At 70.0% G+C, this 103218-nt stretch carries 87 protein-coding genes; 37 read left to right on the forward strand and 50 right to left on the reverse strand.

What is annotated here, in order from left to right:
- The 3 genes from NM1_RS01260 to bluB form a co-directional block, all read left to right on the forward strand.
- Positions 1-539: fatty acid desaturase family protein (locus NM1_RS01260; protein WP_174556821.1), on the forward strand; the 539-nt coding region annotated here is incomplete at its 5' end.
- A 97-nt stretch (positions 540-636) separates the two neighbouring features.
- Positions 637-1887, forward strand: coding sequence for a fatty acid desaturase family protein (locus tag NM1_RS01265; RefSeq protein WP_068012860.1), 1251 nt, complete (start codon positions 637-639; stop codon positions 1885-1887).
- Positions 1888-2030: 143 nt separating this feature from the next.
- Positions 2031-2651: a 5,6-dimethylbenzimidazole synthase gene (bluB, locus tag NM1_RS01270; protein WP_068012998.1), complete on the forward strand. Its 621-nt coding sequence runs from the start codon at positions 2031-2033 to the stop codon at positions 2649-2651.
- A gap of 114 nt (positions 2652-2765) precedes the next feature.
- Here the strand turns inward: bluB and NM1_RS01275 are convergent, their stop codons facing one another.
- The 11 genes from NM1_RS01275 to NM1_RS01320 form a co-directional block, all read right to left on the reverse strand.
- A complete protein-coding gene (locus tag NM1_RS01275) occupies positions 2766-4058 on the reverse strand; it encodes an acetyl-CoA C-acyltransferase (RefSeq protein WP_068012862.1) in 1293 nt (430 codons plus the stop codon).
- 98 nt (positions 4059-4156) lie between these two features.
- A complete protein-coding gene (locus tag NM1_RS01280; protein ID WP_068012864.1) occupies positions 4157-4579 on the reverse strand; it encodes a lasso peptide biosynthesis B2 protein in 423 nt (140 codons plus the stop codon).
- Positions 4576-4839 (reverse strand): lasso peptide biosynthesis PqqD family chaperone, encoded by a 264-nt coding sequence (locus NM1_RS01285; protein WP_068012866.1) that lies wholly within the window; start codon positions 4837-4839, stop codon positions 4576-4578. The genes NM1_RS01280 and NM1_RS01285 overlap by 4 nt, the downstream gene beginning before the upstream one ends.
- Complete coding sequence (locus tag NM1_RS01290; RefSeq protein WP_307719292.1) at positions 4836-6662, reverse strand: asparagine synthase-related protein; 1827 nt, start codon at positions 6660-6662, stop codon at positions 4836-4838. The genes NM1_RS01285 and NM1_RS01290 overlap by 4 nt, the downstream gene beginning before the upstream one ends.
- A 150-nt stretch (positions 6663-6812) precedes the next feature.
- The gene (locus NM1_RS41815) at positions 6813-6929 is read right to left on the reverse strand and encodes a lasso RiPP family leader peptide-containing protein (protein WP_114699479.1); all 117 of its coding nucleotides are present in this window, start codon (positions 6927-6929) and stop codon (positions 6813-6815) included.
- Positions 6930-7298: 369 nt separating this feature from the next.
- On the reverse strand, positions 7299-7907 hold the full coding sequence (hpf, locus tag NM1_RS01295; protein ID WP_373864009.1) for a ribosome hibernation-promoting factor, HPF/YfiA family: 609 nt from the start codon (positions 7905-7907) through the stop codon (positions 7299-7301).
- 352 nt (positions 7908-8259) lie between these two features.
- Positions 8260-8904, reverse strand: coding sequence for a ComF family protein (locus NM1_RS01300; protein WP_068012870.1), 645 nt, complete (start codon positions 8902-8904; stop codon positions 8260-8262).
- 58 nt (positions 8905-8962) lie between these two features.
- A complete protein-coding gene (lpqB, locus tag NM1_RS01305; protein WP_068013002.1) occupies positions 8963-10729 on the reverse strand; it encodes an MtrAB system accessory lipoprotein LpqB in 1767 nt (588 codons plus the stop codon).
- 80 nt (positions 10730-10809) lie between these two features.
- Positions 10810-12855 (reverse strand): MtrAB system histidine kinase MtrB, encoded by a 2046-nt coding sequence (mtrB, locus tag NM1_RS01310; RefSeq protein ID WP_246010931.1) that lies wholly within the window; start codon positions 12853-12855, stop codon positions 10810-10812.
- Between the two features lie 49 nt (positions 12856-12904).
- Positions 12905-13582, reverse strand: coding sequence for an MtrAB system response regulator MtrA (mtrA, locus tag NM1_RS01315; RefSeq protein ID WP_036566684.1), 678 nt, complete (start codon positions 13580-13582; stop codon positions 12905-12907).
- A 78-nt stretch (positions 13583-13660) separates the two neighbouring features.
- Positions 13661-14308 (reverse strand): dTMP kinase, encoded by a 648-nt coding sequence (locus NM1_RS01320; RefSeq protein ID WP_068012872.1) that lies wholly within the window; start codon positions 14306-14308, stop codon positions 13661-13663.
- A gap of 87 nt (positions 14309-14395) precedes the next feature.
- Here NM1_RS01320 and NM1_RS01325 point away from each other — a divergent pair, with 87 nt between their 5' ends.
- Positions 14396-15502 (forward strand): glycerophosphodiester phosphodiesterase family protein, encoded by a 1107-nt coding sequence (locus NM1_RS01325; protein ID WP_068012874.1) that lies wholly within the window; start codon positions 14396-14398, stop codon positions 15500-15502.
- Between the two features lie 242 nt (positions 15503-15744).
- Here the strand turns inward: NM1_RS01325 and ahcY are convergent, their stop codons facing one another.
- From ahcY to NM1_RS01345, 4 genes are all read right to left on the reverse strand, one after another.
- A complete protein-coding gene (gene ahcY / locus NM1_RS01330) occupies positions 15745-17220 on the reverse strand; it encodes an adenosylhomocysteinase (protein ID WP_068012877.1) in 1476 nt (491 codons plus the stop codon).
- Between the two features lie 121 nt (positions 17221-17341).
- The gene (locus tag NM1_RS01335; RefSeq protein WP_246011051.1) at positions 17342-18448 is read right to left on the reverse strand and encodes an alkane 1-monooxygenase; all 1107 of its coding nucleotides are present in this window, start codon (positions 18446-18448) and stop codon (positions 17342-17344) included.
- Between the two features lie 368 nt (positions 18449-18816).
- Complete coding sequence (locus NM1_RS01340; protein ID WP_068012881.1) at positions 18817-19512, reverse strand: response regulator; 696 nt, start codon at positions 19510-19512, stop codon at positions 18817-18819.
- On the reverse strand, positions 19509-21035 hold the full coding sequence (locus tag NM1_RS01345; RefSeq protein WP_068012883.1) for a sensor histidine kinase: 1527 nt from the start codon (positions 21033-21035) through the stop codon (positions 19509-19511). Before NM1_RS01345 ends, NM1_RS01340 begins: the two co-directional genes overlap by 4 nt.
- A 192-nt stretch (positions 21036-21227) precedes the next feature.
- On the opposite strand from NM1_RS01345, the gene NM1_RS01350 reads away from it, so the two are divergent.
- On the forward strand, positions 21228-22574 hold the full coding sequence (locus NM1_RS01350) for a cation:dicarboxylate symporter family transporter (protein ID WP_068012885.1): 1347 nt from the start codon (positions 21228-21230) through the stop codon (positions 22572-22574).
- Between the two features lie 131 nt (positions 22575-22705).
- Here NM1_RS01350 and NM1_RS40695 read toward each other — a convergent pair whose 3' ends face one another.
- The 4 genes from NM1_RS40695 to cofD form a co-directional block, all read right to left on the reverse strand.
- Positions 22706-23500 carry an ADP-ribosyltransferase gene (locus NM1_RS40695; protein ID WP_084519046.1) on the reverse strand — a complete coding sequence of 265 codons (795 nt, stop codon included), beginning with the start codon at positions 23498-23500 and terminating at the stop codon, positions 22706-22708.
- A 49-nt stretch (positions 23501-23549) separates the two neighbouring features.
- Positions 23550-24068, reverse strand: coding sequence for an NUDIX hydrolase (locus NM1_RS01360; RefSeq protein WP_068012891.1), 519 nt, complete (start codon positions 24066-24068; stop codon positions 23550-23552).
- A gap of 62 nt (positions 24069-24130) precedes the next feature.
- Positions 24131-25513 carry a coenzyme F420-0:L-glutamate ligase gene (locus tag NM1_RS01365; protein ID WP_068012893.1) on the reverse strand — a complete coding sequence of 461 codons (1383 nt, stop codon included), beginning with the start codon at positions 25511-25513 and terminating at the stop codon, positions 24131-24133.
- Complete coding sequence (gene cofD / locus NM1_RS01370) at positions 25510-26463, reverse strand: 2-phospho-L-lactate transferase (protein WP_246011049.1); 954 nt, start codon at positions 26461-26463, stop codon at positions 25510-25512. Before cofD ends, NM1_RS01365 begins: the two co-directional genes overlap by 4 nt.
- Before the next feature lie 626 nt (positions 26464-27089).
- Here cofD and NM1_RS01375 point away from each other — a divergent pair.
- Positions 27090-27323 carry a WhiB family transcriptional regulator gene (locus tag NM1_RS01375; RefSeq protein WP_030515006.1) on the forward strand — a complete coding sequence of 78 codons (234 nt, stop codon included), beginning with the start codon at positions 27090-27092 and terminating at the stop codon, positions 27321-27323.
- A 181-nt stretch (positions 27324-27504) separates the two neighbouring features.
- On the opposite strand, the gene NM1_RS01380 is transcribed toward NM1_RS01375, so the two are convergent.
- Positions 27505-27981 carry a metallopeptidase family protein gene (locus tag NM1_RS01380; RefSeq protein WP_169814181.1) on the reverse strand — a complete coding sequence of 159 codons (477 nt, stop codon included), beginning with the start codon at positions 27979-27981 and terminating at the stop codon, positions 27505-27507.
- Between the two features lie 105 nt (positions 27982-28086).
- Here NM1_RS01380 and NM1_RS01385 point away from each other — a divergent pair, with 105 nt between their 5' ends.
- The 5 genes from NM1_RS01385 to NM1_RS01405 all read left to right on the forward strand — a co-directional run bounded on the left by NM1_RS01385 (position 28087) and on the right by NM1_RS01405 (position 33869).
- Positions 28087-28494, forward strand: a complete 408-nt coding sequence (locus NM1_RS01385; RefSeq protein WP_084519048.1) for a DUF3499 domain-containing protein — start codon at positions 28087-28089, stop codon at positions 28492-28494.
- A gap of 389 nt (positions 28495-28883) precedes the next feature.
- Positions 28884-30260: a phosphomannomutase/phosphoglucomutase gene (locus tag NM1_RS01390; RefSeq protein ID WP_068013011.1), complete on the forward strand. Its 1377-nt coding sequence runs from the start codon at positions 28884-28886 to the stop codon at positions 30258-30260.
- Positions 30261-30363: 103 nt separating this feature from the next.
- On the forward strand, positions 30364-31572 hold the full coding sequence (locus NM1_RS01395) for a tobH protein (RefSeq protein WP_068012896.1): 1209 nt from the start codon (positions 30364-30366) through the stop codon (positions 31570-31572).
- Positions 31572-32828: a mannose-6-phosphate isomerase, class I gene (gene manA / locus NM1_RS01400; protein WP_068012898.1), complete on the forward strand. Its 1257-nt coding sequence runs from the start codon at positions 31572-31574 to the stop codon at positions 32826-32828. Before NM1_RS01395 ends, manA begins: the two co-directional genes overlap by 1 nt.
- A gap of 120 nt (positions 32829-32948) precedes the next feature.
- Positions 32949-33869: a cation diffusion facilitator family transporter gene (locus NM1_RS01405; protein ID WP_068012900.1), complete on the forward strand. Its 921-nt coding sequence runs from the start codon at positions 32949-32951 to the stop codon at positions 33867-33869.
- A gap of 91 nt (positions 33870-33960) precedes the next feature.
- Here NM1_RS01405 and NM1_RS01410 read toward each other — a convergent pair whose 3' ends face one another.
- On the reverse strand, positions 33961-35442 hold the full coding sequence (locus NM1_RS01410; RefSeq protein ID WP_068012901.1) for a phytoene desaturase family protein: 1482 nt from the start codon (positions 35440-35442) through the stop codon (positions 33961-33963).
- A gap of 116 nt (positions 35443-35558) precedes the next feature.
- Entirely contained in the window at positions 35559-36131 is a 573-nt protein-coding gene (locus NM1_RS01415) for a TetR/AcrR family transcriptional regulator (protein ID WP_068012903.1), read from the reverse strand.
- A gap of 89 nt (positions 36132-36220) precedes the next feature.
- Here NM1_RS01415 and NM1_RS01420 point away from each other — a divergent pair, with 89 nt between their 5' ends.
- Entirely contained in the window at positions 36221-36646 is a 426-nt protein-coding gene (locus NM1_RS01420; protein WP_068013013.1) for a DUF4267 domain-containing protein, read from the forward strand.
- 72 nt (positions 36647-36718) lie between these two features.
- Here the strand turns inward: NM1_RS01420 and manB are convergent, their stop codons facing one another.
- The 3 genes from manB to rfbD are packed head-to-tail and all read right to left on the reverse strand — an operon-like array spanning position 36719 to position 39756.
- Entirely contained in the window at positions 36719-37819 is a 1101-nt protein-coding gene (gene manB, locus NM1_RS01425; RefSeq protein ID WP_068012906.1) for a mannose-1-phosphate guanylyltransferase, read from the reverse strand.
- Between the two features lie 54 nt (positions 37820-37873).
- The gene (locus tag NM1_RS01430) at positions 37874-38776 is read right to left on the reverse strand and encodes a glycosyltransferase family 2 protein (protein WP_084519049.1); all 903 of its coding nucleotides are present in this window, start codon (positions 38774-38776) and stop codon (positions 37874-37876) included.
- 11 nt (positions 38777-38787) lie between these two features.
- A complete protein-coding gene (gene rfbD / locus NM1_RS43705) occupies positions 38788-39756 on the reverse strand; it encodes a dTDP-4-dehydrorhamnose reductase (RefSeq protein ID WP_281278062.1) in 969 nt (322 codons plus the stop codon).
- A 262-nt stretch (positions 39757-40018) separates the two neighbouring features.
- Between rfbD and NM1_RS01440 the strand changes: the two genes are divergently transcribed.
- The 3 genes from NM1_RS01440 (at position 40019) to NM1_RS01450 (ending at position 43678) form a co-directional block, all read left to right on the forward strand.
- Positions 40019-41431 (forward strand): LCP family protein, encoded by a 1413-nt coding sequence (locus tag NM1_RS01440; protein ID WP_068012910.1) that lies wholly within the window; start codon positions 40019-40021, stop codon positions 41429-41431.
- A complete protein-coding gene (locus NM1_RS01445; protein ID WP_068013017.1) occupies positions 41419-42135 on the forward strand; it encodes a TIGR03089 family protein in 717 nt (238 codons plus the stop codon). Before NM1_RS01440 ends, NM1_RS01445 begins: the two co-directional genes overlap by 13 nt.
- Before the next feature lie 244 nt (positions 42136-42379).
- Positions 42380-43678, forward strand: coding sequence for a cytochrome P450 (locus NM1_RS01450; protein ID WP_068013019.1), 1299 nt, complete (start codon positions 42380-42382; stop codon positions 43676-43678).
- A 42-nt stretch (positions 43679-43720) separates the two neighbouring features.
- Here NM1_RS01450 and NM1_RS01455 read toward each other — a convergent pair whose 3' ends face one another.
- The 6 genes from NM1_RS01455 to NM1_RS01480 all read right to left on the reverse strand — a co-directional run bounded on the left by NM1_RS01455 (position 43721) and on the right by NM1_RS01480 (position 49881).
- Positions 43721-45262, reverse strand: a complete 1542-nt coding sequence (locus tag NM1_RS01455; RefSeq protein ID WP_068012913.1) for a carboxylesterase/lipase family protein — start codon at positions 45260-45262, stop codon at positions 43721-43723.
- A 119-nt stretch (positions 45263-45381) separates the two neighbouring features.
- Positions 45382-45654 carry an Rdx family protein gene (locus NM1_RS01460; protein WP_068012915.1) on the reverse strand — a complete coding sequence of 91 codons (273 nt, stop codon included), beginning with the start codon at positions 45652-45654 and terminating at the stop codon, positions 45382-45384.
- 150 nt (positions 45655-45804) lie between these two features.
- Positions 45805-46206, reverse strand: coding sequence for a YchJ family protein (locus tag NM1_RS01465; RefSeq protein ID WP_174556823.1), 402 nt, complete (start codon positions 46204-46206; stop codon positions 45805-45807).
- 7 nt (positions 46207-46213) lie between these two features.
- A complete protein-coding gene (locus NM1_RS01470) occupies positions 46214-46621 on the reverse strand; it encodes a hypothetical protein (protein WP_068012920.1) in 408 nt (135 codons plus the stop codon).
- Complete coding sequence (locus NM1_RS01475; RefSeq protein WP_246010926.1) at positions 46606-49023, reverse strand: AAA family ATPase; 2418 nt, start codon at positions 49021-49023, stop codon at positions 46606-46608. Before NM1_RS01475 ends, NM1_RS01470 begins: the two co-directional genes overlap by 16 nt.
- 339 nt (positions 49024-49362) lie before the next feature.
- Positions 49363-49881 (reverse strand): DinB family protein, encoded by a 519-nt coding sequence (locus tag NM1_RS01480; RefSeq protein ID WP_068012922.1) that lies wholly within the window; start codon positions 49879-49881, stop codon positions 49363-49365.
- Between the two features lie 123 nt (positions 49882-50004).
- Between NM1_RS01480 and NM1_RS43710 the strand changes: the two genes are divergently transcribed.
- The 4 genes from NM1_RS43710 to NM1_RS01500 are packed head-to-tail and all read left to right on the forward strand — an operon-like array spanning position 50005 to position 57813.
- Positions 50005-53025 (forward strand): SWIM zinc finger family protein, encoded by a 3021-nt coding sequence (locus NM1_RS43710; protein ID WP_307719293.1) that lies wholly within the window; start codon positions 50005-50007, stop codon positions 53023-53025.
- The gene (locus NM1_RS01490) at positions 53022-54122 is read left to right on the forward strand and encodes an ATP-binding protein (protein ID WP_068012924.1); all 1101 of its coding nucleotides are present in this window, start codon (positions 53022-53024) and stop codon (positions 54120-54122) included. The genes NM1_RS43710 and NM1_RS01490 overlap by 4 nt, the downstream gene beginning before the upstream one ends.
- Positions 54119-56644: a DUF5682 family protein gene (locus tag NM1_RS01495; protein WP_068012926.1), complete on the forward strand. Its 2526-nt coding sequence runs from the start codon at positions 54119-54121 to the stop codon at positions 56642-56644. The genes NM1_RS01490 and NM1_RS01495 overlap by 4 nt, the downstream gene beginning before the upstream one ends.
- On the forward strand, positions 56641-57813 hold the full coding sequence (locus tag NM1_RS01500; RefSeq protein ID WP_068012927.1) for a vWA domain-containing protein: 1173 nt from the start codon (positions 56641-56643) through the stop codon (positions 57811-57813). Before NM1_RS01495 ends, NM1_RS01500 begins: the two co-directional genes overlap by 4 nt.
- A gap of 111 nt (positions 57814-57924) precedes the next feature.
- Here the strand turns inward: NM1_RS01500 and NM1_RS01505 are convergent, their stop codons facing one another.
- Together NM1_RS01505 and NM1_RS01510 are read right to left on the reverse strand one after the other, a co-directional pair.
- A complete protein-coding gene (locus tag NM1_RS01505) occupies positions 57925-60450 on the reverse strand; it encodes an ABC transporter permease (protein WP_246010923.1) in 2526 nt (841 codons plus the stop codon).
- Positions 60451-60475: 25 nt separating this feature from the next.
- Positions 60476-61246, reverse strand: coding sequence for an ABC transporter ATP-binding protein (locus tag NM1_RS01510; RefSeq protein WP_068012931.1), 771 nt, complete (start codon positions 61244-61246; stop codon positions 60476-60478).
- 128 nt (positions 61247-61374) lie between these two features.
- Here NM1_RS01510 and NM1_RS01515 point away from each other — a divergent pair, with 128 nt between their 5' ends.
- Positions 61375-62127: a phosphatase PAP2 family protein gene (locus NM1_RS01515; protein ID WP_068012934.1), complete on the forward strand. Its 753-nt coding sequence runs from the start codon at positions 61375-61377 to the stop codon at positions 62125-62127.
- Here the strand turns inward: NM1_RS01515 and NM1_RS01520 are convergent.
- A complete protein-coding gene (locus NM1_RS01520; protein WP_084519053.1) occupies positions 62105-63379 on the reverse strand; it encodes a serine/threonine-protein kinase in 1275 nt (424 codons plus the stop codon). The two genes, NM1_RS01515 and NM1_RS01520, sit on opposite strands and share 23 nt — an antisense overlap.
- A 247-nt stretch (positions 63380-63626) precedes the next feature.
- Between NM1_RS01520 and NM1_RS01525 the strand changes: the two genes are divergently transcribed.
- The 4 genes from NM1_RS01525 to NM1_RS01540 all read left to right on the forward strand — a co-directional run bounded on the left by NM1_RS01525 (position 63627) and on the right by NM1_RS01540 (position 68054).
- Positions 63627-64397: a deoxyribonuclease IV gene (locus NM1_RS01525; protein WP_068012936.1), complete on the forward strand. Its 771-nt coding sequence runs from the start codon at positions 63627-63629 to the stop codon at positions 64395-64397.
- A 261-nt stretch (positions 64398-64658) separates the two neighbouring features.
- Complete coding sequence (locus NM1_RS01530; RefSeq protein WP_068012939.1) at positions 64659-65585, forward strand: TauD/TfdA dioxygenase family protein; 927 nt, start codon at positions 64659-64661, stop codon at positions 65583-65585.
- A 29-nt stretch (positions 65586-65614) separates the two neighbouring features.
- A complete protein-coding gene (locus tag NM1_RS01535; RefSeq protein ID WP_068012940.1) occupies positions 65615-66826 on the forward strand; it encodes a CaiB/BaiF CoA transferase family protein in 1212 nt (403 codons plus the stop codon).
- Between the two features lie 553 nt (positions 66827-67379).
- The gene (locus tag NM1_RS01540; protein ID WP_068012943.1) at positions 67380-68054 is read left to right on the forward strand and encodes a phosphoribosyltransferase family protein; all 675 of its coding nucleotides are present in this window, start codon (positions 67380-67382) and stop codon (positions 68052-68054) included.
- A gap of 2 nt (positions 68055-68056) precedes the next feature.
- Here NM1_RS01540 and NM1_RS01545 read toward each other — a convergent pair whose 3' ends face one another.
- The gene (locus NM1_RS01545; RefSeq protein WP_246010921.1) at positions 68057-68791 is read right to left on the reverse strand and encodes a TetR/AcrR family transcriptional regulator C-terminal domain-containing protein; all 735 of its coding nucleotides are present in this window, start codon (positions 68789-68791) and stop codon (positions 68057-68059) included.
- Between the two features lie 45 nt (positions 68792-68836).
- Between NM1_RS01545 and NM1_RS01550 the strand changes: the two genes are divergently transcribed.
- On the forward strand, positions 68837-70369 hold the full coding sequence (locus NM1_RS01550; protein WP_246010919.1) for an FAD-dependent monooxygenase: 1533 nt from the start codon (positions 68837-68839) through the stop codon (positions 70367-70369).
- A gap of 113 nt (positions 70370-70482) precedes the next feature.
- Here NM1_RS01550 and NM1_RS01555 read toward each other — a convergent pair whose 3' ends face one another.
- Entirely contained in the window at positions 70483-71298 is an 816-nt protein-coding gene (locus NM1_RS01555; protein WP_068012947.1) for a GNAT family N-acetyltransferase, read from the reverse strand.
- A gap of 58 nt (positions 71299-71356) precedes the next feature.
- Positions 71357-71656, reverse strand: a complete 300-nt coding sequence (locus NM1_RS01560) for a hypothetical protein (protein WP_114699478.1) — start codon at positions 71654-71656, stop codon at positions 71357-71359.
- A gap of 231 nt (positions 71657-71887) precedes the next feature.
- Here NM1_RS01560 and NM1_RS01565 point away from each other — a divergent pair, with 231 nt between their 5' ends.
- Complete coding sequence (locus tag NM1_RS01565; protein ID WP_147288919.1) at positions 71888-72391, forward strand: hypothetical protein; 504 nt, start codon at positions 71888-71890, stop codon at positions 72389-72391.
- Between the two features lies 1 nt (position 72392).
- Here NM1_RS01565 and NM1_RS01570 read toward each other — a convergent pair whose 3' ends face one another.
- On the reverse strand, positions 72393-73520 hold the full coding sequence (locus NM1_RS01570; protein WP_068012952.1) for an acyl-CoA dehydrogenase family protein: 1128 nt from the start codon (positions 73518-73520) through the stop codon (positions 72393-72395).
- A 63-nt stretch (positions 73521-73583) separates the two neighbouring features.
- Positions 73584-74756, reverse strand: a complete 1173-nt coding sequence (locus NM1_RS01575) for an acyl-CoA dehydrogenase family protein (protein WP_068012955.1) — start codon at positions 74754-74756, stop codon at positions 73584-73586.
- Positions 74757-74998: 242 nt separating this feature from the next.
- On the opposite strand from NM1_RS01575, the gene NM1_RS01580 reads away from it, so the two are divergent.
- Positions 74999-75697 (forward strand): hypothetical protein, encoded by a 699-nt coding sequence (locus NM1_RS01580; protein ID WP_068012957.1) that lies wholly within the window; start codon positions 74999-75001, stop codon positions 75695-75697.
- Between the two features lie 313 nt (positions 75698-76010).
- Here the strand turns inward: NM1_RS01580 and NM1_RS01585 are convergent, their stop codons facing one another.
- A complete protein-coding gene (locus NM1_RS01585) occupies positions 76011-77783 on the reverse strand; it encodes a DEAD/DEAH box helicase (RefSeq protein ID WP_068012959.1) in 1773 nt (590 codons plus the stop codon).
- Positions 77784-77845: 62 nt separating this feature from the next.
- Between NM1_RS01585 and NM1_RS01590 the strand changes: the two genes are divergently transcribed.
- Both NM1_RS01590 and NM1_RS01595 read left to right on the forward strand, forming a co-directional pair.
- A complete protein-coding gene (locus tag NM1_RS01590; protein WP_084519054.1) occupies positions 77846-78814 on the forward strand; it encodes a carbon-nitrogen hydrolase family protein in 969 nt (322 codons plus the stop codon).
- An 89-nt stretch (positions 78815-78903) separates the two neighbouring features.
- On the forward strand, positions 78904-79545 hold the full coding sequence (locus NM1_RS01595) for a phosphoribosyltransferase (protein WP_068012961.1): 642 nt from the start codon (positions 78904-78906) through the stop codon (positions 79543-79545).
- A gap of 18 nt (positions 79546-79563) precedes the next feature.
- On the opposite strand, the gene NM1_RS01600 is transcribed toward NM1_RS01595, so the two are convergent.
- Genes NM1_RS01600 through NM1_RS01615 form a run of 4 tightly spaced genes read right to left on the reverse strand, consistent with a single transcriptional unit; the run spans position 79564 to position 82718 of the window.
- Positions 79564-80322: an ESX secretion-associated protein EspG gene (locus tag NM1_RS01600; RefSeq protein WP_068012964.1), complete on the reverse strand. Its 759-nt coding sequence runs from the start codon at positions 80320-80322 to the stop codon at positions 79564-79566.
- 45 nt (positions 80323-80367) lie between these two features.
- Entirely contained in the window at positions 80368-81660 is a 1293-nt protein-coding gene (locus tag NM1_RS01605) for a PPE domain-containing protein (protein WP_068012966.1), read from the reverse strand.
- A 1-nt stretch (position 81661) separates the two neighbouring features.
- Positions 81662-82072, reverse strand: coding sequence for a hypothetical protein (locus NM1_RS01610; protein WP_068012969.1), 411 nt, complete (start codon positions 82070-82072; stop codon positions 81662-81664).
- A gap of 19 nt (positions 82073-82091) precedes the next feature.
- Complete coding sequence (locus tag NM1_RS01615) at positions 82092-82718, reverse strand: alpha/beta hydrolase (protein WP_068013028.1); 627 nt, start codon at positions 82716-82718, stop codon at positions 82092-82094.
- Between the two features lie 198 nt (positions 82719-82916).
- Here NM1_RS01615 and NM1_RS01620 point away from each other — a divergent pair, with 198 nt between their 5' ends.
- Positions 82917-86573, forward strand: coding sequence for a bifunctional RecB family nuclease/DEAD/DEAH box helicase (locus NM1_RS01620; protein ID WP_068012972.1), 3657 nt, complete (start codon positions 82917-82919; stop codon positions 86571-86573).
- Positions 86574-86596: 23 nt separating this feature from the next.
- Here NM1_RS01620 and NM1_RS01625 read toward each other — a convergent pair whose 3' ends face one another.
- Both NM1_RS01625 and NM1_RS01630 read right to left on the reverse strand, forming a co-directional pair.
- The gene (locus NM1_RS01625) at positions 86597-87766 is read right to left on the reverse strand and encodes an alanine racemase (protein ID WP_068013029.1); all 1170 of its coding nucleotides are present in this window, start codon (positions 87764-87766) and stop codon (positions 86597-86599) included.
- Between the two features lie 65 nt (positions 87767-87831).
- On the reverse strand, positions 87832-88311 hold the full coding sequence (locus tag NM1_RS01630; protein WP_068012974.1) for a TetR family transcriptional regulator: 480 nt from the start codon (positions 88309-88311) through the stop codon (positions 87832-87834).
- Between the two features lie 403 nt (positions 88312-88714).
- Between NM1_RS01630 and NM1_RS01635 the strand changes: the two genes are divergently transcribed.
- Positions 88715-89458, forward strand: a complete 744-nt coding sequence (locus NM1_RS01635) for a tyrosine-protein phosphatase (RefSeq protein ID WP_068012976.1) — start codon at positions 88715-88717, stop codon at positions 89456-89458.
- A gap of 89 nt (positions 89459-89547) precedes the next feature.
- Here the strand turns inward: NM1_RS01635 and NM1_RS01640 are convergent, their stop codons facing one another.
- On the reverse strand, positions 89548-90783 hold the full coding sequence (locus NM1_RS01640) for a class I adenylate-forming enzyme family protein (RefSeq protein ID WP_068012978.1): 1236 nt from the start codon (positions 90781-90783) through the stop codon (positions 89548-89550).
- Positions 90784-90886: 103 nt separating this feature from the next.
- Entirely contained in the window at positions 90887-91681 is a 795-nt protein-coding gene (locus NM1_RS01645) for an enoyl-CoA hydratase/isomerase family protein (protein WP_068012980.1), read from the reverse strand.
- A 98-nt stretch (positions 91682-91779) separates the two neighbouring features.
- Between NM1_RS01645 and NM1_RS01650 the strand changes: the two genes are divergently transcribed.
- The gene (locus tag NM1_RS01650) at positions 91780-92808 is read left to right on the forward strand and encodes a glutathione S-transferase family protein (RefSeq protein WP_068012982.1); all 1029 of its coding nucleotides are present in this window, start codon (positions 91780-91782) and stop codon (positions 92806-92808) included.
- 74 nt (positions 92809-92882) lie between these two features.
- On the opposite strand, the gene NM1_RS01655 is transcribed toward NM1_RS01650, so the two are convergent.
- The gene (locus NM1_RS01655) at positions 92883-93293 is read right to left on the reverse strand and encodes a VOC family protein (protein ID WP_068012984.1); all 411 of its coding nucleotides are present in this window, start codon (positions 93291-93293) and stop codon (positions 92883-92885) included.
- Positions 93290-94177 carry a helix-turn-helix domain-containing protein gene (locus NM1_RS01660; protein WP_068012987.1) on the reverse strand — a complete coding sequence of 296 codons (888 nt, stop codon included), beginning with the start codon at positions 94175-94177 and terminating at the stop codon, positions 93290-93292. The genes NM1_RS01655 and NM1_RS01660 overlap by 4 nt, the downstream gene beginning before the upstream one ends.
- A 272-nt stretch (positions 94178-94449) precedes the next feature.
- Between NM1_RS01660 and NM1_RS01665 the strand changes: the two genes are divergently transcribed.
- The 5 genes from NM1_RS01665 to NM1_RS01685 form a co-directional block, all read left to right on the forward strand.
- Entirely contained in the window at positions 94450-95163 is a 714-nt protein-coding gene (locus NM1_RS01665) for a hypothetical protein (protein ID WP_068012989.1), read from the forward strand.
- A complete protein-coding gene (locus tag NM1_RS01670; RefSeq protein WP_068012991.1) occupies positions 95160-96101 on the forward strand; it encodes an ABC transporter ATP-binding protein in 942 nt (313 codons plus the stop codon). The genes NM1_RS01665 and NM1_RS01670 overlap by 4 nt, the downstream gene beginning before the upstream one ends.
- Before the next feature lie 8 nt (positions 96102-96109).
- The gene (locus NM1_RS01675; RefSeq protein ID WP_147288918.1) at positions 96110-96880 is read left to right on the forward strand and encodes an ABC transporter permease; all 771 of its coding nucleotides are present in this window, start codon (positions 96110-96112) and stop codon (positions 96878-96880) included.
- 115 nt (positions 96881-96995) lie between these two features.
- Positions 96996-100814, forward strand: a complete 3819-nt coding sequence (locus NM1_RS01680; RefSeq protein WP_068012996.1) for an ABC transporter ATP-binding protein — start codon at positions 96996-96998, stop codon at positions 100812-100814.
- A gap of 183 nt (positions 100815-100997) precedes the next feature.
- The coding region (locus tag NM1_RS01685) for a multifunctional oxoglutarate decarboxylase/oxoglutarate dehydrogenase thiamine pyrophosphate-binding subunit/dihydrolipoyllysine-residue succinyltransferase subunit (RefSeq protein ID WP_157123824.1) at positions 100998-103218 on the forward strand (2221 nt) is incomplete at its 3' end.

Genomic DNA, 103218 nt, shown 5'->3' on the forward strand with positions numbered 1-103218 from the left:
CGATGGCGTTCATGAGCGGCAATCTCTGCTACCAGATCGAGCACCACCTGTTCCCGGACATCCCCAGCAGCCGCTATCCGGAGATCGCGGTCTCGGTGCGGCAGCTGTGCGACAAGTACGACCTGCCCTACACCACCGGGTCGCTGGGCAAGCAGTACCTGCTCGCATTCCGGACCATTCACAAGCTGGCGCTGCCGGACCGGTTCCTGCGCCGCACCGCCGACGACGCCCCGGAGACCTCCTCCGAGCGCAAGTTCGCCGGACTCACCCTGCCGACGCTGCCGAGCGGGTCCATGTCGAGTTCTCTGCCCCATTGGCCGGGCGTGGATCCGCTGACCGGTCGGCGCCGCGGACTGCGGTCGGCGCTGGCGGAGGCGAAGGTGGCGTTGAAGGAGAAGGCGCGGCAGGAGAAGGAGGCCCTGCAGGAGGCCAAACAGGCCCTGCAGGACAAGGCCCGCCAGGAACAGCAGGTGCTGCGGCAGCGTGCGCTGCGCGAACGCGCCGTCCGGCGGGTACGACGGCGTCGACGTGCGGTTTAACCACACCTTGGTCACGATCACAATGCGGCGTACGCCACAGTTGTGAATCGATCCGGAGACAACCTACGGAGCCGTAACTTACGGTAGTGTAACCGGCATGGCGATCTCGGATGTCAAGGAATACGCACACCTCACCCCGGAGGATGTGCAGGCGATCGGCGCGGAGCTGGACGCGATCCGGCGCGACATCGAGGCCTCCCGGGGCGAACACGACGCCAAGTACATCCGCAATGTGATCCGGCTGCAGCGTGCCCTGGAGATCTCCGGCCGCGTGGTGCTGTTCGCCAGCTTCCTGCCCCCGGCCTGGCTGGCGGGTACGGCGCTGCTGAGCACCGCCAAGATCATCGAGAACATGGAAATCGGCCACAACGTCATGCACGGGCAGTGGGACTGGATGAACGATCCGGAAATCCACTCCTCGTCGTGGGAGTGGGACAACGTCGGCCCGGCCGCGCACTGGAAGATCACGCACAACTTCCTGCACCACAAGTACACCAACGTGCTGGGCATGGACGACGACATCGGCTACGGCCTGCTGCGCGTCACCCGCGACCAGCGCTGGTCGCCGTTCTACTACGGCCAGCCGGTGTACAACCTGCTGCTGCAGATGTTCTTCGAATACGGCGTCGCCATCCAGCACCTGGAGCTGGGCAAGGTGGCCAAGAAGAAGTGGCCCGCCGACAGCCCGGAGCGCAAGCAGTTCGAGCAGGACCGGCGCCTGGTGCTGAAGAAGGTCGGCAGGCAGGTCGCCAAGGACTACCTGATCTTCCCGCTGCTGACCGGTCCGGCGTTCTTCTCCACGCTCACCGCCAACCTCACCGCCAATATCGTGCGCAACGTGTGGACCAATGCGGTGATCTTCTGCGGCCACTTCCCCGACGGCGCCGAGAAGTTCACCAAGAAGGACGTCGACACGGAGACCCACGACGAGTGGTACCTGCGTCAGATGCTCGGCAGCGCCAACATTTCCGGCGGCCCGCTCATGCACTTCATGACCGGTAACCTCTCGCATCAGATCGAGCACCACCTGTTCCCGGATCTGCCGAGCAACCGGCTCGCCTCGATCGCGGTGCGGGTGCGCGAGATGTGCGACAAGTACGACCTGCCCTACACCACCGGCTCGCTGCCGGTGCAGTACGCCAAGTCGTGGCGCACCATCATCAAGCTGTCGCTGCCCAACAAGTACCTGCGCCGCACCACCGACGACGCCCCGGAGACGAGGTCGGAACGCGCCTTCGGCGGCACCACCACGATCGACCCGTCGACCGGCCGCCGCCGCGGCCTGCGCACGGCCCTGAAGGAGGGCCGCCGCCGCGTCGCCGCGGCCCGCCGCGCCGCCGTCGGCTGAGCCGAACACTCCCGCACCCCTACCGCCCCCTCCGGTAGGGGGTGCACTCATTTCCGACCGGCCCCGCGAGAAAGGCTGGTGCGGGGCGGGGTGTGAGCGGGCCGGGGTGGGCGGCCTGGTTGACTGGGGCCGTGTCAGGTCAGATCGGTATCTACGACGTGATTCGGCGGCGGCGGGATGTGCGCGCCGAGTTCACCGGGGAACTCGTGGACGATGCGACGCTGCTGCGGATTCTGGATGCCGCGCATCGGGCGCCGAGTGTGGGCAATTCGCAGCCGTGGGATTTCGTGGTCGTGCGCGAGCGGGGGACGCTGACGCGGTTCGCCGACCATGTCGCCCGCAAGCGCATCGAGTTCCGCGACGCGTTGCCGCCGGAGCGGGCGCGCACCTTCGAACCCATCAAGATCGAGGGCATTGCCGAGAGCGGCACCGGGATCGTGGTGACCCACGACGACGATCGCGGCGGTCCGCAGGTGCTGGGCCGGGCCACCGTCCCCGAAACCGGGCTCTACTCCACGATTCTCGCCATCCAGAACCTGTGGCTGGCCGCTACCGCCGAGGGCGTCGGCGTCGGCTGGGTCAGCTTCTACGACGCTCCGTTCCTCACCGAGCTGATCGGCCTGCCACCCGGCATCCGCCCGATCGCCTGGCTGTGTGTCGGTCCGGTCCACGAATTCCAAGAGATCCCCGACCTCGAGCGCTTCGGCTGGCGCACCCGCCGTCCCCTGGACCAGGCGATCCACTGGGAACACTTCCACCCCTGAGCCGGCCCTACACCCGGTAGCGCACCAGCATTCACGCACGCCGTACGCACTCCCGCACCCCTTGCAGGTGTCCGGAAAGTGTGCGGGAACGTGCAAGGGGTGCGTGAAGAGGGCTCAGACTCGCTCGAGGACCGCGGAGGCGCCGATGCCGCCCGCGGCGCAGATGCCCAGCAGGGCGGCGCTCTTACCGGAGAGGGCGAGCTCGTTGGCCATCGTGGTGACCATGCGGGCGCCGGTGGCTCCGAAGGGGTGGCCGAGGGAGACCGAACCGCCGTGCACGTTCAGGATGGCCGGATCGATCTCGCCGACCGCGGTGTCGCGGTCGAGGCGGGTCTTGGCCCATTCGTCGCTGCCGAGCGCGGCCAGCACCGACAGCGTCTGGGCGGCGAAGGCCTCGTGGATATCGACGAAATCGACGTCGGCCAGCGCCATTCCGGCCTTGTCGAGGGCGCGCGGCATGGAGATGGCCGGGCCGATCAGCACCTGGTCGCGCGGGTCCACGCTGACGTAGCTCCAGGACCGGAACGCCGCCAGCGGCTCCAGCCCCAGCGACCGCGCCTTCTCCTCGCTCATCAGCAGCACCGCCGCGGCCCCGTCGGTGAGCGGGCTGGCATTACCCGCCGTCACGGTGCCGTTCTTCGCGAAGACCGGCGGCAGCGTGGCCAGCTTCTCGACGCTGGAATTCGCGCGCACCAGCCCGTCGCGGGTGACCGACTTCCCCTCCGGGGTAACGACTTCCAGCACCTCACGGTCGAAGCGCCCGGACTCGATCGCCGCCGCGGCCCGATGATGCGAGCGGGCGGCGAACTCGTCCTGCGCGGCGCGGGTGACGCCGTGGATACCGGCCATCTTCTCCGCCGACTCCCCCATCACCTCGCCGGTGGTGCGCTCCTCGATCTTGGGACGCCGCGGCACGATATCGGTGAACGGCGCCAGCTGTGCGACGGCCGACAGGTAGTCCTTCGGCTTCGGCTTGCCCAGCGCCAGCGGCGCTGCCGCGTGCACCACCTTCTGCGGCAACTTGACCTCGGCATTGCTGGTGGAATCGCTGCCGCCGGCGATCATGATGTCGTACTCGCCGCGCTCGATGGCCGCCGCGGCCGAGGTGACGGCCTGCAACCCCGAGGCGCAGGCGCGGGTCACGGTGTGGCCCTCGCACCCCGGGTCCAGCTGCAGATCGAGCGCGATCTCCCGCGCGATGTTCGGCGCCGCGCTGGGCAGGATCACCCCGCCCCACACGATCGCCTGCACCTGGTCCTTCGGCAGCCCGGCCCGCTCCAGCAACCCCGCCACCGCGGCATCGGCCAGGTCGATGGAGTCCATCCGGGTGTAGTCGGTGAACGCGCGCACGAACGGCGTCCGCACTCCGGAGACGATGACGGCGCGACGAGCACCCTTGGTTGCCATGAAGAACCCTTTCGAAGAACCACCTGGCACCAAACTTACTCTGAGGTAAGAAGAAAATCGAGACACGGTGTCACAGACAAGTCCCTCGGGGCGGCGGCTCAGTCCGGCGGCACCGACATCAGCGCGGAGTAGTAGCCACCGGTGAAGGACTCACCCACCGGCCTGCCTTCGGCCTCGACCCACGAATGCGCGGCGACCGGCGGCAACCTGCGGACACCGACGCGCCAGGTCGGCCATTGCCCCCGGGATCGGCAGAGCAGCGTGATCGCGATCGATCGCAGCAGGCAGGAGCGGGGCCCGACGCATGCGTAACTGACCGCGGTGACCTGCTCATACGCCAGGCTCGTGTCGCCGAAGCTCGCGGGTGCGGCAGCGGTCCGCAGCAGCGTCAGCACCGATCGAAGTCGTGCGGGCTTCAGCTTGGCCAGTATCCGGGCCACCGCGACCAGCAGATGGATCTTGGCCCGCTCCCGCACCGGCACCAGGGCGGGATCGTGAAACATCGAATGCTGTGTGGTCACGCCGGCCCCCTGAGCAGCTCGGCGGCACGCAGCTGGCCGAGGAGCGACCGCAGGTCGTCGAGCGCCTCCTGCTCTCCGACGTCGTACTTCGCGGCGACGGCGGCAGCCGCCGCCGTCTGGCTGCCCGATCGGGCGAACTCCTGCAGAGCCAGGACCGCCGTGCCGTTGAGGCCCCAGTAGACGCCGCTCTTCTCATCGAGCAGCATGACGCCGTAATCCGTCTCGGCCAGCGAAACGGTATCCAGGAACAACGAATTCATGACGGCACACTTTCGCGACTGAGTCCGGGGCGAGTCGCCCATCGTTTCTCGGTCTGCAACCAAGCCTCCACGGCTATGGTCAGATCGAGCGATGTGCGATGCCTTTCTATCAACAAGGGCTGTTCACACATTTGTCGAAAAACCGCGGGGTCGATTATTCCGAGTTCGGCGAGCCGAGAGTTGTCCATCATCGCGAGGATGTCGTCACGGTGTTGCCGCAGACCCCGCGCCACGGCCGCGCTGGTATTGGCCTTCGTGCCCCGATGCAGTGTCGATTCCGGCACGATCCCCGTCATGGCCTCGGCCAGGAGCGGTTTGTAACGCCGGGTATCGACCCGATCCACCGCGCGCACGGAAAGGGCGGCGTCGATCACCGCATCGTCCAGGTACGGTGCCGCGATCGGAACGCCGATTCTCCGGGCGAACTGCTGGCACAGCCGCGCACCCCGGGCGGCGCCGTACAACTGCTCCAATGCCTGATGCAAGCCGCGATCCCGGGATACCGGAGCGGCATTGCGCGAGCAATCGATCACGGCCTCGCGGGCCATCTCCGAGGCGTCGCCGGTGAGCCACGGCGGAGATATGATTCCCAGCCCCCAGGTAATGGCCGGATCGGGGGTGCGCGGAGGGACCGACGAGATGGCATTCGCCACCTTTTTCAGATGACGTTCGTACGATTGATTGTCGGCCATTTGTAGGCCGACCCGCCACAGCGGATACCGGTGTTTGGCGGCCCAGCGACGCGCCGTACCGATCGTCGACAACGGATGTGTCCGGACGGTCGAATGCAGCCACCCCCAGCTCACACGCAGAATTTCGTCACCGCCGATGCCGCTGAGCCGGACCTGTGCGCCCGACTCGACATTGCGGTGGCACACCGCCTCCAGTTTCGATTTGTTGACCTGGACGATGCACGGCTCGTCGAACCGGTCGCTGATGTCCAGGATGCCGTCGTATGTCATCGGCATGTCGTCCGGGTCGACGATGATGTGGGCGACGGTACCCAGCGCGTCGACGGTCTCCCGCGCCCATCGGACGTCGTCGTCGAGATCGTCGGGGCTGGCCGCGGTGACGGCCACCACCCGCGCGCTACTCCTGGCGGCGAGGCAGCACAGCGCCGTCGAATCGACGCCACCGAGGTCGCACACCACCGTGTCTTTGTCACCGACCCGCAGGTCGACGGCATCGACCAGCCGTGATCGCAGTAATTCCGCACCCTGCGCCAGCGAGAGTTCGGCGGGCGGCGGGTTCCACCATCGGTGGTGCTCCACACGGCCGTGCCGATCGAACTCGACCTCGTACCCGGGCCACACCACCTCGATGCCGGACCAGACCGAACGAAACGACAGCGGCCAAGGCACGACATACAGCAGGAGGAGGGCTAGCTGCCGCTGGTCGACTTCCTTGCCCGCCAACGTGGCGATGACGTCGGCACGGTCGCTCGCGACGGTGACGCCGTCCACGACGGAGTGGAAGACCCTGCGCACACCGGAGGCCGTACCGCGTACCCGCACACATCCCCGCCGTGCACCGATCAGGTGGAAACTGCCGGTGGGTGACTCGATCCGCCGCGAGCCGCGGTGAAAAAGTCCGGTGCCGACGCCGGCGAGCCGGTTCGGCTGTAATGCATGCTCGCCGATCGCGGCGAATACACCCTCACCTGTCCGGGTCACAGTTATTTCGGAATCGGTCCAATTACCCAGAATCCACGGACGCCCGCTCGGGTGCGATACTTCTCTGACGTCAGAGTATTCCGCACGCACTCTGGCAGCGACATTGCCGGCCCCCTCGCTGTCGGCAAGAGCGACGAACCACGACGACACACTCGATGGAATATTCAATTCTCCCCCGCCGTCATTTCATTGAGAAACAAAACGAACAAACAATCCGCGGCTCCGCTACCCTGCCGGGCCGGAGCCACCGATTGCCGGCCGTCACATCAGTGCGGCCGAATATATAGACGCAACCCTATATCAGTGCGGCCAGGGTTGATCCACGAAGGGGAATTCGGGCAGGAAGCTCGAGAATCCCTCGGTGACGTCCTCGAAACTGCCGATTCTGAGCAGCGTCGGTCGTTCGTATACGAACATGATATGACTCCTTATGGGCGTGCGCACAGCACGAATCAAGCCATGAAGCTTACAGCCCGGCTAATCGATGAAAACCTCAGACGTCAGAATCTTTCAGACACAAGAATCTTCGGACGCATGAAATTTCAGACGCGCAACAAATGCGCATACAGTGAACTCCCCTCCCCTCGGTCACAAGCCGAGCAGGACCCATATTAGCGCACCGCTACGCATGAAATCAAAGATTTCTCGGCGAGAATCGAGCGCATGGCCGACCACATAGGTGAGCACATGGCTGAGGGCCGAACGGCACATGACCGCCGGCCCTGAGCGTGGAGCTCCGCGTACGCGGCCGGTTCGACCCGGGTGCGCGGAGGACGGGCAGCCTACCTACGTGAGCCTGATCAGGCCGTAGTCGAAGGCGTGGCGACGGTAGACCACCGACGGACGGTCGGTCTCACGGTCTTGGAAAAGGAAGAAGTCGTGACCGACGAGCTCCATCTGGTACAGGGCGTCGTCGACCGACATCGGTGTGGCGGAATGGACCTTGGTCCGGACGATATGGCCCGGGCCCGCGTACTCGCCGGACTCCGGTTCGTCGGAACGGTGGTCGTGGGCGGTGGACCCGTTGGCGCCGGTGGCCAGCGCCTCGTCCATCAGTGTGGCCGTGGCCTCCGCCACGGACAGGGGAGTCTTCTCCCCGTAGTGCACCCGTCGCCGGTCCTTGCTGCGGCGCAACCGGCTCTCCAGCTTCTCCACGGCCGACTCGAGGGCGGCGTAGAAGCTGTCGGCGCACGCCTCGGCGCGCGCGACCGGGCCCTTGCCGCGGGCCGTGATCTCCACGCGCTGACAACTCTTGCGCTGGCGACGATTGCGTTCGTGGAACAGCTCGACATCGAACAGGTGGATCGACGGGTCGAAGCGTTCGAGTCGCGAGAGCTTGCCCGCGACGTGGATGCGGAAATGATCGGGGACCTCGACGTTGCGGCCCTTCACCACGACGTCCGCACGAGGCGTCCTGGGCCGGTCCGCTGCAGGCTGCTCGGCGCCGTTGCGCTCGGAGTCGAACGCAGTGCCGTAACGGGCCGAGGAATCTGCTTTCACTGAAGGTCGTGAAGTCGTCACGCGTACCTCCCGGATCTGGCCGCACAACCGTGTCATGTGCGGCGGGATTCAACCGTGCCGAGCTGGAACCGGATGGCCGGATGGCCAGGACTCGAGACCGGGGAACTCGGCACGAAGTCGTCCGAGGCGCCACCTCCAAACTCTGGGTTCGGGTGTCAGATCGCTCTGTCAGCAACGCTATTACGCCAGCGATCCGTCCGCCAGTGTTCACGCAAATTTCAAGGATTCAAGCGGCGCATGTCACCAGTACCGCACGCGCCGTCACCCCGGCTCGGGTGAGCACCCGCACCGACTCACCTGCGGTGGCGCCCGTGGTGAGCACGTCGTCCACCAGCACTACCTCAGCATTCGGATCCGTGAGCGTGCCGGGCAGCGAACCACCCCGCGTCATGATCCGCCCACGTAGATTGTGCCGACGCTCGCTCGGCCCGAGCCCGACCGAGTCCCGCACCCCGCGCCGCATGGCCAATACCGGCGTGACCTGGCAATCCGGCAGCCAACTCGCGGCGACCCGGGCCGCCCGGACCACCGGATCACCGCCGCGGCGCCGCGCGGCCGCACGCCGGCTCGGCGCCGGGACCAGCAGCAGCGGCCGATCGCGGTCCCGCAGCTCATCCAGGCCCCTGGCCAATGCCAGCCCCAGCGGTGCGGCCAGATCCCGGCGGCCGCGATCCTTGGCCGCGACCACCGCGCGCCGCCCCGCGCCCCCATAGGGACCCAGCGCCCAGCACGGCACCCCGGGATCCGTGCGTGGCCGCACCCGGACCGGCGGGCGCGCCAGGCTCGCCGCGCACCCGGCGCACCATCCGGTCCCGAGCGTCCCGCAGCCGCCGCATGCCTGCGGCAGGATCAGATCCAGCAGTGACCGCACGGGTCGAGTGTGCGGCAGGGCACCGACAGGTAGGTCCGGCCGGCTACTCCGGCATGCCTCAGCCGGGTAGCACCGGCGTCGCGTTGGCACCCAGCCCCTGCACCTCACGCCAGAAGCGATCGGTGCCCGGCTCGGCGGACTGCAACTGCATGACCGCGCGCGAATCGGTGATGTACTGGGTGTCGAGCGAAGCGCTCACCACGCGCACCGGCGGGGTCAGGTTCTGGCTGGTCACCGGATTCGGCTGGGAGCCATCGATCAGCACCGTCTGGACCGGGTCGACGCTGCCCTCGCGGGCCAGCATGATGGTGTCGCCGCTGAGCCAGTCCAGCGAGACCGCCGAGGTGCTCAGGCCCATCGCGATGGGCAGCGGCGAGGTCAGCGCGAACTTCCCGTCCGGCTGCGGCACCACCACGACCACATAGGCCTTACCGCCGGCGATGATCGCCGCACGGGCGCCGGTGCGGGACATGCGCAGTTCGGTGATGGGGGTGCGCAGCATCGGCTCGGAGGCCGAGGCCGGAGTCGAGAACAGTGCCGAGGTGTCCACGTCCTGGACCGACACGTTTCCGGTGTTGCGGTCGTGCACGGCCCGGACCACCCGCTCGCCGTCGATCACCGACCATGCGGAGGTGCCGTCGGCGGTCCACGACGGCCGGGTGAAGGTGTTGCCCTCCGCGACCGCCAGCGCGGTGCCGTCGTAGCTGCCGATCACCAGGGTGCGCGACGGCTCGGGAGCGGGCCTGCCGCTGTCGGCGACCGCCGCGACCAGTTGCCCGTCGGGCGTCAGGGCCACCGACTGCAGATTCCGCGCCGCCCCGAAATACCCTGGCGCCGCGACGATTCCGTTGTCGGTGACCTTCATCAGCGCACCGTCGCGCACCGCGTGCAGCCCGATCTTGTTGTGCGCGTTGGCCGTCGGGCTCATCGCATTGACATCCGCGACCGACCATCCGGTACCGGCGTACCGCTCGTCGAGTGGTTTGCCGTCACCCAGCAGGACGTAGGGGCCGAGGATCTCCGCATGGGACAGCGTCAGCACCACCTGCGACGCCAGCAGTTCCCGGCTGCGCTGGTCCAGAGCCGACGCACCGGCGAAATCTATTCGCACACCGCCCAGTCCGACGCCGACGCCGTCGGTATCGCCGTTCGCCTTCGTCACACCGCCACGCAGGGACACCGAACCCGACAGCACGTTGCGCACCGCGGGCGCCAGCGCCGGTTGCGGCCCCTCGGTGAGCAGCGACAGCAGCCGCTGGGTGAGCTGATCCTTGCCCACCGAGACCCAGCGCAGATCCGGGACCATCGAGGAACCGGCGGCGTTGGAGAAGTACAGCGGGTAGCGGCGGTAGGTCTTGTCGAATGCGGTGGATTCCATGACCACGCCGGAGGGCAGCTCGTCGATGCGCCACTCGTTGCCGACCTTGGTCATCTCGATCTTGTCCTCGAGCGTGGTGTCGACCGCACGATAGGAGCCGTCGGCCTCCAGCTCACCGATCTTGTGGGCGCGGATCCGGTAGGTCGCCGATTCGCCCGATCGCGATTCGCGCAGCGTGTCCGGCTTTTCGACGATCACGGTGCTGGCGGCGTCGTCCCAGTTCACCGCGGCCGCCGGGGTCAGGTACTGGCGGGCGGTCTGGTGCCGGTTGGACGGATCCGCGGTCGCCTGCAGGAAATCGCGGAGCAGCAGGTCCGGGTCGCGGCCGCCGATCGGTGGCGGCGGACCGGCCGAGGTGGGCTCGCGATCGATGGTGCCCAGGGCCTGCGGGGGTGAGGAATCCGGCAGATTCGCGCACCCGGCGAAGGTGATCACCGCCAGCAGCATGCCGAGCACGGCACGCACCACGATCCAGCGGCGGCCGGGCGGCCGCAGTGCCGGGCGGCGCTGCGTTGCGGACCGCGCGCTCATGGTTTCGGCCCTCCCGTGTCGTCGATTGCGGAGTCGTCGGACGAGCCCGCGCCGTTCCCGGAGGCGGCAGGAGGCGCGGGCGGAGTCGAGTCCCGGTCTCCTCCAGCCGAATCCGGGCCCACCGCCGATCCGGTGCCCGCGGCGGAGCCGTTCGTGTCGTCGAATCTCGCGGAGTCGGCTCCCGCTGCCCCGTGCTCCCCGGACGTCGCATCCTCCGCGGGCCACGCCGGCTCCGCACCGTCCGGTGTCCCGGCGCCACTCGGCGACCGGCCGCCGTCCGAAGACCCGCCGCCACTTGACGACTCGGCACCCGGAATCCCAGGGCCGCTGGAAGCCTCGGGGGCACTCGGCGATTCGGCCTCACCCGCGGTAGACGATGCACCCTCCGTCGCACTTGTCTCCGGATCGCCCTGCAGCGCAGCCGATTCCGCGGTGAGCAGCTTACGTTTGGGCGGCTCCAGCGTGAGCGGGCTGTTGCCCAGCTTGCGACCGCGCACCAGCGGCAGCGTGAGCCGGAAGCTGGCGCCCAGCCCGGGTTCGCCCCAGGCCTCCAGACGGCCGTCGTGCAGGTTGGCGTCCTCGACGCTGATCGACAGCCCGAGCCCGGTGCCGCCGGAGCGGCGCATCCGCGAGGGATCCGAGCGCCAGAACCGGTTGAACACCAGCTTCTCCTCGCCCGGCCGCAGGCCCACGCCCTGGTCGCGCACCACGATGCCCACCGCATTGGCCTCGGTGTCGCCGCGCATCCGGATCAGCACCGGCTTGCCCTCGCTGTGGTCGATGGCGTTGGCGAGCAGATTGCGCAGCACGCGCTCCACGCGGCGCGGATCCACCTCCGCCACCAGCGGATCCTCGGGCAGGTCCACCACGAGTTCCACGCTCGACTCCTTGGCCAGATGCCGCACGGTGGAGATAGCCGCCCGCGCGCACATCCGCACATCCAGCGATTCCACCTGCAGTTCGGCGACGCCCGCGTCGTGGCGGCTGATCTCGAGCAGGTCGTTGAGCAGGCCCTCGAACCGGTCCAGCTCGGTGACCAGCAACTCCGCGCTGCGTGCCAGCGCCGGATCCAGTTCGTCGCTGGAGCCGTGGATCAGGTCGGCCGCCATCCGCACCGTGGTCAGCGGGGTGCGTAGCTCGTGGCTGACGTCGGAGGTGAACCGTCTCTGTAGATTTCCGAACTCCTCCAGCTGGGTGATCTGATTGGACAGGCTCTCGGCCATCTCGTTGAACGACATGGCCAGCCGGGCCATGTCGTCCTCGCCTCTGACGAGCATCCGCTCCTTGAGCCGCCCGTCGGCGAAGCGGCTGGCGATCCGCGCGGCGGACCGGATCGGCAGCACCACCTGCCGGGTGACCAGCGCGGTGATCGCGGCCAGCAGCACCAGCAGGACACCGCCGCCGATGAACATGGTGCCGGCCATCAGCCCGCGACTGCGTTCCTCGTTGGACAGCGGGAAGATCAGATAGATCTCGAGGGTGGCCACCTCGTTGCTCGGACTGCCGATGATCAGTGCCGAACCGCGGTACCCCTCGGGATCCGACACGGTCGTGAACTGATAGCTCACCTGGTTCTGCTGCACGAAGCGGCGCAGCTCGGCGGGCACATCCTGGATCGGGCCCGCGGTCAGCTCCTGCTGGCCGTCCCCGACCATCGCCAGCGCGGCCTTGTAACTGCCCGCGGCGCCGGCCGACTGCGAGGTGGAGCCCGAGGACAGCGCGCCGAGCGCGTCCTGCAGGCGAATCGCCTGGGTGCTCGAATCGTGCACGCCGGTCATCTGGTTCTCGACCGTATTGCGCGCGCGGGTCATCTCCTCGACGGCCGCGTTGATCTTGGCGTCCAGCAGGCGGTCGGTGATCTGACTGGTCAGGACCACACCGAGAATCGTGATGACGATCAGCGACAGCGTCAGCGTCGACACCACGACGCGCAACTGCAGCGACCGTCGCCACATGTGGCCCAGCGCTTCACCTACGGACTTGGACCATGCCACCACAGCTGCCAGCAACCGCTCCAGGCGGTCTCTGGAGCCATCGATCACGACTTCGCCTCGTCGGCGCTCGCCTCCGCCGTGCTCGCGAGCGCAGCCGTCACGGAGGCCCGGCCTTGTAACCCACGCCGCGGACGGTCAGCACGATCTCAGGGTTCTCCGGATCCTTCTCGACCTTGGCGCGCAGCCGCTGCACGTGCACGTTGACCAGGCGGGTATCGGCCGCATGCCGGTAGCCCCAGACCTGCTCCAGCAGCACCTCGCGGGTGAACACCTGGCGCGGCTTGCGCGCCAGCGCCACCAGCAGATCGAACTCCAGCGGGGTCAGCGAGATCTGCTGACCGGCGCGGGTCACCTTGTGCGCCGGCACGTCGATGACGATGTCCGCGATGGACAGCAGCTCGGCCGGCTCCTCCTCGGTGCGGCGCAGGCGGGCCCGCACCCGGGCGACGAGTTCCTTCGGCTTGAACGGCTTGACGATGTAATCGTCGGCGCCCGATTCCAAGCCCAGCACGACATCGACCGTGTCGGTCTTGGCCGTCAGCATCACGATCGGCACGCCGGAATCGGCCCGCAACACGCGGCACACGTCGATGCCGTTCATGCCGGGCAGCATCAGATCCAGCAACACCAGATCCGGGCGGAGTTCCCGGACCGCGGTGAGCGCCTGCGTGCCGTCGCCGACCACGTGAGGATCGAAACCCTCACCGCGCAAGACGATCGTGAGCATCTCCGCGAGCGCCATATCGTCGTCGACGACCAGAATCTTCGGCTTCATAACTACTATGTTGTCATCTCTCCGGCTCGGAACGGGCAACCACGCCAACACTGGTACATTACCGACGCACATCCAACCCTATCGGGCAACCTTTTCCGAGAGGCGCGCGGTGAGTGTTGCCGGATCGTCATGTGGCGCATGGATCCACCAGGGCCCATGCCAGTGCGATTCGGCCAACACACGATAGACCGCCGCCGTGCGTTCCTGCAGCCCTTTGTCGCTTTCGTAGGCGTCCAGGGCACGGGCACTGTCGAGTTCGCCGCGGCGGCGGGCACGTTCGGCGGCCAGTTCGATGGGCACGTCCAGTAGCACCTGCACGTCGGGTACCGGTAATTCGAACCTCCCGAATTCCAATTCCGCGACCCACGAAGCCATTTCGCCGTCCGCGGACTGGTCGGTCCGGGCGGCGTTGTAGGCGGCATTCGAGGCGACATAGCGATCGAGCAGCACAATGTCGTTGTCGGCCAACAACTTCAGCAGGTCGTCGCGCGCGGCGGCGCGGTCGAGCGCGAACAGCAGGGCCATGGCGTTCACCGACGCGGCCAGGTCGCCGTGCCGCCCGCGCAACGCCTCGGCCGCGAGATCGGCGTGGACCGACCGACCGTAGCGCGGGAAGGCCACCGTCGCGGCCCGCAGGCCGCGTGCCCGCAGACCCGCGACCACGGCGTCGATCAGCGTACGCTTGCCCGCACCGTCGAGCCCCTCCACCGCCACCAACGCACCCATGCGCAACAGGTTAGACGGTCGCGGGCGGCGCGCCCCGGTCACCTGCGCGTCAACCTTTGTTGCCTTTCGATGGCTAGGGTGACCCGAATGCGGCCTCCCCGAACCAGCTCCCATCGCGCCCGGTGGGCGATCTCCGCCCTCGGCTGCGCCCTCGCCGTGACCGCGCTGACCGCCTGTGGCGGCGACGCGACAGACGGCGGCACGACCCCGAGCCCGTCACCCTCGACCGGTCCGGCGGCGGATCGCACGGTGGACCTGCAATCGCATCGCGGCGGGCGCGGCCTGTGGACCGAGGAATCCCTCGCCGCCTATGCGCATTCCCTCGAACTCGGCGTCAGCACGCTGGAACTGGATATCGGGGTGACCGCCGATCGGGTGCCGGTGATCTGGCACGACGCCACGATTCAGGCCGACAAGTGCGCCGACACGGCACCGGCGTTTCCGGACGACCCGAAATTCCCCTATGTGGGAAAGACGATCCGCGAACTGCGCTACGACCAGGTCCGGACGCTGGATTGTTCGAAGAAGCTCGCGAATTTTCCCGAGCAGCAGCCCGTCCCGGGTAATAGGATCGCGCGGCTACCCGAACTCTTCGAACTGGTGAAGAGCTATCCGGGTGCGTTCGACTCGATCCGCTACAACATCGAAACCAAAATCGAGGCCGAGCATCCCGAACAGACGGCCCCGCCGCAGGAATTCGTGGACGTCGTTCTCGACGAGGCGGACCGCGCGGGCGCCACCGGCAAGGTGGAGATCCAGAGCTTCGACTGGTCCAGCCTGCCGCTGGTGAAGCGGCGCAACCCGGCCGTTCCGACCGTCGCCCTCTACGACGAGACCACCTTCGAGGCGGGCAGCCGATGGCTGGGCCCGGTCCGGTACGAGGACCACGCCGGGGATCCGCTCGGCGCGATCGTGGCGCTGGGTGCGAACATCTCCTCCCCGCACTACGTCCCCGGCGAGAACAGCCCCACCAAGGTCTCCGACGCGGGTTTCGCGTTCACCGCCGACGCCGACTACGTCCGCAAGGCGCACGAGAAGGGGCTGAAGGTGGTCCCGTGGACGGTCAACGACGAGGCCACGATCGAAGCGCAATTGGATACCGGGGTGGACGGGGTGATCACGGACTATCCAGATCGGGGACGGAAGGCGTTGGAGGCCAAGGGGTTTCCGGTGCCGCCTGCGTTTCGGAAGTAGGGAAGATCCCGTTGTCGCGGCCCCAGGGGGCCGCGACAACGGGAAATGAGGGTAGCCACGCACAACGGGAACAAACAGTGCGCTCCGCCCGACCGTCATGTGCACACCCGCACCAACAGGACCGTCCATTGCATTCCCCGCATGGCAGCCACTTGCATTCCCCGCATGGCAGCCACTTGCATTCCCCGCCTCACGGCCCCCTAGGGCCGTGAGGCGGGGATCTTATGCCTCAGCCTGCGCAATCAGTAGCGGTAGTGCTCGGGCTTGAACGGCCCCTCGACGTCTACGCCGATGTATTCGGCCTGGTCCTTGGTGAGCTTGGTCAGGGTGCCGCCCAAGGCCTCGACGTGGATGCGGGCGACCTTCTCGTCCAGGTGCTTGGGGAGGCGGTAGACCTCGTTGTCGTACTCGTCGGGCTTGGTCCACAGCTCGATCTGCGCGATCACCTGGTTGGAGAAGCTGTTGGACATCACGAACGACGGATGGCCGGTGGCGTTGCCGAGGTTCAGCAGCCGGCCCTCGCTCAGCACGATGATCGACTTGCCCGACTCCTTGAACGTCCACAGGTCGACCTGCGGCTTGATGTTCAGCCGCTCGGCGCCGGAACGCTCCAGCGCGGCCATATCGATCTCGTTGTCGAAGTGGCCGATATTGCCCAGGATGGCCTGGTCCTTCATCGCCTTCATGTGCTCGAGGGTGATGATGTCCTTGTTGCCGGTCGAGGTGACGACGATATCGGCCTGCCCGATGGCCTGCTCGACGGTGACGACGTCGAATCCGTCCATCAGCGCCTGCAGCGCGTTGATCGGATCGATCTCGGTGACCTGCACGCGGGCGCCCTGACCGGACAGCGACTCCGCACAACCCTTGCCGACGTCGCCGTACCCGCAGATCAGCACCTTCTTGCCGCCGATCAGCACGTCGGTGCCGCGGTTGATGCCGTCGATCAGCGAATGCCGGGTGCCGTACTTGTTGTCGAACTTCGACTTGGTGACCGAGTCGTTGACGTTGATCGCGGGGAACGACAGCTCGCCCGCCGCCGCGAACTGGTACAGCCGCAGCACGCCCGTGGTCGTCTCCTCGGTGACTCCGCGCACCGACTCGGCGATCGTGGACCACTTGGTCTTGTCGGTCTCGTACCGCTCCCGCAACAGGTTCAGGAACACCTTGAACTCGGCGGGATGCTCCTCGTCCTCCGGCGGCACCACGCCCGCCTTCTCGTACTGCGCACCGCGCAGCACCAGCATGGTGGCGTCACCACCGTCGTCGAGGATCATGTTCGCGGGCTCGTCCGGCCAGGTCAGCATCTGCTCCGCCGCCCACCAGTACTCCTCGAGGCTCTCGCCCTTCCACGCGAACACCGGCGTGCCCTTGGGCTCGTCGGCCGTGCCGTGCGGGCCGACCACCACCGCCGCCGCGGCATGGTCCTGGGTGGAGAAGATGTTGCAGGAGGCCCACCGCACCTGCGCACCGAGGTCGACCAGCGTCTCGATCAACACCGCCGTCTGCACCGTCATGTGCAGCGATCCCGAAATCCGGGCCCCCTTCAGCGGCTGCACCTCCGCGTACTCGCGTCGCAACGCCATCAGCCCCGGCATCTCGTGCTCGGCCAGCCGAATTTCCTTGCGGCCGAACTCGGCCAAAGACAGGTCCGCCACCTTGTAATCGATCCCGTTGCGGTGGTCGGCAGTCATCTTGCTGCTCACTGCGGTCGTCATCTGCCTCTCCTGGTCGGCGTACTACCCAGGAAAGGCTAGCCGGTTTGATGCGTACGCGATACGCAAGGGGAGTGTGCGCGGTCGGCGAGCATCGCGGGGCGCGGCGTCCGTGCCGTGCCCGTCAGGCCGTCGCCGCCCCGTGATCCGCGAGGATTCGGGTCCGTTTGCGCGGCGCGATATTCGCGCGGGTGACGTCGCCCTCGTAGTGGGCCAGCACCTTCGGGTCCATCACCCGGCGCCACAGCGGCGGGATCGCCGCCAGCAGGATCATCGAGGCGTACCCGGCCGGAAGTTGCGGCGCCTCTTGCGAACTGCGCAGCGTCTGATATCGCCGCCCCGGATTGGCGTGGTGGTCGCTGTGCCGCTGCAGGTGGAACAGGAAGATGTTGGTCACCAGGCGGTCGGAGTTCCAGCTGTCGGCGGGTGAGCAGCGCGCCCACATGCCGTTCGGCCGCTTGCGCCGCAGCAGGCCGTAGTGCTCGACGTAGTTCACCGTCTCCAGCAGCCCCGCGGCGATGACCGCCTGCAGCAGCAGGTAGGGCAGCAGCTTCGGGCCGAAGGCGATCAGCAGCGCACCGTAGAGCACCACCGTCATCGACCACGCCTGCAGAATGTTGTTGCGCACGCTCCACCAGCGTAAACCCCTGCGCCGCAGGCGGTCCCGCTCCAGTTTGATCCCCGATCGGTATCCGCCGATCACGCTGCGGGGCAGGAACTCCCACAGCGATTCCCCCAGCCGGCCGCTGGCCGGATCCTCCGGCGTCGCCACCCGCGCGTGGTGGCCCTTGTTGTGCTCGACGTAGAAGTGGCCGTAACCCGACTGCGCCAGTGCGACTTTCGCCAGCCACCGCTCCAGGTTCTCGACCCGGTGGCCGAGTTCGTGCGCGGCGTTGATCCCGATTCCGCTGACGAAGCCCAGGGTGACCGCCAGCCCCAGCTTGTCGATGACGGCCAACTGGTCATCGGCCCACAGGTAGCCCGCGATACCCAGGCCGATCAGCTGGATCGGTAGGAACAGATAGGTACACCATCGGTAGTACCGGTCGTTGGAGAGAAGCTCGTAATCCTCGTCCCGTGGATTGCTGCCGTCCTCACCCACCACCCAATCCAGGACCGGGATGACGATCAGCACGATGATCGGCCCGATCCACCAGAACACCGGAGATCCGGTGTGCAACACGAGTTGTGAGGGCAGGACGGCACAACCCGGAGCTATCAGCCCCAGCACCCACAGGTGACGCTTGGGGTCTGGTGAACCCGAGCGTTTGCCGACCGTTTGCACGTTTGCCCCGCTAAAAAGAACCCTGGAACTGTTGCCAGTAGATATGTACAGACATTACGCCCGTTACACCTCACCACATCCGGGAAGAGTGTGCGTCGTTACATACTCCGCGGTACTTTCTTAAGTCGTCACACAGGTGACGCCGGTCACCGCATACCACAGGCAAACGCTGGACGTACGACCACCCCCACCGTGACGTCGCGCGTCGTCGGCTGTCTGCGACACGGCGACACCCTGCCAGTTGACCACGAGCATCCACAATAGGGCGCCCGAGGAATTGTTATATAACACAACACGATTCGGAAACGAACGGATCAGCGACGCCACTGGTAACGAACCTGGGGCCGTCCGGCGCGACCGTAGTCCGTGCGGCGATCCACGACTCCGTCCTCGGCCAGGCGCTCCAGATAGCGCCACGCGGTCACCCGCGAAACTCCTACCGTCCGGCCGGTTTCTGTGGCCGACAACCCCTCGGCCGCGGCGCGGACCGCCCGCGACACCTCCTCGAGGGTCAGCGGTGCAATACCTTTCGGCGCGGCGGCCTTCGGATCGGCGGTGCGCAGCGCACTGAAGGCGCGGTCGATGTCGTGCTGGGTGACGGTGACCTCGCCGGTCGGCAGCGCCGCGCGGAACTCCAGATAGCGGTCCATCTTCTCCCGGAATGCCGCGTAGGTGAACGGTTTCAACAGGTAGAGGGCCACGCCGTGAGCGACGGCGGCCCGGACCATCTCGAGATCGCGAGCCGAGGTGATGGCGATGACATCGGGCCGCGGGCGCAACCGCGCCAGTGCCGCCGTCACCTCCAAGCCGCTGATATCCGGCAGCCCGATATCCAGCAGCACCAGCTCGATCGGCTCGCCCGCCTCGGCGGCCCGAGCGGCCGCCCGCAGCGCGTCGCGGCCGGTATGGACGACCGCCACCGCCGTGAATTCCGGCAGGCGGTCCAGATAGGACCGGTGCGCCTCGGCGATCCGCTCCTCGTCCTCCACGATCAGCACCCGGATCGTCATTGCGGAATCCTCACCACCACGGCCGATTCCGGGGACCGTTCCGCGCGCAGCGTGCCGCCGTGGCGCGCCACCAGGCGGCGCACCAGCGCCAGGCCGAGGCCCTGGTGATCGGTCTTGGTCGAATAACCGCGTTCCATGGCGCGGACGAACACCTCCTCCGACATCCCCGGGCCGCTGTCGGCGACCCGGAGGTACAGTGCCGAATCCTCCCGGCGCACGGTCACCTCCACCCAGGCGTCGGGCGTCTGGGCGACCGCGTCGAGGGCGTTGTCGATCAGATTGCCCACCAGCGTGACCATTTCGTGCGCGGTCAGCGGCGACGGCGACTGGAGCGCGGTGTCCTCGGCGACGGTCAGTTCCACGCCGCGCTCGATCGCCTGGTCCACCTTGCCCAGCAGCAGCGCCACCAGCGCGGGCTCCCGCACCGCGCCGGTCAGGCGGTCGATGAGCGCCTGGGACAGCTGCAGTTCCGCGGTCGCGAAGTCGACGGCCTCCCGGTAGCGGCCCAGCTCCACCATGGTGATCACGGTGTGCAGCCGGTTGGCCGACTCGTGTGCCTGCGCACGCAGCGAATCGGCCAGTCCGCGTACGGAATTCAATTCGCCCATCATGTCGCGCAGTTCGGTGTGGTCGCGCACGGTGAGCACCGTACCCAGGGTCCGCCCCGACCATTCGACGACGTCCTGATTCACCACCAGCACCCGTTCCGCGGTCACGTGCATCTCGTCGCGCACCACCTTTCTGTCCAAGCGGCGCAACGAGATCGGCAGATCCGTGCGGCGCACCGGGCCGTCGGGCAGCTCCAGCAGGCGCCGGGCCTCGTCGTTGACCACGGCCGCCGTCTCGGCGTCGCGGTCGAACACCACCAGGCCCTCGTGGATGGAATGCAGCACGGCGTCGTGGTGCTCGTAGAGGGTACGCAGCTCGGCCGGGGCGAGGCCGTGCGTCTGGCGCAGCAGCCGTCGCCGCAACAGCAGCGAGCCGAGCACCGCGAGCAGCAGGCCGGAACCCGCGGCGCCCAGGATCAGCGGCAGCTGCCGCCGGACCTGGTCGCCGATCTTGGCGCGGGTGACGCCCGCCGAGACCAGGGCGACGATGTGGCCGTCCTCGTAGACCGGGGTGACGGCACGGATCGAGGGACCCAGTGTGCCGGTGTAGGTCTCGGTGAAGGTCTCCCCGGCGAGCGCTCGATCGATGTTGCCGCTGAACGGCTTTCCGATCCGGTCGGGCTCGGTATGGGTATAGCGGGTGCGGTCGGGGGCCATGACGACGATGAAATCCACGCCGGTCCGGAGGCGGACGCGCTCGGTCACCGGCTGCAGCAGCGCCGTCGGGTCCCCGGTGTGCACCGCGGCCGCGGTCGAGGGCGCCTCGGCCACCGCGACCGCGATGCCGGTGACCCGCCGCGCGGTGGCGTCGTCCTGGTCCCGGCGCAGCTCCCAGACGGTCAGCACCACCCCCACGGCGACCACGGCCACCAGGACGATGAGCTGCACGACGAATACCTGCCCCGCCAGCGTCATCCCCCGGCCGCGGCCGATGCGTCGTTCCACCCGCAACGTCCTCTCGGTGAACGAAATGTACGAAATAGTGACCCCGGTCACGGTAACCGGCAGCATTATCCGCAGATCGCGTGGCCCAGCTCACCTGCACCACCCACGTAGCCGAGCCGGGCCGCCGATCGCACACCGCAGGATCCGGAGGCACACACTCGTATGACCGAACAGACGACGCGACCGCGGCGACGCGACCGCACCCACTGGCTCTATCTCGCCGTCATCGTGGCGGTGCTGGCCGGCATCCTCGTCGGCTGGCTGGCCCCGGGGTTCGGCAAGTCGGTCGGCGAGCTGGGCACGATGTTCGTGAACCTGATCAAGATGATGATCGCGCCGGTCATCTTCTGCACCATCGTGCTCGGCATCGGCTCGGTGCGCGCGGCGTCGCGGGTCGGGAAGGTCGGCGGGCTGACGCTCGCGTACTTCATGGTGATGTCCACCTTCGCGCTGGCGATCGGCCTGGTGGTGGGCAATGTGCTGGAGCCGGGCAGCGGCCTGAATATCGCCGACCACGCGAAGGACGCCGCCAAGTACGCCAAACAGGCCGAGGGCGCCGGCGGTACGTGGCAGTTCCTGGAGAGCATCATCCCGAATTCGCTGCTGTCGTCGCTGACCTCGGGCAGCGTGCTGCAGGCGCTGTTCGTGGCGCTGCTGGCCGGATTCGCGATCCAGGCGATGGGCCGCTCGGGTGAGCCGATCCTGAACGCGGTCGGGCTGATTCAGAAATTGGTGTTCCGGATCCTGACGATGATCCTGTGGCTCGCGCCGATCGGCGCGTTCGGTGCCATCGCCAATGTGGTGGCGTCGACGGGGCTGGAGGCGGTCAAGCAGCTGGCGCTGCTGATGGTGGCGTTCTACCTGACCTGCGTGGTGTTCGTATTCGGCGTGCTGGGCGTGATGATGAGGGTCGCGTCCGGCGTGTCGATCTTCAAGCTGGTCCGGTATCTGGCGCGGGAGTACCTGCTGATCGTCTCCACCTCGTCGTCGGAGTCGGCGCTGCCGCGGCTCATCGCGAAGATGGAGCACATGGGGGTGGAGCGGACGACCGTGGGCATCGTGGTGCCGACCGGATATTCGTTCAACCTCGACGGCACCGCGATCTACCTGACGATGGCGACGCTGTTCATCGCCGACGCCATGGGCAAGCCGCTGTCGTGGACCGAACAGCTGGGGCTGCTGGTGTTCATGATCGTGGCGTCCAAGGGTGCGGCGGGTGTCACCGGTGCGGGCCTGGCGACGCTGGCGGGCGGGCTGCAGAGCCACCGGCCCGAACTGCTCGACGGCGTCGGCCTGATCGTGGGCATCGACCGGTTCATGTCGGAGGCCCGCGCCGTCACCAACTTCTCCGGCAATGCCGTCGCCACCGTGCTCATCGGCACCTGGACCGGCACCCTCGACCCCGACCGCGTGCGGGCAGTGCTGAACCGGCAGCTGCCGTTCGACGAGTCCACCATGGTCGACGACCATCCGTCGACCGAAGAGAAGAAAGACCTGGTCCCGGCCTAACCCGCCTTGTTCCCGGGCCGGGCCCAGTGCGCCGGCGCACTCCGCCTCCCCCCAGGCGTCAGTGCGCCGGCGCTTCCATGTGCGGGCCCGGCCACCGTCATATCTCCACGGCCGAGGCGCATCCGCAGCGACTACTGCGGCAGAATGCTGATGTTCGCGGTCCATCGGTCGCCGACGCGCTGGCGGTCGGCAAGGTCGAAATCCAGATCCCGGCCGAGCAGCAGTTCGAACTCCGCCGGGTTGTCCGACACGTCGCCGACATAGACCGCCGGTGTTCCCGGTGCAACATCGATCGTCGCATCAACATCCCGTCCCTCGAGCCATTGCAGGCCCGAGATGCCATCACGATGCATCGACGTGCTCACGAAATCGCGGAACCGACCGCGGTACCCGGGGGTCACGTCGGCGATGTCGACGTCGGGCAGGAGCCTCCGAGACTGGATGGTCTTGTGAACCCGAATCCACTCATGGGTCGGTTGCAGCCGCACTATCGCGTCCAGTTCATCGACTTTCTCCCGGAGTGTCGGCCAGAGCGGGAAACCCTCACGCAGCAGGTCGTTGATCGTCGTGCTGTACCCGCTCGTGTAGTTCGTCAACAACCCCCGTTGGGACGATGTCAGACCTCTGACGGTGGCTCCCCATGTCCTGGTCCCATACGCCTGCGCTGCTGCGGGAGTAGCAAAGAACCTCGGCTCCCGGCGTGTAGTAGCCGGTACGGACAACCCTGCCGGGGTTGTCGTCTCGGCGGCGCGGTGGACTTCGTCGGCGCCCCGGCCGTCGCCGTCGGTCGATGCCCGGGATATCTCCCGCAAGGGACGGTTGATGAGGTCGCGGATCTGCTCGGCGTCACCGGATCCGGCATGCACCACATCGTCGGCCAATCGGGCCGCCAGGCGGCGCATTGCCGCAGCCATCGCGCTGTACACAACGCTCTCTCCACTCGGGCGTTGCCGCTCTCGAACTCGAAGTGAAATGTCAGTGAAGCAGAAGATCCGTGTCGGCGGGGAGGGCGTCGACGGGCCACCAGCGGAGATCGGTGGATTCCGAGCTGCGTACGGGGACTGCGGCTTTCGGGGCCTTGATCTTGAAGACCAGGTCCAGGTGGCGGGTGGGGACGCCGAGGGAACAGGTGATGGGGTGGGCCTGGATGCCGTACAGGCCCGGCTCGATCGTCAGGTCATCGATCCCGGATTCCTCGACGGCCTCGCGCAGGGCGGCGCCGAGGACGGTGTCGTCGGTCTCCTCGCAGTGGCCGCCCAACTGGATCCACAGGCCCACGCGGGGATGCAGGGTCAGCAGCACCTCGCGCTCGTCGTGGGAGAACACCATCGCCGAGGCGGTGATGTGGCCGGGCGCGTGCTCGCGCAGGCAACCGCGCGGCGCCGAGCCCAGGAACGCCAGCATCGCCTGCCGGATCGACTGATCCGAACTCGTTGGGGGAGACCAAGTTTCCAGCAGGTCGGTGGCCGATGCATGCAATGATTCCGCCGTCATGTGTTCCCTTCAGTAGTCCTGGTCGTCCGGCACATCAACGGCCCCCGGAATCGAGGGACCCCTCACAACTCGAGCAGGCCGAAGTCCGACTCGCGGGGTTCCCGAGGGGCCAGTTCCTCCGTCGGATAGCCGATCGCGATGCCGCCCAAGGGGTTCCAGTCCGGCTCCAGGCCCAGCACCTCGCGGGTGATCTCCGGGGCGAAGATGGTGGATCCGATCCAGCAGCTGCCGACACCCTTGGTGGCCAGCGAGACCAGCAGGCCCTGCACGGCCGCGCCCACCGCCACGGTGAACATGGTGGACTCCGCGGCGCGGCGGCGCTCGTCCGGGTAGGCGTGCGCGCCGTCGGGGACGCAGAACGGAATGATCACCTCGGGGGCGTCGAACAGGATGCGGCCGCGGGCAATCCGCCGCTCCACCCGTTCCGGGGGCAGCCCATCGGCGGTCAGGTCCGCGCGCCACTTGTCGGCCATCGCCTCCAGCAACCGCTCGCGCAACCCGTCGCGCCGCAACCAGACGAACCGCACCGGGCGGGTGTGGTGCGGCGCGGGAGCGGTGAGCGCCACCGAGACCGCGGACCGGATCAGCTCGGGATCGACCGGGGTGTCGGCGAATTGCCGAACCGACCGCCGCATCAGCAGGGCCTCGCCGCGGCCCCGCTGCAGGGCCTCGGCGGTGCCCAGCCAGAACAGGTCCTCGTCGCCGCGGCGCAGCAGTGCCGCGGCGGTGGAACCGTCGTCGTCGGTCGACCACCCGCGCACCACCGCGACCGGGACGCCGCCCAGCTTCCCCTTCACCAGGTCGGCCGCCGCGGCCAGCTCATCCGCCACGGCGACCTGGGTGACCTGCAGCTCGTTGCCCTGCCCGTCGATCGCTCCCGCATAGTCGTGCACCACGCGCAACCCGGCCGAGCCGATCGCGGCGTCGGTCTGGCCGATCCGCCAGGCCCGGCCCATGGTGTCGGTGATGACCACGGCGACATCCACGCCCAGCCGCGCGGCCAGCGCGGCCCGCAGCGCCTTGGCGCTGCCGTCGGGATCGGCAGGCAGCAGCACCAATTCACCCTGTTCGACGTTCGAGCCGTCGACGCCGGAGGCGGCCTGCACGATGCCGATCCGATTCTCGGTGATCAGCGTCCGGCCCTTCTGGGCCAGCACCCGGACCGCCTCGTCGCGGACGAGCCTGCGCCGCAGCGTGTCTCGTTCGTCCGGATCGGCGGGTGCGGCGACGATGCGTCCCTCGGCCTTGGCGACGATCTTGCTGGTGACCACCAGCACGTCACCGTCGCGCAGCCAGGGCGCCTGTGCCGCAAGGTGTTCGGCGACGTCGTCGCCCGGCCGAAATTCGGGCAGCCCGGTCACGGGGATGATCGTCAGCTCGCCGCCGGGCGCGTGATCGCCCGCGGGCGAGGGCACGGGCTCGCGCGGGTGCGATAGCTCGCTCACGGCTTCACCCCCGCGAGATCCAGTGCTTCGCGCACCATTTCGGCGGTGGCGGCGGGGTCGGTCATCAGCAGCGGCACGCTGCGCACCTCGACGCCCGGCACCTCGGCGGTATCGGTGGAATGCACCAGCCAGCCGTCCAGAATTCCGGTGTCCGAGCGGGCGCCGTAGTAGCCGCCCACCGCCTCCGCGGAGGTCTGCACGCCGATCACCGAGAGGCACTCATCGGCCATGCCGCGCAACGGTTTTCCATCGATCACCGGCGACAGGCCCACCACCTTCGCGCCGGTGGTCCGCAGCGCTCCGCGAATGCCCGGCACGGCGAGGATGGAGCCGATGCTGACCACTGGGTTGGAGGGGGCCAGTAGAACCGCGTCGGCGTCCGCTATGATTTGCGTCACATTTGGCGCCGGTTTGGCCTGATCCGCCCCGATTGTGACGAATCCATGGGTCTCGACGTTCGCGCGATAGCGTACCCACCACTCCTGAAAATGAATCGCGCGGCGTTCGCCAGGCTTGTCGGGGTCACTGATGACAACGTGCGTTTCACATCTGTCGTCGGTTGCCGGGAGCAGTTTCACGCCCGGCTGCCACCGGTTGCACAGCGCTTCGGTAACCGCCGACAGCGGGTATCCTGCGCGCAGCATTTCGCTGCGGACCAGATGTGTGGCGATATCACGATCACCGAGACCGAACCAATCCGGCTGAGCACGGTATTTCGCCAGCTCCTCCTTGGCATGCCAGGTTTCGCCCTGCCGTCCCCAGCCACGTTCGGTGTCGATACCGCCGCCGAGCGTATACATGCAGGTGTCCAGGTCGGGGCAGATGCGCAGCCCGTGCATCCACACGTCGTCACCGACGTTGACGATGGCCGAAACGTCGGCCTCGGGCAGCAGTTCGCGCACGCCCTGCAGGAAGCGCGCGCCACCGACTCCGCCGACCAGCACGGCAATGCGCGGGCCGATCTCGGGTGCGATGTCCGCTTGTTCTCCAGTCACATCCGCACAGCCTATGCGGTGCCACGAAGGTCACGCTTCGGAGCATATTTGCTGGTCATTTGCTACTCGAGGGTCACCGAACCGCATCGAAACCGGCGGCGGATAGTAACGGAATTGTGTCGGCAGCTTGACCATCGCCGCGTCCGGCGTGTCTAATCACAGGCATGTCATTCCGGGTCGGCGCGAGAGTGCAAGGCGCGGGCCAAGTTTCGAACACCCGTTCGCATCGGAATGACGAGCTCGGGGATGTCCGCGGGACAACGTCGCGGTGTTGGGCCGTCGGTGGGCAGATCGGTTCCGACGGAAAATCATTCTGCGCTAACACACAGTGAGGAGGCGGAGCGATGGCCGAAGAGCTGGCCCCGTCGGGCAACCCTGGCGGTGTATCGCAAACCGATTCCACAGCAGGCGCAGCACCTGGCGCCTGCGCTGACATCCGGAACGACCAACGAGAGGGGGGTGAGACAGTGACTACTGGGGAGGAGTCGGGCAATCCGACGCCACAAGGAGGACAGTGGGCACGCACTCAGCACAAGCCTGAACCGCCGAAGCTGAGTCTCATCGTCACGGATTTCGACACGATGTTCGACACCATCGAGGAACAGTGGCAGGAACGGGCGCTGTGCGCCCAGACCGATCCCGAGGCGTTCTTCCCCGAGAAGGGCGGATCGACCCGGGAGGCCAAGCGGATCTGCATGGGCTGTGAGGTCCGCGACGAGTGCCTGGAGTACGCACTCGCACACGACGAGCGCTTCGGCATCTGGGGCGGCCTGTCCGAGCGGGAGCGCCGTCGCCTCAAGCGCGGCATCAGCTGAGCCGTGGGGCGCCCGGGGACTCCCGGGGCTCCACGGCACGTCCGGTCCGCCGCGACCGAATTCGCGAAAGCGGCAAGGGTTTTGCCATCACTGGGCATCGCCCGAATCGCCGGGCATCGCCCGAAGTCCAGCCGCACACCTGATGCAGGATCCGGATCGACTCCCCGTGTTGTCGTCCCGGTTATTCTTCCGGGTCGATGACGTCCGGGTCGACGCCGAGGTAGGTGGCGATCTGCTGGACGAGCACCTCGCGCAGCAGGTCCACCAGATCGTCCGGGTCGTTGGCGCGCAACTCCAGCGGTTTGCGGAACAACACCACGCGAGCCCGCGTCGCGCCGCCGTGCCGGTCCACGCCGGCCGGGATCAGCCGCGACAGCGGCACCGGTCCGTCGGCCACCACCTCGTCCGGCCAGGAGACCGAATCCGGGTGCAGCGGACGGATTTTCGGCACATCGTCGACCGCGATATCCAGTTTCGTGAGGCGGTCGTGCCAGCGGCCGTCCAGCGGCGCGAACGCCTCCAGCACCAGCCGGTCGAACTGCTGGCCCCGGGTGCGCCAGGCGGGCACGGTCGGCGGCAGCACGGGTCCTCGAACCCCGCGCCCACGACGTATCACCGACCGCGCCGTGGGCGGCCGCCGCTTCCGTGAACGGGTCATGTGTCGAATCTAGTCAACGGGTGTCGAGCGTTGCGAACCAGCAACCTTCGGCCGGTCGAGCGTGTCTCTCGGCGCGCGGGCGTGCGGGGCGTTACTCTCCATGGCGTGATTCCCTTGCGTCGTTGCTGCCGTCCGGCCTGCAAGAACCCGGCCGTTGCGACGCTGACCTATGTGTACTCCGACTCGACGGCCGTCGTCGGCCCGCTGGCCACCGTCGCCGAGCCGCACTCCTGGGACCTGTGCGAGACCCATGCGTCCCGGATCACCGCGCCGAAGGGCTGGGACATGGTCCGCCACGAGGGCGGCTTCTCCTCCAGCACACCGGACGACGACGATCTGACCGCGCTCGCCGAGGCGGTCCGGGAGGCCGGGATGCGCCGCCGCGCACCCGAGCCCGAGCCGCACGGTTACCCGGACTATTCCCCCGCTCCCCAGCGTCCCGCCCGCACCGGGCGTCCCGGACGCACCGGCCGCCGCGGCCATCTGCGCGTACTGCCGGACCCGCCGAACTGATCCTGTTGTCGCGGCCCCAGGGGGCCGCGACAACAGGAAAATAAGAGGCACCGCGACGACGGGAACCTGAGACGACGCGGCGATCGGAACCAGAGACCGCGCGACGACCAGAACCAGACACAGCGCGACGACCAGAACCAGAGGCTGCCCGGCAAACGGAACCAGAGGCGGCGCGGCGAACGGACTGAGAGCTCTCGCCGGTATCCCCTTTCGCCGCGCGGCGCTGCTGGGCATTCTTGTTCCCCGCCGCACGGCCCCCTGGGGCCGTGCGGCGGGGATCTACCGGGGCCGAGGTCTCGTGTTCGCCTACGGCGAAGTCGGGTCGTTCTCAGCGCATCCGCAGGTGTACCGAATACGTTCTGCGGTGGCTGCGGACTAGGGTGATGGCCATGACAGTCGCCCGGTCTGCCGAGTCCGTGAAAGCAGTTGTCAAGGCGTACGACGTTCGCGGTGTGGTCGGAGAACAGATCGACGCGGACTTCGTGCGGGACGTGGGCGCCTCCTTCGCGCGCCTGATGCGCCGCGAGGATGCGACGCGCGTCGTCATCGGGCACGACATGCGGGAATCCTCGCCGGGCCTGGCGGACGCGTTCGCCGACGGCGTGCTGTCCCAGGGCCTGGACGTGATCCAGATCGGGCTGGCCTCCACCGACGAGCTGTACTTCGCCTCGGGACACCTGAGCTGCCCCGGCGCCATGTTCACCGCCAGCCACAATCCCGCCCGCTACAACGGCATCAAGCTGTGCCGGGCCAACGCGCTCCCGGTCGGACAGGACACCGGTCTGGCCACCATCACCGACGAACTCGTCGGCGGCGTGCCCGCCCACGACGGCCCGCGCGGCACCGCGGCCGAGCAGAACCTGCTCGACGCCTACGCCGAATTCCTGCGCGATCTGGTCGATCTCGACGATATCCGTCCCTTGCAGATCGCCGTCGACGCCGGCAACGGCATGGGCGGCTACACCGTTCCGGCGGTGCTCGGCCCGGTGTCGCAGCTGACCATCGCGCCCCTGTACTTCGAGCTGGACGGCACCTTCCCCAACCACGAGGCCAACCCGCTGGACCCGAAGAACCTGGTGGATCTGCAGCGGTACGTCCGCGAGACGGGCGCCGACATCGGCCTGGCCTTCGACGGCGACGCCGACCGCTGCTTCGTCGTCGACGAGCGCGGCGAGCCGGTGTCCCCCTCCGCGATCACCGCGCTGGTCGCCGAGCGGGAGTTGGCCAAGGAGCCCGGCGCCACGGTCATCCACAACCTCATCACCTCACGAGCGGTGCCGGAGCTGGTGACCGAGCTGGGCGGCACCCCGGTGCGCACCCGGGTCGGGCACTCCTTCATCAAGCAGCAGATGGCCGCCACGGGGGCGATCTTCGGCGGCGAACACTCCGCGCACTACTACTTCCGCGACTTCTGGGGCGCCGACTCCGGCATGCTCGCGGCCCTGCACGTGCTGGCCGCACTCGGCGAGAAGGACCGGCCGATGTCGGAGCTGGCATCGGCGTATGCAACATATGCTGCCTCCGGGGAGATCAACTCCACAGTGGACGACGCACAGGGGCGGACCATGGCGGTGGTCACGGCGTTCGAGGGACGGGCCAGGTCGATCGACCGGATGGACGGCGTGACCGTGCAACTGCCCGACCACGCCTGGTTCAACCTGCGCGCCTCCAATACCGAACCGCTGCTTCGTCTCAACGTCGAGGCTCGATCGCAGGAGGAAGTAGACGCACTCGTAACCGAGATCCTGAGCATCGTCCGCGGCTGACTGGAATAGTGGAATCACAAGGTGCGAATTCGTTCGCAGTTACAGCTTCACCCGGGCGAACACCCGGCTTGGTGACCCGATTGAGGGGAGGTGGCAACGCCCGATGATCGCAGGGACACCGGTACTCGACCTCGATGACGTCGCCTCGCTGGAGGCCGCCGACTCCGGGGGCACGTTGCGCTCGGCTGCTTCCGGCGGCGCCCAGGTGCGCGCCACCGCCGCGGCGGTCGACGAGAATGTGCTCGCCCGCCTGCACGATCTGCGCCCCCGCAGCCTGGTGCTGGTCTCCGGCACCGGACGGGCCGACCGCGCCGCCGCGCTGCTCGTGGCCACGCTGGGTGACCGTGCCGGACTGCCCATCGTCCGCGCGGGTGCCATCCCGCAGTGGGTGGGCCCGCTGGACGCCGTCCTCGTCGCCGGGGACGACGCGGGCGATCCGCGCCTGATCGATGCGGTGGATCGCGCCGTCAAGCGCGGCGCCGAGGTGGTCGTGGCAACCCCGGACGAGGGCCCGCTGCGGGCCGCGACCGCCGGGCGGGCCGCGCTGCTGCCGCCGCGGGTGCGGGTGCTCGACCACAATCGGATGCTGCGGTTCCTGGCCGTCGGCGTCGCGGTGCTGCAGGCCATCGATCCGGCCCGGATCGGCCCGCTGGTGCCGGACCTGAGCGCGCTCGCCGACGTGCTCGACGCCGAGGCGCTGCGCGACGGACCGCACAACGAGGTGTTCCACAACCCGGCCAAGGCCCTCGCCGCCCGCATGCGGGAACGGCGCATCGTGCTGACCGGCGACTCGCCCGCGGCGGCCGAGGTGGCCGCGCACGCCGCCGAGGTGCTGCTGCCCGCGGCGGGGCAGATCGCCGCCGCCACCGACCTGGCCGACGCGGTGGCCGCCAATCCGCGCATGGTCGAGGCGGCGGGCGTGGCGGCACCCGGCTTCGACCCGCTGTTCCACGACGAGCAGCTCGACGGTCCGGCGCCGGTCGAGCGGGTGCGGGTCTTCGTGGTCAGCGCCGATGCCGATCAGGTGGCGGCGCGGCGGCGGCTGGCGGTGTTCGGCGCGGGAGCCGGGCTGGTCGACGCCGATCTGGTGAACGTGGACGTGGAGCTGATGAGTACCGAGTCCGGCGGGCCGCCCGCGGCGCCGCCGGACGAACCGCTACCGGGCGGCGGGCCGATGTTCCGGGTGGGAAGCGAACTGGAACAGCTTGCGGTACTGGTGGTCCGGCTGGAGATGGCGGCGGCGTACCTACGCCTGCTGGGCTGCGGACCGGCCACCGACCGTCCGGAGCGGTACGACGGGGGACGCTACTAGTGCACGAACTCGTTGGTGCGTTGCGTTCCTACGCCTGGGGGTCGCGCACCGCACTCGCTCAGCTGTGCGGCCGACCGGTCCCTTCCGCACACCCGGAGGCCGAACTGTGGTTCGGCGCCCATCCCGCCGATCCCGCACAGGTCAGCATCGACGGCCACAGCACCTCGCTGCTCGATGTGGTGGCCGCCGATCCGCAGCGCGAATTGGGCGCGGTCGCACCGGCATTCGGCGGGCGGCTACCGTTCCTGCTGAAGATCCTGGCGGCCGAGGAGCCGCTGTCGCTGCAGGCGCATCCCAGTGCCGAACAGGCACGCGGCGGCTTCGAGCGGGAGAATCAGGCCCGGGTGCCGCTGGATTCGCCGATGCGCAACTACCGCGACGACAGCCACAAGCCCGAACTGGTGGTCGCGCTGGAACGGTTCGAGGCGCTGGCCGGGTTCCGCGATCCGCGCCGCACCGTCGCGCTGCTGCGAGCGCTCGCCGTGCCGGAGCTGGCCCCGTACGCCGATCTGCTTGCCGCGCAACCGGATTCGGACGGCCTGCGGACGCTGTTCACCACCTGGATCACGCTGCCGCAGGCGATGCTCGCCGGACTGCTGCCGAAGGTGCTCGACGGCTGCGTGCGGTATCTGTCCGACAAGAACTGCCCGGACAGCCACGGCACCGGCGAAACCCCTTCCGCGGGTAAGGAGTTCGTCGCCGAGGCGCGCACGACGCTGGAGCTGGCCGAGGCCTACCCCGGTGATGCGGGCGTGCTGGCCGCGCTGCTGCTGAACCGGTTGACGCTGCAGCCGGGCCAGGGCTTGTTCCTGGCCGCCGGAAACCTGCACGCCTACCTGCACGGCGTCGGCGTGGAGATCATGGCCAATTCCGACAATGTGCTGCGCGGCGGGCTGACCCCCAAGCACGTCGACGTCCCGGAGCTGTTGCGGGTGCTGGACTTCGAGCCGCTGGACGTGCCGATCGTGACGGCGGAGCCGGTCGGGGACGGCTCGTTCCGGTACCGCGCTCCCGCGGCGGAGTTCGCGCTGCGGCGTTTCGATCTGACGGCCGGCGCCGAGCCGACGGCCGTGCCGCGCACCGGGCCCGGCATCATCCTGTGCACGGCCGGCACCGTGCGGCTGCGGCAGGGCGCCGCCGAATTGCGGATCACGCCGGGCAACGCGGCCTGGATCTCCGCCGCCGATTCGAATATCCGCGCCCAGGCGGTCGACGGCGACGCGCAGCTGTTCTGTGCCTGCGTCGGGGACGAGTGAGCGGCCCGGCGTGTACTACCGTGACGCGAAGTACGGACGGCAGCGGTAAGTTGATCCGGCATATCCGACACGGCGGCGGTCTCCGGCGTGCGGCGAGGACGAAAGGACCGATGCGGCACCATGTCTGCGGGTGGCGGTAAGAAGGCGATTCTCGCGGCGTTGACCGCGAATGCCGGGATCGCGGTGGCGAAGTTCATCGGCGCGGCGATCACGGGTTCGGCATCGATGCTGGCCGAAGGTGTGCACTCGGTGGCCGACACCGGCAACCAGGGCCTGCTGCTGCTCGGGCAGAAGCGGGCCCAGCAGGAGGCCGACGAGCTGCACCCGTTCGGCTACGGGCGCAACCGGTACTTCTATTCGTTCGTGGTCGCGCTGGTGCTGTTCACCCTCGGCGCGATGTTCTCCATCTACGAGGGAATCCACAAGATCCAGCACCCCGAGGAGCTGACCTCGCCGATCGTGGCGGTCGCGATCCTGGTGATCGCCATCGGGCTCGAGACCTACAGCTTCATCACCGCCATGCGCGAGTCGGCGCCGCTGCGCGCCGGAACGAGCTGGTGGCGGTTCATTCGCAACTCCCGCAATCCGGAGCTGCCGGTGGTGCTGCTGGAGGACACCGGGGCGCTGGTCGGCCTGGTGCTGGCGTTGGCGGCGGTCGTGCTCACGATGCTGACCGGCGACCCGGTCTGGGACGGCATCGGCACCCTCGGCATCGGCATCCTGCTGGGCACCATCGCGATCGTGCTCATCGTGGAGATGAAGAGCCTGCTCATCGGCGAGGGCGCGACGCCGGACCAGGACGACAAGATCCGCGCGGGCCTGGTCGACGGAACCCGCATCGATCGCGTGATCCACCTCCGCACCCAGTACCTCGGCCCGGACGAACTGCTGGTCGCCGCGAAGGTGTCGATCGTGCCCGGATTGGAGATCACCGATATCGCCGCGGCGATCGATGAGGCCGAGGCCAGGGTGCGCGCGGAGATCCCGATCGCCCGCGTCATGTACATCGAACCCGACCTCTACCGCACCCAGCGCGCATAGCTTCCCGCACCGTTTACCAGTTCCCGCACCCCGTACAGGGTCCTGTACGGGGTGCGGGAACATGCAGGGCGTGCGGGAAGAGTTGCGCCCGCTATGGCAGGCGCTGCGGGCGGCCGACCCGGCCGCTTCCGAGGAGCTCGAGCGGGGCGGTGCGGATGCCGAAGCGGTCGCGCAGGGCGTGTCCCGCGGCGTGGAGGCCGGACATGCCGTGTACGCCCGGGCCGGGCGAGGTGGCCGACGAGCAGAAGTAGACGCCGGGCAGCGGTGTGGCGTACGGGTTCCAGCGCGGGGCGGGCCGGAAGACGGTCTGCCACAGGTTCATTGCGCCCGCCGCGATGTCGCCGCCGACGTAGTTGGCGTTGTAGGCGGGCATGGCCGAGGCCGTGCGGACGTGCTGGGCCAGGATCAGGTCGCGGAAACCCGGTGCGAAGCGCTCGATCTGGGCGATGACGGCGGCGCTGACATCGCGGGTGGAGCCGTTGGGCACGTGCGCGTAGGCGTAGAGCGTGTGGCCGCCCTCCGGCGCGCGCGTCGGGTCCACGACCCCGGGCTGGATCGCGAGGACGTACGGGCGCTCCGCGTGTTCGCCTGCGGCCACGGCCTTTTCGGCGATGACGGCCTCGGCGCGGGTGCCGACCAGGTGCAGGGTGCCCGCGCTCGCACAGCCCTCCGCCTGCCACGGCACCGGGCCCGACAGCGCGAAGTCGACCTTGCACGCGGCGCCGCCGTAGCGGAATCGCCGCAGTTGCCGCGAGTATCGGGCGGGCAGCCGATCACCCGCCAGGCGCAGCAGCTCGGCGGGGGCGGTATCCAGCAGAACCGTTCGCGCACTGTCGAATTCGGCGAGCGAGTCGACCCGGTGCCCGGTCACGACGCGGCCGCCGTGCAGCTCGATGTCGGCGGCCAGCGCGTCCACGATGGCCTGGCTCCCGCCGCGCGGCACCGGCCAGCCGCCCGCATGTGCCAGGCTGCCCAGCAGCAGGGCGACCCCGGCGGCAGAGAACGCCCGCGGCGGCGTGATGGCGTGCGCGCTGACACCGGTGAACAAGGCCGGCGCGACCTCCTCGCGAAAACGCAGATCCCACAGCGGACTCGACTGCTCGAGCAACCTGCGCCCGAATCGCACCCCGGTCACCGCGTCCAGCGGCGGATGCCGCAGATCCGACATCCCCAGCTCGACGAGCCGCTCCCAGTTCGCCACCAGCGGCCCGAACAACCGGCGCCAGGCGCCGCCGTCACGCCCCAGGTCGGCCACCGTCCGGTCCAGGTCGCGCCACGCCACACCGGCCACTCCCCCGTCCAGCGGGTGGGCGTAGGAGGCATCGGGCGCCAGCAGGTCGACACCGTGCGCGGCCAGATCGAAGGCGCGAAAAAACGGTGACGCCAGCGCCATCGGATGCGCGCCCGCACACACGTCGTGCCGGTATCCCGGCAGGGTGAGCTCCGAGGTCCGGCACCCTCCCCCGATGGTGTCCGCGGCCTCGCGCACCTCGACCTCGAGCCCCGCCCGGGCGAGAATCACAGCCGCAGCAAGCCCGTTCGGCCCCGACCCGACCACTACAGCGTCCGCCATATTTCCCACTGTATGCCCACCGGACCGCCCGGCCCGCGACCATGACCAGAGTCACCCGGCGGCTGGTCGACGACGGCCGCGGGGCGTTCCCGGGAGACCAACCGGGTCAACGGATTTCAGTCGCGGGTCCAGTGCCGCACGAGAATGGCCAGGCGCTGGTCGCGGAGGTCGGGGCGCAGCCTGCCGTCCCGGTCGAGGGTGGCGAGGCCGTGCAGTGCGCTCCAGGCGACCTCGGTGAACGGCTCCGGATCGTCGTCGCCGGCGAACGGGGTGAACACCGCGCGGAGCTCACCGAAGGCGTCGCGCAGGGCCTGCGGTGCGTCGGGGCCGAACTTCAGATCCACATCGAGCACGAAAATGGCGTCATAGAGGGCCGGGCTGGTGCGCGCGAACTCCAGGTAGCCGCGGGCGACCGCCGTCACCGCGTGTTCGGGAGTCGCGGCGGCCGTGCGTAACCGGCGGAAGCGCTCGGCCAGCTCGGCGCAGCCCTGCTCGGCCACGGCGGCGAGGATCGCGTCCTTGCCCGCGAAATGGCTGTAGAGCACCGGCTGGCTGTATTCGATCGCATCGGCCAGGCGGCGCACCGTCACCGCATCCCAGCCCTGCGCCTCGGCTATCTCGCGGGCGGTGTCGATGATCTGCTGATGCCGCTCGGCGCGCTGGCGTTCTTTTCGTGTCTGCGTGCTCATCGCCCAAATTCTAGCACCGCTAGACAAGCGAGCCGTGCACGAGTTAACGTTGCTCTATCATTTAGCAGCGCTAGATTTTGGAGCACCTGATGAATCTCTCCCGCATCGCCACCGCCCTCGTCCTCGCCCTCGTCGCCTTCGTCTTCTACTTCGGCACCGGCTTCCTGGTAGCGCCCGAGTCGACGGCCGCCGGCTTCGGACTGCCGGCCTGGCCGCACGGCGAGGCCGCCGCGTTCTTGAATATCAAGGGAGTCCGCGACGTCACCTCGGGCATGGTGATCCTGGTCCTGCTCCTCGCCCGGCAGCGCTTCGCCCTCGGCATCGCGGTACTCACCTTCGCCCTCGCTCCCGTCGGCGACATGATCACCGTGCTGAGTCACCACGGTTCCGCCGCAATGGCTTTCGGCGTGCACGGCCTCACCGCGGTCGGCATGGCCCTGACCGGCGCGCTGCTGATCCGCGAGCGGCGCGCGGTCGGCAAGCCGGTCCCGCAGCCCATCCCTGCGGCCGCCTGACACGGAATACCGGTCCCCGCAACAGAATTCGCCGCTCACAACTCCGTGAGCGGCGAATTTCCGATGCGGTGCTCAGACGTCGGTGGAGAAGCGGATGCCGCCGTCGGGGATTTCGACGCCGGGCCAGACGCGGGCGCCGCGTAGTAGTTCGCAGCGGGCACCGACCTCGGCGCCGTCGCCGATCACGGCGTCGCGGACCAGGGCGCGTGGGCCGATGCGGGCGCCGAAACCGATGATGGACCGCTCCACGGTGGCCCCGGCCTCGACGCGGGCGCCGTCGAACAGCACCGCACCGTCCAGCCGGGCGCCGGCGCTGACCTCCGCGCCGCGACCGACGACGGTGCCGCCGATCAGCAGCGCACCCGGCGCGACCCCGGCGCCGTTGTGCACCAGGGACTCTCCGCGTTGCCCCGGCAGCGCGGGCGAGGGGGCGATGCCGCGCACCAGGTCCGCGGAGCCGCGGACGAAATCCTCGGGGGTGCCCATATCGCGCCAGTACGAGGTGTCGACATGGCCCTGGATGTGCGCGCCCTCGGCCAGCAGCGACGGGAACACCTCGCGCTCCACCGACACCGGGCGCCCGGCGGGAATCTTCTCGATGTATTCGCGCCGGAACACATAGCATCCGGCGTTGATCTGATCGGTCGGCGGGTCCTGGGTCTTCTCCAGGAACGCGGTCACCCGGCCGGTGTCGTCGGTCGGCACGCAACCGAACGCGCGCGGATCGCTGACCCGCACCAGATGCAGCGTCACATCGGCATTGGCGGAGACGTGGGTATCGAGCACCGCGCCCAGGTCGGTGCCGCCGAGCACGTCGCCGTTGAACACCATCACGGTGTCGGCGCGCAGCTTCGGCAGCACGTTGCGGATGCCGCCGCCGGTGCCCAGCGGCTCGGTCTCGGTGACGTACTCGAGCTCCAGACCCAGGTCCGCGCCGTCGCCGAAGTGTTCCTCGAACACCTCCGCCTTGAACGAGGTGCCGAGCACGACGTGGGTGATCCCGGCGTCGGCGATGCGGGCGAGCAGATGGTGCAGGAACGGGAGACCGGCCACCGGCAGCATCGGCTTGGGCGCCGACAGCGTGAGCGGGCGCAGCCGGGTGCCCTGGCCGCCGACCAGGATCACGGCATCGGTCCCGTTGTCGGCGGTGGGCCTGGTGTCGGTGTCCGGCATCAATCTCCCCTGTTCAGGTTCGGTCCACGCGCGCGTGGTTCAACTCTTCGCGCACTACTGCTGCTGCGCCGCGCGCAGCTCGCGCAGCGCAGATCGAACCGCAAGCTTGCAGCGAATCGCAAGTCCGGCGCGCAGCGCCAGCCGCAACGGCGCCTGCCACCAGTGCGGATGCCGATCGGCCTGGAAGCGGTACGCCGAGGCGTGATGGGCGGGCAGCATGGCCTCCGGATTGCGCCCGGCCGCATGGCCCTTCGCGTGCGTGACCTCCGCGGACGGCACGAATACATTGTGCCAGCCGGCGCGGCCCATGCGGTCGCCGAAGTCGACGTCCTCCATGTACATGAAGTAACGGGAGTCGAATCCGTCGATGGCATCGAAGGCGGCGCGGCGCACCAGCAGGCAGGAGCCCGACAGCCAGCCGACGGTGCGCTCGGAGATCTGTTCGTTCTCCTGCCGGTAGCTGCGGGTCCACGGGTTGCCGGGCCAGACGGTGCCGAGCACGGCGTGCCCCGCGCCGTCGAGCAGGCCGGGCACCGCGCGCGCGGACGGGTACAGGCTGCCGTCGGGCTCGCGCACCAGCGGGCCCACCGCACCCGCGCGCGGCCAGCGCTCGGCGGCCGCCAGCAGCTCATCGATGGAGTCGGTGCCCCAGCGGATGTCCGGGTTGGCGAGGACGATGAACTCGATCTCGGGGTCGATCTCGGCGACGGCGCGGTTGATGGCGCCGCCGTAGCCGATGTTGCCGCCGGTGCGTAGCAGGCGCACGTGCTCGTTCGCCTCCGCGGCCAGCTCGGGAGTTCCGTCGGTCGAACCGTTGTCGGCCAGGATGACCTGCGGCTTCTCGTCGGTGGCGGTGGCCAGGGTGCTGATGAAGTGCTCGAGATGCTCACCGGGGGAATAGGTCACCGTGACGACCGCCAGGCTCGGGCGCGCTGTGTCGGGGGTTCGCTCACTCACGACCGTGCAGCCTAGTCGGCGAGGCGATGCAGCGCGTCCCCCAGTGCATCGCGCCAATCGCGCAGCGGATTCAGCCCGGCATCGATCCAGGTGCGGTCCGACAGCACCGAATAGGCCGGGCGCCGTACGGGACTCGGGAATTCGGCGCTGGTGCACGGCCGCACCCGCTCCGGATCGGCGCCGACACCGGCGAAGACCGCGCGGGCCAGATCGAACCAGCTCGCCCGGCCCGCGTTGGTGGCGTGCAGGATCGGCGGCACGGGGGCGCCCGCAGCGCGGCGCGCGACCAGGTCCAGCAGCGCGGCGGCCAGGTCGGGGGCGAAGGTCGGCGAACCGATCTGGTCGTCGACCACCTTGACGGTGTCGCGCTCGCGTTCCAGCCGCCGCATGGTGGCGACGAAATCGCCGTGGTCGCCGGTGTACACCCAGGCCGTGCGCACGATGTGCGCGGACGGGGCCAGCCGCAGCACCGCCCGCTCGCCCGCCAGTTTGGATCGCCCGTAGACGCTCGTGGGGCCGGTCGGATCGTCGGGTTCGTAGGGCTTGTCGGCGGTCCCGTCGAATACGTAGTCGGTGGAAAGGTGGATCAGCCCGGCGCCCACCTCGGCGCAGGCGGCCGCGAGCACGGCAGGGCCCGTCTCGTTACCGGCGAAGGCGGCGTCGGGATCGGACTCCGCGGCGTCGACAGCGGTGTAGGCGGCGCAGTTCACCACCGTGTCGCCGGGACGCAGCACGTCCCGTACCGCCTCGGGATCGGTGATGTCCAGATCGCGGCGGCCCAGTGCGACGGCATCGGGTGCCAGTGCGAGCAAGGCACGACCGAGCTGACCCGCGGCCCCGGTGACAACGAGCCGCCGTGCTTCCCCGGCGGCGCTCCCCGGCGACGACGCAACCTGCGCAAATACGGCACCGTCGGGCGACGGGGCGGTACCGGTCGAGGCAGCGTCTCCGGGAGATGCGGGCGGGGGCACAGCAGTCACGCGGCCAGTCTGGCACGCCGCGCCATCAGCGGTTGAACCGTCGGCGCCGCCGCGTTGGCTAGCCTCGTTCCGGGGAAACCAATCACTGTACGGGGCCGTCAGGCCGGGGTTGGGCGAAATGCCCGAAAGGAACGGAAGAGTGCCGGAGAGCCGAAGTGAATCGGTGCGGCCGCGCAGCGCCGGTTTGCCGCCGCTCCACGGCAATCGGGCGCGGCGGGGCGTCGGGGGACGGCCGCCGAACCGATCGGCGCGGACGCTGGCCATGGCCGCCGCCGCCATCGTGTTCGTCGTCACCGGATTCGGCTGGCACAGCGTCGACGGCCTGATCTCCGGGATCAACCGGATCGGCAACCTGGGCCTGGGCGGCGCCAAGGACGGTGCCACCGACATCCTGATGGTCGGTATCGACAGCCGCACCGACGCGCACGGCAACCCGCTCAGCGACGACGAGCGGGCCATGCTGCACGCCGGCGACGAGGTCGGCACCAACACCGACACCATCGTGCTGGTTCGCGTGCCCAACGACGGCAGCTCCGCCACCGCCGTTTCCATCCCCCGCGACTCCTATGTCGACATCCCGGGAGCCGGGATGGGCAAGATCAATTCGGCGTACGGGAACGCCAAGGAGGGCGCCCGCGCCAAGCTGCTCGCGCAGGGTAAATCGGATGCCGACGCGGAACAGCAGTCCACCCAGACCGGGCGGCAGGCGCTGATCAAATCGGTCGCGGGTCTCACCGGGATCACCGTCGACCATTACGCCGAGGTCAGCCTGCTCGGTTTCGTCCTGCTCACCGATGCGGTCGGCGGTGTCGAGGTGTGCCTGAACGAGGCAGTCGACGAACCGCTGTCGGGCGCGGACTTCCCGGCCGGGGAGCAGCGGTTGAGCGGGCCGCAGGCGCTGAGCTTCGTGCGCCAGCGCCACGATCTGCCGCGCGGCGACCTGGACCGGATCGTGCGCCAGCAGGTGTTCATGGCGTCGCTGGTGCAGCAGACGCTGAGCGCGAGAATCCTCGCCAATCCGGGGAAGCTGCAGCAGCTCAGCGATGCGGTCGGGCGCACCATCGTGCTCGACGAGGACTGGGATGTGGTGCAGTTCCTGCAGCAGCTGCAGGACCTGTCCGGCGGCCAGGTGAAGTTCGAGACGATTCCGGTCAAGGACCTCAACGGCAGCACCGCCGACGGCGAATCGGTGGTGAAGGTGGATCCGTCGGCGGTGAAGGCATACGTCGCGGGCATGGTCGGCGGGAAGTCCGGCGACGACGATTCGGGCGCGGTCGCCCCGTCCAAGGTCACCGCGGACGTGTACAACGCCAGCGGCACCCCCGGCCTGGCCGGGCAGGTCGGTCAGGCGTTGGTGGGCAAGGGTTTCCGCACCGGCACGGTGGACAACTGGATCGGCGGGCCGGTGCAGAGCAGCCGGGTGCTGGCCGGTTCCACCTCCGACGAGAAGGCGAAGGCGGTGGCCAAGGCCCTGGGCGGGCTGCCCGTGATGGCGGAGTCCGGACTGCCCGAGGGGGCGGTGCGGGTGGTGATCGCCGGTGACTACTCTGGTCCGGGTTCGGCGGCGGGCAGCCTGTTCGACCTGTCCGGGTCCTCGGGGACGGGCACGGCGACTCCGGTGCCGCCGGCACCACCCATCGATGCCGGCCAGAACGGACCGAAATGCGTGAACTGAACCAGACCGTCACCGAGGCCCTGCTCGATCCCATCCTCGCCCGCGACCCCGCCGGACCCCGGATCACGTATTACGACGACGCCACCGGCGCCCGCATCGAGCTGTCCGCGCTGACGCTGGCGAACTGGGCGGCCAAGACCGCCAACCTGATCCGCGACGAATTCGGCATCACGCCCGGCGGCCGGGTCGCCGTGCTGCTGCCCGCGCACTGGCAGACCGCGGCGGTGCTGCTGGGCTGCTGGTGGGCCGGCGCCGAGGTGGTGCTGCGGCCGGACGAGGACGCCGAGCTGGCGCTGGTCACCGCCGACCGGCTCACCGATGTCGAGGACGTCGCCGAGGTGGCGGCGCTGTCGCTGGATCCGATGGGCCTCCCGGTACGCGATCTGCCGCTGGGCGTCACCGACTTCGCGACGTCGGTGCGCACGCACGGCGACCAGTTCCTCCCCGGCGGGGTGGGTGTCGCCCTGGACGGCATGCCGGTCGCCGATGTACTCGCCGAGGCCCGCAAATCCGCTGCCCGCCAGGGATTCTCCGCCGAGGACCGAGTGCTGTCCAGCACCCCGTGGGACACCCCGACCGAACTGATCGACGGCCTACTCGCCGTCTACACCGCAGGCGCCTCCCTCCTCCAGGTCGTCAACCCCGACCCCACCAAGCTCGACAACCACATCCGCACAGAACACGTCACCACCACCCGCCCCTAACCACCCCCCACCCCCCGAGCACCACGCTTCACGCACGCCTTGCGCGTTCGCGCACCCGTTGCAGAGCGCTACAGGGGGTGCGGGAACACGCAGAGGGTGCGGCGAGGGCTGGTGCGGGACTTGACGCGACGGACTGGTCGGTTGTCCTACCCGGGTAGGGGTTGTGCTCCGACTGTGGGACGTTTCACTCCGGGGCATTGTTCCGTACGGTGAGAGCAGAGCCGGACGACGAACGGGGATGGCGATGAAGCCGCGGTACTGGTTTCGGTGGTTGGTGGTGCAGGGCGGGCCGCGACTGGTGTTGAAGACCTACTCCCGGCGCGGGGAAGCGCTGGCGCAGTTGATGTCCGCACCCGCCGCGGTCGAGGATCCGGTGCCGCTGCTGGAATCGCTGCGGGCACAGGGTCGGATCGTGCGCACTCCGCTCGGGTGGGCCACGACCGATCACGAATTGTGCCGTACCGTGCTGCGCGACAACACCTTCGGTGTCGCCGCCGCCGAGGGGTTCGTACCCAAGCCGCTACGGCGCTTCATGGAGCGGACCGAGCTGCCGCCGAATCCGGTGAGCCCGCCCTCCATGCTGGTGATCGATCCGCCCGACCACACCCGGATGCGCAAGCCGGTGGCGTCGGCATTCACCCCGCGCGCGATCGGGCGGCTGCGGGAGCGCATCGAATCGGTGACCGTGGAGCTCCTGGATGCCCTGCCGTCCGGCGGCTCCGCGGATCTGGTGGCCGCCTATGCCTCACAGGTCCCGATCGCGATCATCTCCGAGATGCTCGGCTTTCCCGACCACGAGCGCGAACGGTTTCTCGCCTGGGGTGATGCGGCCTCGCCGCTGCTGGATATCGGAACCAGCTGGCGCACCAACCGCACCGCCTCGGCCGCGATCGTGGAAATGGACCGCTACCTCGACGACCACATCGCCCGGCTGCGCCGCGAGCCCGGCGAGGACATTCTCTCCGGCCTGGTGACGGCCGGTGAGCTGGACGACCGCGAACTCAAGGCGTCGGCGACGCTGCTGATGGGCGCCGGGTTCGAGACCACCGTGAACCTCATCGGCAACGGCGTCGTCCAGTTGCTGAACCACCCCGACCAGCTGGCCCGCCTGCGCGAGGAGCCGGAGCTGTGGCCGAACGCCGTCGAGGAGGTGCTGCGCTTCGACGCGCCGGTGCAGAACACCGCGCGGATCGCCGGGCGGGACCTGGAGCTCGGCGGTGCGCCGGTGCGGGAGGGCACCACGGTCGTGTTGCTGCTCGCGGGCGCCAACCGCGACCCGAAGGTCTTCGAGAATCCGGACCGTTTCGACATCACCCGCGCCAATGCCAAAGAGCACCTGACGTTTTCGTCGGGCATCCACGTCTGCCTCGGCGCCAGCCTGGCCCGCATGGAGGGCACGTACGCGCTGCGTGCCCTGTTCGAGCGCTTCCCGGACCTGAAGCTCTCGGGCACGCCGCAGCGGCGACCACTGTTCACCCTGCACGGCTACAGCCACCTGCCCGTCCTGCTCGGTCAGCGCGCCGAGCAGACGGCCACGGTCTAGAAACCGTCCTCCCCGGTCATTCCGGCGTGTTCGTGGCAGGAATCAGCTGAAGCCGACGACCTGGTTGCCCCAGGCTGTGAGCAGGTCGTGGTCCGGGTCGTCGACGACGCGATCGGCGGCATCGATGACCAGGGTGGTGCGGGTGGACTCGCGGTAAGGCGGCCAGTGTTTGGAGCCGTCGAGGGCCGCGGGCACCCCGTGCTCGGCGAAGGCCAGCCAGCGGCGCATCATCCGGCCCGATACCTCCGTCGCGGCCTTGCGGCCGCCCAGCCAGAACGTCGGATCGTGGTTCAGGGTGCCGAAATTGCCGAAGACATAGGGCAATTCGGTGGCGTGACCGGCGCCGACCCGGGCCGCCTTGAGCATCGGGGTGGCCTGGTCGAAGCGGTACATCCAGGTGCGGGTGTGGCGGGAGTGCGCATCGGCCACCCAGTGCGCGGGCATCCGGAAGGCGGCGTCGGTGGACATCGCCAGGGCGCCGCGCATCTTGTCCAGATCCGGGTAGGCGGAGGTGATTTCGGCGATGCGCTCGGCGGGCAGCTCCGGATGGTCGGCGGCCACCGCGTTCAGCATGGCGTTCACCGCGTCCGGCGTGACCGGCATGATCGGCGAGCGGAACAACCGGAACAGCGAGGCCTCCTCCCGGTTGGTGCCGATGAGCAGCGGCACCCGGTGCGAGCGGCCCTCCTGGAAGCGGTCGGTCGGATAGGCGGGCAGCAGGTCGCCGTCGACCACGGGCGCGGCCGCCAGACGGCCCGGCGACTGCAGCGGCACCTCGTCGAGCAGGATGCCCGCGGCGTCGACGATCCGCTCGATCGGGCATTCCAGCAGTTCGCTCGCCCGTTCCCGCGGCAGCTCCAGCAGATCGAGGAATCGGCGCGCCACGCCCGCCGCCCGCTCCGGTCCGAAAACCGTTGTCGCGGGTGGGCTCTGGGCGATCGCGCGGTGGAACAGCCCGGCGGCCCGCGGCGAGGTGAGCAGCGCGGTGACGCAGCCGGCGCCGGAGGACTCGCCGAAGACGGTGACATTGCCCGGATCGCCGCCGAAGGACGCGATGTTGTCACGCACCCACTCCAGGGCGGCGACCTGATCGTGCAGGCCGAGGTTGGGCACGAAGTCGTGGCCGAGGGAGGACAGGTCCAGGAAGCCGAGCGCGCCGAGCCGGTAGTTGACCCCCACCACGACGACCCCGCCGGTCTCGACGAGCTTGCCGCCGTCGTAGATGCCCTGGGCCGCGGTGCCGAGGCAGTACGCGCCGCCGTGCAGCCACACCATCACGGGGCGCGGCTCGTCGGAGGTGGCGGCGGGCGCCCAGACGTTCACCCACAGGCAGTCCTCCCCCATCCGCAGGCCGGAGTCCACCGGCACCATGGCGCCCATCGACTGCGGGGCGATCTCGCCGAACTCCGTGCAGTCGCGCGTCCCGTCCCACGGCTCGGGCGGCTGGGGGCGGCGGAACCGCTTCGGTCCGGCGGGTGCGGCCGCATAGGGAATGCTGCGCCAGACGTGCACCGATCCTTCCCGCACACCGCGCACGTCGCCGGCCGTGGTCCGCGCGACGGGTCCGGGACCCACTTCATCCATGCCCGGGGCTGCCGGCTCGAAGTATTGAGTGCTCATCTTCCGCACCTCCTCGTACTCCCTTCCAACGAGAGTACGTCCGAGATCATGTCCGACGGCTGTATCGATTCGGTGACACCCGGTCAGGCGCGATCGATGTGGCCGAGGTCGCGATCGGGATCGATGCGATCGCGGACCCGTTGCTTGAGTACCGCGATCTCGGGAAACCCGCCGTCGGCTTTGCGTTCCCAGATCTGTTCGCCGTCGAGCGTGATGCGGAAGACCCCACCCGAACCCGGAACCAGGGCCACCTGCGACAGCTCCGTGCCGAAGGTGCTCAGCAATTCCTGGGCCATCCAGCCCGCCCGTAACAGCCAGCGGCACTGGGTGCAGTACTCGATCGCGACGTGTGGCATATCCGAACCCTACGCGAGGCATCGGGGGCGGATTTGCGTGAAAACTTTCTTCCAGCAACCCCTTTGCTTCGGTCCCGTCGTATTTCTATCCGGAACATTATGAGCGCGGCGGGACGATCGCAACCCTTGTGAGCACATTCATAGCAAACGTTACAATTCGATATCACCATCGATGTACACCCAGGCGCCGCGCTCCCTGGCAAACCTGCTGCATTCGTGCAGGAACCCCCGCTGGTCCCCGTCCCGGTAATGGGCGCGGAATTCGACGATGCCGGTGTTGTCGAACGGTCCGCCCTGCTCGGTGCGCTCGATTTCCAGGAACAGCCAGCGCCGCCGCGGGTCGAGGGTCAGCCGCCGCGGCCTGGTGCGGGGGTGCCAGGTTTTCATCAGGTAGTCGGCGTCGCCGACGGCGAAGGCCGTATACCGCGACCGCATCAGCGCCGCGGCGGTCGGGGCGGGCCCGCTGCCGTCCAGGCGGGGTCCGCAACACTCGACGAACGTCTCGCCGCTGCGGCAGGGGCACGGTGCGGTCACGGCGGGACGATCGGGCATTCGTCGATTATCCAGAGCTCGCCGATATGTCCGCGGCGCGGCCCAGCCCCTCCAGTTCCTCGGTCAGCCGGGTGGTTTCGTCGTACCAGCCACGCAGCTCGACGACCGTCGGCGCCAGCTCGTAGTCCTGGTGGTGCCCCGCCCGCGACAGCGTCGCCCACAGCGCGGCGATCCGGGCGGCGGTATCGGCGCCGGTATAGGACTCGAGGGCCAGCAGTTGCGCCCGCATGCTGCAGCGCGCCAGCGGCGGCGCCACCCGCAGCCACAGCTGATCGATGGACTGCTCCAGCACGATGCGCAGGATCCATACCGTCGCGCGCGACCACAGCCCGCCCGCGTCGGTGACCGAGCCGCGCAGCAGCTCGTCGGCGGCGGCCAGGCGCTCGGCCACGGTCGGGGTCAGGGATTGATCCACTTGACGAGTTTCCTTGTGCCGGAAAGCAGTTCGCCGCCGCCCCGATCGATCCGGATATGCGCTCCCGCGGCCGCGTCGCGCAGCACCGACCGCGCCCAGGCCGCCTCGCGGTCGAGCAGGGCGTTGAGATCGTCGACCCGGTCCGGATCGCCGAACACCGCCAGCGACACCTTCTCCCAGGTGGTGCGGGCGGCGTCCACGCGACGCTGCACCTCCCGATGGTCGACGCCGGCGCCGAGCAGCGTGCGCCGGGCCCGGGCCAGCGCGGCCGCCTCGATCGCCGAGCGGCAGCAGGTCACGACCAGCTCCGCGGCGATGGCCCGGGGCAGCTGCCGGGTGCGCAGCAGGGCGTTGGCGTCGCTGAGGTAGCGGCGCACCGGATCCTCGGCGACCCGGATCTCGACCGTGGAACGCTCCCGCCGCTGGACGTCGAGCACGGTGGCGTCCAGGCGCAGCCGCCGCACCGCCTCGGCCAGGCGCTCGTCGTGGGTGAACACCACGACCTGTCGGCCGCTGCGCGCGGCGGCGGCCAACACCCGGGCCAGCCCGTCCACCTTGGCCGGATCCATCGCCTGCACGGGATCGTCGATGACGACGAAGCCGAACGGGCTCTCCGGCACGGTGGCCCGCGGCAGGAACAGCGCCAGCCCCAGCGCGTGCAGCTCGCCCTGGCTCATCACGCCCAGCGCGGTGCCGCCGGTGTCGTCCACGGTGACGTCCAGCAGCACCTTGCGGGTGGCTCCGGCATTGCCCTGCAGGCGAATCGCGCCCAGGTCCACGTTGCTCTGCTGGCGCAGTCCGCGCCAGATGCGGCGGGCGTGATCGGCCAGCGGCGCCATCCGCTCGTCGCGCAGGCCCGCCGCGGCGGACTTGAGCCACTCCTCGGCGCGGCGCATGGTGCGCAGTTCCGGTTCGGCCGCGGCCACCGCCGTGGCCTCCTGCAGCCAGGCGGCGATGCGCGGCACCAGCGGGGTCCACACCGCGTCGAGACGATCCAATTCCTTACGGGCCGAACGGCGCAGCGTCTCCAGGCCGCGTACCGCGTCCGCGTGCGCTACGCGGAGCCGGTCGGCCAGGTCCGGGTCGTAGCCGGTATCGCTGAGTGCCGCCCACGCCGACCAGGTGCGCCGCGCCGGGCCGGTATCCACGTTCGGCGCCTGCGGCGGGGGCGGATCCAGTTCCGCCGGAACCGGTTTCACCAGGAGCCGCGCCCGGTCGACGGCCTGCTCCAGCGCCACGCGGGCGGCGGTGAGCGCCGCCGCGCGATCGGTGAGGCGGGCGATCTGGGCATCGGTCTCGCGCTGCCAGGACTGGTCGAGGGCGCCGCGGCCGCAGACCGGGCAGGCACAGGCTCCGGCGGCGTCGACATGGGTGCGGGCGCGGCGCAGCAGATCCAGCACGCGCAGTTCGGATTCGGTATCTCCCGTCGAGCGCGTGGCCAGATCCGCGGCGCACCGGTCGACATCGACTGCGGCGGCATCGACCTCGGCCGGCTCCGGCAGCCGCAACCGGAGTATGGCCTGCAGGGCGGCCGCACCCGTCGGATCGTGCCGCGCGCCCGCCAGCTCCCTTCCGATCGCCTTCAGATCCGGCGGCGTTGCCCGTAGCAGCTCCGCGACCCGGGTGGCGCGCTCGTCGGCGACGGTGGACAGCGCCACCAGCAGCGCGCTGCGCTCGTCGCGCGATTGCCGTGCGGCACGCTCCAATTCGAGCCGCCGGATGCGGGTGCGCTCCTGCGCCGCGGTGAGATCGTCGAGGCCGAGCAGCTGATGCAGGGCGTCGAACAGATCGCTGGGCCGGCCGTCGACGAGGGCGCCGAGCTCGCTGTAGGACAGGAACGGCCGATACAGCTCCAGCGCCCGCGCCCAGCCCTCGGCGTGAAATTCGGTGGGCGCGCCGTCCTTTCGCCGCTGCGTCCACGTGCCGCCGGTGAGGTCGGCGCCGTCCGGCCATTCCCGGGTGATGGTGAGTTCGCCGTCCGGGCCCGCGGTGGTCAGTTCCAGATCGATTCGGGAGACGCTGCCGTCGTGCAGATTTCGCCAGCCCTCCCGCCAGACCGCGGAGCGGCCCTCCCAGCGGCGGTTGACGCCGGTGAGCGCCAGCTCGGCGGCCTCGGCGAAGCTGGACTTGCCCGATCCGTTGCGGCCGACGACCAGTGTGAGCCCCGGCCCCGGTTGCACCTCCAGCGCCGCGGCCGGGCCGATCCCCCGGAAGCCGCGAACCCGGATGGCGCGCAGGAAGATTCCGGTGTGCCCTAGGCCGGAGTGGGTGCGGTCGGGCTCGCCGCCGAGGGCGTCCAGCACCGTGCGAGCGACATCGGGGGTGACGGTCGGGTCGGAGTCCAAGCGGCGGGATACCAACTCGGGCAACCGCGGCACGACATCCTGCAGCCCTTCCCCCAACTGCCCTCCTCGCGCGTTCGGTCATCCACGTCGTGCGGGCCCGCGACGGACCCCACGTCGTGCCGAACGCTACCGGATGGGCGATGAATCCGCGCCCACGACAGCGTATCCGGGCGAACCGGCCCGGGCGGGACGCTATGGCCATCGATACGGTTGATCCGGCCGATGTCCACCCCTCGGCCGTCCCGGCCGGGCAGTTCTACGGGGTTCACCCGAAATCGGGTGGCTCGGATCAACCGAACAGGTCAGAATGCCAGAATCCGGCAAGATAAGCAAGACTGCTTAACATTGCAATCATCTTCTGCGCCACCACAATTGGTTCGCTACCGGCCAGCGAACCTATCGGGCCGCGCGCAGCAGCCGCAGCTGACCGATCTCGGCGGCGTTCTTCATCAGTTCCGCGTTCACCCAGGCGGCCGTGTGGGCGATCGTGTTGTCCGCGTCCTCGCCCCAGGGGAATGCGGCGGGCGCGTCGAGATCGGCCTCGGTATAGCTGTCCAGCCGCGTGCGCCAGCGGTCGCACAGGTCGTCCAGCCAGTCGGGGACCTGCTCCTCGCCGGGCCAGTGGACGTCGCCGCGGTCGCGGGCCGGACTGCCCTCGGCGTGGTCCAGGGTCACCGACCACCACCAGCCGATGTGCCAGGTGAGCCAGGCGATGGTCGGCACCGGAATCGGATCGGGTTCGGTGTCGGACCAGTCCGGGATCCACGAGCCGTCCGGGCCCGGCCGGACGGTCCAGACCAGCGGCGCCGGTTCCCAGCGGTAGTCGTCCGGGACGAGTTCCCGCAGATGCAGGTCGAACAGGGCCCAGGTGAGATCGAATTGCCAGCGCAGCAGGTCACGGCGAGAGGTCGGCATCGGGCGATGATCGCACGGCGAGCGGGGGACGCGATCGAGTTTGTCGGTGGGATGGAGTAGAAATCCGGTCAGACGAGCGAGCGGGGGCCGGCGGTGACGACGACACGAGCGGGGATGCAGCCCATGAGGTGGACGGCGGAGCAGGTTGCCGCGCTGGCCCCGGATGCCGCCTCGCTCCCGGCCGCGCGGAAGCTGCAGGGCAGGTGGCAGGGCGCGGGCTGGAGCGGATCCGCGCTGTGGGGGCTGTGCCGGGGCAGTGGATCCACGCCGTACCGCACGATCGTGGACCTGGGCGGTCCGGCGTACAAGTGCTCCTGCCCGAGCCGGAAGTTCCCCTGCAAACACGCGCTGTCGCTGCTGCTGAACTGGGCCGACGGAGCCGTGGACGAGTGCGAGCTCGCCGATTTCGCGGCGGAGTGGATCGTGACGCGGGCGGAGCGGGCGGCGAAACCGGCGGCGGCACGGACACCGAAGGCCGCGACAGCGGAACAGCGCCGGGCCCGGGTGGCGGCCGGGCTGGAAGACCTCGACGTCTGGCTGTGCGATCAGGTTCGCACCGGGCTGGCGCAGGCCGATCGCTCCTTCGGCGCCTTCGAGGCGGTGGCGGCACGCATGGTGGACGCGCAGGCGCCCGGGGTCGCCTCGGCCCTGCGGCAACTTCCTCGCAATGTGATCGTGCGCGAGGACTGGCCCGCGCTGCTGCTGCGCGAGTACGGCCGCCTGCACCTGCTGGTGGCCGCGCACCGGCGGCTCGACGGGCTCGCCCCGGCCCTGGCGGCCAGCGCTCGCACCCATCTCGGTTATCCCACCACGGTCGACTCGGTGCGGAACGAGCCCGCGGTACGCGATCGGTGGATGGTGCTGGGCCGCCGCATCACCGAGGACGAACGGCTGTATACCCGGCGGGCCTGGCTGCGCGGCCGCGGCACCGGCCGCTGGGCCGTGATCGTCGACCACTGTTTCGGCAGTCCCGGCTTCCCCACCGATCTGCCCGCGCCCGGATTGATGATCGAGGCCGGGCTGCACTTCTATCCGGGCGCGGCCGCGCTGCGCGCACTGTGGGGCGAGCGCCACGGCGCACCGGAGCCTTTCACGACAATCCCCGATACGCCGGTGCCCGGCACGGGAGCGCGCGGCGACGAAGCCGCCACGAACCCGCGAGACCTCGAAACGCTCGCTGAAAGCTGTTGTGACACAACCGAAACCGAGACCTACGGCGCTCCCCTGTCACACGGCGGCCGCCGCCGGGCCACCACGGCCCACGAGGCGGGTGGCGGTACCGCGGGCGATCCCGTCCCGGGGCGTTCGGCGGGCGGCTCCGGCACCATTGCCGCGGCGCTGGCCGAGCATGCGCGAGCGCTGGGCGCGGATCCGTGGCTGCGGGGGTGGCCGATGTTGCTTCGCGAGGTGGTGCCGGTTGCGGGCGAGAACGGTTGGTGCGTGGCCGAATCCGACGGGACGGCGCTGCCGCTCGCGCGCACGGCGGAGCAGCCGTGGCAGCTGCTGGGGCTGTCCGGTGGCCGTCCGGTCACCGTGATCGGCGAGTGGACGCCCGACGGGCTCGTGCCGATCGCGGCGTTCACCGCGGGCGATATCGTCGATGTCGGTATCGAGGCGGTCGGTGGTTCCGCCGCCGCCTCCTCCGACGAGCTGACCTCGGTGGCGTTGCTGGGGACCGCCCGGCGGTCGCCGGATCCGGCCCGGCTGCCCGCGCCGGTCGCGACTCCGGCCGCGCGGCTGACCGGTGATCCGGCGCTGATACTGCTCGAAACCGCCGCACTGCTGGACGCATTCGACCGGGGCGGCGTGGCCCCGGGCACGGCCGAACTCCCCGAGCCCGCCGCCGACGACGACCGACCGGCACTGCCGAAACCCGCCGCGACCCGGCTCGCACGGCTGCTCACCGAGCGCTCCCCCTTCCTGCCCGAATGGTTCGAGGCGGCGGCTCCGCACGACCACCGGGCTCCGGATGCGCTGTGCAGCCTGCTGCTCGAGCAGGCGAGAAGCCAGGTGGCACTGCGGGATCCGCTGCTGCGACTGGCAGGAGAGCGGGGCCGCTGGCTCGCCCGGCACAACCTACAGTGGCGGAACCTGGTCCGCGCCGACACCGGCGACGACGTCTGGACACACGGCCGCCCCGCCGAGCGGCGGGCGTGGCTCGCGGCGCTGCGCGCCCGCGATCCCGAGGCCGCACGCCGGATCCTGGCGGAGGGTTGGCGCACCGAACCCGGTCCGGTACGGGCGGAGCTGCTGGCCGTCATCGGCGACGGGCTCACCACGGCCGACGAGCCGCTGCTGGAATCCGCACTCGACGACTCCCGTGCCGACGCTCGCCGCCTCGCCGCGGATCTGCTTGCCCGCCTGCCCGATTCGGAGTTCGCGCGCCGCATGGAGGAACGCGCGGCGCGGTGGCTGACGCTGTCGGATGCGCGGCTGCTGGCCCGGCTCCCCCGCACCCTCGACGACGCCGACCGCCGCGACGGGATCGCGGACCGCCCCGCCGCCACCGCCTACCGGCTCGACGGTGCACCCGATTCCGCGGCCGAATGGCTGCGCCGGGTCGTGGCCGCCACTCCGCTGCGGCACTGGGAGACCCTGCTGCACACACCCGATGCGGCGGTCCGGACACGGATGCCCGACGAGATGCTCGGCCCGATGTTCGCCGGATGGGCCGACGCCGCACTCGCCCAGCGCGATACCCGGTGGGCGGCAACGCTGTTCGACGTGCTGACCGCCACTCCGACGCTGGGCGCCGACCTGGAACTGCGCCGGGAGCTGTTCGCGCTGCTCCCGCTGGACCACCGGGTGCGGTATCTGCGGCAGCTGGACAGCAGCTGGCTGGCGGAGTTCGAACTGCTGGTCCGCGCGGTGCCGCGGCCCTGGCCGGTCCCACTGGCCGAACATCTGGTCCGGCTGCTGCTGGACCGCGAGCGGCTCGCGGCGGCGCGCCCCGGCGCCCCGGGCCTGTCCCCCGCCTCGTACCGCACCCTGTTCCGGACCGCCGCCGTGCACTTCCCGGTCGCCGTGACGGGCACCGTCGCCGCCGTGGCGCACCGCTGCGCCGATCCCTCCTGGCAGCACGCCTTCGATCAACTCGCCCACGACCTGACCCAACGCACCACGATGCTCGAGGAGCTGCAGTGACCACGACCCAGGCACCCGACGATCTGCTGCGCCCGCACGCCGAACAGGCGTTCGCCGACGAACTGCGCGCCCTGGCGGCGATCGACGACCGCCCGCGTCCCCCGTCGTGGCGGCTGTCGCCCTGGGCGGTGGTGACCTATCTGCTCGGCGGCACCCTCGACGACGGCACGGTCGTCAGCCCGAAGTATGTCGGACCGCGACGGCTCATGGAGGTGGCCGTGGCCACCCTGGCCACCGACCGCGCCCTGCTGCTGCTCGGAGTGCCCGGCACCGCGAAAACCTGGGTGTCGGAACATCTTTCGGCCGCCATCTGCGGGACGTCCACGCTGCTGATCCAGGGCACCTCCGGCACCGCGGAAGAGTCGGTCCGCTACGGCTGGAACTACGCCCGCCTGCTGGCGGAGGGGCCCACCGAGGGCGCGCTGGTGCCCTCGCCGATCATGACGGCCATGCGCCGCGGCGCCGTCGCGCGCGTCGAGGAACTCACCCGCATCCCCTCCGACGTCCAGGACGCGCTCATCACCGTGCTGTCGGAGAAGACGCTGCCGGTGCCCGAACTCGGCACGGAGGTGCAGGCGGTCAAGGGCTTCACCGTGATCGCGACGGCCAACGACCGCGATCGCGGGGTCAACGAGCTGTCCTCGGCGCTGCGCCGCCGATTCAACACGGTGGTGCTGCCGCTGCCCGCGGACGAGGACGAGGAGGTCGCCATCGTCACCCGCCGGGTCGAACAGCTCGGCGCCACACTGGAATTGCCCGCGGTACCGGCCGCCGCCGAGGAGGTGCGCCGGGTGGTGCGGGTATTCCGCGAGCTGCGCTCGGGAATCACCGCGGACGGGCGGACCAAGCTCAAATCGCCGTCCGGCACGCTCTCGACCGCCGAGGCCATCTCGGTCATCACCAGCGGCCTGGCCCTGTCGGCGCACTTCGGCGACGGCGTGCTGCGCGCCTCCGACGTCGCCGGCGCGGTGCTCGGCGCGGTCGTCAAGGATCCGGTCGCCGACGGCGTGGTGTGGACCGAGTACCTGGAGGCGGTCGTGCGCGAACGCGCGGACTGGGCGGATTTCTATCGTGCCTGTCGCGAGGTGCACGGGTGAGTGCGGACCCAGATCCGGTCCCGGCGACCCGGGTCTTCGGAATTCGCCATCACGGGCCGGGATCCGCGCGCTCGCTGCGGTTGGCGCTGGATGCCTTCCGCCCCGACATGATCCTGATCGAAGGTCCGGCGGATGCCGATCCGCTGGTGGGCCACGTCGCGGCCGACGGCATGCATCCGCCCGTCGCGCTGCTGGCCTATGTGCCGGACTCGCCCGCGCGCGCCGCCTTCTGGCCCTTCGCGACGTTCTCCCCCGAGTGGCAGGCGCTGCGCTACGCGGTGGAACACGCGGTGCCCGCGCGCTTCTGCGATCTGCCCGCCACTCACACCCTCGCCCTGGACGCCGAGCCCGGCGACCGCACCGATCCCCTCGCCGAACTCGCCGCCGCCGCGGGCTACGACGATCCGGAGCGCTGGTGGGACGCGATCATCGAATCCACCGCCGACGCGGACACCTTCGACGCGATCACCGAAGCGATGGCGGCCCTGCGCGAATCCGCCGGTACCGCCGACCCGGAAACCGATGCGGCTGTGCCCCTTTCGCGTACCGCCCGCACAGCGGATACGAACGACAATTCCCGCGGCACAGCCGACACGGAGAGCAGTGCCCGTGAGGAGATGGACACCCACGGCAGCACTCGAGGCACGGACGTAATAGGCAGCACCCGCGAATCGGCGGACACGCGCGACAGCGCTCGAAGCACGGACGGAGAAGACAGCGCCCGTGGATCGGCCGACGCGAACGACGGTCCCGTCGATTCTCCGGCGCGCGGAGGGTCTGATCCGCGCGACCGGGACGCACCCCCGCAGGGCGGTTCGATTCGCGAGCCGGTCGACGCGCATACCTTGCGGCGCGAGGCATACATGCGGCAGGCGATGCGAAAGGCGTTGAAGGAGGGCGCTACTCGGCTCGCGGTCGTGTGCGGGGCCTGGCACGCACCCGCGCTCGACGGCAGGCTCGGCCCGGCGGCGCCGGACGCGCGGCTGCTCAAGGGGATGCCGAAGGTGAAGGCGACGCTGACATGGGTGCCGTGGACGCATTCGCGACTGGCGGGAGCGTCCGGCTACGGCGCCGGGATCACCTCGCCCGGGTGGTACCACCACCTGTTCACCGAGACCGAGCAGCCGGTCGTGCGCTGGCTGACCAAGGTCGCGGCCACGCTGCGGGTCCACGACCTGCCGGTGTCGAGCGCGCACATCATCGAATCCGTAAGGCTCGCCGAGACCCTCGCGGTGCTGCGCGGCCGGCCACTGCCCGGACTCTCGGAGGTCACCGACGCCACCCGGGCCGTACTCTGCGACGGCGACGAGACCATGCTGCGACTGATCACCACGGAGCTGGTGGTCGGCGAGGCGCTCGGGTCGGTACCCGACGACACCCCCACCGTCCCGCTCGATGCCGACCTGCGGGCCCGGACACGGTCGCTGCGGCTCCCCCGGCAGGCGTCCGCCCGGCAGCTGGATCTGGACCTGCGCCGCGACCTGGACACGGCCCGCTCGCATCTGCTGCACCGGTTGCGGCTGCTCGGAATCGACTGGGGCACACCGGCGGTCGGCGAGGTGCGCAACACCGGCACCTTCCGCGAGACGTGGACGCTGCAGTGGGAACCGGAGCTGTCGGTCGCCGTCATCGAGGCCTCCCGCTGGGGCACCACGATCCGCACGGCGGCCGAGGCGAAGCTGCTCGACACCGCCTCGGCGCCGGGATCCTCCGTCGCCGACCTCAGCGGGGCGCTCGAGCGAGCCCTGCTGGCCGATCTCGGCGGCGCCGTCGGCGGCCTGGTGGCCCGGCTGGAATCGGCCGCGGCGCTGGATCACGACGTCACCCACCTGCTCGCCGCCCTCCCCGGCCTGGTTCGCACGCTGCGCTACGGCGACGTGCGCGGCACTGATGTCGCGGCGCTCGCGCACGTCGCCGACGGCCTGCTGGTACGGATCTGCGCGGGTCTTCCCGGCGCGGTGACGGGATTGGACACCGACGCCGCGACCGAGGTGCGCGGCCTGATCGACGGCGCCCACCTGGCCATCGCCACGCGCGAGGACACCTGGGCGACCGAGCAGTGGCTGGCCGCCCTGCGAACCCTCGCCGACCGCGCCGACGTGCACGGGGCGCTGGTCGGCCGCTCGGTCCGATTACTGTGCGACGCAGGGATTTTCGACGACACGGAGGCGGCCCGGAGGCTGTCGGCCGCACTGTCGGTCGGCCCCGCCCCGGCCGAGAAGGCGGCCTGGATCGACGGCTTCCTGGGCGGCCGCGGCCTGCTGCTCGTGCACGACCGGGAACTGCTGCGCCTCGTCGACACCTGGCTGCGCGGCCTCGACGACGATCAGTTCGTGGCCACGCTCCCCCTGCTGCGCCGCACCTTCGGCGCCTTCGAATCCGGTGAGCGCCAAGCGATCGCCCACGCCGTTCGCGACGGCGGCCCCGTCGCCGCCACCCCGCCCGCCGACGGCATTCACGATCCGCACTGCGGCGTGCTCGCCATGCGCGCGGTCACCGACATCCTGGAGGTCGCCGGATGACACCGAGCAAACCTATCGACGAAACACAGTCTCGCCGTTGGCGTTTGGTATTGGGCGCGTCCGCCGAGCCGGAGTTGGGCGGGGCGGGGCCCGCGGCGGACGCGGCGATGGATCGGGCGCTGTCGGCGCTGTACAACGCCGACGAACAGTCGGCGGCGGAGAAGCGATCGGCGGGGCTGGGCGGTTCGGCGCCGAAGGTGGCGCGCTGGCTGGGTGATATCCGCACGTATTTCCCCTCGACGGTGGTGGAGGTACTGCAGCGCGATGCCGTGCAGCGGCTCGACCTCACCCAGCTGCTGCTGGAACCGGAATTGCTGGAGGCGGTCGAACCCGATGTGCACCTGGTCGGCACCCTGCTGAGCCTGAACCGGGCGATGCCCGAAACCACCCGGGAGACCGCCCGCACGGTGGTGGAGAAGGTGGTGCGCGAGATCGAGCGCCGCATCGCCGCCCGCACCGTCGCCGCCGTATCCGGTGCGCTGAATCGGGCGGCGCGCATGTCGCGGCCGCGGCTGCGGGATATCGACTGGGACCGCACGATCCGCCGCAATCTCGCGCACTACCTGCCCGAGCACCGCACCGTCGTACCGGAGCGACTGGTCGGCTACGGACGCAAGGCCCGGGCGGTGCATCGCGACGTGGTGCTGGCGATCGACCAGTCCGGTTCGATGGCCTCCAGCGTCGTATACGCGTCGGTGTTCGGCGCGGTGCTGGCGTCGATGCGCTCGCTGCGGACGTCGCTGGTGGTGTTCGACACCGCCGTCGTGGATCTCACCGACCGGCTGGCGGATCCGGTGGACGTGCTGTTCGGCACCCAGCTCGGCGGCGGCACCGATATCAACCGCGCGATCGCCTACTGCGGGCAGCTGATCACCCGCCCGGCGGACACCCTGTTCGTGCTGATCTCGGACCTGTACGAGGGCGGCATCCGCGACGAGATGCTGCGACGCATCGCCGCCATGCGGGAATCGGGCGTCCAGGTGGTGGTCCTGCTGGCCCTGTCCGACGACGGCGCGCCCGCCTACGACCACGCCAACGCCGCCGCCCTCGCGGGCCTCGGCGTCCCCGCCTTCGCCTGCACGCCGGACAGTTTCCCCGACCTGCTGGCGGTCGCACTGGACCGCGGCGACGTGCAGGCCTGGGCGCACGCCAACGCCGGCAAGAGCTAGCCGACGGGTCGTGAGGCTGCGGAGCAGCAGCCACCGCCGTGCCGCATCACGACGGGGGCTGCAGCACTACCGGGCGGCGGCACTCTCGGCGGCGCTCCCGGGCTGTGCCGCCTACAGGTCCGCGATCGCCGCCAGCGGCGGGGTGCGCGCGGCACGCACGCCCGGCCACAGCGCGGCCAGCACGCCGACCACACCCGAACCGATCAGCATCGCCACCACCTGAATCCACGGCACCGTGATGGTGCTCAGGCCCAGATCCCGGAGCGTGCGCAGGAATCCGACGCCCAGCCCGAGCCCCAGCACGACCCCGACGACCGCGCCGAAGACCGCGATCAGCATCGACTCCAGATAGATGCTGCGGCGCACCTGGGATCGCTGCATCCCCACCGCGCGCAGCATGCCGATCTCACGGCGGCGTTCGACCACCGACAGCGCCAGTGTGTTGACGATGCCCAGGATGGCGATCACCACCGCCAGCGCCAGCAGCCCGTACAGGATCGCCAGCATGGTGTTGATCTGCTGCCCCTGCGCGCCCTTGAACTCCTCGCGGTCCTGCACCTGCACCACCACGTACGGCGCGGTGGCCTTCTCCAGACCGGCACGCAGCTCGGCCATATCGGCGCCCGGCACGGCCGTCACCAGCGTGAGCACATCGGTTCGGAACGCCACCGGCATCACCTGGTTGTACAGCGCCGGGGCCACCACCATCGGCCCCAGCAGCTGCGTGTCCTTGTAGATGCCGGACACCGTGACGCCGAACTTCTTGTTGTCCAGACTGGTGACCTCGACCCGGTCACCGGCGTGCCAATTCTGCTCCCCCGCTACGGTTTCCGACACCATGATGTCGTTGTCGCCGAGAGTGCCGGTGCCGGAACGGATCTCGTAGTTCAGCACGTGATCCAGCGACCCGCTGGGCGAGGTGCCGAACTGCTGGTCGTCGCCGACCTTCATCGCCACGCCCCGCAGCGACACCACATCCTGCACGCCCGCAACGTCTTTCGCCGCCTGCGCGGCACCGAGCGGCACCCCGATCATCTGCGGCCCCGCCAGCACGTAGTCGGCCTTCACACCCTTGTCGACCAGCTCCCCGACGCTCGCCTTGGCCGAGGAACCCAGCATGCCGAACAGCGACACCAGCATCAGCCCGAGCGTCAGCGCGAAGGCCGTGGCGGCCGTGCGGCGCGGATTGCGGGTCGCGTTGTTGCGGGCCATCCGTCCGATGGGACCGAACGGCCGCACCAGCACCGCGAGGCCGCCCACCACCGGTCGCGACAGCGCGGGCGAAGCGAACAGCATCGCGAGAATCAGTGCGGCGGCGCCGATTCCGACCGTCAGCGCCGCGCTGTCACCGGTATTGCGGGCGCCCAGGACGGCCAGCACGACACCGGCCACCGCCAGCACCGCGCCGATGATCGTCCGCAGTCGCAGCGTCTCGCCGACCGACGCGAACTCCTCGCGCATGGCCTCCACGGGCGGAATCTTCGCCGCCCGCCGCGCGGGTGCGTAGGCACTGGCCACGGTCACGACCAGGCCGACGACGAGCGCCGCCAGCACGGTGCGCGGCAGCACCTGCATGGTGCCGGTGGGCAGCCCGAGGTCGAAGGCATTGAGCAGCGCCGACAGTCCGAATGCCAGCCCCACCCCGGCCGCGAGCCCCACGGCGCTGCCGATCAGCCCGATCACGGCCGCCTCGGCGACCACCGACGTCCCGACCTGTCTTCGGCTGGCGCCGACCGCGCGCAACAGCGCCAGTTCCCGCAGCCGCTGCGCCACGATCATCGAGAAGGTGTTGTAGATGATGAACGTCCCCACCAGCAGCGCGACGGAACCGAACGCCAGCAGGAAGTAGTTGACGAACTTCAGCGCATCGCCGAGCTGTGCCTTCAGATCCTCGCGAACCTGGTTGCCGTCCATCACCTTGTACTGCGGCTGCTGCAGCTGCTGCGCGATCCGGTCGCGCAGCGTCTGGTCCGACACCCCCGGCGCGGCAGCGACATCCACATACGCCACGTGCTGTCCGTCGGTGAACAGCTGGCGCGCCTGCGCATCCTCGAACAGGACGGCGATGAAACCGCCGGTGTCGGAGGCGACGTCGTAGACGCCGCTGACGGTGACGTCGACGGTGCCGTGCGAGGGGATCAGGATCTTGGCCTGATCACCGACGGACAGGCCCGCGCGCTCCGCACCGCCGGTGTTGATCGCGATCTCCCCCGCCCGGCTCGGCGCGGCACCGTCGACGAACTTCTCCGGCTCCGCGATCGCCCGGTCCGGCGGCAGATACGATTTGCCCAGGCTGGGCGCGCCGCCGGTCTGGACCGCGTGCCCGTCCTTCAGCAGCACCACGGGGCCCTGCACGGCGGGCGCCACCGCGCGCACCCCGTCCGTCGCGGCGATCTTGTCGATGTCCGTGTTCGGAATGCCCAGGGACTGGCGCTCTTTCGGCTCCACACGGACGTCGACACCCTTGGCCTGCCCGGCGAAGATTCCGTCGAAGGTGCGCTGCAGGGTGTCGGTAAATACGAAAGACCCTGCGATGAAGGCGGTTCCGAGGATCACCGACAGCAGCGTCAATGCCAGTCGCAGCTTGTGCGCGGCCAGATTGCGCAAGACGACCTTGCGCATGGGCTTACCCGACATCAGAGGTTCTCCACGCGGTCGTTCGTCACAGCGCCTCCAGCGATTTCATTCTGTCCAGCACGGATTCGGCTGTGGGATCCCGCATTTCGTCGACGATGCGCCCGTCCTCCAGGAACACCACCCGATCGGCGTAGGCGGCCGCGTGCGGTTCGTGGGTGACGATCACCACGGTCTGGCCGAACTCGTCCACCGAGGCCCGCAGGATCGACAACACCTCCCCCGACGACCGCGAGTCCAGATTGCCGGTGGGTTCGTCGCCGAAGATGATGTCCGGCTTACCCGCCAGCGCCCGCGCGCACGCCACGCGCTGCTGCTGGCCGCCCGACAGCTCGCTGGGCCGGTGGTCGAGCCGGTCGCCGAGGCCGAGCCGCTTGATCACCGTCTCCAGCCACTCGTGATCGGGCTGGCGCGCGGCGATATCCAGAGGCAGCGTGATGTTCTCCAGCGCCGTCAGCGTGGGCACCAGGTTGAAGGCCTGGAATACGAAGCCGATGCGATCGCGCCGCAGCCGCGTCATCTGTTTGTCCGACAGCCGGGTCAGATCGGTGTCCCCGATGTGCACGGTGCCGGAGGTTGCACTGTCCAGGCCCGCCAGGCAGTGCATGAGCGTGGACTTCCCGGATCCGGAAGGGCCCATGATGGCGGTGAACTCGCGCTGCGCGAAGTCGGCCGACACCCCGTCCAGCGCCCGGACCTGGGTATCCCCCGAACCGTAGAGCTTCACCAGGTCGGTCGCGCGGGCCGCGGTGGTCGTCGGTTCCGCGGCCGGTTCGGTGCTCGGAGCATCGGCAGTCATGCCTCCAGTCTTCCGGGACGTCGGCACTCTCGCCATCGGGGATGTCCCCCAATACCTTGGGCGGAGCATTCCCGCCGCTGGGCGGAGCGTTGTCGCGGTGCCCGCGACCTCCGCATATCCTCGTGAGCATGGCACTGCTCGTGGTGACACTCACGATCGCGATCGTCGCGGTCGTGTTCGCCCGGCGCGGGCTGCTGTCGCGGGCGGGTGGCGGCATCCTGGTCGCGGTCGTCGCGCTCCCCAGCATCGTCGCCGAACTCGCCGAGGGCGTGCTGAACAACGACGGCGCGACCCGCATCGACGGGCCCACGATGGACTGGGCTGTCGCACAGCGCACCGGCACGCTGACCCCGGTCGTGCACGCGATCACCGACCTGGGCGACACGCTGTCGATGACGACCCTCGCGGTGACCGCCTGCGCCTGGCTCGCATGGCAACGCCGCTGGTCACAGCTGGTGCTGATAGCGACGGTGGCCGTGGGCGCCGGGGTGACGGTGGTGGCCGTCAAGAACGTGGTCGGCCGCCGACGCCCGCCCGTCGATCATCTGGTGACCGAATCGAGCCTGTCGTTCCCGTCCGGGCATGCCCTCAGCACCACGGCGGTCGTCGGGGTGGTCGCCGCCCTGACGGTGCTGTCGCTGCGGCGGCGCGCGGCCAAGATCGCGGTGGGCGCGATCGCCGCCCTCTTCGTGCTCGCGGTGGGGGCCTCGCGGGTGTACATGGGCGTGCACTGGCCCACCGATGTGCTCGCGGGCTGGACCCTCGGCATCCTGTGGGTGGTCGTCGGTGTCACGGTGCTCCGCGCCGTCCGGCCCGCGGACGCCCCCGCACGAACGCGCGAGGACGAACGCGAGGACGTCAGCGCGTCAGCACACCGATGACTATGAGCGCCACCAGCAGCAACACCATGCCGCCGACGATGAGTGCGACGGTCCCGGAGTTCGACTTCTGCTGCGGCTGCGGCTGATAGCCGTACCCGCCGGGCTGCGGATACTGCGGGGCCTGCTGGTACACCGGCTGCGGCGGCGGAGTCGCCGACCGCACCGAGGCGGCGGTCGGCTGGGGAGCCGGACCGACCGTGGGCGCCCCCGGGCCGGTGACCGGATGCGGCGCATGCGGCATGCCCGGACCCGTCGACGGCCGGGGGCCCATCGGCATGCCGGATCCCGTGGCAGGTCGCGCCACCGGAGCGCCCGGACCGGTCGTGGGCCGAGGCCCCACCGGCGCTCCCGAATGCCCGGCGTGCGGCATCGCCTGGCCGGTGAATCCCCGGCCCGCCACCGGCATCGACGGCGCACTCGGCGGGGCGAAGGCACGGCGGGCGGCGGCCGCGAAATCCGCGCAGGTGGCGAAGCGATCGTCGGGCCGCTTGGCCATCGCCTGCAGCAGGACCGCGTCCAGCGCCGCGGGCAGGCCCTGCCGCACGCTGCTCAACGTCGGCGGCGGTCCCTGCAGATGCCCGCGGATCACCGCCGCCGGACTGGTCGCGGTGAACGGGCCGGTGCCGGTGAACAGCCAGAACAGGCTGCACGCCAGCGAGTACTGATCCGAGCGGCCGTCCAGCGAGGCGCCGGTGAGCTGTTCGGGCGAGGCATAGGTCAGCGTCGCCGTGAACGTTCCCGTCTGTGTCAGATGGCCGCCGTCGTCGCGCAGCCGGGCGATGCCGAAGTCGGTGAGATAGACCCGCTCGCCCTTACCGCCGGTCGACTTGGCCAGGAGCATGTTCGCCGGTTTCACGTCGCGGTGCAGCACGCCGTTGCCGTGCGCGTAGTCCAGCGCCTCGGCGACCTCCGCGACGATCTGCACGGCCCGCTCGGGCGGCAACCGCTGCGGGTCCACGCTGGCCGCATCGATACCATCGATGTACTGCATCGAGATCCACAGCTGGCCGTCCTCGAGACCGCGGTCGTAGACGGTGACGATCTTCGGATGATCGAGCTGGGCGACCAGGTCGGCCTCGCGCTCGAAGCGGGCGCGAATCTCCTCGTCGGACACCATCTCCCGGTTGAGCAGCTTCAGCGCCGTCATGCGCGGCAGCCGAGGATGCCTGGCCAGATAGACCGATCCCATGCCACCGCGGCCCAGCTGCCGCTCGATGACATAGCCGGCGAAGACGTCACCGTTGGCCAGCATGCCCGCTCCCACTTCCCGTGCCGCGCACCGGGACCCGCCAGCGCAACGGCAGTACCGCAGATTTACCCCGCGGCCGCGCCCGAATGCCTCGGCGGACCACGGAAAACACCGAAACCATAGCAGTCCGGGCCGACGCGCACGTGGCCGCCGAACCACGCTCCGCTGTGTCGGTGGCTACCTATACGCCCGCCTCGTCCCCACCGCCACCCTCAACGGAGACGCTCCGCGTCACGGATAGGATTCCACCATGCGCATTGGAGCACACGTCCGCCAAGACAGTGATCCGATCGGCTTCGGTGAACGCCTCGGTGCCGATGTCATCCAGATGTTCGTGGTGGACCCGCAGAGCTGGGACAAACCGCAGCCGCATCCGCGGGCCGAGGAGATCAAGGCCAGCCCGATCGATGTGGTGGTGCACTCCTCGTACCAGATCAACGTCGCCAGCACGAATAACCGCCTGCGCATGCCCTCGCGCAACGCCGTCGCGCAGCAGGCGCAGGCCGCGGCCGACCTGGGCGCGTTCGGGCTGGTCGTGCACGGCGGCCACGTGCGTTCCGACGCCGAGATCGAGGCCGGAATCGTCAACTGGCGCAAGCTGTTCGACCGCCAGCAGGAGAAGGGCGGCTTCGCGGTCCCGATCCTGATCGAGAACACGGCCGGCGGGAATCACGCCATGGCCAGGCACTTCGATTCCATCGCCAAGCTGTGGGACCAGGTCGGCGATTTCGGCGCGGGTTTCTGCCTGGACACCTGCCACGCCTGGGCGGGCGGCGAGGAGTTGATCGGCGTGGTCGACCGGATCAAGGCCATCACCGGCCGCATCGACCTGGTGCACCTGAATTCCTCCCGCGACGACTTCAACTCCGGCGCCGACCGCCACGCCAACTTCGCCGACGGCACGATCGACCCGCAACTGCTGGCCGAGGTCTGCCGCACGGCGGGGGCGCCGGTCGTCCTGGAGACTCCCGCCGAAGGGGTCGCGGAAGACCTGGCGTACCTGCGCGAGCACGTGGGGTAGATCCCGGCCAAAAGCATGCCGGGAATGGGTGGCTCATGCCCGCACCGCGGTCCCACCATGCCCGCACCGCGGTCCCACCATGCCCGCACCGCGGTCCCACCATGCCCGCACCGCCATCCCCGGCATGCCTGCGCCCTCCTATTTCCGGCATGCTTTGGCTGGAATCCCCCGCATTTCGATCGCGCTGACCGCAACCCTGGCTCGGGGCGGCCGCCGGTGGTGTCCTCGACACGTCGTACGTTTCGAGAAAGGGCCCCCGATATGTCAGTCGCTCAGGCAGGCACCGTGACCGTCGTCAAGCTCGGCACCCACATCGGCGCGCGGATCGAGGGGGTCCGGCTCGGCGGTGACCTGACTCCGGAGGCGGTCGCCGCGATCCGCGCCGCGCTCAACGAGCACAAGGTGATCTTCTTCCGCGATCAGCACCACCTGACCGAGGACGGCCAGTACGAGTTCGCGCAGCTGCTCGGCTCCCCGACCACCCCGCACCCCACCGTCACCTCCGCGGGCGTGAAGAGCCTGGCCATCGACTCCCATCGCGGCCGCGCCAACAGCTGGCACACCGATGTCACCTTCGTCGACCGCATCCCGAAGGCATCTATCCTGCGCGCGGTCTCGCTGCCCAGCTACGGCGGCTCGACCACCTGGGCCTCCACGGTCGCCGCCTACAACTCGCTGCCGGAACCGCTCCAGCGGCTGGCCGACGGCCTGCGCGCCCGGCACACCAATCAGTACGACTACGCCGCGGCCCAGGACGATTCGCCGAACGAGAAGGCCAAGGCTTACCGCACCGAGTTCGAGTCGACCTACTACGAGACCGAGCACCCGGTCGTGCGCGTCCACCCGGAGACCGGCGAACGCGCCCTGCTGCTCGGGCATTTCGTGAAGAAGCTGGTCGGCCTGACGGGCAACGAGTCGCATGCCCTGTTCCGCCTGTTCCAGGAGCGGGTGACCCGCCTCGAGAACACCACGCGCTGGAATTGGTCGCTCGGCGACGTCGCCATCTGGGACAACCGCGCCACCCAGCACTACGCGATCGACGACTACGACGGCAGCGAGCATCGCAAGCTCACCCGCATCACCCTGGCCGGGGATATCCCGGTCGGCGTCGACGGCACCCCGTCCACGGTGATCACCGGAAACGCGGACCACTACTCGGTTGTCGACGAGGTCGCCGACGCCGCGTGACCCGGCTGCGGGGTGGTTGAATCGTCGGCATGGAGATTCGGCCGCTGGACGGGGTCCGGGTACTGGAGCTCGGCAACTACATCGCCGCGCCGACCGCCGGGCGCATCCTCGGCGACTTCGGCGCCGAGGTGATCAAGGTGGAACGGCCGAAAACCGGTGACGAACTGCGCAATTGGCGGCTCTACGGCGGCGATACCTCGATGCTGTACCGGACCGTCAACCGCAACAAGAAGTCGATCACGCTCGATCTGCGCACCGACGCGGGCCGCGGCGTCGTGCTCGATCTGATCCGGCACTGCGACGTACTGCTGGAGAACTTCCGGCCCGGCATGCTCGAGAAGTGGGGCCTCGGGCCGGAGGTGCTCGGCGCGGCAAATCCCGATCTGGTGATCACCCGGATCTCCGCCTACGGTCAGACCGGCCCGCTCGCCCAGCGCCCCGGATTCGCCGCGGTCGCGGAGGCGGTCGGCGGGCTGCGCGAACTGGTCGGCGACCCGGACCGGCCGCCGGTGCGCACCGGGGTCTCCATCGGCGATTCGATCGCCGGGATCTACGCCGCGTTCGGCACCGTCATGGCCCTGCTGCAGCGCACCCGGTCCGACGAGCCGATCCCGCTGGCACAGCGGGTGATCGATGTGGCCCTCAGCGAATCGATCCTGTCGGTCATGGAATCGCTGGTCCCCGACTACCTCGCCTACGGCATCCGGCGCGAACGGGTCGGCGGCCGGATGGAGGGCATCGCCCCCAGCAACGCCTACCCGTGCGGCGACGGCACCAGCATCATCATCGGCGGCAACGGCGACGCAATCTTCCAGCGCTACATGGGGGTGATCGGCCGACCGGACCTGGCCGACGATCCGGAGCTGTCCGACAACGCCGGGCGCTGGCGCCATCGCGACCGGCTCGACGCCGCGATCGCCGAGTGGACCCGCCGGCACACCCGCGACGAGGCGCTGCGCATCCTGGAGGAGTCCGCCATCCCGTGCGGTCCGATCTACACCGCCGCCGATATCGTCGACGACCCGCAGTACCGGGCGCGCAACATGATTCAGCCGTTCCGCGTCGACGTGGGCGAGCCGGAGCCCAGGGAGGTCGGGTTCCCCGGCATCGTGCCGGTGATCGGCGGGCAATCGCTGCCGATCCGCTCGGTCGGACCGGATCTCGGCGAGCACACCGTCGAGGTGCTCGCCACGCTGCTGGGTATGTCGGAGGCGGAAATCCGGGCGCTGGAAGGCAACTGAGCGTATGCCACAGGGCCGCGGCCATCGAGCGGGTAATTCCACCGCCGGACCGTCGGGCGCTCGTTTTCGAGGCCCGGTTACCGACCGAGTGCAGGTGAACGCTCGGTACCACATACCATATTCTTTGGAAATTCCCCCAGCGCAACATATTTCGGCCGTACGATGACAACTCCCGCAATGTAGATCATGTCCGTTTCACAACGAACGGCGACACCCTCGACGTAGAATTGCACCGTTGTCTTCCCGAGTCCCGAAGCGTGGCTCCCGTCCTCGGCGGTTGGCGACTCTGGAGGAGAGATGGATCCTGAGCATCCCTGCGAGCAGCCAGAATCCCTTATGGCACAACGCTTTTCGCCCGCCCACGGCGACACACCAGGGCAGCGCGGCCGCCGAGTTCGGCAACTCGGAAGCTCGGCCGAAGCGCCGCCACCCCCGCACCGAATTGTAATTGCAAACGGCGCGTACATTTTTCGGGCCCCCACCACCCGACCTACCGCAGACGTAACACACCCGGCGCAGGTGAATTCGTTACTACGATCCCTCGGGAGGCTTCATGCTGTTCCTCGATCGTCGCGACGCCGGCCGCCGACTGGCCGGACATCTGATGGCCTTCCGCGGCCCCGATATCGTGGTGATCGGACTCGCCGGCGGCGGTGCCGCGGTGGCATCGGCCGTTGCGACCGAATTGCGCGTGGCGCTCGATGTCATGGTGGTCCACCAGTTGCGCACTCCGGAGCGCCCTGAACCGGCCTTCGGAGCGATCGCCGAACGGGGGGTGCGGGTGGTCGACGGCGAGCAGGCGCGGACGCTGCCCACCGGCGCCGCCGAGCTCACCCGCATAGAGCGGCAGGAGCGAGATGCGCTGCGGCGCAGGACCGAGCAGTTGCGCGCGGGCGGGCAGCGGCCCGAACTGGCCGGTCGCACGATCGTGATCGTGGACGAGGCCCTGCCGGTCGCGACTTCCGCACGCGCGGCCTGCCGAGCGGCCTACGCACACGGCGCGATTCGCGTGGTGGTCGCGGCGCCGGTCGGTGCCGAGCCCGCCATCTCCGAGCTGATCGGCGATGCCGACAAGGTGGTCTGCCTGCACACCCTCGACCGGCTGACCGATGCCGGCAGCTTCTACGAGGACTTCGAACCCATGGACGACGACGATGTCCGCGAACTACTGCGCGAGGGCCCCGGACCGGCACTGCTCACACCGGCACCGCTGCAGCGGACCGGATGACCCTAGGGTGACCCGGGCAATCCGAACCGCCCGGTGAGCCCGTCCAGCAGGCAGCCCAGCGTCCAGGAAACCGGATCCTCCGGCCCGGCGCCGGTGCGTCCTCGGAACCAGCGGGCGAACGCCGGATAGCGCCCGTCCGCCAGCATCGGCTCCAGCAGCGGGCGCGCGGCTGCCGCGAGCTCCTCCTCGCTGCGCAGCCCGGCCCGGGCCCGCATCCGCTGTTCCTCGGCGTATTGCAGGGCCGTGCCGAACAGGTGGCCGTCGACGGCGCCGGTGAGCAGCGACAGGTCGTCGGCCGAAAGCCCCAGCGGTTCCAGCAGGGCGAACCGGAAATCGAAGTAGCGCAGGGCATTAGGCCCGATCGGCGGGCGCGAGTACACCAGCTCGCCGAACCACAGGTGGCGTTCGATGACGGCCCAGGAGTCCATCGTCAGCCGCTCCAGCGCGGCCCGCCATTTCCCCGAATGCGGTGTGTCGAGCGGAATCTCGCCGTAGACGGCATCGATCATCAGATCGACGAGCCCGTCCTTGGAGCCGACGTAGCGGTACAGCGACATCGGCGTAGACGCGCCGACCGCGGTCGCCACCCGGCGCATGGTCAACGCGCGCGCCCCCTCGGCGTCGGCGAGCGCCAGCGCGGCGCGCAGGATGTCCGCCCGGCTCAGCGTCGTGGTCGGCCGGCCGGGCGGCTCGGGTAGCGACCAGATCAGCGGTCCGGGCGGCGACTCCTCTGTCACGTGCACCTCCTTGCCCGCATTCAATCATTCGTGTACAACGTACACATGATGTACAAAGTACACGAACCTCGGGTGTTGATCGTCGGCGGCGGGCTGGTCGGGCTGTCCGCGGCCCTGTTCCTGCGCCACCACGGCGTGGATACGGTGCTGGTGGAGCGCCGTACCACCACCTCGCCGCAGCCCAAGGCCCGGCGCGTCGACCTCCGCACGATGGAGCTGTTCGGCCAGCTCGGCATCGCGGACGAGGTCCTCGACGCGGCGCGCGGCCTGGCCGAGTACCAGGCGATGGCGGCCGGTCCGACGCTCGCGCAGGCGACCGCGCTGCCGTTCACGCTGCCCGGCGGCATGCCCGACTGGGCCGCCATCACCCCCGCGACCAGCTGCCTGTGCGCTCAGGATCTGCTCGAACCCGTCCTGCGCCGCCTGGCCGCCGCCCGCGGGGCCGATATCCGATTCGGCGTCCGGCTGACCGACTTCGCCACCGACGAGACCGGCGTGCACGCGACCGTCCGGTCCGGCGACGGCACCGTCGAGCAGTTGCGCGCGGACTACCTGATCGCGGCCGACGGCGCCGCGAGCCCGATCCGGGAGCGCCTCGGCATCCCGCGCGCCGGGCGCGGCACGCTCGGCCGCGCCGTGAACGTCTATTTCCGCGCCGATCTCCGAGAACTGGTGCGCGGCCGCGAATTCAACCTCTGTCAGATCGAGAACGAGGCCGCGCCCGGCGCTTTCGTTTCCGTCGACGGGGCGCAGCGCTGGATATTCACCACCACCGCGGGCGTCGACCGCCCGGCCGAGCAGTGGCCGGAGGTGCTGCGCACCGCGATCGGCGTGCCCGACCTCGAGATCGAGCTGCTGAGCGTACTGCCGTGGGAGCCGGGCATGTTCGTGGCCGACCGGTACCGATCCGGCCGCGTGTTCCTGGCCGGGGACGCCGCCCACGTGATGCCGCCCTATGCGGCCGCCGGGGCGAATACCGGAATCCAGGATGCGCACAATCTCGCCTGGAAACTCGCCTACGTGCTGCGGGGCGCGGCCGATCCGGCACTGCTGGACAGCTATCACGCCGAGCGGTATCCCGTCGGGTGGTTCATCGCCGACCAATCCAGCGTCCGCACCGCGAATCTGCGCGCGCTGAACACCGAATCCACCGACGGCACTCCCCTCGCCGACCCGATCGCGCTGATCCTCGGCGCCCGGTACTCGGGCGGCGCGATCGTGGCGGACGGCAGCGCGCACACGATGGCGCACCTCGACCTCGCCGGTCAGCCGGGAACCCGTGTGCCGCACCGCGTTCTGCCCGACGGCCGCAGCACCCTCGACCTCGCCGGTCCCGGCTTCGCGCTGCTCACCGGCCCCGACGGACAGCGATGGCACTCGGCGGACATCGGCGTCCACGAGTTGGACGAGAAATGGTGCACCGCAGCCGGTCTCACCACCTCCGGCGCCCTACTGGTACGACCGGACCAGATCGTCGCCTGGCGGTCGGCAACGGTCCCGGACGACCCGGGCGCCGCACTGCGAACCGCCCTGGATCGAATATTGGGCAACGAGATCCGAGCGCCCCACCACGCGTAACGATGATCGCCGGGAGTCTCTCCCGCACGCCGTGGATGTCGCGACCCCCGGAGCAGGCCCATGCGAAGATCGGATCCCCGTCGGCATGTTCGCCCGCCGACGCGGTGCCGCCCTCAGACGAACTCGTAGTGCACGAAGTTGCGGACCGGCTCGAAGCCGATCGCCCGGTAGATCTTGTTCGAGGTGGGGTTGGCGATATCGGTGAACAGGCAGACCTCGGAGCCGCTGTCGCGCAACAGCTTCGCGACGTGCGCGGTGAGGCCGCTGGCGTAGCCGTGGCCGCGCGCCTCGGGCGGGGTGTAGACGGGCCCGATACGCGTCCAGCCGTAGGCCCGGGCCTGGTGCGCCACCATGCACACGGGCCGTCCCCCGTCCTCCCACAGCCACCAGCGTCCCAGCGCGATGCGGGCGCGAATGGCGTCGGCGCTCAGGCCGATTCCCGCCTCGCGCCGCATCTGCTCCGACCATTGCGCGCACAGCTCGATATCGGATTCGCCGGCGCGGCGGGCGCTTCCGGGCACCCCGGGCATCGACAGCGACCCCAGCTGATACAGCCTGCTCGCGACGTCCATCCGGAACTTGCTGCCGCACAGCGCACTCCAGCGTTCGGCGAATACCAGCGCCGCACCCGGCGGGCCCTCCACGCCCGGCGCCGCGGGGACTCGCTCCTCGAAGGCCGCGACCAGATCGGGCACCGCCGGATCCGGTACGCCGCCCAGATAGACGCTGTGCCCCGCGGTACACATGCTCGCGCCGATCACCGCGCCGTCGACGTGCACCGCGGCGAAGACGGCCGGACCGTCCGACAGCCCGGTCACGTAGCTCTCCACGACGGTGGCGATGACGGTGTGCAGCAGGGGATCCCGCCCCAGAAACGCCGCCGTGCGGCGCTGGAACTCGGCCGCATCGTCGGTCAGTTCGATCCTCATACCCGCCCACGGTAGGCGCGTTGCCCACCGCCGCCCACCGGTTTCCGGTACCGCGAGATCAGAGCGGGTCGTGCGCGTCCGCGCGCAGCTTCAGCAACACCAACCCGGCCGTAAATGCCAGGATCAGGCCCGCGACCGTGATCAGCACGCGTAGGTCGGCGATGCCCAGCACCGCACCGGCCACGCCGCCGAGAAAGATCAGCCAGGCCGCCACGCGGGCGGCGACCGCCCAGGCTTTGCGGCCGGATTCGGCTGCGTCCGAATCGTTCTGCGACACCGCGCGCAGCGGGGATGTCGAGTACGCTCCCATCACCACTCCTCGATGACGCCCGCCGATCTGCGAATTCAGCAGTGCCATCAGCAATCTTGAGGCGTCGCACGTGTAACTTCTCTCACACGTTAGTTCCCCGTTGCCGAATCGCCACACGACACGGGTGAACGACACGCCGAAGTGACCGTTTCGATATGTGACTCATCACTGTTTGAGTTGCATATCCGGTATCTTGCGCAAGCGTTCGGCCGTCTGGCCCGACGGCCCCGCCTTGGCTAAGGTGAGGCCCACCCGAAACGTACGAGGAGCGGCGGACCTATGGACAACAGGTCGGGTTCGGGGGGACGCGCGGACGATACCCCACGCCGCCTGAACGCCAGAGTGGCCGGACCGGCGGCCGCCGCCGGTGCGGTGTCGCTCGGGCTGGTGCTCATCGGCTCCTGCGGGCTGGGCCAGCGCGATGTCTACATATCCCCGCCTCCGCTGCAGGCGGACCTGCAATCGGCGCCGACGGGGAGCGCGACCGAGTCGGGCACCACCACACCCGGGGTCCTCATCCCGCCCTCCCCCAGCTGGCGGATCGCGGTCAATCCGCCGCCGCGGCGCACCCCCTTCGGCACACCGACGAGCGCGGGCGCGACCATATCCGCCGTCGACACCACCCTTCCCGCGCCGCACCAGCACCCCGGCGAACCCACGTCGGCCGACGAGGATCCGACCACGACGACCACCCGGCCCCGGATCACCACCACGCGTCCGACGACGACCCGTCCGGCGCCCACGACGCAGGACGAGCCGTCGTCGGACGGCTTCGACAACTGAACTACAGCTCGACCAGCCCGTAGTCGCCCACCTGACGGCCGAGCACCTGCAGATGGTCCAGGCCACCGCCGAAGGTGCGCTCGACGGCCGTCAGCCGCGCGGCGTAATGGCTCACCGGATACTCGGTGGTGATGCCGATGCCGCCGTGCATCTGGACCGCCTCCTGGCCGATATGCCGTGCGGCACCGCTCACTTGGAGCCGGGCGCGTGACGACAGCACCGCGTCGGCCTCGCCGTCGGCGAGCGCGGCGGTGAGATACAGGCTCATGCTGCGTGCCAGCTCCAGCGAGACGTACATGTTCGCCGCGCGCTGGGTCAGCGTCTGGAACTTCGACAGCGGGACGCCGAACTGCTTGCGGGTCTTCAGATAATCGGTGGTCAGCCGCAGCGCCTCCGACATCGCACCGACCGATTCCGCGCACAGGCTCGCCTGTGCCGACCCGATCTCCGCCGCGAGCGCCGCGCCGGTGGTGGCCGCGTCACCGAGCAATTCGGCTGCCGCGCCGGTGAATTCCACCTGTGCGCCGCGCCGTTCGTCGAAGGTCCGGTACGGCTTGCGCAGCACGCCGTCGGCCTCGGCGGCGACCAGGAACAGCCCCAACACGCCGTCCGGCAGCACCGCGCTCACCACCAGCTCGTCGGCGCAATCACCGTGTGCCACCGGGTTCTTCACGCCGGTCAGGCGGTAACCGTCACCGTCGGCCGCGGCCTCGGTCGTCACCTGGGTTACGGGCCAGCGGGATCCGGGCTCGTCGTGGGCCAGGGCGAGCAGTTTCGTGCCCGCCGCCACCTCCGGCAGCACCCGCTGCCGCTGCGCGGCCGAGCCCAGCCGGGCGATCAGGCCGCCCGGCAGCAGCACCGCGTCCAGCAGCGGCTCCGGCGCCAGGCGGCGGCCGATCTCCTCCATGACCACCATGGTCTCCACCGGACCGGCCCCCGCGCCGCCGTCCTCCTCGGCGAAACTCAGTCCCAGCACACCCAATTCGGCCAGTTGCGACCACACCTCGCGGCTCCAGCCGAGATCGGTCTCGAGCACCTTCAGCCGGGTCTCCGGGTCGTAGGCGCGGGCCAGCAGATCGCGGACCGTATCGCGCAGCAGGCCCTGTTCGTCGGTGAGTTCGAAATCCATGGCGGCGCCTCTCTGGGGGATGGTAGGCCGGCGGAGCTTGCGGAGCCGACCGGGGCGGGTAAATCACAGCCCGAGGATCGTGGAGGCGATGATGGTGCGCTGCACCTCACTCGAGCCTCCGTAGATGGTGGTCTTTCGGTAGTTCAAGTACCCCGGGCCGGTGCGCTGCGCCCAGTCCGGCGAGGCGATGTCGTCGGCGCCGACCGGCAGCGCGTCCGGACCCGCGACGTCGAGCAGCAGTTCGGTGGCCGCCTGCTGCAGCTCGGTGCCGCGCAGCTTCAGCACCGAGGAGGCCGGATTCGGCTTGCCCTCACTGGAATTGGCCACCACCCGCAGCAGGGTCAGCTCCAGCGCCAGCAGCTCGTTCTCCAGCTCGGCCACCCGCGCCGCGAACAGCGGATCGGCCAGCAGGGTGCCGCCGCCCACGTTCGTCTGTGCCGCGTACTTTTTCGCGACCGCCAGCCGGACCTTGGTGCGGCCGACACCGGTGATGCCGGTGCGCTCGTTGCCCAGCAGGAACTTCGCGTAGGTCCAGCCCATGTTCTCCTCGCCGACGAGCTGGTCGGCGGGCACCCGCACGTTCTCGAAGAAGACCTCGTTCACCTCGTGGTGTCCGTCGATCAGCTTGATCGGCCGGATCGTCACGCCGGGAGTGTTCACGTCGAACAGCAGCAGCGAGATGCCCGCCTGCTTCTTCGGCGCGTTCGGATCGGTGCGCACCAGGCAGAAGATCCAGTCCGCGTACTGGGCCAGCGTGGTCCAGATCTTCTGGCCGTTGACGATGTAGGAATCGCCGTCGCGCACCGCGGTGGTGCGCAGCGAGGCCAGATCGGACCCGGCGTCCGGCTCGGAGAAGCCCTGGCACCACCAGATATCGAGCGCGGCGGTGGGCGGCAGGAAGCGCTCTTTCAGTTCCTGCGAACCGAATTGGGCGATCACCGGACCGATCATGTTGGCGTTGAACGTCAGTGGCTCGGGCACGGATGCCAGCTGCATCTCGTCTTCCCAGATGTGCCGCTGCACCGGGGTCCAGTCCTTGCCACCCCACTGTGCGGGCCAGTTCGGCACGGCCAGGCCGTGCTCGTGCAGGATCTTGTGCGAGGTGACGATCTCGTCGCGGGTGAGCTCGCGGCCGTACTCGACCTTGTCGCGGATCTCCGCGGGGATCTCGGTCCGGTAGAACCGGCGCAGTTCGTCCCGGAAGGCCACCTCATCGGGTGACAGGGCAAGTTTCATGGGCGTCTCCCACCGTGTTCGGATATCCGGCTTCAAACTTACCCTTCGGTAATCTGACGCTGTCAGGTGGATCACATGCGCGATTCGGGCGAATTCGCGGCCCAACTCCGCGGTGGGCCCGACCTGACCGGCGGGGAACTGGTACGTTGCTGCGGATAGGCCGCGCTCGTCCCGTCGGCACTTCGCGACGTCGGGACCGATCTCGTCGCCGGCCGGAGAGTTCACGACAAGGAGCACCACGAGTGAACGGCAAGACCTTCGCGCGCCTGGCCGCGGTCGCGGCCGCCTGCGGACTGGGTGTCGCGGCAACCTTCGGCAATGCCGCCGCCGACCCCGCCGCCTCGCCGATCGACGCCGGTATCGAGCAACTCACCGCCGCTGCGGGTACCGATCCCGCCGCGCAGGCCGGTGTCGGCTCGCTGGCGAAGACGGCGCACCTGATCAGCGCCGCCAAGCTGGACAATATCGCGGGCGGTTTCACGCCGTTCTGGTACCAGGCGCCGACGTTCGGCTGCGGCACCAACTTCCCCATCTCGCTGACCGCCGTGGCCGGCGCCGCCGGTGTGCCCGGGCCGGATCGCGGGATCGCGGGCGAGTACGGCACGGTGCGCTTCCAGGCCACCCCGAACATGTGGGGCTTCCCCACCAACTCCGGCCTGACGGTGGCCTGGCTCAACACCGGCAACGGCCGGAGCGGCACCGCGCCCCTCGACGAGCGCACCGACTTCGGCACGCCCAGTCTGACCAAGACGGTCGACAGCGGCCCCGGCACCATCATCGCGAGCATGTGGGGCACCATCGGCTACCCCGGCGCCACCTGCGTCATGGCCCCCACGGTCGGCGTCGTCACGGTCTACCCCAACCCCCTGACCGACCCCTACGCCCCCAAGCCCAAGCCGGAACCGGCCCCCGCGCCGCCCCCACCACCCGGCGCCCCCTAACTCCACGCACCCCGTACCGATTCACGCACCCCCTGCAAGCGATGCAGAGGGTGCGCGAATCAATGCGGGGTGCGTGTAAGAGCGAGGCTCAGGAGCGGGCGGCTACCACGTGCCCCACCAACCGGACCTGAGCTCAGGAGCGGGCGGCCACGACGTGCCCCGCCGACCGGACCCGGCCTCAGGAGCGGGCGGCCACGACGTGCCCCGCCGACCGGACCCGGCCTCAGGAGCGGGCGGCCACGACGTGCCCCGCCGACCGGACCCGGCCTCAGGAGCGGGCGGCCACGACGTGCCCCGCCGACCGGACCCGGCCTCAGGAGCGGGGCTTGCGACGGTCGGGGCGGCGGTACTCGCGGCGCGGGCCGCGGCTCATGGAGCGGTGGCCGGGCGGGCCCTGGTCGGGCTGCAGCTGGATCAGGATGCCGCTGATTCGGGTGCGGCGCAGGGCATCCAGGGTTTCCGGCGGGAGGTTGGCCGGTAACTCGACCAGGCTGTGGTCGGGGCGGATGCTGATATGCCCGAAGTCGCTGCGGCGCAGGCCGCCCTCGTTGGCGATGGCGCCCACGATCGCGCCCGGCACCACGCGGTGGCGCTTGCCGACGGCGATGCGGTAGGTCGCCATATCGGCGCCGGTGGTGCGGTGCGGCCCGCCCCCGCCCGGCTCGCGCCGCCGCTCCCGATCGTCGAACTTGCGCGGACCCCGCTCACGCCGCTCCGGCTCCGGCTCGGGCTCCATGAAGAAGTTGTCGCCGTCGTGCCCGCCGACAGCGAGCGCGGCGGCGATATCGGCGAGCGGGATATTGTGCTCGGCCTCGTAGTCCTCGATCAGCTTGCGGAACAGCGCCAGATTCGCCGAGGCCAGATTCTCGGTGATGGCGTCGTGGAACTTCACCACGCGCTGCGCGTTCACGTCCTCCACGCTCGGCAGCCGCATCTCGGTCAGCGGCTGGCGGGTGGCGCGCTCGATCGCGTCCAGCAGCCGGCGCTCGCGCGGCGCCACGAACAGCAGCGCCTCGCCGCTGCGCCCGGCCCGCCCGGTGCGGCCGATGCGGTGCACGTAGGACTCGGTGTCGTGCGGGATGTCGTAGTTGACCACGTGCGAGATGCGGTCGACGTCCAGCCCGCGGGCGGCGACGTCGGTGGCGACCAGAATGTCCAGCGTCCCCGACTTCAGCTGCCCGATGGTGCGCTCGCGCTGGTTCTGCGCGATATCACCGTTGATCGCCGCGGCCGAATACCCGCGCGACCGCAGCTTCTCGGCGAGTTCCTCGGTCGCCTGCTTGGTGCGCACGAAGATGATCATCGCCTCGAACGGCTCGACCTCGAGGATGCGCGTCAGGGCGTCGAGCTTGCGATGGTGCGAAACATGCACCCAGCGCTGGGTGATGTTGGTGGCCGTCGCGGTCTTGGACTTGACGGTGATCTCGACCGGATCCTTCAGATACTGCTTGGAGATCTTGCGGATCGCGCCCGGCATCGTCGCGGAGAACAGCGCCACCTGCTTATCGGTGGGGGTGTCGGCCAAGATGCGCTCGACGTCGTCCTGGAAGCCCATCTTGAGCATCTCGTCGGCCTCGTCCAGCACCAGGTACCGCAGCTGGGACAGGTCGAGGGTGCCGCGCTCGAGGTGGTCGATGACGCGGCCCGGCGTGCCGACGACGACCTGCGCGCCGCGGCGCAGCCCCGACAGCTGCACGGCGTAGTTCTGGCCGCCGTAGATCGGCAGCACGTGCACACCCGGCATATGCGCGGAGTATTTGCCGAAGGCCTCGGCCACCTGGATCGCCAGCTCGCGGGTCGGGGCCAGGATCAGCGCCTGCGGCGCCTTGCCCTTGCCCTCCAGACCCATCAGGATCGGGATCGCGAACGCCGCCGTCTTACCCGTCCCGGTCTGTGCCAGGCCGACCACGTCGGCCCCGGTGAGCAGCGGTGGAATCGTCGCGGCCTGGATCGGCGACGGCGACTCGTAACCGACGTCGGCGATGGCCGCCAGGATGCGATCATCGATACCGAGATCGGCGAAGGACGGGTCGGCTGCGTCCCTCTCGTCGGCTGGGGGACCACTGTCGACCGGTGAGGTGCTCATTGACCAGTACTTTACTTCCTGGCGGTGGCCGCCCCGACCGTCGGCCCAATACGGTGAGACCTATGCAACCGCTGGAGCCGACCGTGCCCGGCGTCACCGCGACCCCGCCTCCGGTGGCCGTGAGCTATTCGACCACGCTGGAGCCGAGTACACCGCCGCCGGCCACGGCGGTCGAGCTGGAACCGGGCTCGGCGGCGCACCCGCAGACCGCGTCCGAACCCGACCGCGCGGTAGACGTCGCGGTGGTCCAGTTCGCCCCGTACACCGATAAGGACGCCAATCTGGCGCAGCTGCGCGCGGAGGTCCGCGCGGCGGCCGGGCACGGCGCTCGGGTGGTGGTCGCGCCGGAGTATTCGATGTTCGCGGTGACCCGGCTGGATCGGCGGGTGCTCGAGGCGGCGGAACCGATCACCGGGCCGTGGGTGGACGGACTGCGCGGGCTCGCCGCCGAATTCGGCGTCCATCTGGTCGCGGGTGTGGTCGAGGCGCCCGGTGGCGGGGAGCGCGACCACGTTTACAACACGCTCGTCGCCGCGGCGCCCGACGCCGAATTCGTCGCCGTGTATCGCAAGGTCCACCTGTACGACGCGTTCGGGTTCCGCGAGTCCGACATCGTGCTGCCCGGCGAGGTCACCGACCCCGCCACCTTCACCGTCGACGGCGTGACATTCGGCCTGCAGACCTGCTTCGACTTGCGATTCCCGGAGGGCTGCCGGCGCGTCGCCGCGGCCGGGGCACAGGTGCTCGTCCTTCCGGCGCAATGGATTCCGGGCCCGGCGAAGGTGGACCAGTGGACGACGCTGCTGCGCGCCCGCGCCATAGAGAACACCGTCTACGTGGCGGCCGCCGACCAGGCCGCGCCGCGCGGGGCGGGCGCCTCGATGATCGTCGACCCGATGGGCACGGTGCTGGCAGAACTGGGCGAGAACACCGGAATCGCCACCGCCCGAGTCGATCTCGGCCACCTCGAGCAGGTGCGTGCGACCAACCCGAGCCTGGCGCTGCGCCGGTTCACCGTCGAACCCCGATAGCGCCGCGGACGAGCGGCGCCGGGCCCGCGGGCACGGTTTGCTTTCGGTTCGTCCACAGGAGTCGCCACCGGAACTAGACTCGACAGACCATGATCTATCCCGATCGGGCCGCCGCCGGTCGCGCGCTGGGTGAGTCGCTACTCCACCTGCGAGCGTCGGACCCGCTGGTGCTCGGGCTGCCCCGGGGCGGTGTGCCGGTCGCGGCGGCGCTCCGCGAGACGATCGGCGGGGACCTCGACATTCTGCTGGTGCGCAAGCTGGGTGTGCCGTGGCAGCCGGAGCTGGCGATGGGCGCGATCGGCGAGGGCGGGCTGCGGGTGCTCAACGAGGACGTCATGCGGCACACCGCGGTGACGCCCGAACAGCTGGCCGAGACCGAGGAGCTGGAACGCGCGGAACTGGAACGGCGCCAACGGATCCTGCGCGCCCACGCGCCCCCGATCTCGCCGAAGGACCGCACCGTGGTCATCGCCGACGACGGAATGGCAACCGGCGCAACGGTCGCGGTGGCCTGCCGGATCCTGCGGATCCACGAGCCGCGGCGGATCACGGTGGCGGTACCCGTATCGTCGGCCGAGGCACTGCACCGCATCGAGGAGTTGGCCGACGAGATCGTCTGCCCACTGGTGCCGCGAGTGCTCGGCGGGGTCGGCGGCGCCTACGACGACTTCCACCAGCTCAGCGACGACGAGGTGATCGAGCTGATCAGCGCCGCCACCCGGGACGGCTAGTCGCCCGCCGCTCGAAGTTCACCAATCTGCGGTCTCGGTGACCAGCCGCTCGGCCGCCGCGACCATCGGGCGCAGCTGGGCGGCGAAGGACTCGGCGGTCACCGGGACGATGTCGACCTCGGTCCGGGTGCGCACCGTGTAGCGCCCGTCCCCGGCCACATCGATCCAGCAGAGCACCGCGAGCGGGCGCATGGTCCCGTCGGCGCGGCGCGCCGAGACCACGATCTGGCCCAGGCCGTCGCGCGGCTGCTTCAGCAGCCGCCGCATCCGGGCGGATTCCGTCGGCCCGGCGACCGGCACCGTCACCAGGTCGCGGCTGTCCTCGCGCACCCGGTCCACCGGCGCCGTGCGTCGCGGCCCGGCCCCCGGCACGTTCTCCGGCAGCACCGAAACCACCCGTGCCGCCAGGGTTTTCGGAGTGCCGACGAACAGCCGGACCTCGGCGCCCCGGTCCGGCGTGGCACCGGCCCGCTGCGCCGCGACCACCGTGACGTTCCCGGCCGCGGCCCCGAGCACCCGCACCGGCTGCGGCTTCCCACCCGGGCCGTGCTCGCCGAACACCTCCACCTGGATCGCGGGCCGCGCCAGTACTCGCAGGGCCGACTCCAGGTCGGGGTCCAGGGTGCGGTCGCACCAGTCGTGCAGTCCGGGCAACTGCGCGGCCCGTTCGGCGCTGTCGCGGGCCGACAGCCGGACGGCGAGCGGATACGGGATCCGGTCGCCGTCGGTGCGCTCCCAGGCCAGCGCGAACTGGTCCGGGGTGAGCGTCCATCTCACCGGCGGCGGCCCGCCTCGATCGTCGCAATGTCGTTCATCCCGGCGTCAGTCGTCCTCGGCCCACTCACCCAGCACCGGCGGCGTGGTGGGGTCGAGCTGGCCGACCAGTTCGGTGCCGGGTTCGGCGGGCTCCAGGTAGGTCGGCTCGTCGAAGTCGGCGTAGAACTCGTCGTCCTCGTCGTATTCGTCGTCGTCCCGGGAACGCTTGGGCGGCAGGGGAATACCGGCCCCGGAACGGACGGCGTCGCCGGCGGCGAACGCACCACCCGCGAGACCCCCGACGACACCGGCGCCCATACCGCTCACGGTATCCGTCGCCGGGTCGCGCCGTTGCTCGTGCTCCTCACGCTTGCGCTGGTCGTCGGAGCTCTGGGCCGTGGTGGCCGTCGCGGCCGGGCGGGTCGGCACCGGACCGGACGCGGTGCCGACCGGCGCCGCGACGACCGAATCCGATTGCGACGCAACCGCACTCACCGGCGCAGCGGCACCCGCAGCCGCCGGGCGATCGATTTCCGGCGCGGCGGTGCCGGTTCCGGCGGGGACGGTGGCCGCCGCCGGGGCGGTCGCCGCCGCAGCACCGGGCACGGCGCCGGACGCCACCGGATCACCCACGACGGGCTCGGGCCGCGATGCCTGCGGCTCCGCGGCCGCCTGCGGCCGCACCGGCTCCACGACCGGGCCGGGCGCCGTCGCCGCGCGCAGCCCCGCGGCGGAGTCGGTCGAATTCGGGCCGCCGCCATCGTCTCCCGGCACGGGGGCCGGGGGCTGGGCCGTCGGATACATTCCGCCGTCGTAGAAGGCGGGGACGCCGTTGCCGGTCGGGACGAACGCCCCCGCGTACACCGTGTCCATCACCCGCACCACGTCCTGGCGCAGACCCTCGGCCTGTTTCTGGACCGCGACGTTGAGCGTGGCGCGCTTGGGATCCAGCAGCGCCGCTTGCAGATCCGGCCCCGCGGACACCGGCTTCGCAACGGTCGCGCGCAGCGTCTCGGCCGCGTCGTTGGCCTGCCCGAGCCGCCGCGCGACGTCCGACATCACGTCGGCCACGTGCTGGCCCAGCTCCTCGAACGCCTGCATCGCGGCGACGGCCTGCTGCGCCGCACCGCCGCGCCAACCGTCCGCGACGGCGCCGCGGATCTCGGCATGGGCCTGCTGGACCGCATCCCCGAGGCCGGTGGCCGCGCCCTGCCAGGCCTGCCGTCCGGCGGTCAGCACCTCCGGATTCAGCTGCAGCACACCGCGATAGATCTCGTCGTAGCGCATCTGGTCGAAGACCTCGACCGTCGGCGCGTAATCGGGGTCGGGCGTGCCGGTCCCGGGCGCGTTCCCGGTCATCCTATGCATGGCCGACCCCCACCGTCTCCGTCCCGACGCGGCCGATCGCCGCGGAGACATCCGAACTGTGCTGATCGTAGGCCGCGGCGGCCGCGCGCAGGGTGTGCGCCAGCTGCCGTGCGGCGTCGGCGTACTCCTGCAGGCGCCGCAGACCCTGCGCCGCCTTGTCCTCGAAGCCGCGCTGCAGCGCGCCGCCGGATTCGAAACCACCGAAGCCGGGTAGCGCCACGGCCGCGCGTAGCGTCCGGATCTGCTGTTCCACTTGATCGGCGAGCTGTTCGTAGCGCCGCGCGCAGCGCTCGTGGACGCCGTCGGCGACGAGCACGCCGTCGATCCACAGCCGGCCGTCGTCGACCGCTTGGGTCAGCACAGCGACATCACCGCGCAGGTCCCCGGATTCTTGCGACTGCACCGGTCCCCCTTTCTCGTGGTCACAGCACGGGCGCGCGGCCCGCGACGACGCCCTGGATCCACTCCACGATGTCGGCGGTGACCTGTGTCCGCACCGGTTCGTGCAGCAAATCGTGCCCCGCGTCGGCGTACTCACGCAAGCGCAACCCTACCGACTGCGGCCGTGCCGTCCAGTCCCGAACGGCATCGATAGGGGCTCGGCGGTCGTCTTCGCCGTGCAGCACCAGCACCGGCAGTCCGGCGGGCAGGTCCGGCGCCGGGGTGACCGCCCGGCGCGGGGTACCGGTGAGGACCAGTCCCGAACAGTCGGGCAGCGCCACCAGCGCGGTGGCCGCGCCGAGGGAGTGCCCGGCCACGATCAGCGCTGCGCCGGGACTCTCGGCACGCACCAGCTCGATGAAGGTCCGGGCGTCGGCGGCGAGGTCGGGGAGGGTGCCGGGGGCATCCGGATCACCCTCGCTGAGGCCCTGTCCCGGGACGTCCAGCGCCCAGGTCTCGATGCGCGCGGCGCCGAGTCCTCCGGCGAACAGGTGGTAGTGCCCGCTGTGCTGCCCGGAGCCCGGCAGGAGTGCGACCGCCGCCGACGGTCGGTCCACTCGCCACCGCCGAAAATGCAACCGTCCCCGCACCCCGTCGAAAAACGGCATCCCGCAATCCTTTCCGTGGCTCGTCGTGGAGATCATCATGATCTCGCGCGCCGCGGCGCGAAAATCCGGACCACCACCTGCGACGACACGCCCCCCTCGCGCCACGCCGAACTACCTCGACTGATTACGCTGGGGCGCGACCCGGTACGCAAGGATGCGGCGGCCGGTGCGGGTGTCCGAGGCGCAGGAGGGCCGCGATTGATTCTGGTCGGTGATCGTGTCGTGTGCAGCACCGGCGACCTGGTGGCGGCAGCACGCTGTGAGTTCGCGGTGCTGCGCGCACTCGACGCCGAACTGGGACTGGTGGCGCCGGTGGGTACCGGCGCGGGCGCCGTGCTGACCGAGCACGGCGAGATCGACTTGTCCGGACCCGATTTCGTCCGCATCGCTCCTCCCGAATCCGGCACGGCCGCGGGCTTGGCTCGCGCCCACGAACAGACGCTGGACGCACTGCGCCGCGGCGCGGACGTGATCGCCGGCGCCACCTTCTTCGACGGCGCCTTCGCCGCGTCCTGCGCGGCGCTGGTCCGCGCGGCCGTGGCCGAACGATCTCCGGTCCGGGAATCCGCGGCGGGCGGCGACGCCTTGGAGTTACCGAGCGAGTGGTCCGACAGCGCCGCGATCGATGACCGCGGCCAGGGTCAGGTCGTCGACGGCGATGCGCTGAGTTGCTCGTTCGCGGATGGGGCCGCGTCCGGTCGCGTCGGCGGTGCGTCCGATGGCGATGTGCGGACGCATACGGCGACCCTGGACGCCACCGCCGATAACGCGGCGACCGATAACGCCGCCGGTGACATGCCCGCGGCCCCGGCGGCCGATCATACGGGCGCCGATACCGCAGGCATCGGCGCCACGGTGAGAGGTTCGCACGCCTCGCCCGCCTACATCGTGTACGGATCCGCGCGCGCCGAGGCGCCCACGGCGCTGTTCATCGAACTCGCCGCGTGCGCGGAAGCGGTGCGGCGCAGCGGCTTCCGGGTCGACCCCATGCTGCGGGTGCGGCATTCGGACGGCTCGGAGTCGACCCATCCGCTGGCGGAGGCCATTCGGGTGTACGCCGCGCGGCGGCGCCGGCTGGCGGCGATCATCGAGGCCAAACAGGACGAGCTGCTGCCGGTGCAGTGGGGCGATCGGCGATATCTGGCGTGCGGGCGCTGCGCCACCTGCACCGCCGAGCTGGTGGCGGGGCGCGATCTGCTGCTCGTCGCCGGTATGCGGCCCGCCGTGCGGGCGCAGCTGCGCGATGCGGGCATCACGACGGTGGAGCGGCTGGTGCGGGCCGACGCCGCGGTGACCCGGGTTGCGACCCAGACATTTTCGGCACTGCGCCGCCAGGCCGAGGCACAGGTGCGGCGCGAGCGCACCGGCGAGCCGGTGCACGCACTGGTCGATCCCGCGGCGCTGGCCGCCCTGCCGACCCCGTCGCCGGGCGATGTCTTCCTCACCGTCGCGGGGACCCCGGCCGCCGTCGTCGGCGTCGGGGTGCTGCCCACCCGTGCGCCCGAGGAGGCCGCGGACCCCGCCGACCCCGCCATCCTGTTCCACGCCTTCGGCCTGCACGACGATCCGGCCGCCCTGCTCGAGTTCCTGGCCGAGCGCCAGGAGAACCATCCCGACCTGCGCGTCTACCACTACCGTTCGCCCGCCCGGCCGCTGCTGGCCGAGCTGTGCGCGCGCTGCGGCGCCGACGAGGTGGTCGCCGACGACCTGCTCGGCGCGCTGGTGGACCTGTATCCGATCGTGCGGGCCGCACTGGTCGTCGGCGAACGGTCGTACGAGCTGGGCGACCTGGCGGGCCTGCTCGGCACCGAGACCGCGGTCTCCGATCTGGAATCGGAATGCGCGCAGATTCCGCGGCTGCGGGACCGGCTGCGCGATCTGGCCGCCGACAACGACATCCGCGCCTGCCCGGCGCCGCGGGACACCCCGGCCGAATCGCCCGCCGCGGTCGAGGACGCCCTGCGCGAATTCGCGTTCGACGACCGGGGCGCGGGCGCGCAGACCGAACCGACGGCCGTCGATGCCGCGGCGGGAGAGCCGACATCCGGCGACGCCGCACCGGGCTGGGACGGAACCCGCACTCCCGCACAGCAATCCGCGGCGCTGATGGCCGCCGCCCTGGGCTACCGCCGCCGCGAGCGTCAGCCGCTGCACTGGGCGCACACCGACCGCCTGCACCGGCCGGTCGCCGAATGGGCCGATACACCAGGGGTTCTCGTCGCCGACTGGGGCACCGTGGACACCAAGTGGCACAGCACCGGTCACGGACCGATGCGGCGCTACCTGAAGCTCACCGGGCGGCTGGGCACCGGCAGCGCGCCGCCGCCGGGGACGCCGGTGCTCACCCTCTACGACCGCCCGGTCCCCGGTATGCGCGCCGTGCCCGGCCGCCGCGCCGTCGCCCGCGCCACGGTCCTGGGCTGCGCGCTGGACGACAATTTCGACGATCTCGTCCGCGTCGAAGAGGTGCTGCCGGACGGGTGCGCACCGTACGACGACCTGCCCGTCGCGATCGTGCCCGGAACGCCCGGACGCGACGAGAACATCGAGGCCGCACTGGAAGCCGCCGCGCACGACCTGCTGGTGAGCCTGCCGGAGGTGCCCGCGACCGCCGCGTTCGACCTGCTGTGCCGCCGCGCGCCGCGGCTGCGTTCGGCGGACGCGCTGCCGGAGGTGTTCGGCGATCACGCCGCCGCGGTCACCGCCGCCGTCCTCGATCTCGACGATTCGTATGTGGCCGTGCAGGGCCCGTCCGGCACCGGCAAGACCGATACCGCGGCGCGCGTGATCGAGCGGCTCGTCACCCGCTACCGGTGGCGGGTCGGCGTTGTCGCGCAATCGCACTGGGCGGTCGAGGAGGTGCTCGACGCGCTGGTGCGGGTCGGGGTGCTCCCGGAGCTGGTGGCGAAATCCGATGCCCGCGCGGTCGCGCCGGAATGGCTCTCCATCGATCCGGCGCGCTTTCCCCGCTTCCTCGACAATGCCGTCAACGGCTGCGTGATCGGCGGGCTGCCCGACGATCTCGCCGATGCCGAGCGGGTGCCGCCCGAGGGCCTGGACCTGCTGATGGTCGCCGACGCCGGTCACTTCCCGCTGGCCGATGCGGTCGCGGTGGCGGGCAGCGCGCGCAACCTGCTGCTGCTCGGCGATCCCGCCCCGCTACCGGGGCACGGCACCCATCCGGAACCGGTGCACGAATCGGTACTCGGCAGGCTGGTCGGCGACAACCCCACGCTGCCAACGGAATTCGGGTACTTCCTGGACCGCACCTGGCGGATGCATCCGCGGCTGTGCGAACCGGTGTCGCGGCTGCGCTACGGCAATCGGCTGCGATCTACCGAAACCGTCACGCTGGCACGCGATCTGGAGGGCGTGCCGCCGGGCGTGCGGTCGATACCTGTCGATCACCACGGCAACGGCACGGAATCCGCGGAGGAGGCCCGCGAGATCGTGCGCCGGGTGCGCGCGCTGCTGGGCCTGCCGTGGCGGCAGGGCGCGGTGACCCGCCGACTGCATCCGCACGACATCCTGGTGGTCACGCCCTACCACGCGCAGGCCGCACGCATCCGAACCCTGCTGTCCCGCGCTCGGATCGAGGATGTGCTGGTCGGGACGGCCGAACGCTTCGCGAGCCGGGAGGCCGCCGTGGTCCTGGTATCGCTGACCACCTCGTCCCCGGCCGAAGCGCCGCACGGCATCGACACGCTGCTGTCGCGGCACTGGCTCACCACGGTCGTCTCCCGGGCGATGTGGACCGCGCTGGTCGTGCACTCCCCGCTGCTCACCGAGTATCTGCCCGAGACACCGGAGCAGCTGTCCGATCTGGCGGCGTTCCTGGAACTGGTGGCGCCGTAGCCGAATGCGCAGTGCCGCAACGGCTATCCGAAGTTCCGGCCCTCGCCGCGGTAGGTCGGGACGGTGCTGCGGGTGCCGTCGGTATCGACGATATGGACGCTGTCGAAACGCTCGCACAGCTCGCCCGCCTTGGCATGCCGGAACCACACCCGGTCCCCGATCTCCAGCCCGTCGGCGCCGGTGAGCGGGGTCTGCACCTCACCCGCCCCCTCGGTGCCGATGAGCCGTAAACCTTTGGGCCACACCGGCTTCGGAACCCTCGACCGACCCGCGGGCCCGGAGGCGATGTAGCCGCCGCCGAATACGGTGGCCATGCTGGGCGCGGGGTGCCGCAGCACCGGCAGCGCGAAGAACAGCGCCGGGCGCGGCGCGAAGCTGCGGTAGCCGTCGAACAGCGTCGGCACGTACAGCCCCGAGCCCGCGGTCACCTCGGTGACGCCCGGACTCGCGACGCTCACCTCGATGGATCCGCTGCCGCCGCTGTTGACGATCTCGAGTTCCCCCGCCACCGACCGCACCGCGTCCAGCACCTGCCCGCGCCGCTTGCCGATCTCCGCGGCGGACGCCCATTTCACCAGCCGCACAGCGGGATTGGTGTCGGGCAGACCGGCGATCTGGGCCTCGTAGGTCATCAGGCCGACCACCCGGAAACCGCGTTCGATCGCGAGTCCGGCCAGCCGCGCCGCCTGCTCGGGGGTGCGGATCGGAGACCGGCGCACCCCCAGGTGCAGCGGACCGATCCGCAGCGAGGCGTCCACGTCCAGACATACCCGCGGCGATACCCGTTCGGTGCCGACCGCGGTCTTGATGAGATCGAGCTGCGCCGGATCGTCCACCATGAGCGTGATGGCTTTCCGCAGCGTCTCGTCCGCGCCGAGCTCCGCCAGCGCCGCGCGGTCCACACTCGGATAGCCCAGCAGGATGTCGCGGGCGCCGTGGCGCGCCAGCCAGACGGCCTCGCGCAGCGAATAGGACATGATCCCGGCGAATCCCCCGGAGGCCGTCAGCTCGGACCCGAGCACCTCCTCGAGCACGGCGCGGCAGCGCACCGATTTGGCGGCCACCCGAATCGGGAGGCCGCGTGCGCGCCGCACCAGATCGGCGGCGTTCGCGCGCAAAGCGGCCAGATCCAGGGCGGCCAGCGGCGGGTCGACGTCCGCGGTGCCCGCCTGCAGGCCGGCGATCGGCGACAGATCTGTCACACGGACCACTCAACCACGGAACTGGTCATGCGTCCAGCTTTTGGCGTAGGCGGGAACTATCGATCCACCGCCTTGGTGGACAGGCTCGAGACCAGATCGTCGAGCACCACCAGGGTGGTCTCGTCGTCGCAGTCGGCCAGCCAGCGCAGCACCGTCCCCTGCATCACCGCCACCGCGTAGGCCGCGATCGCCTCGACCGGCTCCAGCCATTCGCTGTTGGACCGCTCGGCGCACAACCGCAGAAACGCCCCGACCTCGGCATCCAGGTCCCGGAACAGCGCGGCCACCGCGGGGTCGGCCACCGGGTCGGTGCGATCGGCCCACTGCCGGCGCAGCGCCTCGATCGTCGACTCGTAGGTGCGGATCTGCTTGTGGGGCGCCGCCTTGATGGCCGGCCACAGCGCGCTGACTCCGGCGTGCAGCAGAACCCGCAGCGCACGTGTGCCGGTGCAGTCGATGGCGGCGGCCGCCTTCTCGACGGCCTCCTCGACAGTCGGCCGCGGCCGAACCTCGATTATTTCTCCACTAGCGCTCAACGACGACTCCCTCGGGCGAAAGGCCGCGCACCTCGCCTGCGCGGCTCGCTCAACGGGTTGCAGATCCTCACTGATCGCACCGGGCATCGACCCGGTCGACCCGTTCAACAACCATCAATGGTAGAGGGTTTTCGGGGATCGCGACCAGGTTCGATGGGTGTTTCCGGACTGAAAGAATGTTTTGTTACCCCTCCGGGACTGGTCCGACATCGAACGGAGACCGGCGACCCCGCGGGTATGACCCGTAACCGACAAGACTCTACGCGTTCACGTCGACGGGCGCCGCCCGGCTGTGGCCGATCACACAGACCCCCTACCGGGCCGCTCCACCGATGCTGCAGGTTCGCCGGTTCGATCGAAGAACGACACCGTGGCGATACCACCGCGCCGATAGCCTGGATTTGTGACCATCGCGCGCCCCGACCAGTTCCTGATCTCCGGCACCTTCAACTATCGCGACGTAGGGGGTGTGCGCACCGAACTCGGCCCGCGCGTACGCACCGGCGCACTGCTGCGGTCGGCGCAGCTGTGCCGACTCGACGTCGAGGGCCACGCGACGATGCGCGACCTCGGGATCGCCGCCGTCCACGATCTGCGCGGCCCGGAGGAGATCCGGCACCTGGGCGCCGACGTCCTGCCGCACGACGTGCGGTTGGAGCTCACCCCGTTCGACTCGAAGATCGGCGAGCAGCCACCGCACGAGGTGGTGCACGACGAGCCGTGGCAGGAAATGCTGCACGTGTACCGGTCCTTCCCGGCCATGCCGGAGGCCGGGGTCGCCATCACCGCGATCGCGCGGTCGCTGGTCGGCGGCGACGGTGCCGTCCTCGTCCACTGCGCCGCAGGCAAGGACCGCACCGGCTGGGCGATCGCGACCCTGCTGCGCGCGGTGGGGGTCGCCGAGACCGACCTGCTCGACGACTATCTGCTCAGCAACGAGGCCATCGACGCGCTGCGCGCCGACGTGGCACACAATTCCGAGGGCCGGGTGAGCCTCCCGCTCGACGTCCTGGGCGTCGCCCCGGATTACCTCGCCGCGGGCACCGACGCCATGCATCAGCTCTACGGCGGCCTCGACGGCTACCTCACCGCCATCGGCTTCACCGACGACCTGCGCGCCGCCCTGCGCGACCGCCTCCTCGAGTAACCACCCGGGCACACGCACCCCCTACGTGTCCCCGCACCCGCTACAGCGCCCGCAGGGAGTGCGGGAATACGCAAGGGGTGCGCGAAGGCTCAGTCGGCGCGGTGGACGAGTCCGTCCTCGTCGATGTCGACCTGGTTGCCGGTGTGGAACCAGGAGCCGGTGAAGCGGGACTCGGTGGTCTCCGGATCGTTCCAGTAGCGGGGCGTGACATTGGGCCCGCGGCAGAGCAGTTCACCGTGACCCGCGGCGGCCTGCGGGCCCCACAGCGCCAATTCGGTACCGCCGAACGGGAATCCGAGCAGGTCGCACCGGGGAGCCTCGCCGCCGTCGGGCAGCGCCAGGCCGATTCCGCTGGTCTCGGTGGCACCCCAGACCGACCACTGCCGGGCCAGCGGGAACACCTCGCGCAATGCGGCGGCCACGACCTCCGAGGTGCCGGGATCCGTCGCCGCCAATTCTGCGCGGTGCCCGGCGCTGCAGACCTGTCGCACGCCCTCGGCCCGCAGTCCGGCCAGTTCGGGCAGCAGACCGGCGAAGATGCGGGGCGTCGCCGCGACCGTGTCGATGCGCTCGGACACGATGGCCTCCGCGATCAGCGTCGGATCCGGGGCCAGCACCACCGTTCCACCGACGGCGAAGGTCGGCAGCAACTGGTCCACGCAGCCGCTCGCGTGCGCCAGCGGCAGCAGCACCAGATTGCGCAGACCGTCGGTGGGCAGGTCCAGCGCGCCCACCATCGATCGAACCGCGGACAGCAGGTTCTCGTTGGTCAGCTCCACCCCCTTGGGCGGGCCCGAATCCTCCTGGGCCACCGCGCCGCTGGTGTAGCACAGCAGCGCCAGCTCGCTCAGCGAGGCGCCGTCGTCGATGAATGCCGCGCCGTCGGGGAAATCCGCGCAGCCGGGCCCGCCGAGCACGAAATCCGTGCTGCTGTCCGAGAGGAGCTGGGCCGCAATATCGTCGGGCAGTCCGTCCTGCACCAGCACCGGCACCGCGCCGGACAGCAGCGCGCCCAGGAACGCCTGGATCCAGCGCGCCCCCACCGGCATCCGCACCGCAACCCGGTCGCCGTAGCCGATGCCGTGCTCCTGCAGCCCACCCGCGATCCGCGAGGCCGAATGCCACAGCTGCCGGTAGGTCAGCCGCGGGCCACCGATCTCCACCACCGCCTCCCGGCCCGAGAAGGCGTGCACCTGCACGTCGAGTAGCTCGGTGAGTGCGGGATTGAGGTTGCCGTAGCGCAGCACTCCGTCCGCGCCACGCGCAAGAGGGTTGTCACACCACGGATTTCGCGATTGCGGATATTCGACCAGGAGCTGCGCCATAGATCCCTCCGAGCGCCTCGATTCGGCAGGCACCTGTGACTATATGACGCAGATCACAAACTCGGGCGGATAGCGGGCAAACGTGTCCGCACCGTCATACCGGTCACTTCCCGGTATAGGTGGCCTTACCCGGTCCGACCTCCAGGAAGCTGCGCACGGCGCCGCGCAGATCTTCGGTGCCGAACAGCGCGCCGGACACCTCCGGGGTCACCGAATCCGCATGCGCCACACCGCCGGAGCGCCACGCCCCCACGATCTGCTTGGTGGCCGCGTGCGCGCGGGTGGGGCCTTCGGCCAGCTTGGCCGCCAGCGCGCGGGCGGCGGTGTCGACGTCCTCGTGCACGGCGTTGACCACACCCCACTCGGCCAGCTCGCCCGCGCCGTACAGGTCGCCGGTCATCACCAGTTCGCGGGCGCGGCCGGACCCGGCGCGTTCGGCCAGCCGCTGCGGGCCGCCCATCGAGGGCGTCAGCCCGACCACCGTCTCGACCAGGCCGAACTTCGCCTTCGACCCGGCCAGCACGATGTCACAGGCCAGCGCGACCTCGAAGGCGGCGGTCAGGGTCAGGCCGTGCGCGGCGAACACCACGGGACACGGCAGGGCCTCCAGCGGATGGATGATCCGCGCGAACAGGCTGCGCCACAGCTCGGCGCCCTCCTCCGGCGACAGCCCGTCGAAGACGTGCACGTCCACGCCGCCGGACACCATCTTGCCCTCGGCGCGCAGCAGCACCGCGCGGGGCGGATCCGCGCTCAGCTCGGCGATATCGGCGGCCAGCGACTCCATCAGCGCCTGGTCGAAGAGGTTCAGCGGCGGGTTGTCGATGGTGAGGACGGCCAGCTGCGCCCCGTTGTCGGTGTCGACGCGTTCCAGGCGGGTGGGTTTCGAATCGCTCATCGGCCGAATCTATCCAGGTGCCGCCGCCGCAGGGAACACCCGGGCCCGAACGAGTCGGGGACGACGGCGGGACATACGGCGCGATCTGCGAAACTAGGATGGTGAGCACCTCGTCGTCCGACAGCGCCACCTACATCGAGCCCGGGGAATTCAAGCGGGACACGAACTACATCACGACCCGCATCACCGCCGACGGGCGCGACGGGTATCCGGTCGAACCGGATAGATATCGCCTGGTCGCCGCGCGCGCCTGCCCGTGGGCGAATCGCACCCTCATCGTGCGGCGGCTGCTGGGCCTGGAAGAGGTGCTGTCGCTGGGGCTCTGCGGGCCCACGCACGACAAGCGCAGCTGGACATTCGATCTCGATCCGGGCGGCGTGGATCCGGTCCTGGGCATCCATTTCCTGCGCGACGCCTACTTCGCGCGGTTCCCGGACTACCCGCGCGGGATCACGGTCCCCGCGGTCGTGGACGTGTCGACCGGGCAGGTCGTCACCAACGACTACCCGCGGATCACCCTCGATTTCTCCACCGAGTGGACGCGATTCCACCGGCCCGGGGCGCCCGAGCTGTATCCGGAGCCGCTGCGCGCGGAGATCGACGAGATCGACCGCCGGGTGTACACCGAGGTGAACAACGGCGTCTACCGCTGCGGTTTCGCCGGCGCCCAGGACGCCTACGACGCCGCCTACGACCGGCTGTTCACCGCGCTGGACTGGCTGTCCGAGCGCCTGGCGCGGCAGCGCTACCTGGTGGGCGACACCATCACCGAGGCGGATATCCACCTGTTCACGACCCTGGTCCGCTTCGACGCGGTCTATCACGGCCACTTCAAGTGCAACCGCAACAAATTGACAGAGCTACCGGTGCTGTGGGCCTACGCCCGGGATCTGTTCCAGACGCCGGGCTTCGGCGACACCGTCGATTTCACCCAGATCAAGCAGCACTACTACATCGTGCACGCCGACATCAATCCCTCCGGCATCGTGCCCAAGGGCCCGGACCTGGCGAACTGGCTCACCCCGCACGGCCGGGAGGAGCTGGGCGGCAGACCCTTCGGCGACGGCACCCCTCCCCCGCCGCCCAGGGAATCCGAGCGAGTCCCGGCCGATCACACGGTGGGCTGATCCCGACGGCTCGGTTCCCGCACCCCGCGCGTGTTCCCGCACACCGTGCAGCCGGACGAGGGATGTCAGCCGTCCTACGCCCCGGCGTAGGTGCCGAAGCTCCAGTAGACGCCCTCGGGATCGCGGCAGCTGAATCCGCGCGAGCCGTAATCCTCCTCGCGCAGTTCCGTGGTGATGGCGGCGCCCGCGGCCTTCGCGCGCTCGTACACCTCGTCCGGGTTGTCGATGACGATGTACACCGAACCGGCGCCGGGCGAGGGAGAACACGACGCCATGCCCTCGCGCTCCGAGCCGAGCATGATGCCGCCACCGCCCGGCCAGCGCAGTTCGGCGTGCTCGACGACGTCGCCGTCGCCGTAGCGGGCGGTCTCGACGAAGCCGAACGCCTTGCGCAGGAATTCGATCGCCGCGGGGGCGTCACGGTAGGTGAAGGTCGGCCACATCGGCGCGGTGGTGATGCTGGTTTCGCTGACTGTCTCGGTCATGTGGCCGAGCCTTCCAGCGGCAGCCGCTCCCGGTCTTGGACGAATGGGAACTGCTCGTTGGCCAGCCACGTCGACGGTGGCATGCCCGCCAGTTCGCGCCATTCCCTGGCCATGTGCGCCTGGTCGTAATATCCGGCCGCCGCGGCGACCTCGGCGATCGACAGATCGAGCCGGCGCGGGGTGTACACCGAGAGTCCGGCGGCGGTGGCGACCGATCGCAGCAGCCGATGCGAGAACTCGAAGCGGGCCAGCCGGGCGGCGTCCTTCGGGGTGATCCCGAACTCGGCGACGAAGCGGCTGCCGAGATACCTTCGGCTCCAGCCGATCTCGGTGGCCACGTCGGCCACGCGGGCCTGCCCCGATCCGGCGGTGAGCAGCCGCCACGCGTGCCGCAGGTTCGGATCCATCGCGGTATCGGCGACCCGGCGCAGCAGGATCTCGTCCAGGATCGCGAACCGCTTCGGCCAGTCCGAGGTGGCCGACACCCGCTCGCGCAGCTCGGGCACGTCCGCGCCGAGCAGATCGGCGAGATCGATCACCCACGATCCGAGCTCGGCCACCGGTACCCCCAGCAGGGCCCGCGCACCCTGCGGCGTCACCTCCAGCTGGATGCCGTGCTGGAAGCCGCGGTGCGCGATCGAACAGGGCCGCACGGTGAGACCGCTGGCCATCGTCTCCCAGGTGCCCGGCGCCTGCCCGGGATGGGGCGACACCGGGATGTCGAGCGGCTCGTCGATGGTGACGATCACGGTGAGATCGGTGCCCGGCATGCCGATATGCGTGCCCGGGTCGAAGCCGCGCATCAGATACCCCTGGTAGCTGCGGACGAATGCCCGCAGCCGCGGATCCGGCAGCCCCCGGGCGCCCTCCGAGACACCACTCACGCAGTCCAGATTAGGCCGAGCGCCGGAACCCGCGCGCTGTCCGGCTCGTTCTCGGGTGGAAGAAGACGCCGCCGTGGCGACACGGGCATGCCTGCACTATCTATGGATATACAGACCATATGTAAACCACGTAGGTTTGCGGCGCGGCTCGGTTTTCAGCGGCCTCCGCGTACGCGACGAAGGAGCTAGCGGAGGCCGCTGAAAACCGAGCCCTCGGGGCGCCGCAAACCCGCGGCGCCCGAGGCGACGCAATAGACACAGAGAGGTTGCCGATGTTCAAGGGCGGTGCGGAGAAGGCGGTGAAGGCACTGCTCGACAACGGGGCGCAGCTGCAGGCTCCGGCCGTCGCGAAGTACGTCGACCGCTTCCGGCGGACGCACCCGGACGAGAGCCCGGCCCAGATTATCGAGCGGATCGAGCGCATCTTCCTGACCACGGTGACCGGCAGCGGCACCGCGGTCGGGGCGACCGCCGCGGTGCCCGGGGTCGGCACCGTCGCCTCCCTGGCGGCGATGAGCGCCGAGACCACGTTCTTCCTGGAGGCCTCGGCGGTGTTCACCCTGGCCGTGGCCGCGGTACACGGCATCGCGCCCGACGACAAGGAGCGCCGCCGCGCCCTGGTGCTGGCGGTGGTGCTGGGCGAGAGCGGGATGCAGATCGTCGAGAAGAACGTCGGCCATTCCGCGAAGAACTGGGGATCGCTGCTGGCCAACCAGATTCCGGGCATCCGCAATATGAACGAGTCGCTGATGAAGCGGTTCATCGTGCAGTTCATCGCCAAGCGCAGCGCGCTGATGTTCGGCAAGGTGCTGCCGGCCGGAATCGGCGCCGCCGTAGGCGGTTTCGGCAACCGGGCGATCGGAAAGCACACCATCGCCAATGCCCGCCAGGCCTTCGGCCCGGCCCCGCTGACCTGGCCGAGCCCGATGGTGATCGACGCGGATCCGCTGCCGGCGCTGGACGACAAGTCCCCCGGGCAGCAATGAGCACGGCGCAGCCACCCGCCTTCGCCGCCGCCGGACTGACCAAGCGATTCGACGCCGTGAGCGCGGTGCGCGAGGTGAGTTTCACCGTGCCCGCGGGCACCACCGCCGCGCTGGTCGGCCCCGGCGGTTCGGGCAAGACCACCATCGTGCGAATGCTGCTGGGACTGCTGCCGCCGACCTCGGGCGGCGCGGCGTTCGGCGGCAACGGATCGGAGGCCCATCGGCCGCCCGGGTCGGTCGGGGCGATGCTGCAGCCGCGCGGACTGCATCCGCTCCGCACCGTGCGAGGTCAACTGCGCGTCTACGCCGCCGCCGTGGGCGTCTCCGATGACCGGGTCGACGCTCTGCTGGAGCTCACGAGCCTGGAAGCCGTTGCCGGAGAACGGATCCGCACCCTTCCGGCGGGCGTGCAGACGCGGCTGGCCCTGGCGATCGCCCTGCTCGGCGATCCGCCGCTGCTGGTCCTCGACGACCCGTTCACCGGGCTCGAACCGCCCGAACGCGGCTGGCTCGGCGACTACCTGCGCAGACATGCCCGCCGCGGCGGGACCACGCTGCTGACCTCGCAGAGCCTGGCGGCGGTGCTGCCGGTGGCCGACCAGTTGATCGTGCTGGGCGGTGGTTCGGTGGTGTATCAGGGCAGTCCGCGCCGGCTGCGGCGCAGCCATCCCGATCGCCTGGTGGTCGGCGTATCCAGTGCGATCGCGCTGGCGACCACCCTGGCCGCGCAGGGCTTCACCGATACGGTGATGCGCGCGGACGGCCGCCTGGCCGTGGCGGACGCCTCGCGGACGGAGATCGAGGCCGCCGCGTCCACCGCCCGGGTGCAGCTGACGGAGATGATCCCCGAACCGGTACACCCCGACCGGGTGCTGGCCGCGCTCACCCGAACCGCCCCGCCCGTCCAACCTCCGATGCCTTACGGGACGCCACCATGATTCTGACCGTGCCCACGGACGTGAGCCGGGCCGCCACCGTCGAGATCCGCAAGATCACCACGCTGCGCGCGGGCTGGATGCTGATCCCGGTATGCGCCGCGATCGGGTTCGTGGCCACGGCCGTCACGGCGATCACCGGCACCGGGCCGCAGAAGGATCAGGCGCTGGCGACCGGCACCGCCAGCATCGGCATCTACCTGGGTATAGCGACGGCGCTGGTCACGGGCGCGGTGTTCGCGGCGCTCGGGTCGGGCGGCGAGTATCGCTTCGGGAGTATGCCGCTGACCGCCCTGTTCACCCCCGATCGCGACGTGCTGTGCGGCACGAAACTCGCTGTGGCCGCTGGCTATTCGCTGCTGCTCGCGCTGGCTGCGGAGGTGGGCGCCGCGCTCGCACTGGCGATATTCGGACGAGACGAGATCGAGTTCGGGCTGCGGCTGGCGACCGTTTTCGGCGGTGGCCTGCTGGCGCCGGCGTGCTGGGGCGTGATCGGCGCGAGCCTCGGGTTGCTGCTGCGCTCCGCGGTCCCGGCGATCGGCGCGATGGCCGCGTGGCTGGTGGTCGTCGAGCCGCTGCTGTGGGTGGTCATGAACGGAATCGGCGTTCCCGGTTTCGCGGCAATGCTCCCCGGCTCGGCGACCGTCGGCACGGTCGCGGTCGACTCGTTCCCGAAGAGCCCGTTCCTGCCGCCGAGCGCGGCCTCGGTCGTCGTCCTGCTGCTCTGGGCCGCGGCCGCCGGTGGCGCGGCGTGGTGGTACCTGCGCGAGCGCGAGATCTGAGCGGTCCCGGCGTACGCCGGGACGACGGGGAGATTTCGGTGGCGTGAGTGCGAGACGGGCCGCACAGCCGCGGGAACAAAGTGGTGTCGGTGGGCGTCGGTAGTTTCGAACTCATATGACTGACGCCGACGCCACCGCACAGCGCGGCCCCGGGTGGATACGCCGACTGTGGGCCGCGTGTCGAGCGCACCCGAAGCTGCTGACCGGCGTTATCGCCGCCGTGATCGGTGGCGCGCTGGCGGAGGTCGCCGCGCCGCTGGCGGCCAAGCAGGCGCTCGACAGCGCGCGCGTCGGCGATACGCGGGCCATCGGCGCGATAGCGATCGTGCTGGTGCTGCTGGCGGCGGCGCGCTTCGCGGCCGCGTACGGGCGGCGATGGATGGCCGGCCGCCTGGCCCTGGATGTCCAGCACGGGCTGCGGGTCTCGCTGCTGACGGCGCTGCACCGCTACGACGGGCCGGGCCAGGACTCGCTGCGCACCGGGCAGGTGGTGTCGCGATCGATCACCGATCTGCAACTGGTGCAGGGACTGCTGGCCATGGCGCCGCTGTCGGCGGCCTCGCTGCTGATCTTCGTCCTGGCCGCCGCGGTGATGCTGGTGCTGTCGCCGCTGCTGGCGGTGGTGGCGCTGCTGACGGTGCCCGCGCTGGGCGTGGTGGTGTACCGCACCCGGCCGCTGCTGCACGCGGCCACCTGGTCGGCCCAGCAGCGCGCCGCCGACCTCGCCCAGCACGTCGAGGAGACGGTCACCGGCGTCCGGGTGGTGAAGGGCTTCGGGCAGGAGGGCCGGATGGTCCACCTGCTCGAGGGGCACGGGCGGCGGCTGTACTCGGAGCGAATGCGGGCCGCGCGCATCGACTCCCGGTTCGCGCCGACGGTGGCGGCGATCCCGCAGATCGGCATGGTCGTGGTGATCGCGCTCGGCGGCACGCTGGCCCTGCGCGGCGTGATCGGGGTGGGCACGTTCCTCGCGTTCGCCGCGTACGTCACCATGCTGGCCTCGAGCACCCGCATCGTGTCGAACGTGATCGTCATGGCGCAGCTGACCCGCGCCGCCGCCGAACGCGTCTTCCAGGTCATCGATTCGGCGCCCGCCGAGACCGACCCGCCCGACCCGCAACCGCTGCCCGACGGCCCGCTCGGCATCGAAATGCGCTCGGTCACCTTCGGTTTCGACCCGGACCGCCCGGTGCTGCGCGACTTCGATCTGTCCGTGCGGCCCGGCGAGACCGTCGCGATCATCGGCCCCGCCGGTTCCGGAAAGTCCACCCTCGCACTGCTTCTGCCCCGCCTGTTCGCGCCGGATTCCGGACGCATCGCCCTGCGGAGCAACGAATCCGAGGTGGACATCGCCGATGCGCGGGCGGCCGATCTGCGGGCCGCGGTGAGCGTGGTGTTCGACGAACCGTTCCTGTTCTCCGACACCGTCGCCGCCAATATCGCGCTGGGCCATCCCGATGCCACGCCCGACGAGATCCGCCGGGCCGCCGAACTGGCCGCCGCCGACGGATTCATCGGCGAACTGCCGGACGGTTACGACACGATGGTCGGCGAGCGCGGCCTCACCCTGTCCGGTGGTCAGCGCCAGCGACTGGCGCTGGCCCGCGCGCTGCTGGCCGACCCCCGCATCCTGATTCTCGATGACGCCACCTCCGCGGTAGACGCCGTCACCGAGGCCGCCATCTTCGACACCCTGCCGAACGACAACGGCCGCACCACACTGATTCTCGCCCACCGCGAGTCCACCCTCGCCCACGCCGACCGCATAATCCGCCTCACGCCCACGAATTCGACCGACGACCCCGGCCCCCTCTGGCCCGAACCCAACGAAACCACCTCGACCACAATAGATTCCGGCCAAGAGCATGCCGGAAATGCGGGCGGTGACGCCGCGCGAGAGCCAGCCCGAAACGCGGGCAGTGACACCGCGCAGGAGCGTGCCCGCGTGCGGAAGAGGGTGCCGGGTGCCGACGGGAACGGCGTTGGGGCCGAGTCAGGCAATTTCGGGGATGGCGATGTGCCGCCCGAGATTCGGGGCGACCTCGCGCGGCTGCCCGCGGCTACGGAGATCCCCGGGCTCGATGATCGCGGGCTGGAGCGACCGGAGCCGAATTTCAAGCTGGTGCGGCTGCTGAAACCGGTGCGGTGGCTGCTGCTGGCCGTGGTGACGATGCTGGCCGCGGATGCCGTTATCGCCGTGGCATTTCCGGCACTGACCCGGTACGCCCTCGATGACGGGGTGGCCGCGGGGAGCGCGCGGGTGCTGGCGGTGGCGGCCATCGGCGGGGCCGTGCTGGTGTTGCTGAGCTGGGTGGTCGAGGCGGGCGGCACGCTGCTGTCGGCGCGCGGTGGGGAGCGGGTGCTGTACGGGCTGCGGGTGCGCAGCTACGCGCACCTGCAGCGGCTCGGCCTGGACTACTACGAGCGCGAGCTGTCCGGCCGGATCATGACCCGGATGACCACCGATATCGACGCGCTCTCGACGTTCCTGCAGACCGGCCTGGGCAACGCGCTGATCAGCATCGGCACGGCCGGTGGCATCGCGGTGGCGCTGCTGATCATCGATCCGCGGCTGGCCGCCGTGGTCTTCGCCACCCTGCCGCCGCTGATCGGGGCGACCCTGATCTTCCGCAGGGTATCGGCGGCCGCGTACTCGGCCTCGCGGGAGCGCGTGGCCACGGTGAACGCGGACTTCCAGGAGAATGTCGCCGGACTCCGCGCCACCCAGGCCTACCGGCACGAACCGCATGCGGCGCAGCGCTTCACCGGCTACTCCGACGCCTACCGCCGCGCCCGGATGCGGGCACAGCGCGCCATCGCACTGTATTTCGCCTTCGTCGTCGCCTGGGCCGATCTGGCGCTGGCGGCCGTGGTCTACGTGGGCGCGCGCGAGGTGGCGCACGGCACCACGACCGCGGGCACGCTGGTGGCCTTCGTGCTGTACCTCGGCCTGCTGTTCAGCCCGATCATGCAGCTCTCGCAGGTGTTCGACGGCTATCAGCAGGCGCGGGTGGGCCTGCGCCGGATCGAGGCGCTGCTGCGCACCCCGTCATCGATCGCGCCCGATCCGGCCGACGCGGCCGACGTCCCGGAACGGATGCGCGCCGACGTCGCCTTCGACGACGTGAGCTTCCGGTATCAGGACGCGAAATCTCCTGCCCTGGAAAAAGTTTCGCTGCGCATCCCGGCCGGAACCACCCTGGCCCTGGTCGGCGAGACCGGCGCGGGCAAGTCGACGATCGTGAAACTCCTGGCACGCCTTTATGATCTGCCGCACAGCGACGCCGGTCGAGACATCGCCGGAGCGATCCGCGTCGACGGCGTGGACGTGCGCGACTACCGCCTCGCCGACTACCGCGCCCGCCTCGGCGTCGTCCCGCAGGAAGCTCACCTCTTCACCGGCGACGTTGCCAGCAACATTGCATTCGGGAAACCTTTCGCCACACGAGCACAGATCGAACGGGCCGCCGCGACGGTCGGAGCGCTGGACATGATCGCCACCCTGCCCCGCGGCATGGGGCAGCCGGTCGGCGAGGGCGGGCGCGGCCTGTCGGCCGGGCAGCGCCAGCTCGTCGCCCTGGCCCGCGCCGAGCTGGTCGACCCGGACCTGCTGCTCCTGGACGAGGCCACCGCGGTACTGGACCCCGACAGCGAGGAGAAAGTACTGGCAGCGAGCAGTTCGCTGGTGCGCGCGGGAACGGGCCAGGGCCGCACCGCGGTGATCGTCGCGCACCGATTGGCGACGGCCGCCCGGGCCGATCGCATAGCCGTCGTGGACCGCGGGCGCATCGCCGAGATCGGCACCCACGACCAGCTCGTCGAGGCCGGGGGAATCTATTCCCGACTGTGGTCGGTGGCACGCTCGGAGGTAGGAATATTCTCGACTCCGGACGGGTCGTCACATATGAGGCTGGGTCTGTCCGGCAGTCGATAGGCGCCTCGCGGCACGCACCACGGGGATGGAGGCGAAAGCTTTGCGCAATCCGAAGAAACCCGCGGAGACCGCCATGGGGCGCTGTGCCGAGCCTGGGCCTATCCTCAGAAAGGGCGCATCGGCATGCAACACGCCGATTACCCGTGCCGAGCACGTCACAAACGTCGCAGCGCAAAGAACGAAATGAGGCGAACACCTGCTGTGAGCAGCTCAACATCCCAGTTCGGACAGAACCAGTGGCTTGTCGACGAGATGTACCAGAAGTACAAGCAAGACCCGTCGTCTGTCGATGAGAGCTGGCACGAGTTCCTGGCCGACTACACGCCGGAAACGACGGGCGAGACCAACAGCTCGGGCCGGGCGGCGGGTGTTGACGCTACGCCGGTCGCAGGCACCGCAGCAGCACCGACGAACGCCGCGCCCGCACCGCAGGCGCCCGCCGCCGCGCCCGCACCCGCGCAGGCGCCGGCGGCCCAGAACGCCACTCCGCCCGCCCCGAAGGTGAACACCGCCGCCTCCGCGGCCGCCGCCCCGCCGCAGGCGCGGGCACCCCAGACCACCCCGGCCCCGGCCTCCAACGCCGCGCCGACCACCGGCGCCCCGAAGGCCGCCGAGTCGGCGGACGAGGCGAAGGTGCTGCGCGGCCCGGCCGCCGCCATCGTCAAGAACATGTCGGCCTCGCTGACGATCCCGACCGCGACCAGCGTGCGCGCCATCCCGGCGAAGCTGATGATCGACAACCGCCTGGTCATCAACAACCACCTGGCCCGCACCCGAGGCGGCAAGATCTCGTTCACCCACCTGCTGGGCTACGCGATCGTGCAGGCGGTCAAGTCGTTCCCGAACATGAACCGCCACTTCGCGGAGGTCGACGGCAAGCCGAACGCGGTCACCCCGGCCCACACCAACCTGGGCCTGGCCATCGACCTACCCGGGAAGAACGGCAACCGCACACTGGTCGTCGCGGCCATCAAGAACTGCGAGACCATGACCTTCGCGCAGTTCCACACCGCCTACGAGGACATCGTCCGCCGCGCCCGCGACGGCAAGCTGGGCGCGGAGGACTTCTCCGGCGTCACCATCTCGCTGACCAACCCGGGCACCATCGGCACCAACCACTCGGTGCCGCGCCTGATGGCGGGCCAGGGCGCGATCATCGGCGCGGGCGCCATGGAGTACCCGGCCGAGTTCCAGGGCATGAGCGACCAGCAGCTGGCCGAGATCGGCATCGGCAAGCTGATGACGCTGACCTCCACCTACGACCACCGCATCATCCAGGGTGCGGAGTCCGGTGACTTCCTGCGCACCATCCACCAGCTGCTGATCTCCGACGAGTTCTACGACGACATCTTCCACGGCATGGGCGTGCCCTACGAGCCGGTGCGGTGGCGCAAGGACATCAAGGAGCGCGGCGTCGACAAGAGCGTCCGCGTGCAGGAGCTCATCGCCGCCTACCGCAACCGCGGCCACCTGATGGCCGACACCGATCCGCTGCGGCTGGTGAAGGACAAGTTCCGCAGCCACCCGGACCTCGATGTCACCCAGCACGGCCTGACGCTGTGGGACCTGGATCGCGAATTCAACGTCGCGGGCTTCCACGGCCAGGAGCGGATGAAGCTGCGCGACGTGCTCTCGCTGCTGCGCGACGCGTACTGCCGCCACGTCGGCGTGGAGTACACCCACATCCTCGACCCCGAGCAGCTGGCGTGGATCCAGGAGCGGGTGGAGCAGAAGCACGCCAGGCCCACTGTCGCGCAACAGAAGTACATCCTGAGCCGGCTCAACGCGTCGGAGGCCTTCGAGACGTTCCTGCAGACGAAGTACGTCGGCCAGAAGCGCTTCTCGCTGGAGGGCGCGGAGTCGGTCATCCCGATGATGGACGCCGTCATCGACCAGTGCGCCGAGCACGCGCTCGACGAGGTCGTCATCGGCATGCCGCACCGTGGCCGCCTGAACGTGCTGGCCAATATCGTCGGCAAGCCCTACTCGCAGATCTTCACCGAGTTCGAGGGCAATATGAACCCGGCCGCCACGCACGGCTCGGGCGACGTGAAGTACCACCTCGGCGCGCACGGCACCTACATCCAGATGTTCGGCGACAACGACATCGAGGTGTCGCTGACCGCCAACCCGTCGCACCTCGAGGCGGTCGACCCGGTGCTGGAGGGCCTGGTCCGCGCCAAGCAGGACCTGCTCACCAAGGAGGACCTGGTCACCAAGGGCGAGGAGGCGCGCACCTTCTCCGTCGTGCCGCTGATGCTGCACGGTGACGCGGCCTTCGCCGGTCAGGGTGTGGTCGCCGAGACGCTGAACATGTCGGGCCTGCGCGGCTACCGCGTCGGCGGCACCGTGCACATCGTGGTGAACAACCAGATCGGCTTCACCACCGCGCCGGAGAACAGCC

The sequence above is a fragment of the Nocardia mexicana NBRC 108244 genome, from assembly GCF_001613165.1.
GTDB classification, from domain to species: domain Bacteria; phylum Actinomycetota; class Actinomycetes; order Mycobacteriales; family Mycobacteriaceae; genus Nocardia; species Nocardia mexicana.

Coding starts and splice junctions, on each gene's coding strand:
- NM1_RS01520 (WP_084519053.1), bottom strand. CDS start 63,379: ATGCTGGCCAACGGTGACGTCTTCGCCGGCTATGTCATCGAGCGGCAG.
- NM1_RS01350 (WP_068012885.1), top strand. CDS start 21,228: ATGACCGAACAGACGACGCGACCGCGGCGACGCGACCGCACCCACTGG.
- NM1_RS01550 (WP_246010919.1), top strand. CDS start 68,837: ATGATGTACAAAGTACACGAACCTCGGGTGTTGATCGTCGGCGGCGGG.
- NM1_RS01645 (WP_068012980.1), bottom strand. CDS start 91,681: ATGAGCGATTCGAAACCCACCCGCCTGGAACGCGTCGACACCGACAAC.
- NM1_RS01680 (WP_068012996.1), top strand. CDS start 96,996: ATGACTGACGCCGACGCCACCGCACAGCGCGGCCCCGGGTGGATACGC.
- NM1_RS01560 (WP_114699478.1), bottom strand. CDS start 71,656: ATGGCACTGCTGAATTCGCAGATCGGCGGGCGTCATCGAGGAGTGGTG.
- NM1_RS01575 (WP_068012955.1), bottom strand. CDS start 74,756: ATGAAACTTGCCCTGTCACCCGATGAGGTGGCCTTCCGGGACGAACTG.
- NM1_RS01590 (WP_084519054.1), top strand. CDS start 77,846: ATGCAACCGCTGGAGCCGACCGTGCCCGGCGTCACCGCGACCCCGCCT.
- NM1_RS01455 (WP_068012913.1), bottom strand. CDS start 45,262: ATGGATGAAGTGGGTCCCGGACCCGTCGCGCGGACCACGGCCGGCGAC.
- NM1_RS01480 (WP_068012922.1), bottom strand. CDS start 49,881: ATGCCGACCTCTCGCCGTGACCTGCTGCGCTGGCAATTCGATCTCACC.
- NM1_RS01275 (WP_068012862.1), bottom strand. CDS start 4,058: ATGGCAACCAAGGGTGCTCGTCGCGCCGTCATCGTCTCCGGAGTGCGG.
- NM1_RS01535 (WP_068012940.1), top strand. CDS start 65,615: ATGGAGATTCGGCCGCTGGACGGGGTCCGGGTACTGGAGCTCGGCAAC.
- NM1_RS01525 (WP_068012936.1), top strand. CDS start 63,627: ATGCGCATTGGAGCACACGTCCGCCAAGACAGTGATCCGATCGGCTTC.
- NM1_RS01405 (WP_068012900.1), top strand. CDS start 32,949: ATGTCTGCGGGTGGCGGTAAGAAGGCGATTCTCGCGGCGTTGACCGCG.
- NM1_RS01540 (WP_068012943.1), top strand. CDS start 67,380: ATGCTGTTCCTCGATCGTCGCGACGCCGGCCGCCGACTGGCCGGACAT.
- NM1_RS01585 (WP_068012959.1), bottom strand. CDS start 77,783: ATGAGCACCTCACCGGTCGACAGTGGTCCCCCAGCCGACGAGAGGGAC.
- lpqB (WP_068013002.1), bottom strand. CDS start 10,729: ATGCTGCTGGCGGTGATCACCTTCGCCGGGTGCGCGAATCTGCCGGAT.
- NM1_RS01670 (WP_068012991.1), top strand. CDS start 95,160: ATGAGCACGGCGCAGCCACCCGCCTTCGCCGCCGCCGGACTGACCAAG.
- NM1_RS01390 (WP_068013011.1), top strand. CDS start 28,884: ATGACAGTCGCCCGGTCTGCCGAGTCCGTGAAAGCAGTTGTCAAGGCG.
- NM1_RS01650 (WP_068012982.1), top strand. CDS start 91,780: ATGGTGAGCACCTCGTCGTCCGACAGCGCCACCTACATCGAGCCCGGG.
- NM1_RS01395 (WP_068012896.1), top strand. CDS start 30,364: ATGATCGCAGGGACACCGGTACTCGACCTCGATGACGTCGCCTCGCTG.
- NM1_RS41815 (WP_114699479.1), bottom strand. CDS start 6,929: ATGTTCGTATACGAACGACCGACGCTGCTCAGAATCGGCAGTTTCGAG.
- NM1_RS01555 (WP_068012947.1), bottom strand. CDS start 71,298: ATGAGGATCGAACTGACCGACGATGCGGCCGAGTTCCAGCGCCGCACG.
- NM1_RS01570 (WP_068012952.1), bottom strand. CDS start 73,520: ATGGATTTCGAACTCACCGACGAACAGGGCCTGCTGCGCGATACGGTC.
- NM1_RS01565 (WP_147288919.1), top strand. CDS start 71,888: ATGGACAACAGGTCGGGTTCGGGGGGACGCGCGGACGATACCCCACGC.
- NM1_RS01615 (WP_068013028.1), bottom strand. CDS start 82,718: ATGCCGTTTTTCGACGGGGTGCGGGGACGGTTGCATTTTCGGCGGTGG.
- NM1_RS01530 (WP_068012939.1), top strand. CDS start 64,659: ATGTCAGTCGCTCAGGCAGGCACCGTGACCGTCGTCAAGCTCGGCACC.
- NM1_RS01325 (WP_068012874.1), top strand. CDS start 14,396: ATGCGGCCTCCCCGAACCAGCTCCCATCGCGCCCGGTGGGCGATCTCC.
- NM1_RS01505 (WP_246010923.1), bottom strand. CDS start 60,450: ATGTCGGGTAAGCCCATGCGCAAGGTCGTCTTGCGCAATCTGGCCGCG.
- NM1_RS01415 (WP_068012903.1), bottom strand. CDS start 36,131: ATGAGCACGCAGACACGAAAAGAACGCCAGCGCGCCGAGCGGCATCAG.
- NM1_RS01375 (WP_030515006.1), top strand. CDS start 27,090: ATGTTCGACACCATCGAGGAACAGTGGCAGGAACGGGCGCTGTGCGCC.
- NM1_RS01665 (WP_068012989.1), top strand. CDS start 94,450: ATGTTCAAGGGCGGTGCGGAGAAGGCGGTGAAGGCACTGCTCGACAAC.
- NM1_RS01460 (WP_068012915.1), bottom strand. CDS start 45,654: ATGCCACACGTCGCGATCGAGTACTGCACCCAGTGCCGCTGGCTGTTA.
- NM1_RS01595 (WP_068012961.1), top strand. CDS start 78,904: ATGATCTATCCCGATCGGGCCGCCGCCGGTCGCGCGCTGGGTGAGTCG.
- manB (WP_068012906.1), bottom strand. CDS start 37,819: ATGCCGGACACCGACACCAGGCCCACCGCCGACAACGGGACCGATGCC.
- NM1_RS01410 (WP_068012901.1), bottom strand. CDS start 35,442: ATGGCGGACGCTGTAGTGGTCGGGTCGGGGCCGAACGGGCTTGCTGCG.
- NM1_RS01440 (WP_068012910.1), top strand. CDS start 40,019: ATGGCCGCCGCCGCCATCGTGTTCGTCGTCACCGGATTCGGCTGGCAC.
- NM1_RS01360 (WP_068012891.1), bottom strand. CDS start 24,068: ATGACGGCGGAATCATTGCATGCATCGGCCACCGACCTGCTGGAAACT.
- NM1_RS01500 (WP_068012927.1), top strand. CDS start 56,641: ATGACACCGAGCAAACCTATCGACGAAACACAGTCTCGCCGTTGGCGT.
- NM1_RS01340 (WP_068012881.1), bottom strand. CDS start 19,512: ATGACGATCCGGGTGCTGATCGTGGAGGACGAGGAGCGGATCGCCGAG.
- NM1_RS01420 (WP_068013013.1), top strand. CDS start 36,221: ATGAATCTCTCCCGCATCGCCACCGCCCTCGTCCTCGCCCTCGTCGCC.
- NM1_RS01265 (WP_068012860.1), top strand. CDS start 637: ATGGCGATCTCGGATGTCAAGGAATACGCACACCTCACCCCGGAGGAT.
- NM1_RS43710 (WP_307719293.1), top strand. CDS start 50,005: ATGAGGTGGACGGCGGAGCAGGTTGCCGCGCTGGCCCCGGATGCCGCC.
- NM1_RS01605 (WP_068012966.1), bottom strand. CDS start 81,660: ATGACCGGGAACGCGCCCGGGACCGGCACGCCCGACCCCGATTACGCG.
- NM1_RS01445 (WP_068013017.1), top strand. CDS start 41,419: ATGCGTGAACTGAACCAGACCGTCACCGAGGCCCTGCTCGATCCCATC.
- NM1_RS01655 (WP_068012984.1), bottom strand. CDS start 93,293: ATGACCGAGACAGTCAGCGAAACCAGCATCACCACCGCGCCGATGTGG.
- NM1_RS01320 (WP_068012872.1), bottom strand. CDS start 14,308: ATGGGTGCGTTGGTGGCGGTGGAGGGGCTCGACGGTGCGGGCAAGCGT.
- NM1_RS01380 (WP_169814181.1), bottom strand. CDS start 27,981: ATGACCCGTTCACGGAAGCGGCGGCCGCCCACGGCGCGGTCGGTGATA.
- ahcY (WP_068012877.1), bottom strand. CDS start 17,220: ATGACGACCGCAGTGAGCAGCAAGATGACTGCCGACCACCGCAACGGG.
- NM1_RS01345 (WP_068012883.1), bottom strand. CDS start 21,035: ATGACGCTGGCGGGGCAGGTATTCGTCGTGCAGCTCATCGTCCTGGTG.
- NM1_RS01640 (WP_068012978.1), bottom strand. CDS start 90,783: ATGGCGCAGCTCCTGGTCGAATATCCGCAATCGCGAAATCCGTGGTGT.
- NM1_RS01515 (WP_068012934.1), top strand. CDS start 61,375: ATGGCACTGCTCGTGGTGACACTCACGATCGCGATCGTCGCGGTCGTG.
- NM1_RS01510 (WP_068012931.1), bottom strand. CDS start 61,246: ATGACTGCCGATGCTCCGAGCACCGAACCGGCCGCGGAACCGACGACC.
- NM1_RS01285 (WP_068012866.1), bottom strand. CDS start 4,839: ATGAATTCGTTGTTCCTGGATACCGTTTCGCTGGCCGAGACGGATTAC.
- mtrA (WP_036566684.1), bottom strand. CDS start 13,582: ATGAAGCCGAAGATTCTGGTCGTCGACGACGATATGGCGCTCGCGGAG.
- NM1_RS01450 (WP_068013019.1), top strand. CDS start 42,380: ATGAAGCCGCGGTACTGGTTTCGGTGGTTGGTGGTGCAGGGCGGGCCG.
- NM1_RS01465 (WP_174556823.1), bottom strand. CDS start 46,206: ATGCCCGATCGTCCCGCCGTGACCGCACCGTGCCCCTGCCGCAGCGGC.